Here is a 111,665-nt window from a genome sequence, read left to right on the forward strand (position 1 = left end):
AGCCTTCGACGTGGTCGTCGACCATGCCGGTGGCCTGCATCAGCGCGTAGCACGTCGTCGGGCCGAGGAAGACGAAGCCGCGCTTCTTCAGTTCCTTCGCCATCGCCTTGGACTCATCGGTGATGGCCGGGACGTCGGCCATCGTCTTCGGACGCCGATGAGACGAGGGCGCGAACGACCACAGCAGGTCGTCCAGCGGCACGTCCAGCGCGGCGATCGCCTGCGCGTTCCTGATCGCGGCCAGGATCTTCGCCCGGTTCCGCACGATCGAGGCGTCCTGCATCAGCCGCTCGACGTCGGCGTCGCCGAACTTCGCCACCTTCTCCGGCTTGAACCGCTTGAACGCCTTCCGGAAGCCCTCGCGCTTGCGCAGGATCGTGATCCACGACAGGCCGGACTGGAAACGACTCGAGGCACAGCCGCTCGTACAGCTCGTCCTGGCCGTGGAGCGGCACGCCCCACTCCTTGTCGTGGTAGTCCACGTAGTCCGGGGTCGAATTGCCCCAGCTGCACCGCGACGCCGTCGGCGCCGAGAAGCTCACTCATCCCCACCCACCGAATAGTTCTCCGCGAACCGCGCGAACCGCCGCAGCGACTGGCGCACCCCCAGCGCGAACGCCGGCCGCACCAGCGGCCAGCCCAGCCTGCCCAGCGGACCGAACGTAGCCGCAGGTGCTCGGCCCAGACGAACGTCGAGCGCGTCGCGCCTTCGGCACCACCTGGAACACGCCCGTCCCCTGCACGAAGCTGCCGAGGTGGCGGACCGCGCACCGCACCGGCGGCTCCCAGCTGGTGATCTCCATGGTGTCGGTGAAGCCGATCCCCGCGACGCCCGTGAACGCCGACAGCCGCGACCCGACGCTGCGGCCGTTGCCCGCGGTCACCTCGACCTCGGTGCGAGCATCCACTCGCCCTGGCGGGTCCAGTCGGTCAGCGCGAGCCAGGTCGTCCCGGCGGGCGCGCCGACGTCGACCGAGAGGATCAGGTCCGTCACTGTGCGCCTTCGGACGAGCTTTCCCGCTCGCGTTCGCGCTGCTCCAGCTCGGCGACCCGGGCGCGCAGCCCGTCGAGCTCGGCGCCGAGCCGCCGCATCACCCAGTCCACTTCGGACATCTTGTAGCCGCGCAGCACCAGCTGGAAGCGGACGTCGGCCAGGTCGTCGCCGGTGATGTCCTCGGCGGGCAGCCGCGTCGGCGAGCTGCCGGGAGGCAGCGGGGCCAGTTCCTCACCCCGGCCGAACACCACGCGGCCAGCAGGAACACCACGGCGGCCACCAGCAGCATGACTACGAGGTAGATCAGCGCGGTCGTCACGCGACGATCGTGGCATACCCACCCCAGGATCGTCTCGCGAGCACGACGAGCCGGACCGAAAGCAGCACCCACGCGACCATCAGGAGCACGCACGGCACGCTCAGGAACAGCCGCGAGACGTCCACGAACCCGGTCGCGCCGATCAGCATCCCGACGGAAGCGAGGTTGACGCCGACCGCGAGCGCGATGAGGATGCCGCAGAACCGGGCCAGGCCGGTACCGTCCAGCCGGCGGCTCAGCCAGCGGATGCCGAACAGCGCGACCAGGCCGATGACCGGCACCACGAACACGGCGCCGTGCGCGGCGTGCGCGACGACCTTGTACCACTCCGGGGTCGGCGTCGAGAGCTTCGTCCACTCGCCGAAGGTGAGGATCCGGGCGTAGTCCACGCAACCTGCATCAACGGGACGCCGATGACGAGCTTCCACAGCGTGCGGACGCCGCTGAGCATGCCCAGCTCGGCCTGGTAGCCGCGGGCGACGACGGCCGCCGGGCCGAAGTCGGCGACCGCGCGACGCTCGGCGTCCTCGTCGCTCCAGCCGCCCGCGCGGTAGGCGTCGGCGGCGTCGTGCAGGCCGTCGCGGGCCTCTTCCAGCAGGTCGGCCTTGAACTTCCCGCAGCCGTGCAGCCTGCGGTCGAGATCCCCCAGGTACTCCTCGATCATGCGTTCAGCACTCCCCCGATGACGGTGGTGAACTCCCGCCACTCCGCGCGCTCGGCGGCCAGCGCCTGCTGCCCGGAGCGGGTGAGGCGGTAGGTGCGGCGCTTGCGGCCGGACACGACGTCCCATTCGCTGGCCAGCCAGCCGGCCCGCTCGAGCCGGCGCAGCGCCGGGTAGACGGTGCCGGTCGGCAGGTCGAGCGCGCCGTCGCTGCGCAGCTGCAGCGCTTCGATGATCGCGTAGCCGTGCAGCTTGCGGCCGTCGAGCACGGCCAGCAGCAACGCGTCGAGGTGCCCCCGCAAGGTGTCCGCCTTCATGGGTACGCAGTCTACACGTCGACTGGCTACATGTAGGCAGTCTATGTGTAGCCTGTCTACATGAATGCTCTTCCGGTCGCGAGGCTCCAGTTCGCGACGACGACATCGCTGCACTTCCTGTTCGTGCTGCTCACGCTGGGGCTGGTCACGCTGGTGGCCGTGATGCAGACGCGCTGGACGCTCGGCGGCAAGCCCGAGCTCCTGCGGATGACGCGGTTCTGGGGCCGCCTGTACGTGATCAACTACGCGCTGGGGATCGTCACCGGCATCGTGATGGAGTTCCAGTTCGGGCTGACCTGGACCGGGCTGTCCGCCTTCGCGGGTGACGTCTTCGGCGCCCCGCTGGCCATCGAGACGCTCGTCGCGTTCTTCCTCGAGTCGACGTTCCTGGGCCTGTGGATCTTCGGCTTCGGGCGCATGCCGCGGTGGCTCCACCTGACGCTGATCTGGCTGGTCACGCTCACCGCGTACGCGTCGGCGCTGTTCATCATGCTGGCCAACTCGTTCCTGCAGAACCCGGTCGGCAGCCGGGTCGAGAACGGCACCCTGCGGCTCGACGGCTTCGGCGCGCTGTTCGGCAACCCGGCGCTGGCCGCGTCGCTGCCGCACGTCATCGGCGCCGCGGTCCTGACCGGCGGGTTCTTCGTCACCGGCGTCAGCGCCTGGCACTTCCTCAAGCGCACGGCCGAGGTCGAGTTCTTCCGGCGGTCGATGCGGATCGGCGTGGTCGCGTCGCTGATCGGGGCGATCCTGGTGGTGAACCAGGGTTTCGCGCAGTTCGGCGAGCTCGCGAAGTACCAGCCGGACAAGCTGAAGTCCGGTGGGGTCGGCCTGCCGCTGGGCATGATGATCATGCTCGGGTTCGTCATGCTCCTCTGCGCCTTGCTGGGCGCGCTGCTGCTGGTGCGGAACTGGCTCACGAAGGCGCGGTTCCTGCACTACCTGATGGTCGCGGCGATCCCGCTGCCGTTCGCCGCGGCGATCCTGGGCTGGCTGGTGCGCGAAATCGGCCGTCAGCCGTGGCTGGTCTGGGGGAAGCTGCGCACCGCGGACGCGATCGCGGACGTCCCCGCCGGCCAGATCCTGTTCTCCTTCATCGCTTTCACACTGCTGTTCGCCGCGCTCGCGGTCGCCGACTGGGTGCTCATGGCGCGGGTCGCCAAGCGCGGCCCGGACCGCGACGACGAGCCCGCCGAACTGCCCGTCCTGAGCGGAGTCTGACCGTGGTGACCTTCTGGTGGTGCGTGCTCGGCCTGCTGACCTGCGGGTACTTCGCGCTGGCCGGCTACGACTACGGCGTCGGGATGCTGCTGCCGTCGTTCGAGGCCGGCGAGCGGAAGCGGCGGCAGACGCTCGGCGCGCTCGGGCCCTTCTTCCTGGCCAACGAGGTGTGGCTGGTGGCCGCCGTCGGCCTGCTGTTCGGCGCGTTCCCGCACCTGGAGGGCCAGGTGTTCGCCGGGGCGTACGTCCTGGTCGTGACGTTGCTGCTCGGCCTGGTCACGTTCACCGCGTCGATGCAGCTGCGCAGCCGACGCCCGGACGCGCCGCGCGGCGCCTGGACCGCGGGCATCGTCGGCGGCGCGCTCGTGACGGCGTTGTCGTGGGGCCTGTTCCTCGGCAACCTGGTGTACGGGCTGCCGCCGGTGGCCGACGTCCTCGCGCTCTTCAATCCCTACGCGGTGCTGTGGGGGCTCGGGTTCGTCGCGTTGTTCTGCTTGCAGGGCGCGGCTTTCCTCGCGGTGCGGGCGCCCGCGGAGCTGACCGGCCGGGCGGTGCGGCTGGCGCGGTCCTTCACCGCGCCGGTGCTCGCGTTCCTGGTCATCGCGACGGCGTGGGGCTTCTTCGCGCTGAACGGCGTCACGCCTTTCGGTGCGGCTGTGGTCGCGCTGGCCTTCTCGGCGCTGGGTGCCGTGTGGTGGGGCCTTCGCGCGCGGCGGTACCGGGTGGCGCTCGTCGGCGCGATGGTGCTTTCGGCGTGCCCGGCGCTGCTCGTCGGCCTGCTGCGATTCCCGACGGTGTTCGTCTCTTCGGCGCACACGCTCGACGTGACGGAGGCGGCGACGGCGCCCGGGACGCTCGGGGTGCTGGGCTGGTTCGCCGCGCCGTCGGTGGTGGTGCTGGTGGCCGTGCAGTGGCTGACCTGGCGCGCCCACCGGCATCCCGTCGATCAGCGCTCGCTGCTGCACTTCTAGGGGGACGCCGTGCCTGCTCTGCCCGGACTCCGGCGGTACCTGGCCGTGGTGGCCGCGCTCGGGGTGCTCACCGCGTGCGCGGTGCTGCTCCAGGCCGAAGGGCTGGCCACGCTGCTCACCGGCGGCGGGGTTTCGCTCTTCCTGGTGGTGGCCGTCATCGGCCGGGCCACGCTCACCTGGGGCCACTCCGTCCTCAGTGGACGCTACGCGGCCACGGTGCGCGCCGGCCTCCGGCGGCGGCTGCTCGATTCGCGCGCCGATCGCGCGGGTGTCGTCGCCACGCAGGTGACGCGCGGGGTCGACGCCACGGACAGCTACCTGACCGGATACCTGCCGTCGCTGGTGGTGTCGGTGGTGGTGCCGGCCGCGGTGGTCGTGCGGCTGTTCACGACGGACCTGGTGTCGGCGCTGGTGGTGACGGCGACGCTGCCGCTGATCCCGGTGTTCGCGATCCTCGTCGGCAAGCACACGGCGGCGCGGACCGCGCGGCAGTGGGCGCTGCTCGTCCGGCTGGGCGGGCACTTCCTCGACGTCGTGCGGGGGCTCGGGACGCTCCGGGTGTTCGGCCGGGCGTCGGCGCAGGCCGCGACGGTCCGCGCGATGGCTTCGGCCCACGCCGACGCGACGCTCAAGACGTTGCGGGTGGCGTTCCTGTCGTCGCTGGTGCTGGAGCTGGTCGCGACGCTCTCGGTCGCCCTGGTGGCGGTGCCGATCGGGTTCCGGCTGCTGTCCGGCGGTCTCGACGCGCGGACGGGTCTCCTGGTGCTGGTGCTGGCCCCGGAGGCGTACTTGCCGTTGCGGGCGGCGGGGGCGAAGTTCCACGCGGCGGCCGAGGGGTTGACGGCGTTGCGGGAGGCGCTCGCGGTGCCGGTGGTGTCCACACTTGCGGGTGCTTTCACCCGCCGCCGAGGCGCGCCTTCCCTGACTCTGGAACGGGTTTCGGTGGTCTACGACAGCGTCCCGGCACTGTCCGATGTGGACCTACATGTGCCGGCCGGTTCGCACGTGGCGCTGGTGGGGCCGAGCGGCTCGGGGAAGAGCACGCTGCTGGCGGTGCTGCTCGGGTTCGTGCCGCCGTCGTCGGGGCGGGTGCTGGTCGACGGGGCGGACCTGCGGACGCTGTCGCCGGCGGACTGGCTGGCCGAGGTGGCCTGGGTCCCGCAGCGGCCGACGTTGTTCGGCGGGTCGCTGGAAGCCAACATCGCGCTGGGCGCCGAGGTCGACGTCCCGGCGGCGGCCCGGGCAGCGGCACTGGATCCGGTGGCGGCGGGGTTGCCGGCGGGTCTGTCCACCCAGGTGGGTGAACTGGGCGAGGTGCTGTCGGCGGGTCAGCGCCAGCGGGTCGGCCTGGCACGCGCGCTGGCCCGGACGTCGGCGGGCCTGGTCCTGCTGGACGAGCCGACGGCCCGCCTGGACACCCGGACGGAGGCGGCGGTGCTGTCGGCGACCCGGCGGCTGCTGCCGGACCGCACGGCGGTACTGGTGGCCCACCGCCCGGCGCTGGTGTCCCTGGCGGACCGCGTGGTGGAACTGCGCGACGGCCGGGTGCGCGTGGAGGTGCCGGCGTGAACGTCTGGGCCCTCTCGAGAAACGACGTACTCCGGCTGCTGCGCGCCGCTCTGCTCGGCGCCGGTGCCGAACTCGCCGCCCTCGCCCTCATGGCCACCGCCGCCTGGCTGCTTCTCCGCGCCGCCGAACGGCCTCCGCTCGGGGCGCTCACCGTCGCCATCGTCGCCGTCCGGACCTTGGCCCTGCTTCGCGGCGGCCTCCGGTACGCCGAACGGCTTGCCGGGCACGAAGTCGTCCTGCGGTGGCTGGGGTCCCTGCGCGGACGGGTCTACCAGGCTCTCGTTCCCGGCTTCCGCTACTCCGGCGGGGACCTCGTCACCCGGCTCGTGTCCGATGTGGACGCTCTGCAGGACGCCGTCCTGCGGTGGCTCCTGCCCGCCGGAGTGGCGGCGATCGTCGGGAGTACCGCCGTCGTCGTCACCGCCACCGCCTCCGCGGCCGCCGCCCTGGTGCTGGCGGCCGGGTTGCTCGTCGCCGGAGTGCTGCTGCCGTGGACAGTCATCCGGATCACCGGCAGGGCGACCACGGACGACGCGCCGAAGAAGGCCGAACTCGCCGAGCGGGCCGTCGAACTCGTCACCGGGCACCGGGAGCTCGTCGCCGCCGGCGCGCTCGACGACCACCGCTCCCGGGCGACCGGCGTCGTCGACGACCTCGCTCGCGGTGAACGCACCGCCGCCGGCCGGACGGCCCTGCTCACCGCCGCCGGGACGCTCGTCCAGCTCGGCACCGCCGTCGCCGTCGCGCTGCTGTGCCACGCCTCCGTGCCGTGGACCGCCGCCCTCACCCTCGCGGCCATGACCGCCTTCGAGGTCGTCCTGCCGCTCATCGGCGCCGCCCGGCGCGTTCCCGAGATCCGCGCGTCCGCCGGGCGCGTGAAGGCCGTTCTCACCACGCCACAACCGGTTCCCGGCACGCGCACCGTCCGGACAGGACACTTCCGGCTCACGAAATCCGGCGTGCGGCACCCCGGCCGCGCACCGGCACTCCGTGACATCGACCTCGACCTGCCGCCCGGCAAGCGCGTCGGCGTCCTCGGCCCCAGCGGCGCGGGCAAGACCACCCTGCTCCGGCTGCTCCTCGGCACCGAAACCGCGACCGACGGCCAGGTGACCCTCGACGGCCATCCGCTGGGCGAATACGCCGACCTGTCGCAGATCATCTCCGGCGCCGAGGCCGACGCCCACGTCTTCCACGCGACCGTCCGCCAAAACCTCCTGATCGCCAAACCCGGCGCCACCGACGCGGAGCTGGCAGCGGCCTGCGCCACCGCCGGCTTCGACCTGGACCTGGACCGCGAGACCGGTCCGGACGGCGACGCCCTCTCCGGCGGTCAACGGCAGCGGCTCGTCCTGGCCCGCGCCGTCTTGGCGGCCCCGCCGGTCCTGGTGCTCGACGAGCCCGTCGAAGGCCTCGACCCGGCCCACGGCGACGCGGTCCTCGCGCGGGTCCTCGCCGCGGCGAAGGGCACGGTCGTCCTCGTCACCCACCGTCCCGAGCACCTGGCCGGCTTCGACGAGGTCCTCACCCTCGAGGACGGGCGAGCACTTCCCGCATCGGCGGCCGGTTCGCCACCGTGACCTCGGTGATGTCCGGCAGCCATTCCTCGTCGACCTGCACGAACTGCGTGAACGGCGCGTCCGCCGCCGGGACGCCGCAGCGGTCCAGCGCCGTGCCCAGGATCTGCCGCGACATCGTGCCGAGCTGCAGCAGCGAGCGGTTCCGGTGCTTGCGGACGCCGAGGTTGACCTGCGCGAGCCCGTCGAGGCCGTAGCGCGCTTCGGCGTCGAGCAGCAGCCCGATCTCGACGCCGTACCCGGCGGCGAACGGCACCGATTCGAGGAACTCGCGCGTGCCCGCGTACTCGCCACCGAGCGGCTGGACCAGCCCGCCGAGCGCCGGGCGCAACGCCGAGAGCACCGGCCGCGCCAGCAGCTCGGTCACCCGGCCGCCGCCGCTGCTCTCCAGCCGCAGCGGGCGGCGGTAGAAGCCCTTGACCAGGTGGACGCCGCGTTCGCAGACCAGCGGGCCGAGCAGCGACGGCACGAACGAAGGGTCCGGGTCGACGAGGTCGGAGTCGAGGAAGACGACGAGGTCGCCGCTGGTCGCGGCGAGGGAGCGCCACAGGACCTCGCCCTTGCCGGGCACCGGCGGCAGCTCCGGCAGGACGTCCTCGCGGCGGACCACGCGCGCGCCCGCGGCCTCGGCGACCTGCGCGGTGGCGTCCGTCGAACCGGAGTCCATGACGATCAGTTCGTCGACGACGCCGCCGACCAGCGGCCGCACCGACGCGACGACGTCGCCCACGGTCCGCTCTTCGTCCAGCGCCGGTAGCACGACCGAAACCGTCCGGTCACCCTTCGCGGTCACGATGTCCTCGGGCGTCCAACCGGGCTCCTGCCACGTACGCCGCTCGAACCAACTCACGGGTAACGATCGTGCCATGCTGGTGTCACCGCACCCTGAGGAGGAGGACCACTTGATCGCGCAGCTTGTCCGGTTCGTGCTGGGACCGCTGGCCAGGGCGGTGTACCGGCCGGAGGTGCACGGCGTGGAGAACGTGCCCACGACGGGCCCGGTGCTCCTGGCGGCCAACCACCGCGCCGCGCTCGACACCGGCGTGATCACGTTCGCCACCCCGCGCCAGGTCAAGTTCCTCGGCAAGGCGGAGTACTTCGCCGGCAAGGGCCTGAAGGGCCGGGCACTGGCCGGATTCCTGGGCGGCCTGGGCTACGTCCCGGTGGAGCGCGGCAACGCCCAGGCGGGCCTGGCAGCACTGGAGGCGGCCCGCAAGGTGCTGGACGCGGGCGGCGTGTTCGCGATCTACCCGGAGGGAACCCGCTCCCTGGACGGCAGGCTCCACCGAGGCCACACGGGCGTCGCAGCACTGGCACTGGCAACGGGCGCGAAGGTGGTCCCGGTGGCGCTGACGGGCACGGAGAACCTCCAGCCAAAGGGCGCGAAGATCCCCCGCCGCGCGAAGATCGCCATCACGTTCGGCAAGCCGCTGGACTTCTCGCGGTACGAAGGCCAGGACTACTCACCGGCGATCCGCCGCTCGGTCACCGACGAGGTCATGTACGCGATCCTCGAGATCTCGGGGCAGGAGTACGTCGACACCTACCACAAGCGGCCCAGCGAAGGCGCCGCCTAGCCGAGCACCTTCACGGCGACCTGCTCGTGGTCGACCGTGTAGGCCTCGTACTCGAACCGCAGCCGGGCCGCCTCGACGTGCTCCAGCCACGCCCGGTGCTCGTGCTCCTGCCAGCCCGAATAGTTGAAGTACTCGTCGAACACCACGATCGAACCCGGCCGCAACCGCGGGCCGACGAGTTCCAGGACGGTCTTCGTCGACGAATAGAGATCGCAGTCGACGTGGAGGAAGTCGACCGGTCCGGGATGCGCCTCGAGGAATCCGGGCAGCACGTCGTCGAACCAGCCGACGACCAGCTCGGCGCCCGGCACGTCGGGGAGGCTCTCCATGTCGAACGTCCCGGCGGGATAGCCCGAGCGCCAGGTCTCCGGCAGTCCCTCGAACGAGTCGAAGCCGTACACCGACTCGCCGCCGCGGGCGTTCGCGATGATCTTCAGCGTGGTTCCCGAGTACACGCCGAACTCGAGCGCCAGCCCACCCTGGGGCGCGAGCGTCAGCGCGTGTTCGAGCGTGCTGTGCGGAGTCGGGAACGGGCGCGCGGTTTTCATGTGGTCGCGGACGAACTCGGCGCTGCGCTGCGCCGCCTCGGCCTCCCCGGCGAACATCAGGTCGCGTCGCGCGCGGTGCTCGAAGTGGCTGAGGTGCTCGACCACCCGATCGGCCTGGCCGCGGGTCTCACCGGGCAGCTGCTGCCGCAGTTCGGCGACCTCGCGGCTCAGCGCGTCCAGCTTGGCGGACTGCTCGGCGAAGTGCCGGCCGACGGCTTCCTCGACGGCCCGCGAGACCTTGTCCCGCAGAGAATGGCGAAGCCGGTCGGCCCGCAGGTACCGGCGGAGGGCATCGCGCATGGGATTGTTCCTTCCGTAGCTCAAACCCGCATCGACGCGGGAAGCAGGGCCCGCATGGCCCGGCGGCACGGCTCTTCGACGAACCGGTACACCAAGTGGGCGCCCAGCACCGCCAGCCCGATCGCCACCAGCACGGTCAGCCGGTACGGCCAGCTCTGCCACCCGGCCGGCTCGTCGGGAAGGGCCAGCTTGGTCGAGATCGTCTTGCGCATCAGGTCGAGGAACAGCCAGTGTCCCATGTACAGCGCGAAGGAGATCTTCCCGCCCCACACCAGCACCCGGCCGGACAGCAGCCTGGTCGCGGGGTCCCGCCCGCTGACCGCGAGCGAGCCGATCAGCAGCAGGAACAGCGGCACCACCACGATGGTTTCCGTGGAGCCCCACATGAGGTGGCCGTTGATCCGCCAGTCCTGCCCGAAGCGCAGCCGTCGCGCCGGGTCCCACAGCTGCACGACGTAGAGGGCCGCCACGATCGCCACCAGGATCGCCGTCGGCTTCAAGAACCAGGGCAGCTGCACGGCCGAACCGTGCCGCTTGACCAGCAACGCCACCACCGCGCCGGCGAAGAACTCGGTGAGCACCCGCAACGGGACGATGCCCGCCACGATCTTGTCGTCGTTCCACAGCAGGTCGGCGCCGTCCTGGAAGCCCAGGCCGACCACCACGATCGGGACCGCGAGGACCGCCGCCACGAGCACGAGCGCCCGGCTGCCGAGGTGGGCGAGCATCCTGGCCAGCAGCACCACCAGCACGGCGAAGACGAGGTAGGCCAGCCATTCGGCACTCAGCGACCAGTCGACCGGGTTCCAGTCGTGGTGCGTGGTGTCCCAGGCGTGCACCAGGAACACGTGGGCCAGGAAGCGCGCCGGGTTCAGCGCGGCCTGCAGCCGCCCGTCGTTGTTCGTCTCGAGCGAGAAGGCGAGGTAGGCACCCCACACGAGCAACATGAAGAACAGCACCGGCCAGATCCGGGACAGCCGCAGCCACAGGAACCCGGCGATCTTCTTCGGTCCCCAGCCTTCGGTCATCCGGTCGAGGTGGGTGTAGGTCAGGATGAAGCCGCTGAGCACGAAGAACAGGTCCACGCCGAGGTAGCCCACGTTGAACACCGGGACCAGCGGGTACAGGAACCCGAACGCCTTCAGCAGCTCCGGCCGGAAGTGGAAGGTGAGCACCCACAACGCGGCCACCGCCCGGATGCCGGTGAGCTGGCCGATGTGCCCCGCCGGCGATGTCCGCGGGCCGGTCGCAACGGTTTTGGCCACACGGGACCCGCTCGCGTCGGACGTCGCCGGGATCGCCGTGAGCACGGCACCGTCGCCGCTTGTGTCCACTGTGGACCTTCCGTCGTGTTCGGACGCCGTCATGGCCGGTCGACCACGGAGAACACCACGCGGCCGGGTGCGCTCATCGACAGGGTTCCCGCCGCCAGCGGCCGTCCGGACAGGGCGACCGACTCCTCCTGCGGTGCCGCGACCATCAGCGGTGCGTCCTGGTGCGTCCAAGGCAGCCGGAACGCCTCGCCGTCGAGACTGATGTCCAGGACGCCGGGCTTGAACAGGAACGCCCACACCCGCTCGAGCGGGGACTGCTCCGGGTACACCCGGGCGACGACCACGCCGTGGTCCGCCTTGGGCACCGGGACGGCCTGCCCTGCCGCCACCTGGACGCTGGACAGCTCCCGTTCGGCACCGCAGCGGTTGGGGCCGCGCTCGAGCAGCAGCCAGTGGTCCGTGGAATCGACCAGGTGGTACCGGCAAGTCTCGGCGAGCTCGGTGCGCGGCGGGTCCCACAGCGCGAACCGGCCGTCGAGCGTCGTCCTGGTGTTCTCCCGGATGATGAACCGGGGACCGTTGACGTCGTCGGCGATCCACGCCTCGTTCATCTTGTCCAGCAGCTCGGTGTACGCGCCGTAGTTCAGCAGTGTCGGCAGGATCGCCGGGGTCAGCCCGTAGGTCCAGGCGATGGCCTGGTCGAACGGCTCGGTCCGGAGGGATTCCCGGCCGATCCGGGTCAGGAACCGCTGCGGCACGTCGGTGCGCTTGCGCAGCTCCGCCCGCGCCTCCTCCTGGATGTCGTCGCGATGCGAGCCGGACGCGACGATCGTGGCGCCCTCGGCGAACGTGCGCAGCGACCGGCCGGGGTCGATAGTCCACAGCCCGCCGCCGAAGCTGACCGCCTGCGCCACCAGGGAGACGGCCGCGACCACCGCCAGCACCGCGCTGCGCCGCAACACCGCCAGCAGCACGGCGAGCGCGAACACCACGGCGAAGTACTGCGCGGAATGCGAGTCGTGCCGCACGAACCCCTGCTTGAACAACAGCCACACGCCGGCCAGCAGACCCAGCCACAGCGGCCAGCGCCAGCCGTCGACCTTGACCCTGGCCACACAAACGGCCAGCACGATCGTCGCCGCGGCGGCGACCACGTACTCCCACGCGTTCGCCGTCGGCTCCAGACCCATCGACTGCGCGTGCCCGCTGCCGACCGAAATCGCGCGGACGACGTACTGCACCACCTGCGCCGGCGGCTGGCCCACGGCGACCCAGAAGACGAACAGGCCGGCAACGCCGGACACCGCGTACTCGGCGAACTCCCGCAGCCGCCTGCCGGGCCGGACCAGCACCGCGCCCAGCACGATCGGGCCGCACATCAGCCCGACCGAGAACTTGGTCAGCAGCATGGCGGCGACCGTCAGGCCCATCACGACCGGGAAGGCGCGCTCCGCCCACTTCGGCAGCAGGCCGAGCGCGTGGCAGATCGCCAGCACCGCGACGAACCCGGGCGTGGCGGTGATGACGCTGGTCAGCGGGACGATGCTGAAGCTCACCGCGATCGCCGCGCAGGCCACCCACGCCCACCGCGTGCCGATCCGGCTCTGGAACGCCTGGAAGCAGGCCGCGAGGCAGCCGGTCACGAACACGAACCAGAACAGGAAGCCGATGGCGACCTCGGCCCGGACCGTGGTCGACGGGATCGCCAGGAAGTACAGCGGCCCGTAGGTCGTCGCGATCCGGTCACCGAAGCTGAGACCGAGGTGCCGCGCCATCGCGATGGCGAGCCCGTAGTCGTAGTCACCCTTCGGCTCGATGGGTGAAAACGCCGGCATCTCCCAGGTCAGGATCGTGAGCAGGCCGCTGATCAACAGGGTGGCCCGGGAGGGGGCGCCGACCAGGAGACGCCATGCGCGGAAGCGCTCGCCGAGCCTCCGTGATCTGGTGCTGCCGGCGGCTTCCCCGGCGGCCGGATCGCTTTCCGGGACGGCCGCCGGCGCCCGGTCCTCGACCAGGTCCTTCATCGCAGTTCTCCTGAACGACGGGAACGCACCGCGACGGCAGTCGCCGCCGCGGGCCTTCGGCTGGGCTTCAGAGCACCGAGCGCGGGAACCGCGGCTTCGGGTTGAACTTCACGCCGCGCAGGAGGCTCTTGACGATGCGCAGCCGCAGCGACCGGGAAACGTGCCCCTGCGCCATGCCCTTGAGCACGCGGTAGGCGAACCCGGCGGCCGCGAGCGGGCTTTCGTGGTGCAGCCGGTAGGAAAGCTCGTTGCGGGCGCCGTACTCGTACTTCCACACGTTCTTGTGGTTGATCTGGCCGAAGTTGACGCCCCGGTTCTCCGGGAGGTCGTGCACGACGACGCTGCTCAGCACCTGGAGCCCGGGCGCGGCTTTGGAGACACGCAGCGTGTACTCCATGTCGTCGAACCAGATGAAGTAGTCGGTCAGCGGCAGCCCGAACCGGGTCAGCGTCCAGCGCGGGACGAGCACGGACACGAACGAGCAGTGGTTGACGAGCACCGCCTGCTGCCCGAGCGAGAGCAGCCGTCCCCAGTCCCAGGTCGTGCCGGGGTTGTTCATCTCGCAGATGCTGCCGTCGGTCCACTTCACCACCGAGCACGCGAAGGGCATCTGGTGGCCGAGGGTCTGTTCGGCCTTCTCGAGGCCGTTGACCAGCTCCTCGAGCGCGTCGGGATGCGGGTAGCAGTCGTCGTCCATGATCCAGAGGAAGTCGGCGCCCAGCTCGTACGCCTTGGCCATGCCCGCCGAAAAGCCGCCGGCGCCGCCGGTGTTCTCGGCCAGGCGCAGCACGGTCACCCGCTGGTCGGTCTGGTACGACGCGAGCAGCGCGTCGGTGCCGTCGGTCGACGCGTTGTCGACGACGACGACCCACTCGGGGGCGTGGCTCTGGGCGAGGATGTGGTCGAGCACCTTGCCGAGCTTGTCCTTGCGGTTGTAGGTGACGACGACCGCGGCGACCTTGTTCACTTCATCCACCCCTGGTAGAGCTCTCGGGCCCAGGCCTTGGCCCGTGGCAGTTTCGCGAAGGCCTCGTTTTTCGCGGCCTGTTCCTGGAACCAGTGCTTGCGCTGCTCCGGCGAGGACATCATGGTCCGGACCTTGTCGGCCGCCTGCCGGACGAAGGCGTACGGGTGCCGCGGGCACAGCAGCTCGTCGGCGACGACGGACGCCTGCGAGCCGACGTCGGCGGAGACGACCGGGATGCCGGCCGCGGTGGCCTCGAAGGTGGTGAGGGTCAGGCCCTCGTTCTCCGACGTGATGACCAGGACGTCGGACTCGGCCAGCGTGTCCTTGACCGGGTGCGCCGCCGCGCGGACCTCGAGCACGTCGGTCAGCCCGAGCCTGCCGCGCAGGCCGTGCACCTCGTCCTCCAGCTCGCCTTCGCCCTGCACGATGAACCGCACCGGCACCGGCGACGACTTGTGCAGCTCGGCGGCGAGCTTGAGGAAGACCTGCGGGCGCTTCTGCTGGTGGAAACGGCCGATGTAGCTCACCGTGAACGGCGTGGACTTCGCCTCGGCCTCGGGGGTGTCCGGCGTGATCCCGGCCGTGGTGGCGCCAGCCAGCGTGGCGAGGACGACCTTGCTCCCCGCGATGCCCTGCCGGTGGACGAGGTAGTCGCGCAGCTGCGGGGAGATCACGTGGTGCGTGTCGATCATCGCCGACACCCGCACGGCGTGGTCCACGAACCCGCCGGTCCGCCACTCCAGGACGTGCTGGGAGTCGACGACCGGAACGTCCGGCCAGACCGACTTGACCCAGGGCAGCCGGTCGTAGAGCCAGGTGTTGTGGTGCACGTGGATACCGCGGATGTCGAACGCCGAGAACAGGCCGTTGAACAGCGCGGAGTCGGTGCCGAGCCGGATCGGGTGGGTCAGCGGGACGACGACCGTGCCGTCGAACTCCGGCCGGGTGATCCACGGGTGGTTCGACGCACGGTCGGTGACCACGATCGGGACGAAGCCGAGTTCCTTGGCCAGCTCGATGCAGTCCAGGGCCCAGCGCTCCGCGCCACCCAGCTCGAGCCAGTGCAGGCCGAACACGATGGCGGGCTGTCCCGTGCCGGCCTGGGGGTGGTAGTTCGTGTTGCCGGCGACCGGTACGCGTCGCGGCAGCTGCTGGGTGCGCATGCGCCGCTCGACGACGTCGGTCCGCAGTTGGCGCAGGTGGTCGTACTGGAACGGGACGGCCGACCGGAGCAGCTTCTTCGCCTTGCCGACCGGGCCGCTGAGCTGCCGGTAGCTGTTGTGCACCTCGGGCTTGCCACCGACGTCGATGACGAGGTCCTGCGTTCCGCTCGGCGCCGTCGTCCCGGCTTCGGGCGCGACCAGGCTGCGCACGACCACGGACCCGACCGACTCGCGGTCTTCGGTCCAGCCGATGTGCAGGCAGCGCTCGTCGGTCAGCGAGGGGTGCTGCCCCCCGTGCAGCGCCCGGACGACGGTCAGCCGCAGGGTTGCGCCGCGCCGCACCAGCGCGTGGTAGTTGGCCGCGCCGATGACCAGGCGGCGTTCGCGTTCGTCGAGGGCACCGTCCCCGACGAGTCCGACGCCACGGTCTTCGACCACTTCGAACGTCTCAGCCAGCAAGTCGGTTCTCACGCCCGCCCCATCAGTCTGTTCCCTGTTTCAGGGAAGCCCCGACCCAACCACGAAAACATCGCGAAAATCTCCCACGGAGCCGGTCCGAAACGGCGGACCCGGCTGCGGGGCGAGCGCTGACTACCCCCGACGGTGGCTCGCAGATTCACACTATAGAGAACAAATTCACCCAACTGCGCGCGGGTGGGCCTTCAGCCGGCAAACCGCCGATTTCGTACCACAGGAGGTCCCGACCACTGAAAAGTTCGCCGCAGGCGCGTCTCACGCTGGAATCAGGCGTCGACGCGGGCATGCGCGCGAGAGGTGCGGGCCATTAACCGGGCCCGCGCCGCCGTTGTTACTGCCGTATGACGTCGTGGTTACAGAGGGCATACGCCGGCGAATCGCCATTCGTCCGGCACGGGAAGAGCAATTCACGGCGGGGCCGCGGTCAGATCCCCGGCGGCTGCTTGGCCCACTTGGGCGGCACCGGCGGCTCGTACGTCTCGAAGCGGTCGAGCAGCGCCGCCGGGTCGGGGTCGGTCAGCAGGAGGCTGCGGTAGTCCGCCTTGAGGAAGCCCTCCGTCACCATGTGGTCCGCGAACGCCATCAGGGGCGCGTAGTAGCCGTCCACGTCGACCAGGCCGATCGGCTTGCCGTGCAGGCCCAGCTGGGCCCACGTCCATACCTCGAACAGCTCCTCCAGCGTGCCCGCGCCGCCCGGCAAGGCCAGGAAGCCGTCCGACAGCGCCGCCATCTTCGCCTTGCGCTCGTGCATGTCCGCCACCACGTGCAGCTCCGACAGGCCCGCGTGGGCGATCTCCACTGACGACAACGCCTCCGGGATCACGCCGATCACCTCGCCGCCCGCGGCCAGTGCCGCGTCGGCGACCGCGCCCATCGTGCCCACGCTCGCGCCGCCGTAGACCAGGCCGATGCCGCGCTGGGCCAGCAGTTTGCCCAGCGCCGCCGCCTGCTCCGCGTACCGCGGTGAGAACCCCATCGACGACCCGCAGAAGACACAGATCCGCCGCATCAGTGCGTGTCTTCCCATGCCTGGTACGACTCCTGCACCACGCGGACGGCGTCGTCGATGTCGTCGGTCACGTGCAGCAGGTCGAGGTCGTGCGGGCTGATCTTGCCCTCGGCCATGACCGAGTTCTTGATCCAGTCGTACAGCCCGCCCCAGTAGTCACTGCCGAAGAGCACCACCGGGAACTTCGTGACCTTCTTCGTCTGCACCAGCGTCAGCGCCTCGAACAGCTCGTCGAGGGTGCCGAAGCCGCCGGGCAGGCAGATGAACGCCTGCGAATACTTGATGAACATCGTCTTGCGGGCGAAGAAGTAGCGGAAGTTGACGCCGAGGTCGACCCACGGGTTCAGGCCCTGCTCGAACGGCAGCTCGATGCCCAGCCCGATGGAGAAGCCGCCGGCCTCGGCCGCGCCGCGGTTGACCGCCTCCATCGCGCCGGGGCCGCCGCCGGTCATCACGGCGAAACCGGCGTTCGCCAGCGCGCCGCCGATCTTGCGGCCGAGCTCGTACTCCGGGTTCTCCCGCTTGGTGCGCGCCGAGCCGAACACCGTCACCGCGCGCGGCACCTCGGCGAGCGCGCCGAAGCCCTCGACGAACTCCGCCTGGATCCGCAGCACCCGCCACGGGTCGGTGTGCACCCAGTCGCTCGGGCCACGCGAGTCCAGCAGCCGCTGGTCGGTGGTGCTGCCCTGGTCGCGGCGGTCGCGGCGCAGCACGACCGGGCCCTTGTGGCGCTCGACCGGGCGCTCGGGGTACTGGCCGTCCGGCCATTCAGACTGTTCGCTCACTACGCCATGCTACGGGGTGCCCCGGATTCTTCGGGTCCGCCGACCACCGCGTCGCCGGGCCGGTCAGCCGCGTGGCCTGCCTCGTCAGGACAGGATCCTGCCTACGAACAGCGGCGATATGTCCGTTTCCGCGCCGGTGCGGCGATGACCTACCGTGGGGACATGACCGAACCGCTCGGCGCGCGGATCCGGCGGCTGCGCACCGACCGCGGCTGGACCCAGCGCGAGCTGGCCGAACCCGGGTACGACCGCGGCTTCCTGGCGAAAGTCGAGACCGGCAGCCGCCCGCCGTCGGCGGAGATGCTCGCCTACCTGGCCGAACGCTTCGGGCTGACTGTCGACGAGCTGCGCTTCGGCCGCCCGCCCGGCGTCGCCGCCGAGCTGCGCGCGTCGCTCGACGAAGGCTACCGCGACCTGGAACAGGGCCGGATCGCCGACGCCGAGACGCGGTTCGCCGCCGTGGCGAAGCAGGCCGCGGGCTACCACCTCGGCGACGTCGAGTGCTACGCGCGGTTCTGCCAGGCCGAGGTGAAGTGGCAGCTGTTCGACGTCGCGGGCGCCCAGGAGGCGCTGGAGCACGCGGAGGAGCTGGCCGCGGCCGCGCCACCGTGGCTGCGCGCGATGATCGTGCACCGCTGGTCGGGCTGCCGCTACCTCAGCGGCGACGCGGGCACGGCGATCGCCCGGGTCGAGGCGGAGCTGGCGGCCGGACCGTCCGACCCGGACGCGGAGTTGTGCCTGCTCACGGCGTTGATCCACCCGCTGGTGGAGATGGGCGGGCTGCACCGGGCGCACCGCGCGGCACTCGCCGGGCGCCGGCTGGCGAAGGCGGCCACGCGGCCGGACTTCGTCGCGCGGTTCCACCGGCAGGCGTCCCAGGTGTGGCAGGCGATCGGCCAGGCGGACCGCGCGGAGCAGGACCTGATCGAGGCGTGCCGGCTGTTCGCGTCGGTGGGTTTCGACCGCGACGCGGCCCGCTGCCGGTGGGCGCGGGGCTACCTGCTGCGCCGGCTCGGCCGCCTGGACGAAGCGTGCGCGGAGCTGACGGCGGCCCGCGACCAGCTGGCCACGATCGGCTCGGAGGAAGGCGTCGCGGGAGCGACGGTCGAGCTGGCGGAGGTCCGGCTCCGGCAGGGCGCACCGGACGACGCGGCAGCGCTCGTCTCCGAGGTCTGGCCGCTGCTGGCCCGGGACGTGGAGGCCCTCGGCGAAGCGACGGGCTTGCGAGGCCAGATCGCCCAGGCCGGAGGCGACCTGGAGACGGCGACCCGCCTGCTGCGCGAGGCTTTCGAAGTGCAGAGCCGGGCTTCGCTGCACGGCGCGGCGGTTTCGACGGCCCTGCGGCTCGGCGACGTGCTCCGACAACGTGGTCATCTCGACGAGGCCCTCGACGCCTACCGCCAGGGCCTGGACGCGGCGGCACGCGGACCAGCGGACTGAGTGGTCCGGACCAAACCAAGTTCCCTACGAAAGTCTGTGAATTGGTTCAGACCAGTCTCGATCCCCGCCGTTTCCTGCGGTTTCGCGTGGATCGGCCGCATCCCGCGCATCCCGCGCTGCTCCGTTCGGCCCATTGACCGGCGGACCACCGGAACCTTTACTCGGACGCGTCCAGCGCAATAACACCAGTTATTGCGCCGGACACATTCCTCGCGTCCCCGGAAAGGTGCCCCATGAGATCCCCACGTGGGCTGGCGGCGATCGCCGGCCTGGCCCTGACCTTCGCGGTGCCGGCGATCCCGGCCACCGCCGCTCCCGCCCCCGCCGTCCCGCCCGAGGCGCTCGCCGCCCGGGCCGCCGACCAGGCCGCCCTCAGCGGTGCCGACCGGCTCGCCAAGGGTGCCGGCGAGGCGTTCGTCCGCACCGGCGTCACGCCGGGCGGCGGCGGTCTCTACTACGCCTCCTACCAGCGCACTTACCACGGCCTGCCGGTCGTCGGCGGGGACGCGGTCGTCGTCGCCGACGGCGCGGGGCGCGTCCGCGCCACCGAAGCCGCCGAGACCGCACCGATCACCGTCGGCACCCACGCGGCGCTGAAAGCCGAGCAAGCGGCGAAGATCGCGCGGGGCAAGGTGTCCACAGTGGACAACACCGCCACGCCGAAGCTCGTCGTGCTGGCCGGGGACGCCCCCAAGCTGGCCTACGAGGTCGTCGTCAGCGGCCACAACGGCGCCACGCCGACGCGGCTGCACGTCTTCGTCGACAGCGCGACCGGCGCCGTCCTCGACACGCGCGACGACATCCACACCTTGGCCAAGCCGGGCGCCGCCACGCAGGGCACCGCCGCGACCCCGGCCGTCGCGGGCACCGGCAACTCCTACTACGCCGGGACCGTCTCGATCGACACGTCCGGCTCCGCCGGCTCGTACTCGATGACCGACCTGGGCCGCCGCGGCATCGCCTGCGGCCGCGAGGGCGGCTCGATCTTCACCAAGAGCACCAACACCTGGGGCAACGGCTCCGGCACCGACCTCGAAACCGGCTGCGTCGACGCCCTCTACAGCGTCCAGACCGAGTGGAAGATGCTGAACGACTGGCTGGGCCGCAACGGCATCGACGGTGCCGGCGGCGGCTTCCGCGCCAGTGTCGGCCTCAACGACGTCAACGCCTACTGGGACGGTTCCTCGACCCACTTCGGGCACTCGCAGGACAACCAGCGGCAGGCGACCCCGATGGACGTCGTCGGCCACGAGTTCGGGCACGCCATCTTCCAGACCACCCCGGGCGGCACCGGCTCCGGCAACGAGAACGGCGGCCTCAACGAGTCCACCGGTGACATCTTCGGCGCGCTCACCGAGTTCTACGCCAACAACCCGGTGGACCGGCCGGACTTCACCGTCGGCGAGGGCGTCAACCTGACCGGCACGGGCCCGATCCGCTACATGTACAACCCGTCGCAGGAGGGCGACCCGAACTGCTACTCCTCGTCGATCCCGAGCACCGAGGTGCACGCCGCCGCGGGCCCGCAGAACCACTGGTTCTACCTGCTCTCCCAGGGGAGCAACGCCTCGCCGGCCAGCCCGACGTGCAACGGCTCGACCGTCACCGGCATCGGCATCCAGAAGGCGGGCAAGATCTTCTACAACGGCCTGCTGAAGAAGACCTCGTCGTGGAACCACAAGGCCGCCCGCAAGGCCACGCTGGAAGCCGCGATCGCGCTCTTCCCGGGCAGCTGCACCGAGTTCAACGCCACGAAGGCCGCGTGGGACGCGGTGAGCGTGACGGCGGCCGGCGGTGAACCGACCTGCACCGGCCAGCCGCCGGCCGGCAACGACTACTCGCTGACGCTCTCGCCGACGTCGGCGTCCGTCCAGCCCGGACAGACCGCGACGACGACCGTGACCACCCGGATCACCTCGGGCAACGCGCAGACCGTGTCGCTGCTGGCCACCGGCCTGCCGGACGGCGCGAAGGCGACCTTCAACCCGGCGAGCATCCAGTCCGGCGGGACGGCGACGCTGACCATCACCACGTCGGCGACCACGCCGCAGGGCACCAGCCAGGTGACGGTCACCGGTGACGGCACCGACGCCGACCACACCGCGCAGTTCTCGCTCACCGTCGGCACCGGCACCCCGCCGACCGGCTGCGGCGGCCTGACGGAATGGGATTCGGCCAAGGCCTACGCGCCGAACGACGTCGTGAGCCACAACGGTCACAAGTGGACGTCGCTGTGGTACTCGACCGGGGCCGAGCCCGGCGCGCCCACCTCGTGGGCCGTGTGGAGTGACGGCGGCGCCTGCTGAACCCCGCCGCGTGGTGGCGGGCGACTCGCCCGCCACCACGCGGCCTACCCTGGACTCCCCCGGCGGAAAGGCGGCTGAGTGAGCGAGAGCGTCGGTGAGCGCCTGCGCGAGCTGCGCACCGAGCGCGGGCTCACGCAGCGCCAGCTCGCGGGAACGCAGTACTCCGCGGCGTACGTGTCGTCGGTCGAGACCGGCGCGCGGACGCCGTCGGGTGACGCGCTGCGGTTCTTCGCCCAGCAGCTGGGCATCGACGCCGACGAGCTGCTCGGCGGCAGCTCGCCGCGCGAGCTGATCGAGCTCGACCTCGAGCTGATCGAGACGGCGGAACGCTTCCTGGCCGGGGACGCGCGCCGCGCGACCCCGCGGATGCAGCGCATCCGGCGCCGCGCCGAACGCCTCCACCGGCCGCGGCAGGCCGGGATCGCCCTGCTGTGGCTGGCCGGGTACTCGACCGGCGACGCCCGAACCAAGTACGTCGCGGAGGCCGAGACGGCGTTGTCGGGCGAGCCGCCGCCGGTGCGGGCGATGGTCGTGCCGCTGCGCGCGGCCGTGCTCACCGGCTGGGGCGAGCTGCAGTACGCCCTGCACCTGCTGGAAACCTGCCACGCGGAGCTGCTGCGCGACGGGTACCCGCAGCCGTCGCTGCTGCTGACGCTGCGGGCCTGCCTGGCCGAGCGGCACCTGCGCCAGGGCGACCTGGAGCGGGCCGCGGAATACGCCGAATCGGCGTTGCGGCTGCACCGGGGCGGCCCGGCGGTGCTGGCCGAGCTGACCCGCAGCCACCTCGAAGTGTGCCGCAGCCACCTGGCGGCGGACCGGTTCGCCGACGCGGCCGCGTCGGTGGCGGCGGCGTACGACCTGATGCAGGAGCGGGCACTGCACCCCGCGATGGCGCACTGCCTGCTGGCCAGGGCCCGGGTCCGCGGCCGCGCGGGCGACGTCGGAGGCGCGCTGGCCGACCTCGCCGCGGCGCGGGAGACGGCGTGGCCGGACGACGTCCCGGCGATCACGGTCGAGCTGGCGGCCGAGCACCTGGCGGCGGGCCGGCTGGAGACGGCGGCGACGCTGCTCGACCAGGTCCGGCCGTCGGTCGTGGCGGGCACGGCGCTGGCGGCGGAGCTGCGGCTGCAGCTGGGGTCGCTGGCCCGGGCGCGCGGCGACGCCCGCGGCGCGGCGGAGTACTTGCGGGCGGCGGTCGAACTCGCCACCGGGCTCGGGGCGCGTGGCGTGCTGGTGCGCGCGTTGCGGCCGCTGAGCGAGCTGCTGGGCGAAACCGGAAAGCAGCAGGAAGCCGCCGACGTGCTGCGAAACGGCTTGCTCGCGTTGGGCGCCGAAGCCGGCTGAGCGCCGATCCCCGTGGTGGCAACCGATCCGGCGTTCGGGGGGTGTCCGCGACAATCCCTACGAAAGTCGTTCCACGACGGGCGCGGCGAGAACTCCCTGCTGCGGCGGGACTTGTACGAATTGGGCGGCAAATCCGTAACGTGCCGTTGGTCCGTTCGGCGCATTGACGCCCGGTTCCGCTGATCCTTTACTCGGACCGTCCCCACCTCCGCGGGCATTCCTCCCCTTTCCCGAAGTCCGAAGGAATCCACGCCATGAACTGGAAGACAAGACTCGGCGCCGGGGTCACCGCCCTGGCCGCCGTGCTGGGTGCCGTCACTGCTCCCGCGGCCACCGCCGCGCCGGTCACGGCGCTCGCCGCGCCGGACATCTCGCTGGCCAACATCAAAACCCACCTCAACCAGCTGCAGGCCATCGCGAACAACAACGGCGGCACGCGCTCGGCGCGTGGCGGCGGGTACGCGGCATCGGTGTCCTATGTGGAAAACCTGCTCAAGAACGCCGGCTACACCACGACCCGCCAGACGTGCACCAGCTGCCTCGGGCAGTCGCAGAACCTGATCGCCGAATGGCCGCAGGGCGACGCGAGCCAGGTCATCATGCTCGGCGCGCACCTCGACAGCGTCAGCGCCGGGCCCGGCATCAACGACAACGGCTCCGGCAGCGCGTCGATCCTCGAAGTCGCGCTGACGCTCGCCCGGACCAACCCGGCGATGGCCAAGCGCGTCCGGTTCGCCTGGTGGGCCGACGAGGAGTCCGGCCTGGTCGGCTCGAAGTACTACGTCGGCACGCTGTCCGGCACCGAACGCGCGAAGATCAAGACATACCTCAACTTCGACATGATCGGCTCGAAGAACTGGGGTTACTTCGTCTACGACGACGTCGCTTCGATCAAGGCGATCTTCGACGAGTACTTCGCCGCCATCGGCATCCCGACCGAGGGCGACAGCGAAGGCGACGGCCGGTCCGACCACGCGTCGTTCAAGAACGCGGGCATCCCGGTCGGCGGCCTGGCCACCGGCGCCGGCGACATCAAGAGCTCGGCGCAGGCCCAGAAGTGGGGCGGTACCGCGGGTGCGCCGTTCGACAACTGCTACCACCGCGCCTGCGACACGACGTCGAACATTCCGGACACACCGCTGGAGAAGAACTCCGACGCCATCGGGTACGCGCTCTGGAAGCTGGCCGTCGCAGCGCCGCAGGGCAACGACTTCTCCGTGAGCCTGAACCCTGCCGCCGGGACTGTCCAACCCGGACAGTCGCTGCAGGTCACGGTGAGCACGGCGACGACGTCCGGTTCGGCGCAGCCGATCTCGCTGGCGGCGTCCGGCCTGCCCGCGGGCGCGACGGCGGCGTTCAGCCCGGCCACCGTGCAGTCGGGTGGCTCCTCGACGCTGACCATCACGACGTCGTCGACCACGCCGACCGGCACGTTCCCGGTCACCGTGACAGCCGACGGCGCCGATGCCGACCACACGGCGACGTACGCACTCGGCGTCGGCAGCTCGTCGTGCGCGCCGGTGACCAACTCGACGCGGCTCGACATCCCCGACTACCCGGGCGCCGCGGTCAGCAGCACGGCGAACGTCGCGGGCTGCGCGCGCAATGCGTCCGGCACCACAAAGGTCGAGGTGCACATCACCCACACCTACCGCGGTGACCTGGTCATCGACCTCGTCGCCCCGGACGGCTCGGCGTACCGGCTGAAGAGCTCCAGCAGCGACTCGACGCCGAACCTCGACACCACCTACACCGTCAACGCCGCTTCGGAAGCCGCGAACGGCGCGTGGCGGCTGCAGATCCGGGACGCCGGCCCCGCCGACACCGGCTACCTGTCCTCCTGGACGCTCACCGTCTGACCCAGGGGTGGCACTTCCCCGCGGGGAAGTGCCACCACCACAATTTGTCTAGACCACCCGTTCGTAGGTAGTCACCGGTTCTCCGCGGCCCATATCGTGATCGGACACACCGAGTTCACCCTCAACGACGATGGGAGCCGGTATGTCCGGTCGCAGAACCCGCTGGTTCGGAACCCTCCTGGCCGCGGCCATGGCCGTCCCGCTGCTCGTGCCGGCCCCCGCGCAGGGGGCGGTGCCGGCCGGCACGTGCGCGGTGAAGTCCCGCCCCGCGGGCAAGGTCGTCCAGGGCTACTGGGAGAACTGGGACGGCGCGGCGAACGGCGTCCACCCCGGCATGGGCTGGATCCCGATCACCGACAGCCGCATCGCGCAGCACGGCTACAACGTCGTCAACGCCGCCTTCCCGGTGATCCGCTCCGACGGGACCGTGCTGTGGGAGGACGGGATGGACGCCGGGGTCAAGGTGGCCACGCCCGCCGAGATGTGCGCGGCGAAGGCCGCGGGCGCGACGATCCTGATGTCGATCGGCGGCGCGGCCGCCGGGATCGACCTCTCGTCCTCGACGGTGGCCGACCGGTTCGTCTCGACGATCGTGCCGATCCTGAAGCAGTACAACTTCGACGGCATCGACATCGACATCGAGACCGGCCTCACCGGCAGCGGGAACATCAAGACGCTCTCGGCGTCGCAGGCCAACCTGGTCCGGATCATCGACGGCGTGCTCGCGCAGATGCCGTCGAACTTCGGGCTGACCATGGCGCCGGAAACCGCGTACGTCACCGGCGGCAGCATCACCTACGGCTCGATCTGGGGCGCGTACCTGCCGATCATCAAGAAGTACGCGGACAACGGCCGCCTGTGGTGGCTGAACATGCAGTACTACAACGGCTCGATGTACGGCTGCAGCGGCGATTCCTACCAGGCCGGGACCGTGCAGGGCTTCACCGTGCAGACGCAGTGCCTGAACAACGGCCTGGTCGTGCAGGGCACGACGATCCGCGTCCCGTACGACAAGCAGGTCCCCGGCCTGCCCGCCCAGCCGGGCGCCGGCGGCGGGTACCTGTCGCCGAGCCTGGTTTCCCAGGCGTGGCGGTCGGTCCCGGGCCTGAAGGGCCTGATGGACTGGTCGATCAACTGGGACGGCTCGAAGGGCTGGACGTTCGGCGACAACGTCAAGTCGCTGCAGGGCCGCTAGGAGTCGCCGGCCGGGATCGGGTCGTCGTACTCGCCGGAGGGACCCGCGTACGCGCGGCCGTCCGGGAACGGCCAGGGGTTCGGCACGCAGCCGTGCAGCCCGAGCGTCTGCTGCTCCATCACCGGCGCCGGACGGCCGGGGCCCGGGCACAGCTCGTGGCCCTGGCCGAGCCGGTGCCCGGTCTCGTGCGTGACCATGTACTGGCGGTAGACCTCCAGCGGTGCCCCGTAGCCCGGCACGGCGTTGGCCCAGCGGGCGACGTTGAGGACGACGTTGCTGCCGTTGCGGCACGAGGTGTAGCCGTCCGGGGTACCGCCGCAGAGCTTGTCGCGGCTGGCGGGTGTCGCGAGGTAGATGGTGAAGTCGGCCGGGTCTTCGGGCCCGACCTGCTGCAGCCGCCACTCGCCGCCGCCGGTCCAGCCGCGCGGGTCGCCGAGGATGCCGCGGACGGCGGCGGCGAACCCGGCGGGGTCGACGCCGTCGATGCCGGTCTCCAGCGCGATCCGGTACCGCATCAGGCGGCCCGACCGGCCGGCCACTTCATCGCTGCCCGGCGTGAACATCCACTGGCCGGAGCCGGTCCGCGGGAAGGTGATGGCGACCTCGGCGGGCTGCTTGACCGGCTGCTCCCGCTCGGCGGGCGCCGGCGGGACGGCGGTGGCCTCCCCGATGGCCGTGACGACCGGACCGGCCGCCGGCGCGGCGACGGGCTGCCGCTCACAGGCGCTGAGGACCCCGGCCAGCGCGAGCACGGCGACGGCCCGTCTCGCGGTCTTCGACATGGGTCCTCCCGGGTGCGCGGCTTCACCGGGAGATACGGCCGAGGCGGCCGAAAAGTTGCGGTGACGTCGAGTCACCGCAGCTCAGCACCTCGGCTGTGACGACGGCCACATCGGGTCAGCCGAGGAACTTGCGGAGGATCGCCGTGACCTGGCGGATCTCCGCCGTGCGGACGTGCTCCTGCTTCGTGTGCGCCAGCGTCGGGTTGCCCGGGCCGAAGTTGACCGCCGGCATGCCCAGCGCGGCGAAGCGCGCGACGTCCGTCCAGCCCAGCTTCGCCGCCGCGCGGCCGCCCGCCGCGGCCACCAGCTCGGCCGCCGCCGGGGCCGACAGGCCCGGCAGCGCTCCCGGTGAAAAGTCCACAACGGACAGTTCGTAGCCGTCGAACACCTCGCGCAGATGCCGTTCCGCCGCCGCCGGGTCGCGGTCCGGGGCGAAGCGGTGGTTCACGGTCAGTACCGCCGAGTCCGGCACGACGTTCCCGGCGACCCCGCCGCCGATCGACGTCGCCTGCAGGCCCTCGCGGTAGGTCAGCCCGTCGATGTCGACGACCCGTGGCGTGTACTCGGCCAGCCGCCGAAGGGGCCCGGCCAGCGCGTGGATCGCGTTCTCGCCCATCCACGCCCGGGCCGTGTGCGCCCGCTTCCCGGTGAAGCGCAGCTCGACGCGCATGGTGCCCTGGCAGCCGGCCTCGATGGCGCCGTTCGACGGCTCGCCGACGATCGCCAGGTCACCCGCCAGCCACTCGGGCAGCTCGCGCTCGATCCGGCCGAGGCCGTTCTTGACCGCTTCGACCTCTTCGTTGTCGTAGAAGACGAACGTGACGTCGTGCTTCGGCTCCGGCAGCGTCGCCGCGAGGTGCAGGAAGACCGCGTCGCCGCCCTTCATGTCGACCGAGCCGAGGCCGTGCAGGATTTCGTCGTCTCCGCTGCCTTCACGCCGCGAAGGCAGGTTGCCGTTCTCCGGCACGGTGTCGAGGTGCCCGGCGAGCACGACCCGCGAGGCACGGCCGAGCTTCGTCCGCGCCAGGACGGCGTCACCGTTGCGGACGACCTCCAGGTGCGGCGCCTGCGCCTGAAGCGCTTCCTGCACGGCCGTCGCGATCTCGGCCTCCGAGCCGGACACGCTGAAGGTGTCCACGAGCGCGGCGGTCAGGTCGACGGGGTCGGCGTGCAGGTCGAGGCTCATGCCCGGCACGCTACCGTGAGGGGGTGCGTAGGTTCCCGGTCGCCGTCGGCGGCGCGTTGCTGGTCCTGGTCCTGTCCGGCTGCGGCAACGAGGCAGGCCCGACGCCCAAGCAGGGCGGCGAGCCGGGCCCGGACGCGCTCCCGACGAAGCTGGACGCGCTGACCGTCGACCAGTGCTACGCGAGCCCGCGCACCCAGCTGCCGAAGGGCTGTGAGAAGTACGTCACGGAGGTGGGCAACGTCCCCGGCGCGGCCCGCAAGCGCGCGAACGACCGCGACCCGCGGCTGGTCGCCGAGGCCGACAAGCTGCAGACGGCCGTCGGCGAGTTCCGCGGCGCGGGCTGCACGACGGTGCCCGACGCGGGCGGCCCGTGCACGCAGGCGCTCGTCGACATCGCGGCCGCGCTGTCCGGCCTGAAGAAGCAGGTGGACGCCGAGCCCACGACGAGCTGACGCCGTCGCTCGACTACCGTGTCGGGCGTGAGCGAGCAGAGCCCGAACCCCGAAACGACCGGCGCCAGCGGCGTCGGGCTGGCCACCGTCACCACCGACGGGACGGTCCTCGACACCTGGTACCCGCACCCCAAGCTGACCGAGGCCGGGACGTCCGGTTCGGAGCGGCTGAGTGCCGCCGAGGCCGCCGAGCTGCTCGGCGAGGCCGCCGCGGCGCTGCTCGGCCCGGACACCGACCGCGGGGTCGAGGTCGTCGCCGTGCGCACGACGATCGGCAGGCTCGCCGACGCCCCGGCCGACACGCACGACATCTACCTGCGGCTGCACCTGCTCTCGCACCGGCTGGTCCGCCCGCACGGCCAGAGCCTCGACGGCATCTTCGGCCTGCTGGCCAACGTCGTGTGGACCAACCACGGCCCGTGCCCGGTCGAAGGCTTCGAGACGACGCGGCTGCGGCTGCGGGCGCGCGGCCCGGTGACCGTCTACAGCGTCGACAAGTTCCCGCGGATGGTCGACTACGTCATGCCGCCGGGGGTCCGGATCGGTGACGCGGACCGCGTCCGGCTCGGCGCGCACCTGGCGTCCGGCACGACCGTGATGCACGAGGGCTTCGTCAACTTCAACGCCGGCACGCTCGGCGCGTCGATGGTCGAGGGCCGGATCTCGGCGGGCGTCGTGGTCGGCGACGGCTCGGACGTCGGCGGCGGCGCTTCGATCATGGGCACGCTCTCCGGCGGCGGCAAGGAGACGATCTCGCTGGGCGAGCGCTGCTTGATCGGCGCGAACGGCGGAGTCGGGATCTCGCTGGGCGACGACACGGTCGTCGAGGCCGGGCTGTACGTCACGGCGGGCACGAAGGTCGTCGTCGAGGGCAAGGTCGTGAAGGCCCGCGAGCTGAACGGCATCTCCGGCGCGGTCTTCCGCCGCAACTCTTCGACGGGCGCCGTCGAGGTCGTGCCGAAGACCGGCTCGGGTGTGGAGCTGAACGCGGCGCTGCACGCCAACGACTGAGGGCGCACGCTCACCTACCATTCACGAGGTGACCACCGGATCGCTGCCGCGCACCCCCGCCGAGCTGGGCCTGCCCGAGCTCCCCGTCGAGGCGCGCCCGGCCGATCCGGCGGTCCACCACGTGCGCGCCAAGCTCGACCGGGAGATCCGCGCCCTGCTCGCGCACGAGCCGGGCACGCGCACCGGCGCCGACCCCGAGGACCTGCACCAGATGCGCGTCGCCCTGCGGCGCATGCGCAGCGTGCTCAAGCTGTCCGGCGCGCTGGTCGGCGACGGCGCCGAGCCGGTGCGCGCGGAGCTGGGCTGGCTCGGCCAGTCGCTGGGCGAGGTGCGCGACTACGACGTCCTCATCGCGCACCTGCGCGAGGTCGTCGCCGAGTTCGAGGTCCGCGACCAGCCCGCCGGGCGCCGGCTCGTGTCGGGGTTCGTCACCGAGCGTGCCGCGGCGAAGCGGCGCTTGACGCGGGCGCTCTCGAGCGCCCGCTACTCGACGTTGCTGCGGGAGGTCAGCCTGCTGGCCCGGGACGGCGGGCCGTCCGCGGCGGCGGCCGCGGACGGCCCGCACGACCTCGTCGCCGGGCTGGCGAAACCGCACCGCAAGCTGGCCAAGGCGGTCCGGGCGCTGCCCGCCGACCCGCCGGACGACGACCTGCACGCCCTGCGCATCCACGGCAAGAAGCTGCGTTACGCCGCCGAGCTGGCCCTGACGTCGGCGAATAAGAAGCAGGCCGGGCGGATCACGAAGCTGATCAAGGCGACGAGGGACTTCCAGACCGTGCTCGGCGACCACCAGGACGCGGTGGTCGCGGCCGAGCGGATGCGCACGGTCCTGGACACCGCGGACGGCGCGGTCGGGTTCGTCGCGGGCCGGATCGCCGAGCGCGAGCTGGCCCGCCGGGCCGAGGCCCGCGCGCGGTGGCGCGCCTCCTGGGCCGAGGTCGACGCCGCCGCGAAGGCCCTGCACGTCGTGAGTGCGAAACAGGGTTAGAACCCGGTTTCTCACTCACGAGCCGCGGGAGACCGACCAGACGTAGTTGTCCGGGCGGACCAGGATCCGGTCGCCGTCTCGGACTTCGTAAGCCGCGTATGCGTGGCCGCCGTCGTCGACCAGGTCCGGTCCGGTCGCGACGCTGCCCGCGGGCAGGATCCGGTAGCCGTTCTCCCCCACCGGCCCGTCGCCGAAGACCAGCTCCGTCGCGTGCGGGCCGCGGAACAGCTCGAACAGCCGCACCCGCTTGCCGTTCGCGTCCAGCAGCGGCGCGTCCGGTGCCCGGTCGCCAGGGCGCAGCGCACCCGTTCCGGGCGGGGACAGCGGGCCGCCGCGGTAGGTGATGTTCAGCTGGTGGGTGTCCTCGCCACGCTTGTGCGCGTCTTCGTCACCGTCGGCGTACTTCCGCAGCAGCTCGCTCGAGACGCCCAGCACCTCGGCCGCCACGGTCCGGCGCTCCGGCTCGTAGCTGTCGAGCAGCTCCGGCGCGCCGTCCGCGAGCTTCCAGCCCAGGTTGTAGCCATCCTGGACGCCGGTGTTGAGGCCCTGGCCACCGGTCGGCGGGTGGACGTGGGCCGCGTCGCCGGCCAGGAACACGCGGCCGTCGCGGAACCGGGCCGCGAGGCGGACATTGGGCCGCCAGACCGTCGACCAGGCCAGGTCCGACAGCCGGACAGTGCCGCCGCTCAGCGCGTCGAGCCGGGCCTGGACCGCGGGCAGCGCCGTCTCGGCGTCCACTTCACCCTCGCGCAGCGACGCGGCGAACTGGAAGTGCGGCGTGCCCGGCAGCGGGCTGAACATCATCCCGCTCATCGGCTCGTCCGGCGTCGCGAACCAGTGCCCGAACCCGTGGTCGAGGCCGTCGGCGCGGACGTCGCCGAGCAGCATCCGGATCGACTCGTCGGTGGTGCCCTCGAACGCGATCCCCAGCGCCTTGCGCACGAAGCTCTTGCCGCCGTCGGCACCGACCAGGTACGCGGCCCGGACCGTCTCCCCCGTGCTCAGCGTCGCCGTGACGCCGTCGGCGTCCTGCTCGAACCCGGTGAGCCCGCTGTTCAGCTCGACGTGGACGCCGAACTCGGCCAGCCGGTCGCGCAGGATGCCCTCGGTCTGCGACTGGCCGAGGAACCAGCCGGTCGGGTACGGCCTCGACGGCGTCGGCTCGACCGGGTCGAACATCATCCGCTCACCGACCACCTCGTCGCCGAGGTGGATCTTCATCCGCACCGGCGCGGCCCCCGCCGCCAGCACCGCGTCCAGCACGCCCAGGTCTTCGAAGACCTCCAGCGTCCGCGGCTGGAGCCCGTCGCCGCGCGAGCCGGCGAAGTACGTCTCGGCCTTGTCGGCGATCCGCACCGGCACGCACCGGCGTGCCAGCTCGATGGCCAGCGTCAGCCCGGTCGGTCCCGCCCCCGCGATCAGCACCCGTGTGTCCATGTCATCCTCCTAGTGAATCAATATTCACTGAATATAGATTCAGAATGGCGCTGCTAGCGTCCCGTGTCAAGGGAGGTGGCGATGACGGCGACCAGCCGCAAGGAGAAGGCCGCGGAGACCGAGGCCGCGCTGAAGGCCGCGGCGAAGCGCGTCTTCGCGCGGAAGGGCTACCTGAACACGAAGATCACGGACATCACCGCCGAGGCGGGCCGGGCCGCGGGGTCGTTCTACAACCACTTCGCGAGCAAGGAGGAGCTGCTCGAAGCACTCCTGGCCGACATCGCGGCGTCCGGCGACGAGAGCGCCGAGCGCGCGGACCACCTGGCGGACTTCAGCGACCCGGTGGCGGTGCGCTGGCACGTCAAGCAGTACTGGGACTTCTACCGGGAGAACGCCGCGACCATGCTGGCCCTGCGCCAGGCGGCGATGGTCAGCGACTCGTTCGCGCGCACGCTCGCGCGGTTCGGCGCCTCACAGGCGGCCGACCTCGACGACCACCTCGCGTACGTCACCCGCGCCGGGCTGCGGCTGCCCGCCGGGCCCGGCCACTGCGGGATGCTGATGTACAACCTCGTCGACTCGTTCGCGGCGACGTGGCTGCACGGCTCACCGGCGGACTGGACACCGCCGACCGACGAGGAGGCGATCGAGCTGCTGACCCGGTTCGTCTACCGGGGCTTGACCGGCCGGGACTACTGAGCCAGCCGCGCCACGGCCGCGTCGACGCGCTCGTCGGTCGCGGTCAGGGCGACCCGGACGTGCTTGCCGCCCGTGGGGCCGTAGAACGTGCCCGGCGCGACGAGGATGCCGCGCTCGGCCAGCCACTTGACCGTCGACTGCGCGTCTTCGTCCCTGGTGGCCCACAGGTACAGCCCGGCCTCGGAGTGGTCGATGCGGAAGCCGTTGTCCTGCAGCGCCTTCCGCAGCGCCAGCCGGCGGCGGGCGTAGCGCTCGCGCTGGGCTTCGAGAGCCTCGTCGTCGGTCAGGGCGGCGACCATCGCCTCCTGGACCGGGCGGGGCACGATCATGCCCGCGTGCTTGCGGACCTCGAGCAGCTGCTTGATCAGGCGCGGGTCACCGGTCAGGAAACCCGCGCGGTAGCTGGCCAGGTTCGCCGACTTGGACAGCGAGTGCACCGCGACGAGGCCGTCCGTGCGGCCGCCGCAGACGTCGGGGTGCAGGATCGACAGCGGCGCGGTCTCCCAGCCGAGGGCCAGGTAGCACTCGTCGGAGACCACGACGACGTCGCGTTCGCGCGCCCACTCGACGACCTTGCGCAGGTGCTCCACCGGGAGGACCTTGCCGGTCGGGTTGGACGGCGAGTTCAGCCAGATCATCGCCGGCCGCTGCGGGCCGAGGGCGACCGTGCTGTCGGCACGCAGGATCGACGCGCCCGCCAGCAGCGCCCCGACCTCGTACGTCGGGTACGCCAGCTCCGGGATGACGACGAGGTCTCCCGGCCCGAAGCCGAGCAGCCGCGGCAGCCAGGCCACGGCCTCTTTGGACCCGATGGTCGGCAGGACCGCGTCCGGCTCGATCCCGGTGACGCCGTGGCGGCGGCGCAGGGCGTCGATCGCCGCCGCGCGCAGGGCCGGGATGCCGTGCGTGGTCGGGTACCCGGGGATGTCCGAAACCGACGCCAGCGCGTCGCGGATGCCGGCCGGGACCGGGTCGACCGGGGTGCCGATGGAGAGGTCGACCACCCCGCCGGGATGCGCCTGCGCGGTGGCCTTGACCTCGGCGAGCGAATCCCAGGGGAAGTCGGGCAGGGCGACGCGGCTCATTCGCCCTGCGGGGGCAGCGCCTTGATGAACGCCGGGTCGTTCGCGGTCTTGCCGACCTTGGACGCGCCGCCGGGCGAGCCCAGCTCGTCGAAGAAGTCGACGTTGGCCTTGGTGTAGTCCGACCAGTTGTCCGGGACGTCGTCCTCGTAGTAGATCGCCTCGACCGGGCAGACCGGCTCGCAGGCGCCGCAGTCGACGCACTCGTCCGGGTGGATGTACAGCATCCGCTCGCCCTCGTAGATGCAGTCCACGGGGCACTCGTCGATACACGCCTTGTCGAGCACGTCGACGCAGGGCTCGGCGATCACGTAGGTCACTGCGCACTCCTGCTTTTCTCTGCAAACAGCCAGTCCGTGCCGACATTACGCGGCAGCGGCACCCGATCGGTTGGTGAGGCAAGCCTTAGCCATACCCGGGGTATGGCGCTCACCTCGGCCGGCGGCGCGGCGGCGGGGTCGCCCGGGCGTCGCCGGTGATGACGAAGCGCGGTTTCGGAGCCTCGCCCGCGTCGCTTTCGGCCTTCTTCTCGCCCACCGCGCGGTTGAATCCCTCGGAGATCTCGTCGACGAGCTCTTCGCTGTGCCGCTCGTCCTTGCGCTGGATGCCCACGGCCACCTCCGGTGAGAAATCCGCTCCGCGCTGTTCGGCGCCTCGGTCACAATCTAGCTGTGAACGCACCCGAGGCGCTCGAAATCGTCTGCAGCAGAGCATGGCCGCCCCTGGTCGAAGAACCACTGGGCGACTGGCGGCTCCGCTGGGCCGGCGGCTTCACCGGGCGCGCGAACAGCGTCCTCGCCGTCGGCGACGCCGGCCGCCCGGTGCCCGAGGCGCTGGACGCGGTGTGTGACTTCGCCCACGGTCGCGGGATCCCGCCGATGACACAGGTGGTCCGCGACAGCCCGAACGAGCGCGCGATCGCCGCCGCGGGGTGGGTCTCGGCGACCGGCCACGGCGCCGGGCACGAGGTCGTCGTCCTCACGGCCCCGCTGGCGCGCGCCCCTGCGGCGCCCGGGGCCGCCGTGCTCGACGAGCCGGTGCCGGGCTGGTGGGAGCTGACGTTGGGGCCCGGCGAAGACACCCCGGCCGCCCGCCAGGTCCTGACCGGCGGGAAGGTCGGCTACGGCGTGGTGGTGGCCGGCGACGTCACGGCGGCCGCGGTCCGGGGCGCGCTGGTGGACGACCGGCTGCACGTCGGACGGCTCGCCGTGCGGCCGGAGTACCGTCGCCGGGGGCTGGCGTCGCTCCTGATGGGCGCCCTGCACACGTGGGGCCTGGAACACGGAGCGGGCCGCGCGGTGTTGCAGGTCGCGGAGGGGAACGCGGGCGCGCTCGCGCTCTACGCGGGGCTCGGCTACGCCCCGCACCACAGATACCGGTACTGGGTGCCCGCACCCGGCTCGTGCGAGGATTCGACGTCGTGAAGATCGTGGTAGTGGTCGGCGGAGTGGGCGGGGCCCGCTTCCTGCTGGGTGTCAAGGCAGCGCTGGGCCTGCCGGCGGAGGGTTCCGGAGAGTCGGAGCACGAGGTGACGGCGCTGGTGAACACCGGCGACGACGTCTGGATGCACGGCCTGCGGATCTGCCCGGACCTGGACACCTGCATGTACACCCTCGGCGGCGGCATCGACAAGGAACGCGGCTGGGGGCACGCCGGCGAGACGTGGGTCGTCAAGGAGGAGCTGGCCGCCTACGGCGCCGAGCCGACCTGGTTCGGCCTCGGCGACAAGGACATCGCCACCCATCTGATCCGCTCGCGCATGCTGCGCGCCGGCTACCCGCTCTCGGCGGTCACCGAGGCCCTGTGCGACCGCTGGCAGCCGGGCGTCCGGCTGCTGCCGATGTCCGACGACCGCGTCGAGACGCACGTCGTGATCGATGACCCCGAGCAGGACGGCCAGCAGAAGGCCATCCACTTCCAGGAGTGGTGGGTGCGCTACCGCGCCGAGCCGAAGGCGCACTCGATCGTCGCGGTCGGGGCCGACGAGGCCAAGCCCGCGCCGGGCGTCCTGGAGGCCATCGCCGGCGCCGACGCCGTGTTGTTCGCGCCGTCGAACCCGGTGGTGTCCGTGGGCACCGTCCTGGGTGTCCCGGGCGTCCGGGACGCGCTGCGCAAGACGTCGGCGGGGGTCGTCGGGGTGTCGCCGATCATCGGCGGCAAGGCGCTGCGCGGCATGGCCGACGCGTGCCTGACCGCGATCGGCGTCGAGACGTCGGCGGAAGCGGTGGGCCGGCACTACGGCTCGCGCAAGGACGGCGGCGTCCTCGACGGCTGGCTGATCGCCGAGGGCGAGACGGCGGACGTGCCGGGCGTGACCGTCCGCGACGTGCCGCTGCTGATGTCCGATGTGGACGCGACCGCGGCGATGGCCCGCGCGGCGCTCGAGCTGGCTGGAGCCCCTGTTGACTGACCACGCTTCGCCCAAGCTGGAGATCCTGCCGGTCACCGGGCTGCCGGAGTTCCGTCCCGGCGACGACCTGACCGGCGCGATCGTCAAGGCCGCGCCGTGGCTGCGCTCCGGCGACGTCCTGGTCGTGACCAGCAAGGTCGTCTCCAAGGCCGAGGGCAGGCTCGTCAAGGTGCCCAGCGACCCCGAGGCGCGGGACGCCGAGCGGCGGAAGCTCGTCGAGCGGGAGGCCATCCGGGTGGTCGCGCGGATCGCGCGCACGGTGATCACCCAGAACCACCTGGGGATCGTGCAGGCGGCGTCGGGCATCGACGCGTCGAACGTCGAAGGCGACGAGGTCGCGCTGCTGCCCGCGGATCCGGACGCGTCGGCGCTGGCCCTGCGCAACGGGCTGCGCGAGCGGCTCGGCGTCGAGGTCGCGGTGATCGTCACGGACACGATGGGCCGCGCGTGGCGGGTCGGGCAGACCGACGCCGCGATCGGCGCGTCCGGGCTGCGCGTGCTGCACGCCTACCGCGGCGAGGTGGACGGGCAGGGCAACGAGCTGGCCGTCACCGAGGTCGCGGTCGCCGACGAGCTGGCCGCGGCCGCCGACCTGGTCAAGGGCAAGCTCGGCGGCACCCCGGTCGCCGTCGTGCGCGGGCTCTTCCTCGAAGACGACGGCTCGACGGCCCGTGACCTGGTCCGCCCGCTCGAGGAGGACCTCTTCCGGCTGGGCACGAACGAGGCGATCGCGCAGGGCAAGCGCGCGGCCGTGCCGTCCCGGCGGTCGGTGCGGCAGTTCGCCGACGAGCCGGTGGACCCGGCGGCGATGCGCCGGGCGGTGGCGTCCGCGCTGACCGCGCCCGCGCCGCACCACACGCACCCGGTGCGGTTCGCCTGGCTGCGCGACGCCGGCCTGCGGCACAAGCTGCTCGACGCGATGCGCGAGTCGTGGCGCGCCGACCTGGAGTCCGACGAGTTCACCCCGGAGCAGATCGCGAAGCGGCTCAGCCGCGGCGACATCCTGTATCGGGCCCCGGAAGTCGTCATCCCGTTCCTCGTCCCGGACGGCGCGCACACCTACCGCGACGCCCGCCGCAACGAGTGCGAGAAGACGATGTTCACCGTGGCCGGCGGCGCCGCGGTGCAGGGCCTGCTGGTCGCGCTGGCGGCCGAAGGGCTCGGCTCGTGCTGGATCGGATCGACGATCTTCGCCGCGGACGTCGTCCGGGACGTCCTCGGCCTCGACGAGCGCTGGCAGCCGCTCGGCTCGGTCGCGATCGGCGTGCCTGCTGCCGACCCGGGACCGCGCGGGCCGATCACGCCCGGGGAAGGACTGCTGGAACTGTGAGCCTGCACGCGGACGCCGTCGCGACGCTTTCCGCGTGGCGGCCGGATCTTGCCGCCCAGGAGTCGCTGCGCCAGGCGTTCCTCGGGTTCCTCGCGGCGCGCCCGGACTCGTGCCGTCGATCGTGCGAGGCCGGGCACCTCACGGCGTCGGCGGTGGTTCTGGACCACACCGGGACGCAGGTGCTGCTGACACTGCACCCGCGCGTCGGGCGGTGGCTGCAGCTGGGCGGCCACTGCGAACCATCGGACGTCTCGCTGGCAGCCGCGGCGCTGCGGGAGGCGACCGAGGAGTCCGGCATCGCCGGGCTGCGGATCGGGGACGCGCCGGTGCACCTGGACGTCCACCCGATCACGTGCTCGCTCGGCGTGCCGACACGGCACTTCGACGTCCGCTTCGCGGTGCACGCCCCGCCGGGCGCGTCGCCGGTGCGCAGCGAAGAGTCCGACGACCTGCGGTGGTGGCCGGTGGACGCGCTCCCGGCGGGTTCGGAAGATCTCGCCGATCTGGTGAAAGCGGCGATTCCTGTCGGTGCCGGGCACTAGCCTGGGTGCCGACAGGGAGGGACGAGATGGTTACGCAGTTCCCCGAGCGGGTGCACTTCCACTCCGGCGGCGGTGGCGGCGGCGGGGTGTTCGGCTACATCGTCGTCGGGCTGCTGATCCTGGCGATCATCGTGTTCGTGATCGTGGTGGCGGTCCGGGTGTCGAAGATGCGCCGCGAAGAGGCGCTGAAGAACGGCGGCCAGTTCCCGCCGGTGCAGCAGAACTTCCCGCCACAGCAAGGGTTCGCGCCGGGGTACGCGCCGCCGCCGGTCCCGCCGCAGGGTGCCGGGTTCCCGCCGCAGCCGGGGTATCCACCGTCGCAGCCGGTGCCGCAGCAGCCGGGGTACGCGCCACAGGGGCCGTACGGACAGCGGCCGCCGGGGCCGGGAGCGGGTCCGCAGAGCTGGTGATCGTCCCCTTCGACAGCAGTTCGCCGGTGCCGCCGTTCGAACAGGTTCGCTCGGGGCTGGCGACGCGCATCAACGACCGCAGCCTGCCGGTCGGTACGAAGCTGCCGACGGTCCGCCGGCTGGCGGCCGACCTGGGCATCGCCCCGAACACGGTGGCGCGTGCGTACCGCGAGCTGGAGGAAGCGGGCCTGATCGAGACAAGAGGCCGGGCAGGAAGCTTCGTGGCGGCAGCGGGCGACCAGAGCCGCGGCCGCGCCCAGCAGGCGGCAGCGGAGTACGCGAAGACAACCCGCAAGCTGGGTTTGGACGCCGCCGAGGCGCTGTCGATCGTCCGCGCGGCACTGGAGGAAGGCACAGGCTGAGGCCGGGTCACGCAGGTGGCCACCGCTGGGCCGCCGCCAACCGCTCCACCCACGCGCGCCCGGCCAGCACGCCACGCCCCTCAAGCCAGGGCCGGCCCGCCACCCGCCACGCCAACCCCCACGCGCCCCCGGGTCGGCACGCCAGGCCGCCCGCGAGCCGCACCCGGACCGCACCCGAAGTCCCGCGCCTCACATAGCCCGGTAGTCGCGCAACTCGATGCGGGGCCCGAAGCGCGGCCGCCGGTGACCCGCCGTCTCGAGGTACCGCACCGCTCGCTGGCGCTGCGGCGCGTACGGCGCCAGCACCTCCGCCATGCCGGCGTCGTCCAGCTGCACGCCCAGCACCGCGTGCCCCACCATCGACGGGATGTTGTAGTCGCCGAAGCTGACGGCATCCGGGTCGCCCCAGGCGCGCTGGGCGATCTCCGCCGCCGTCCACACTCCGATTCCCGGTACCCGGCGCAGCCAATGCCTGCCCGCCAGGCCGCCCAGCTCGACCGCGCGCTCCAGGTGCCCCGCCACGCGCGCCGCGTTCAGCAGGGTCGTCCGGCGCTTGATGTCGACGCCCGCGCGGTGCCAGTGCCAGTCCGGCAACGACCTCAGCGTCACCGGCGTCGGCGGTAGGCGCAGCCGCTCCGGTGCCGGTCCCGGTGGGCGCGCGCCGAAGCGGCGGCACAGCTCCGCCCACGAGCGGATCGCCTCCTTGCCCGCCACCTTCTGCTCCAGCACCGCCAGCACCAGCCAGTCCCACACCACCCCGGTCCGGCCCAGCCGCAGCCCCGGGTGCTCCCGCCGGGCGCGCGCGACGACGTCGTGGTGCGCGACGAACTCCGAGTCGTCGTCCTCGGCTCCCAGTAACGCCGGGACGCCGCTGAGCAGGCGATCCTTCCCGTCACCCCAGGCCGCCGCCTCGATGCGGCCGTCCGTCAGGCGACGCAGCGCCAGCGTTCCCGGGCCGTCCGGGGTGTTCGACGCGAGCCAGGTGACGCCGCGGTCGTCGTCGAAGATGTTGAGCGATCCGCGGCCGCGCTTCAGCGGACTCAGGACCCTGCCCAAGTCGACCTCGAACGCCGGACGCCAGAACATCGCTACGCGTCGCTCGAAAACCGCACGGAACCGTCCGGCAGCACCGTGTCCGGCCAGACCCGGGCGCCGTCGAGCAGCTCGCAGCCGGCGCCGACCGACACGCCGTCGCCCAGCACCACCCCGCGCAGCACCGCGCCGGCGCCGACCCGCGCGCCGTGCCCGAGCACCGAACGCTCGACCACCGCGCCCTCGGAGACGGCCGCGCCGTCGAACAGCACCGAGCCGTCGATCTTCGCGCCCGAGCCGACCACGGCCGCGACGCCGATCGTCGACCCGCCGCAGAGCTGGGCGTCTTCGGCGACGGACGCGCCGTCCAGCACGAGGAAGTCGCCGGGACGGCCGGGCAGCGCCGACGTCGGCGCCACCCCCCGCACCAGGTCGGCCGAGCCGCGCACGAACGCCTCCGGCGTGCCGACGTCCAGCCAGTACGACGCGTCGATGAAGCCCTGGATGTGCGCGCCCTGCTCCAGCAGCTGCGGGAACGTCTCGCGCTCGACCGACACGCGCCGCCCCGCCGGGATGGCCTCGATCACCGGGCGGCGGAAGACGTAGCAGCCGGCGTTGATCTGGTCGGTCGGCGGGTTCGGCGTCTTCTCGAGGAACGCCTCGACGCGGCCGGTCTCGTCGGTCGGCACCGAGCCGAACCGGCTCGGGTCGGGCACGCGCTGCAGGTGCAGCGTGACGTCGGCCGCGGACTCCCGGTGCACGCGCAGCTGCTCGCCCAGGTCGGCGCCGGAGAGGATGTCGCCGTTGAAGACGATCACATGCTCGGCGCGCAGCCTGTCGTAGACGTTCCGGATCGCGCCCGCGGTGTCGAGCGGCTCCTCCTCGACGACGTACTCCAGCTCCAGGCCGATCGACTTGCCGTCGCCGAAGTACTCCTCGAACACCTCCGCCCGGTAGCTCGTGCCGAGCACGACGTGCCGGATGCCGGCCTCGCGGATGCGGGAGAACAGGTGGCTCAGGTAGGGCGTCCCGGCGGTCGGGAGCATCGGCTTCGGCGCCGACAGGGTCAATGGCCTCAGGCGCGTGCCCTTGCCCCCGACCAGCACGACGGCGTCGACCTCTACCTCGGACGTCACGGAAATCTCCTCTTGTATCACGCACCGCTGAGCGACAAGCCGCGGGAAACCCTGACGGAGGTCGCCCGGAGGGCCTACCCTAGACAGGAAACAGGCGGGCCTTTCCCCAGAGGGCCCCGGGTCAGTCGGGAGGCCGAGGGGATGGACCCCCGCGATCGGGCGGACGCCCTGCTCGCACGAGCCCAGGCGCGCGGTGTGTTCGTGGTGACACCCGACCGAGCCACGTCACCGATGGATTCGGCGAACACCCAGCAGATCCCGCGCGCGCAGATCGACGGGCTCGACCGCAGCCAGGATCCCGACACGACCACGCAGCTGCCGGCGTCGCTGATCGAGGAGAACGACCACCCGCTGGCCGGCTCGGCCCCGACCCGGCGCCTGGAGGTCCAGGACGGCCGCCGCCGGCAGCAGACCGCGCCGCTGAGCACGCCGGCGCCGACCACGCCGATGCGCACCCCGGTGACCACGCCGCTGTCCCGGCGGCCCCAGGCCGAGCCGATCACGAGCCCGCTGAAGGAACCGGACCCGGAGGACACCGGCCTGGTGCCGACGGTCACGCAGAACAACGGCAAGTCGGACCTCTCCCGCCGGCTCGACGGGATCTAGCGGGTCTCCAGCTTCAGCCGCAGGGCGAGCCCGAGCTTCGTCGCGGCCAGCACCGGCTTCCAGAGCAGGCCCTGGTGCCGGTCGGCGAGGTAGCGGTAGGCGCTGTCGTGGTGGGCTTTGAGCATCTTCTCCGACGCCTGCGACGTCGAGTGCCCGCCGAGGTGCATGACGCCGGCGGAGGGCACGTACACGTTCAGCCAGCCGGCCTTGCCCAGCCGGTCCCCGAGGTCGACGTCTTCGAAGTACATGAAGTACCGCGAGTCGAAGCCGCCGACGGACTCGAACGCCTCCCGGCGCAGCAGCAGACACGAGCCGGACAGCCACTCGGCGGCGCGCTCGACGGGCGTCCCGGTCTCCTGCCGGTACTGCCGGGTCCAGGGGTTGCCCGGCCAGACCTTGCCGAACACGGCGTGCCCGATACCGCGGCCGAAGGAGGGCAGCAGCCGCGCGGAGGGGTAGACGGTGCCGTCGAGCTCGTGGATGAGCGGCCCGAAGGCACCGCCGCGCGGCCACCGCTGGGCGGCCTCGAGCAGCGTGTCGAGCGACCCGGGCTCCCATTCGAGGTCGGGGTTGGCGATGACGATCCACCCGAAGGAGTCGTCGAGCTCGGCGACGCCGCGGTTGCAGCCGGTCCCGTAGCCGACGTTCTCGCCGATCTTGAGCAGGTGCACGTTCGCGCGCTGCGCGGCTTTTTCCGGAGCACCATCGGTCGAGACGGTGTCGGCGACGACGACCTTGACATCGCGCCCGGTGGCCTTCTCGAGGGTGTCGAGGAAGCGCTCGAGGGTGTCGCCGGAGAAGTACGTCACGGTGACGACGCCGAGTTGGTCGCCGTAGCGGGTCTGCTCAGTCACGGGGCCATTGTCCCTTCGTCACGGAGCGCTTTCCCGGCACCCCGCCGCAGCGCGGGCCCGACGGGTTCAGCGGGTGCGCAGGTGCCGTGACCAGGCCTTGGCGTACGCCTCCCGGTGACGCTCCGCCGTCGTGGCCCAGGAAAACTCCTTCGCCCGCTGCTGTGCCGCCGTGGCCAGCTCGGCACGACGGCCCCGGTCCGCCAGCAGCTCCGAGATCGCCGCCGCCACGTCGCCCGCCCCCACTCCGCAGTACGCCACCGCGTCTCCGCCCACCTCCGGCAACGACAGGCGGCGGGTCGTCAGCACGCACGCGCCGCACGCCATCGCCTCCAGCACCGGCAGCCCGAAGCCCTCGCCCAGCGACGGGTACGCGACCAGCTCCGACCCGCCCAGGAAGCCCGCCAGCGTGCCGAACGGCAGGTACCCCGCCCGGATCACGCGCAGCCGGTGCGGGACCGCGTCCAGTGCCCGCTCCACCTGCGTGTCCCAGCCCGGCTGGCCCGCCAGCACCAACGCCGGCGCGTCCCGCTGCCCGGCGACCGCCCGCGCGAACCCGCGGATCAGCGCCGGCACGTTCTTGCGTGGCTCCAGCGCACCCAGGAACGCCACGTACGGCGTGCGGCCCAGCCCGACCGCCGCCCGGGCCGCGGCCACCTCCGACGGGGACGGCGGGTGGAAACGCTCGGTGTCGACGCCGTGGTGAATGACCTCCAGCGACGCGTGCCGCACCGGGCCGACCCTGGCCAGCTCCGCCGCCGTCGCCACCGAAGGCACTACGCACAGCGTCGCGCGCCGGAGCGCCGTTGCCGTCCAGGCCCGGAAGAAGCGGGCCTTCACCGATGAGTGCAGGACCGCGTCGGTGAAGAACGTGGCGTCGTGCAGCGTGACGACCGATGCCGCCGACGTGGCCAGCGGCATCGTGTAGTGGGGCGAGTGGACGACGTCCGCGCCGAGGCGGCGCACCAGCCGGGGCAGCGTCGCCTGTTCCCAGGTCAGGCGCGCCGTTCGGGTGGTCGTCGACGGCGACGCGGGCACGATCCGTGAGCGCGGCGCCAGCCGATCGTAAAGCCGCAGGTCCCGGGGCTGGCAGACGACGGTGACGCGCGCGCCGTCCGCGTCCAGGGCCGCGACGAGCGAATCCACGTACCGGCCCACCCCGCCGCGGTCCGCGGGAACCGCGGTCGCGTCGATCAGGACCCGGGGATCATCGCTCACCCCTGCAGGGTACGGCGGCGACCCTGCGTCATGGTGGGGAACTGGCAAACCGGTCAATCGCGGGTACGCCGGTGGATCGCCCAGACCGATTCGGCGGCCCGGCGCCAGGTGAACGCCCGGGCCCGCTCCCGGCCGGCCCGCACCAGTCCCGCCGCCCGCGACGGCGAACCGAGCACCTCCCGCAGCGCCGCCGCCAGCGCCGCGGCGTCGCCGCGCGGCACCATCAGGCCCGCGCCGCCCGCGACCTCGGCCAGCGCCGGGACGTCGGTGTGCACCACCGGGACGCCGGCCGCCATCGCCTCCAGCAGGCCCAGGCCGAATCCTTCGGCCAGGCTCGGCACGGCCAGCACGCTCGCCCGCCGCAGCACGGTCGCCAGCTCGGCGTCCGACACCTTGCCCAGCACCCGCAGCCGCTCCGCGGGCAGACCGCGCTCGGCGGCCAGCGCGACCGGGTCGATGCCACCCCAGCCCGGCTGCCCGGCGAGCACGAGCACCGTGCCCGCCACCGCCGCGACGGCGTCCACCAGCACGTCGATGCCTTTGCGCGGCTCGATCGTCCCGACCGCGAGCACGTACCGCTCCGGCAGGTCGAGCTCGGCCGACCCGGCGGGCACGCGCACGCCGTGCGGCACCACGCGCACCGGGACGTCGACGTCGATGAGCACCGCCAGCTCGTCGGCGACCGCCCGCGTCGGCACGACCAGCCCGGACGCCCGCCGCGCGGCCCGGGTGATCATCGACCGGTGCCAGCTGACGCCGCGCGCGGTCAGCGTCTCCGGATGGGTCCAGGGCACCGTGTCGTGCACGGTCACGCTCAGCGTCCGGCCGGCCGGGACGCGCGGCGGCGCGAACGGCGTCGGCGCGTGCACCGCGTCGCCGCCCGGCCACCACGGCAGGCCCGCCTGCCAGGCCGCGACCAGCGCCCGCGGCGGGAGGCGCAGCACCCGCGGCCCGTTGACGCCCGGCAGCCGGGCCGGGCCGACGTCGGCGTGCCGCGCGACGACACTGGTCACCGTCCAGCCCGGCGGCGCCGTGTTCGCGAGCGCCGGGAGCAGCTCGGCCGTGTAGCGCCCGGTGCCACCGGGCACGGGCGCGAGGAGCTGCTCGGCGAGCACGACCAGTTCGGGCACGCGGCTATTGTGCGGGACGTGACCGCGAATCCCGCCACCACGGTGGTCGTCGTGACCTGGCGGGGTGCCGGGCACGTCACCGCCTGCCTCGACGCGCTCGCCGCGCAGACGCGTCCACATCGGACGCTCGTGGTGGACAACGCCTCCGACGACGGCACCGCCGCCCTGCTCGCGGCCCATCCTTCGCACCCGCAAGTAATCCGGCTGCCGCGCAATGCCGGGTACGCGGGCGCGCTCGACGTCGCGGCGAAGCGGGTCGAGACGCGGCTGATCGCGTGGCTGAACGACGACGCCGAACCGGAGCCGGACTGGCTGGCGAAGCTGGAGGACGCCCTCGAGGAGGCGCCGCTGGCGGGGGCGGTGACGTCGCTGCTCGTGCGGCCCGACGGCACCACGCAGTCCGCCGGCGTCCGGCTGACCGCCGACGGCCACGGCGCCGACCTGACCGAGCCCGCCGCCGAGGTGTTCGGCTTCTGCGGCGGCGCGGCGCTGCTGCGCGCCGACGCGCTGAAGAGCGTGCACGGCGTCCCGGCGTCGTTCTTCTGTTATTACGAAGACACCGACACGGCGTGGCGGCTGCGGCTGGCCGGCTGGGACGTCGTCGCGGCGCCGGACGCCCGCGTCCGGCACGCCCACGGCGTCAGCAGCAAGCCGGGCTCGCCGCTGTTCCACCGCTGGAACGAGCGCAACCGGCTGCTCATGCTGCTGCGCTGCGCCCCGCGTGACGTCGCGGTGCGGCAGCTGGCCCGCTTCGCCGCGCTGACCGCCGTGCTGCCCCTGCGGCCCGGGCGGCCGCGGGCGGCGAACTTCCGGTTCGGCCTGCGCTGCCGCGTGCTGGCGGAGGTGTGCGCGCGGCTACCGGCGACGTTGCTGGCCCGCCGGCGGATCGGCCGTCGCGCGGCGCTCGGCCGAGGCGCGGTCTGGGAGGCATGGGCGGGCCTTTAAGCTTGGCGCCTACCGACCGCGAGGAGCTGGCTTTGGCGCAGGGGGCACCGCAACCGCTCGTCTCGGTGATCGTGGTGAACTACCACGGCGCCGACGACACGATCACCTGCCTGCGCGCGCTCGCCGAGCACGACTATCCCGAGCTCGAGCTGATCTGCGTCGACAACTCCGACGAGGCCGCCCGCCTGCGCGAGGCCGTTCCGCAGGCCCGCGTGATCGAGGCCGGCCGCAACAGCGGTTTCGCCGGCGGCTGCAACCTCGGCGCGAAGCACGCGAAGGGCACTGTCCTCGGCTTCCTCAACAACGACGCGCGCCCGGCACCCGGCTGGGTCGCCGCCGCGGTCGCCGAGCTGCGCGCGCAGCCCCGCGTCGCCGCCGTGGCCAGCAAGGTCCTCGACTGGGACGGCACCGGCACCGACTTCGTCGACGGCGGCCTGACCTGGTTCGGCATGGGCTACAAGCGCCACGCGGGCACGCCGCTGGCCGACGTGCCCGCCGCCGAGCACGAGGTGGCCAAGGACGTCCTGTTCGGCACCGGCTCGGCGATGTTCGTGCGCGCTTCGGTGTTCGCCGAGCTCGGCGGGTTCGACGAACGGTTCTTCATGTTCTACGAGGACGTCGACCTCGGCTGGCGGCTCAACCTGCGCGGCTGGCGCGTCCGGTACGTCCCGGAGTCGCTGGCGTTCCACCGCCACCACGCCACCATGGCGTCGGTCGACGCGCCCGAGACCGGCCGCGAGACCTTCCTCCTGGAGCGCAACGCCCTCGCCGCCCTCTACAAGAACCTCTCCGACGAGACACTGGCCCGGGCGCTGCCCGCGGCCCTCGCGCTGGCCGTGCGGCGGGCCACCGCCCGCGGCGAGCTGGACGCCACGCGGCTGGACCTGGAACGGGGTGTCGGCCCGATCGAGTCCGGCGACGTCGCGATCCCGCGGACCACGCTGGCCGGGCTGCTGGCCATCGACCAGTTCGTCGAGCAGCTGCCGTCGCTGGCCGAAGCGCGCCGGGCCGAGCAGGCCGCGCGCGTACGCACCGACGCCGACCTGCTTCCCTTGCTGCGCAAGGCGTTGGAGCCCGCGTACCCGCTGCCGCGCTACCTCGCCGCACACGACATCCTCGTCGAGGCGTTCGGCATCGAGCAGGCGTTCGGGCAGCGCCGGAAGATCCTCGTGCTCACCGGCGACGCGCTGACCGAGCGGATGGCGGGCCCGGCGATCCGCGCCTGGAACATCGCGCTGGCGCTGTCCGCCGAGCACGACGTCCACCTCATCACGACCAACCCGCTGGCCACGCCGCCGCCCGCGCCGTTCCGCGTCAGCGCCGGCAAGCACCGCGAGCTGGAAGGGCCGATCGCCTGGGCCGACGTCGTGGTCCTGCAAGGGCACGTGCTCGAACTGGCGCCTTCGCTGAAGAAGGAGCACCGGGGCAAGATCGTCGTCGCCGACCTCTACGACCCGATGCACCTGGAGCTGCTGGAACAGGGCAAGGGTGTCGCCGACGACCGGCGCGCGGCCGACCTCGCCGGCGTCACTCGCGTCCTCGACGCCCAGCTCGAGCGCGGCGACTTCTTCCTCTGCGCCTCCGAGCGGCAGCGGCACCTGTGGCTCGGGCACCTGGCCGCACTGGGCCGGCTTTCGCCGCGGCTCTACGACGCCGACCCGACCACGCAGTCGCTGCTCGCGGTCGTCCCGTTCGGACTGTCCGAACAGGCGCCTGCCCGCACCGGCCCGGGGCTGCGGTCGTCGCTGGGCATCGGCGGCACCGACCACGTCGTGCTCTGGGCGGGCGGGGTGTACAGCTGGTTCGACCCGCTGACGCTGGTCCGCGCGATCGACACGCTCCGGCGTCGCCGCGGCGACGTCCGGCTGGTGTTCCTCGGCATGAAGCACCCGAACCCCGAGGTCGCCGAGATGGACATCGGGACGCGGACGATCCGGCTGGCCGATTCGCTGGGCCTGACCGGCAAGCACGTCTACTTCAACGAGCAGTGGGTGCCCTACCACGAGCGCCAGAACTGGCTGCTGGACGCGAACTGCGGCGTCACGACGCACTACGAGCACGTCGAGACGACGTTCGCGTTCCGCACCCGCGTGCTCGACTACCTGTGGGCCGGGCTGCCGATCGTGACCACCGACGGCGACGCGTTCGCCGACCTGGTGCGGGCCGAACGGCTCGGCGTCGTCGTGCCGGCCGAGGACGAGGCGGCGCTGGCCGACGCGTTGGAGAAGGTGCTGTACGACGAGGAGTTCGCCGCGGGCTGCGTCGAGCGGATCGCCGTGGTCGCGCAGCGGTACACGTGGCCGGAGGTGCTGAAGCCGCTGGTGGAGTTCTGCCGCGACCCGCGCCCGGCGGCCGACCGGCTGCCCGGCTCGGCGGACCTGGTGAAGACGCCGGCGGTGCGCGGGCGGGCGATGCTGCGCCGGGACGCCGACCTGGTCCGCGAGTACCTCGCCGCGGGCGGTCCGGCGGAGCTGGCGCGGCGCGCGGGCGGCCGGGCGTTGAAGCTCGTGAAGCAACGGCTGCGCCGTGGCTAGGTCACTGAGCGTCCTCCTCGACGGCACCCCGCTGCTCGGCGCGCGCACCGGGATCGGCCGGTACACGGCCGCGCTGAGCGAAGAGCTGGTGTCGATCCCGGAAGTCGACACGCGCGCGGTGGCGTTCACGCTGCGCGGCTGGCGGCGGCTGCGGCACGTGCTGCCGTACGGCGCGCGGGCCCGCGGGATGCCGGTGGCGGCGCGGCTGCTGCGGGCGGCGTGGCTGCGTTCGGACTTCCCGCCGGTGGAGCTGTTCGCCGGGCCGACCGACGTCGTGCACGGCACGAACTTCGTGCTGCCGGGCCGGTTGCGGGCGGCAGGCGTCGTGACGATCCACGATCTGGCCTTTTTGGACAATCCGGCGGAGCTGGCCCCCAGCGACCGCACCCTGCCGGAACTGGTCCGCCGCGGCGCCCGCCGCGCGAACGTGATCTGCACGCCGACGGCCGCGGTGGCCGACTCGGTGGCGGAGCGCCTGGACGTCTCGCGCGACAAGATCGTGGTGACGCCCCTTGGCGTGAACCCGGCCTGGTTCACCGCGCGGCCGCCGGACGACGAGCGGCGCGCGCGGCTGGGACTGCCGTCGCGGTACCTGCTGTTCGCGGGAGCGGCGGGGCCGCGGAAGGGCCTGGACTGGCTGACCCTCGCCCACGACGCCGCGCCCGACCTGCCGGACCTGGTGTTCGCCGGGCCGGGCCCGTTCCCCCGGACGGCACGGACCCGCCAGACCGGCTATCTGTCCGATGTGGACTTGCGCACGGTGGTGGCCGGGGCGTCGGCGCTGGTGCTGCCCTCGCGCGACGAAGGCTTCGGGCTGCCGGTGCTGGAGGCGATGGCCTCGGACGTCCCGGTGGTGTGCACGGACATCCCGGCCCTGCGCGAAGTGGCGGGCGACTGCGCGAGCCTGGTCCCGTACGGCGACGTGGACGGCCTGGCGGAAGCGCTGCGGATGGCCGTGACGGACCCGCACGCGGTCTCGACGTCGGCGACCCGGCGCGCGCACGCGGCGAACTTCACGTGGCGGACGTGCGCGGAACTGACGGTGGGCGCGTACCGCCTGGCCTCCGGCCGTCACTGAGCCCGGAAGTACGCCTCCAGGGCTTCTTCCCACGGACGCATCGGGGTCAGCCACGCCTCGCGCCACGATGCCGGTGACAGCACCGAGTACGCCGGCCGGGTCGCCGCTTGCGGGTACTCCGCCGACGTGCACGGGCGCACCCGCGCCGGGTCCGCGCCCAAGTGCGTGAAGATCGCCTTCGCGAACCCGCACCAGCTCACCGCGCCCGCGTTCGTGCAGTGCAGGATCCGCCGCTCCGGCCCGTCCCCGGAGGCGACCCGGCCGGCCAGCTCCATGAGTGCCGAAGCCAGGTCGGCCGTCCACGTCGGACCGCCGACCTGATCGTCCACAACGGACACCGTTTCCCGCGAGGACTCCAGGCGCGCCATGGTCTTGACGAAGTTCTTCCCCGACTGGCCGTACAGCCACCCGGTCCGCACCACCCACGACGACGCCCCCGACCCGAGCACGGCGTCCTCCCCCGCCGCCTTCGTGCGGCCGTACGCCGAACGCGGCCCCAGCTCGTCGGAAGGCTCGTACGGCTCGGAAGCGTCGCCGGAAAACACGTAGTCCGTCGACACGTGGATCAGCGGCACCCGCCGGGACGCGCAGGCCGCGGCCAGCACGCGCGGGCCGTCGGCGTTGACCGCGAACGCGCGTTCTTCGTCCGTCTCCGCCGCGTCGACCGCCGTGTACGCCGCTGCGTTGATCACCACCGGCGCGGAACCGTTCTCGCGGGCCCGCTCGGCCAGCGCGCCGACCGCCGCCAGCACCTGGCCCGTCACCGTCACGTCCAGCTCCGCCGAGCCCGGGGCCACGACGTCCACCGAACCGGAGGACAGCGCGGCCAGGTCGCGGCCGAGCTGTCCGGAACCGCCGGGCACGAGCACCGTCAGCCGCACAGGCACATCCTCTACTTCTTGAGCGCGGCCCGCTCCGCCAGGGGCTCCCACCACGCGCGGTTTTCCGTGTACCAGGCCACCGTCGCGGCCAGACCGTCCTCGAAGGACACCCGCGGAGCGTACCCCAGCTCACCGCTGATCTTGGTGATGTCCACCGAGTACCGGCGGTCGTGGCCCTTGCGGTCTTCGACCGGTTCGACGCGGTCCCAGCCCGCACCGACCGCGGCCAGCAGCTTCTCCGTCAGCTCGCGGTTGGTCAGCTCGGTACCGCCGCCGATGTTGTAGATCTCGCCCGGCCTGCCCCCGTCGGCGACGAGCTGGATGCCGTGGCAGTGATCGTCCACGTGCAGCCAGTCACGGACGTTGAGCCCGTCGCCGTAGAGCGGCACCTTCCGCCCGTCGAGGAGGTTCGTGACGAACAGCGGGATGACCTTCTCCGGGAACTGGTACGGACCGTAGTTGTTGGAGCACCGCGTGATGCACACCGGCAGCCCGTGGGTCCGGTGGAACGACCGCGCCACCAGATCGGACGACGCCTTCGACGCCGCGTACGGCGAATTCGGCTCCAGCACGTGGTCTTCCCGCCACGAACCGTGCTCGATCGAGCCGTACACCTCGTCGGTCGAGACGTGGACGAACTTGCCCACGCCCGCTTCCACGGCCGCCTGCAGCAGGTTCTGCGTGCCCAGCACGTTCGTCAGCACGAAGTCGGCGGCGCCGAGGATCGAGCGGTCCACATGCGACTCGGCGGCGAAGTGCACGACCAGGTCTACCCCGCGCATGACGTCGGCGACCAGCGCGGTGTCGCAGATGTCGCCGCGGACGAACCGCAGCCGCGGATCGGCGGCGACCGGGGCCAGGTTCGCCTCGTTGCCGGCGTAGGTGAGCTTGTCCAGCACCACGACCTCGGCGTCACGCAGCGCCGGGTAGGCGCCGCTCAGCGCCTGCCGGACGTAGTGCGACCCGATGAAGCCCGCACCACCGGTGACCAGGACCCGCATAATCCCGCCTTTCCTCACGCCCCGGCCGGGGCAATCCGCCACCAGCCTACGGAGGTCCCACAACACCCTCAGTAGAGTCATGGTGGAGGCACGCGAGTGCCCTGGGGGAAGCACGGGGTTGCACAGGGGAGGAAGCGCGTGACCGAAGGGCCTGCGCCGACCGTCCCGGCGCGCCGCAGGCAGGACATCAGCCACGGCGCCGCGGTCTTCGCGCGGCGCGGCGGCAAGGTCGTCGTGTCCCTGCTGTCCGTCGCGATCCTGGCCCTGACCTGGTACGGCTGGCACTACATCGGCGACCCGAACACGGGCCTGACCACCACGAACGTCTTCGCCGACACCGAGGCGCACGCGAAGCCGCTCGACGGCGCGATCGACATCCTGCTGGTCGGCCAGGACAGCCGCACGGACGCGCAGGGCAACCCGCTGCCCCGCGAGGTGCTGGACATGCTGCACGCCGGCGTCTCCGACGGCGAGCTGAACACCGACACGATGATCCTCGTGCACATCCCCCAGAACGGGAAGCACGCGATCGCGATCTCGTTCCCCCGCGACTCCTGGGTCGAGCTGGCCGGCGGCTACGGCAAGCACAAGCTCAACAGCGCGTTCGTCTACGCGTACACGGACACTTACAAGACGTTGCAACGCCAGGGCATGACCGACCTCAAGCAGGCCGACGCGCAGGCGAAGGTGGCCGGGCGCAAGAACCTGATCGCCACGCTCGAGAAGTTCATCGGCAAGCCCGGCATGATCGACCGCTACGCCGAGGTCAACCTGGCGAGCTTCTACGAGATCACCAAGTCGATCGGCGGCGTCGAGGTCTGCCTCAAGGCCCCGGTCAAGGAGGCGAAGTCCGGCGTCGACCTGCCGGGCGGGCGGCAGACGATCGAGGGCGTGCAGGCGCTCGCGTTCGTCCGCCAGCGCTACGGCCTGCCCCGCTTCGACCTCGACCGGATCGCGCGCCAGCAGGCGTTCCTGTCCGGACTGGCGCGCAAGGTCCTCTCCAGCGACGTCCTGACCAGCCCGGCGAAGATCGCCGACCTGGTGGCGGCGGTGAAGAAGTCCGTCGTCGTGTCGCAGGGCTGGGACCTCACCGAGTTCGCCGAGCAGATGCGTGGCCTGACCGGCGGCAACATCGAGTTCCACACGATCCCGACACTGGGCAACGCGGTCATCGGCGGCGCGGACGTGCTGCGCGTCGACCCGGCGGCGGTCCAGGCGGAGGTGGCGCGGCTGACCGCGGACGGCGACACTCCGGCGCCGCCGTCGTCGTCCCAGCTGCCCGGCGCGAACGCCGTCACGGTCGAGTTGTTCGACGGCTCGGGGTCGCCGTCGCTGGCCGGCCAGGCCCGCGCGATGCTGCAGGCCAAGGGCTTCACGCTGGCCGCCGACCAGAAGCTGAGCACCCGCGCCGCCACGGTCGTCCGGTACAACCCGGCCGACGAAGCCGCGCTGGCGCTGGTCAAGCAGGCGCTGGGCACGACGGTCCAGGCGGAGCCGGACCGGGACGTCACCGCCGGGCACGTGCGCGTGCTGCTGGGCAAGGACTTCCGCGGCTCGGCCGCCGCGGGCCCGGGCGGCGCGCCGTCGACGTCGGCGGCCGCACCGCCGCCGGTTTCGCCGACACCGGACGCACCACCGATCACCGCGGGCGACGTTCCCTGCGTCAACTAGACTGCGTACGCAGGGTGGTCGGGGGAGGTTGGGCACGGGTGGAAGACGAGCAGGAAAAGCCGGAGACCCCGGCCGAACCGGTGACGCAGCGCGACGATCCGGAGTGGAAGCCGTCGCCGGTCCCGCGGGAGCCGAGCCCGGACCCGGTCGTCGCAGCGCCGTCACGGACGCGGCGCGCCGGGCGGGCGACGCGCCGGATCGCGGTCGGGCTCGTCTCGCTGCTGGCGCTCGGCGCGAGCGGCTACGCCTACGTGACGAAGGACCAGCTGCAGCAGAACGTCCCGACGACGGACGCGCTCACCCCGCGCGCCGGCGAGCCCGAGCCCCCGCCGGCGGACGACGGCGCGGAGGACATCCTGCTCGTGGGCAGCGACGCGCGGACGGACGCGCAGGGCAACCCGCTGCCGTTGCGCGTGCTGAAGGAGCTGCGCACGGAGGCCAACGACGGCGCGGTGAACACGGACACGGTGATCCTGCTGCGGGTACCGAAGAACGGCGGGAAGCCGTCGGCGGTGTCGGTGCCGCGCGACACGTGGACCGACATCCCGGGCCGCGGCAAGGCGAAGATCAATTCGGCGTACGGCATCGCGAAGGCCCACTACGCCCAGCAGATGCGCGCGCAGGGCGAGCGTGACCAGGCGAAGATCGAGCGTGAATCGGACACCGAGGGCCGCCGGGTGCTGGTGCAGGCGATCCAGGACCTGACGCAGGTGCGGATCGACCACTACGCGGAGGTCAACCTGCTGGGGTTCTACCTGCTGACGGAGGCGCTGGGCGGGGTGAAGGTGTGCCTCAACCACGCGACGGAGGACAAGGACTCGGGAGCGAACTTCCACCGAGGTGAGCAGACGGTCTCGGGCGGCGAGGCACTGTCGTTCGTCCGCCAGCGCAAGAACCTCCCGCGCGGCGACCTGGACAGAATCGTGCGGCAGCAGGCGTTCCTGTCATCGGCGTTGCACCAGGTGCTGTCGGCGGGGACGTTGACGAGCCCGGGAACGCTGAACAACCTGATGGACGCGGTGCACCGTTCCCTGGTTCTCGACCCGGGCCTCGACCTGCTGCAGTTCGCGCAGCAGGCGAAGGGGATCGCCTCGGGTGACCTGACGTTCGCGACGATCCCGGTGGTGACGGCGAACGGCCGCAGCGAGGACGGGCAGAGCATCGTGGAGGTAGACCCGAAGGCGGTGCGGGAGTTCGTGGCCGGCTTGGCGGGCCGAACGGCCCCGGCAGCGGCGAAGGCACCGGGCGGCTCGCCGACGGGCGGCGGCGGTGCGGCCGCCAGCGGCGGCGCGAGCGGCGGCGGCCCGGGCAGCAGCGACGCGAGCGGCAGCGGCGGTGCGGGTGCCAGCGGCAGCCCGGGCAGCGGCGGTGCGGCCGCCAGCGGCGGCGGCCCGGGCAGCAGCGGCGCGAGCGGCTCCGCCCCCGCTGCAGTGCCGGTGCTCCAGGCTTCCGATGGCGTGCCCTGCGTCAACTGACCGCTTGCACCCGCGCATCGGCGACAACTTTCGCGGGAACCTCATCGACCCGGGACCGGCGCGGCGGCCCTCCCACCGCCGCGCGCCCGCCCCCACCCCCATCGGCGACACTTTCGGGCGAAACCCGCTCACCCAAAAGCGCCCCGGTTCTCCTCAACCCACTGCCGAAAACTCCGCGGAGCCCGGCCGGTCACCTCACGCACCACGTCCGTCACCACCGACGGCTCCCGAGTCGTGCGCTCCCAGGTCCGCAGCACCTCCGGTGCCACCTCCGGCGGCCAGCCCCGCGCCGCCATCCGGGCCGCCTCCTGTTCCGGGGTCAGCTCCTCCACCCGCAGCCGCTTCCCCAGCACGTCCGCCAGCACCTCCGCCTGCTCGCGGAACGAGATCGGCTCCGGTCCCGTCAGCGGCAGCGCCTCACCCCCATGAGACCCGTCGGTCAGGATGCGGGCCGCCACGTCGCCGATGTCCTGCTCGTGGATCGCGCCGATCCGCGCGTCCGGGTACGCCGTGCGCACCACTCCCGCCGCGATGTCCTCGCGCCAGCCCAGCACGTTCGTCGCGAACGCTCCCGGGTTCAGCACCGTCGAGGCGAACGGCGCCGCCTCCAGCGCTTCTTCCACCGCCCGGTGCAGCCGCGCGAGGTGGCTCTGCGCCGACTTCGGCTCGAGCGTCGCCGACGACGACAGCTGCACCACGTGCCGCACGCCCGCCGCCTCCGCTGCCTTCACGAAACCCTCGATGCCCTGCGGCCGCGTGTACAGGAACACCGCCGAGACGCCGTCGAGCGCGGCGTCCAACGTCGCCGCGTCCTCCAGATCAGCGCTCACGGCCGGCACGCCGACGTCGAGCGTCGTGGCGTCCCGGCTCGCCGCGCGCACGTCCTGACCTGCGGCGAAGAGGGCGTCCAAGACCGCGCGGCCCACGTGCCCGCGCGCTCCGGTGACGAGAATGGTCATGGCTGTCCCCCAGAGGGTCAAATAGCTTTGCTTGCAAAGCAAAGCTACTCAGCCTGGCGAAGCCGTGTCAACCGGCGCGGCGCGCGGTCCGCGTTTTAGCCTGTCCGCATGAGCCTGACCGACGAGCTGCTGCGCCCGCTGCTGGCCTCGCCCGCCAAACCGCTGATCACCCACTACGACGACCAGCTCGGCAGCCGCGTCGAGCTGTCCGTGGCGACGACCGCCAACTGGGCGGCGAAGACGGCCAACTGGCTGACCGAGGAGTTCGACGTCGAGCCGGGTGACGACGTCGCGGTGCAGCTGCCGGCACACTGGCAGACCGTCGGCGTGCTGCTCGGCGCGTGGTGGTGCGGGGCGCGCGTGGTGACCGAGGGTGCCGGCGCGCGAGTGGCGTTCGTCGGGCCGGACGACCCCGAGCCGACCGGCGCCGCGGCCACCGCCGTCGTGACGCTCGACCCGATGGGCCGCGGGCTGGCCGAGCCACCCGGCGGCGGCGCCTTCGACTACCTGACGGAGTCGCGCGCGGCGGGCGACCAGTACAGCCCGCTCTTCCCGATCCCCGGCGACACGGCCGCACTCTTCGAGTCCACTGTGGACGAGGTACTTGCCGAAGCCCGCGCCCGGGCGGCAAAACTGGGGCTCACCGCGGACGACCGCGTATTGTCCACAAAGGATTGGAGGGGGTCGGAGGGCATTCTCGACGGCCTGCTCGTCCCTCTCGCCGCGGGCGCCCACCTGGTCCACGTGAGCCACGCGGACCCGGCGAAGCTGGGCGCCCGCCGTGATGCCGAGCGCACCACGGCGGACCTGCCCGCCTAGGCGTTCTGCAGTTCTCCGACGTCGCGACGGGCGCGCCGGCGGCCCCACAGCAGGTGGTCCAGCGAAATCCGGCCGCCGTTGAAGCCGAGGGCGAGCCCGGCGAGCGCCAGCACCAGCACCAGCTCGTAGCCGCCCTGGCCGGTCAGGCCGTTGTCGATGTGCACCGAGAGCAGCGCGCCGACGGAGATCACGACGTACCCGAGGCCGACCAGCGGCAGCAGGAACCCGACGATGAACGCGATCGAGCCCAGGATCTCGACGATCATCGCGAACACCGCGGCCGCCGTGGGCAGCGGGATGCCCGTCATCCCGAAGAACTTGGCCGTGCCGTCGATGCCGTTGTTCCACTTCTGGAGCCCATGCGCGAGGAAGACGACCGCGACGCCGATCCTCCCCAGCAACAGGGCCACGTCCTTGAATCGTCCGAACATCCGGTTTCAGCTCCCCGATGGGTGAATTTTCAACTGACCCGACCCAAAGTAGGGCACCGGGCACCCCGGTCCGAAGCTCCGGAGGGTGATCGACAGGGAACCGACAGGGACCAAATCCGGTTGGCGGACGCCGACGCGAGCGCTATTTTCGCCCTGACCTGCGTCCACGACCGTGAGGAGACCCCGATGCGCCGACAGACCGTCCCGCCCGGCCTGTCACCCGCATCACGAAGGATCCCCCACGCCCGTGAAAACCCTGAACATCGGCATTCTCGCGCACGTCGACGCCGGTAAGACCAGCCTGACCGAACGCCTGCTCTTCGAGGCCGGTGCCATCAGCCGGCTGGGCAGCGTCGACCGCGGCGACACCCAGACCGACTCGCTCGACCTCGAACGCCGTCGCGGCATCACCATCCGGTCCGCGGTGGCGTCTTTCGGGGCCGGCGACACCCGGATCACCCTGATCGACACGCCCGGACACTCGGACTTCATCGCCGAGGTCGAGCGCGCGCTGCGCGTGCTCGACGGCGCCGTCCTGGTGGTGTCCGCCGTCGAAGGCGTCCAGGCGCAGACCCGCGTGCTGATGCGCACGCTGCGCCGGCTCGGCATCCCGGTGCTGATCTTCGTCAACAAGATCGATCGGACGGGCGCGCGCGACCAGCTCGGCGACATCCGGGCGAAGCTGGCGCCGCGAGCGTTCGACGCGACCACAGCGCTCGACGAGCTGGCCGAGCTGCTGGCCGACGGCGACGACGCCTTCTTGGAGTCCTACGTGGAGGGCCGCGTCGACGGATCCGCCTGCCGCGCCGAGCTGGCCCGTCAGGTCGCGCGGGGCATGGTGCACCCGGTGCTGGCCGGCTCGGCGATCACCGGCGCGGGTGTCGCGGACCTCGTCACGGCGATGACCGAGCTGCTCCCGGCCACCGAACGCACCGGCGACGGCCCTTTGGACGCGACGGTGTTCAAGATCGACCGCGGCCGCGCCGGCGAGAAGATCGCTTACGCCCGGCTGCACTCCGGCTCGCTGGCGCCACGGCAGCGGATCTCCTTCTACCGCGGCGAAACCGAGCTGACCGGCCGGGTCACGGCGATCGAGGTCGCCGGAGACGACGTGGCGCTCGCCGGCGACGTCGCCAAGGTGCGCGGGCTGCGCGACGTCCGGATCGGCGACCGGCTCGGCTCGCCGGGCGCCGCCGCCCGCGCCGGGGTGTTCACGCCGCCGAGCCTGGAGACCGTGGTGCGGCCGGTCCGGCCCGGACAGGCCGCGGCGTTGTTCACGGCGCTGACGCGACTGTCCGAAGAGGACCCGCTCATCGACGTCCACCGCCGCGGCCACGACGTCTCGGTCCGGCTCTACGGTGAAGTCCAGAAGGAGGTCCTGCGCTCGATGCTCGCCGAGGGCGCGGGGATCGACGTCACCTTCGAGCGGACGCGTCCGCTGTACGTCGAGAAGCCGATCGGCCGCGGCGAGGCCGTCGAAGAGCTGGATCCGGCGCAGCGGCTGTACTTCTTCGCGACGGTCGGGCTGCGCGTGGAGCCCGGCACCGGCGTCACATTCTGCCTCTCGGTCGAGCTGGGCTCGCTCCCGTCGGCGTTCCACAAGGCGATCGAGGAAACCGTGCACAGCACGCTCGAACAGGGCCTCTACGGCTGGGAGGTGCGGGACGTCGCCGTCACGCTGACGCACACGGCGTTCTTCAGCCCGGTCAGCGCCGCCGGCGACTTCCGCAAGATGACGCCGCTGGTGCTGATGGCGGCGCTGCGGGAGGCCGGCACGCGGGTGCACGAGCCGGTGCACCGCTTCGAGCTGGAGATCCCGGCGAACGCCGTCAGCGCGGTGCTGCCCAAGCTCGCCGACCTGCGCGCGGTGCCCGCCGAACCGGTCACCGGGCCGTCGTCGTGCACGCTGCGCGGCACGATCCCGGCGGCGCACGTCCACGAGTTCGAGCAGGCCCTGCCCGCGCTCAGCCAGGGCGAGGGCGTCTTCTTCAGCGAGTTCGCGGACTACCGGCCCTGCCCCGGTCCGCCGCCGACGCGGCCGCGGACCGGCGACAATCCGTTGGACCGCAAGGAGTACCTGGCGCAGGTGGCCCGGCGCTAGCGCTTGTGGGCCCAGGCGGCGGCGAAGCAGTAGACGCCGAACGCGGCGAGGCCGAGCGCGACGACGGTCAGCAGCACGGTGCCGAAGGGCTGGGCGGCGAGCGTCTTGAGGGCGGTGTCCAGCCCGCCGGCCTTGTGCGCGTCGGCGTCGAACCCGGCGATGGCCAGCAGGATCGCGACCACGGTGAAAACGACGGCCTTGGCGAGGTACCCGGTCGTGCCGAGCCAGCCGACCCAGCGCTTGGCGCGCCCGGGCAGCTCGGTCGTGTCGAGGTCTTCGAGGAACTTCTGCTTCGCGCCCTTGATCGCGGCGGCGATCGCGACGCCGAAGATGGCCACGGCGACGAGCACCACCAGCACCGGCCCGGCGGGCAGGGACAGCAGCTTCGCCGTGAACTCCTGCTGGCGCTGGCTGCTCGACCCGCCGCCGCCGCTGCCGGTGGCCAGCCGGACGGCGGTGAAGCCGAGCACGATCACGACGACGCCGCGGGCGGCCGCGCCGATCCGCTTGCGCGTCCGCTTGCCGCCGGTCACCCATTCGTAGCCGGTGGCGGCCATCAGGAACTGCCAGAGGCCGAACAGGACCAGCCCGATCGCGAGGATCCAGAGCAGGATCTGGCCGAACGCCGTGGAGCCGACCTGCTCCAGCGCGCCCTTCTGGTCGGCCTGCTTCCCCCCGCTGCCGAAGGCGACCTGCACGGCGAGGTAGGCGATGACCAGGTGCACGACGCCGTAGCAGGCCATGCCGAGCCGGCCGAGCAGCTGCGCGGTGTTGCTCTTCTCGCCTCTTTCGGCGGTGGCTTCTGTCCGGTTCATGCCTTCTGTAGTACCCACGCCGGACCCGGATCCGCTGGGCTGAGCGGCCCAATTCGGTGCGGCGATGGGACGAGCCGGGCCCGCGAGCGCGACCGGACGGCTACCGGGCGGAGCCGTCGGTGCTGGTCAGGCGGGTCGTCGCCGGATCGCGTCGAGCTCGGTCCAGCCGCCGTTGACCGCCAGCAGGGTCAGCACCTGCTCGGCCTGCTCGGCGAACCGCGCGAGGTCGTCGTGCAGCAGGGCCGCACGTTCGCCGTCGAGCTGGTCGGAGTCGTCGAACCACAGCGAGATCGCCGAGCCCGCCGTGACGGCGAGCCCCTGGGTCAGGCTCAGGAACCCGGGCGACGGCTCGGCGACGGCCGCGCGGTAGGTCGTCTCGATCTCGGCGCACGCGGCGAGCAGGTCACGCAGCTGCCGGACGGCGCCGGCCGGGGTCCCGTCCCAGGCGGCCGTCGGCCAGGCGCGGTCGGACAGTTCGAGCCACAGCCGCCAGCCGGCGACCAGCTCGGCTTCGTCGTGGGGCGTCCAGGACGCCGGAACCGGCCAGTACATGCTTCGAGAGTGGCACCGCCGGAGCGGAAATCCGCCCCGGCGGTGGGTTATGTCTCATGTGGCGAACTTCAGCTGATCACCGGCGGCACCGGCACGCACGGCGGCGTCTTGGCGTGGGCCGGGTCGAGCGCGTTCAGCACCAGCCCCTCGGCGACGGGGTCGTAGGTGATGCCGAGGTGGTCGGTGAAGTCGAGCCCGCAGACGTTCTGCAGCAGGATGTTCTTCACGTTCGGCGCCGCCTTGAGGAAAGCGCTCGTGTACGGCGTGACGACGTCGTCGTAGCGGGTCTGGATCACGGTGTACTGGATGCCGGGCACGGTTTCGCCACCGGCGTTGAGGTCGGTGAGGAAGTCCGAGCCGACGGCCTGTTCGTTGCAGGCCTGGCAGACGGTGCTGAGCGCGGCGGGCACGCCCGGGATCATCTCCAGCGTGCTGAGCAGGCCGAACAGGTCGGTGCCGTGGTTGGACGGCGACAGCCCGACGAGCCTGCTGATCTTGTCCGCGCCGCCGAGGTACTTGATCCAGTACCGGATGTTCATCCCGCCCTGCGAGTGCCCGACGACGTCGAGCTTCTTCGCCCCGGTCGCGGCGAGGATCTTGTCCCCGAAGGCGGCAAGCGCTTTCGTGGTGTCGGCGATCGGGCCGACGGTCTGCAGGAACGTCCCGGGCGTGCCGCCGAAGTTCCCGGCGAAGACGCAGTACCCGGCGTCGGCGAGCTTCTGGGAAAGGTTCGCCCAGTTCTCGTAGGCGTTGGCGGTGGTCCCGTTGGAGAGCAGCACGGGGTTGGGGTGCCGCTCGGAAGGCTTGCAGGACCAGTCGTTCGCCCCGGGCGGAGCGATGGCGGGAGCGGCCAGCGAGTAGGCGGCCGCGGTGAGGATGTTGGGCTGGACGGGACCCGTGGGCTCCCGTCCGGCGGCTTGGCCGGTGCCGGCCCCCAGTACGAGCGCGGCCGCCGTGGCCAGAGCCGCGGTCAGCCACCTGCGCGTCATGCCCATCCGGTTCACCTCTCTGTGAAGGATGGTGATTCACGTCACCGACGACTTAACGCGCAAGTAACTTGTCTGGACACTCCCCCGGACGGGTTATCCGCCGCCCCTTCCGGGTGCGACGTGGAGACGTTGTACTTGTCAGACACCTCGGACCTACGTCGACATGCCGAAAGCCCCGGCGCAGGCGCACGCCGAGGCTTTCGGTGAATGTCGAGGGTCAGCCCTTGAGCAGGGCGCGAGCCATGACGACCTTCTGGATCTGGTTCGTGCCCTCATAGATCTGGGTGATCTTCGCGTCGCGCATCATGCGCTCGACCGGGAAGTCGCGGGTGTAGCCGGCGCCGCCGAACAGCTGGACCGCGTCGGTCGTCACCTCCATGGCGATGTCCGACGCGTACGCCTTGGCCGCCGAGGCCATGAAGCCCGCGCGCTTGTCGCCGCGCTCGGAGGCCGCTGCCGATGCGTACACCAGGTGGCGGGCCGCTTCGATCTTCGTGCCCATGTCCGCCAGCATGAACTGGACACCCTGGAAGTCCGCGATCGCCTTGCCGAACTGCTTGCGGTCCTTGACGTACGCGATCGCCGCGTCCAGTGCGCCCTGGGCGATGCCCAGCGCCTGGGCGCCGATCGTCGGGCGCGTGTGGTCCAGCGTGCGCAGTGCCGTCTTCAGGCCCGTGCCCGGCTCGCCGATGATCCGGTCCGCCGGGATCGTGCAGTTCTCGAAGTAGATCTCGCGCGTCGGGGAGCCCTTGATGCCGAGCTTCTTCTCCTTCGGGCCCACCGAGAAGCCCGGGTCGTCCTTGTGCACGACGAACGCCGAGATGCCGTTGGCCTTCTTCTCCGCGTCCGGGTCGGTCACCGCCATCACCGTGTACCAGGACGACTCGCCCGCGTTGGTGATCCAGCACTTGGTGCCGTTGAGCACCCAGTGGTCGCCGTCGAGGCGGGCGCGCGTGCGCATCGACGCGGTGTCGGAGCCCGCCTCGCGCTCCGAAAGCGCGTACGACGCCGAAGCCTCGCCCGAGGCGATCGAGGGCAGGACCAGCTTCTTCAGGTCTTCGGAGGCCGACAGGATGATCGGCTGCGTGCCGAGCTTGTTCACCGCCGGGATCAGCGACGCCGACGCGTCGACCCGGGCGACCTCTTCGATGACGATGCAGGCGCCCACGGCGTCCGCGCCCTGGCCGTCGTACTCCTCGCCGATGTGGACGGCGTTGAACCCGGACTTGACCAGCGCGTTGTACGCCTCGATCGGGTAGCGCTCGTTCTCGTCGACCTCGGCCGCGTACGGCGCGATCTCCTTCTCGGCCAGAGCCCGGACCGCGGCCCGCAGCTCCTCGTGCTCCTCGGCAAGCTGGTACAGGCCGTCGGTCACTTCGGGTCACCTTCTCTGCAACGTCGGGAGAGCTCTGTCGATGTTAGCGCTCGTTCACAGCGGCCGTCCTTGTGTCCTTGACCGCACCGTTCGTATCGTCGGGTGATGCCGATCACCGCGCCGACGACGCCGCCCGGTCTGCCCGCCTCCCTCGACTACCCCGAAGTCCCCGTCGGTTCGATCCTCGCCGCGGGCGCCGCGCGCTGGGGCGACCGAACCGCCTTCGCCCACGAAGGCCGCAGCCTCACCTTCGCCGAGACCTACCGCGCCGCCTGCCGCTTCGCCCACGCGTTGCGGGCGCGCGGCATCGGCCACGGCGACGTCGTGGCCCTGCACCTGCCGAACTGCCTCGCCTTCCCGGTCGCCTACTACGGCACGCTCCTGGCCGGGGCCACCTTCAGCCCGGCGAACCCGCTGCTCCCGCCGGACGACCTCGCGTTCCAGCTCGCCGACTGCGAGGCCGCCGCCGTCGTGACGTTCGGCGCGGTGGCCGGCGCGCTGGCGAGCGTCGCCGGCCGGATCCCGGCGCGGCTCACGGTCGTCGTCGCGCCCACCGGCGACCTGCCCGAAGGGAGTGCCGAGTTCGAGGCGTTCCACGCCGGCCAGCCGGAGACGCGCCCGACGGCCGGCATCGACGTGCACCGGGACCTCGCGCACCTCGCCTACACCGGCGGCACCACCGGCCGGTCGAAGGGCGTGCGCCTCTCGCACCGCAACGTCGTGGTCAACACGCTGCAGCACTCGTGCTGGGGCACCGGCTCGGTGCCGGCCCTGGACGCGCGCGGCGACGTCACGATCGACCAGATCGGCAGCGCGGACGAGTGGCCGACGCGCCTGGGCACCGGCGTCGCGATCAACCTGACGCCGTGGTTCCACGCGATGGGCATCATCGGCGGGCTCAACGCGGCGGTGATCGCGGGCACGACGATCGTCCTGCACTCCCGCTTCGACCCGGAGGCGTACGTCGCCGACGCCGAACGGCTGCGCATCACCGGCATCGGCGGCGCGCCGGCGCTGTTCGCCGCGCTGCTCGCGACGCCGTCGTTCCACACCGCCGACCTGTCGTCGGTTCGCTCGATCGGGTCGGGTGCCGCGCCGATGAACCACGCGATGATCACCGCCCTGCGCGAACGGTTCCCCGGCGTGGTCGTCACCGAGGGCTACGGGCTCACCGAGGCGACGATGGGTGCGGTGATCTCGCCGACGTACACCTCCGGCGTCCGCAAGGTCGGCTCGGTCGGCGTGCCGATCTTCGACACGGAAGTGAAGGTCGTCGCGGCCGAGGGCGGCGACGAGCCGCTGCCGGTGGGCGAGCGGGGCGAGGTCTGCCTGCGCGGCCCGCAGATCATGCTCGGCTACCGCAACCGCCCGGAGGAGACGGCGGCGGCACTGGCCGGCGGCTGGCTCCACACGGGCGACATCGGCATCCTCGACGCGGACGGTTATCTGTCCATCGTGGACCGCAAGAAGGACATGCTGCTGTACAAGGGCTACAACGTCTTCCCGCGCGAGCTGGAGGAGCTGCTGATCACGATGCCCGGCGTCGCGGCGGCGGCCGTGGTCGGCCGACCGGACACCGAGGTCGGCGAGCTGCCGGTGGCGTTCGTGGTCCCGCGCGGCCCGCTGGACGCCGACGAGCTGATGGCCGCCGTGAACGAGAAGGTGGTGCCGTACAAGCGGTTGCGGGAGGTGCACGTGGTCGAGCAGATCCCGGTGTCGGCCGCGGGCAAGGTGCTCAAGCGCGAGCTGCGGCGGCAGCTGACCGGCGAGCTACCCGGCTAGCCGGTCGCCGGCGAGGAGGGTCCCCGCCTGCTTGACGTGCTTGAGCAGCGGGGAGACCTCCAGGCTCTGCAGCCCGGGCAGCGAGCCGATCCGGTCGGAGGTGAACTCGAACAGCTCGTCGAGGTCCCGGCAGTGCGCGACGGCGTGCACGTTGTGCGGCCCGGAAACCGCCGCGGCGAACGCGATCTCGGGTTGCCGCGCGAGCGTGCGCCCGACGTCCTTGACCGCCGACGGGTGCACGCGCAGCCACAGGTTCGCGCGGGCGTGGAAGCCGAGGGCCTCGGCCGCGATCTCGACGTCGATGTGCACGACTCGCCGCCGCAGCAGCGTCGCCAGCCGGCGGGCCGCCCGCCCGGGCGTGAGGTCCGCCGCGGCGGCGAGGTCGACCAGGGCCGCGCGGCCGTCGGCCGCGAGGACGTCGAGCAGCTGCTCGTCCGCCGCCGTCAGCCGGACGGGGTCACGGGCGACGACCGGCGCTTCCGTGAACGGCACCCCCTCGGCGCCGAGCACCGACTCCTGCTCGGGTGGCAGCGTGCCCCGCAGCGCGGCCCAGTAGTGGCCGCGTCCGCCCATGAACTGCCGCAGCATCGCCGACGCGTGGATGTCGAGGACCGCGGCGGTCCGCGGCAGCTGACAGCCGAGGAGGTCGTCGCGCTGTTCCCGGCTGCGCGACCGGACGGCGCACGTGATCTCCGAGCCCGCGGCGCAGAGCGCCACCCAGCTGACGTCGTCGCGCTTCGCGAGGGAGCCGGCGATCGCGGCGATGCTGCCGGGACGGCACCGCAGCCGCACCAGCCACTCGCTCTGGCCCAGCGCACCCGGGTCGACGATCCCGGCGACCCGCAGCACACCCTCGGCCCGCAGCCGCCGGAAGCGACGGCCCACGGCGTTCTCGCTGACGCCGAGCGCGGCCGCGATCGTGGCGAACGACGCCCGCGGCGCGATTTGCAGCGCCCGGATCAGACGCACGTCGTCGGGTGCCAAGGTGACGGATTCAGCCATCGCGGCTCCTCTCATCGAGGCAATCCTACGAATCGGCCCTTCGGACGGCTGCGAGCAGCGACCGGACGGACAGACTCGGAAGCACTACCGAACCGAAGGGACGACCATGCAGACCGCACTCATCGTCGGGGCCTCGCGAGGACTCGGGCACGCGATCGCCGCCGAGCTGGGCGGCCGCGGCTGGCACGTGCTCGGCACGGTCCGCGACCCGGCCGCCCGGACACCACTGCACGACCTCGCGGACGCGTCGGACGGCCGCGTCCAGGTCGAGCACCTCGACATCACCGAGCCCGCCCAGCTGCCGCCGCTGCACGAGCGGCTCGCCGGCCGCCGGCTGGACGTCCTCTTCGTCAACGCGGGTACCACGAACAACCCGGCGACCCCGATCGGCGAGGTGCCGACGGCTGACTTCGTCGACGTCATGGTCACCAACGCCCTCGGCCCGATGCGCGTCATCGAAGCGCTGAGGGACCTGGTGCCGCCGGACGGGCTCATCGGCGTGATGTCCTCCGGCCAGGGCAGCATCACGAACAACACGGCCGGCTCGCGTGAGCTCTACCGCAGCAGCAAGGCGGCGCTGAACATGTTCGTGCGCAGCTTCGCGGCCCGGCAGGCCGAGGCCCGGCGCGCGCTGCTCCTGCTCGCGCCCGGCTGGATCCGCACCGCGCTCGGCGGCCCCGAAGCGCCGTTCACCCTCGAAGAAAGCGTGCCCAGGCTCGTCGACGTCCTGCTGGGGAAGCTCGGCAAGCCCGGCCTCGAGTTCCTCGACCGCAACGGCGAGCCCGTGCCCTGGTGACCCGCTAGTGGCCGGCCTTCTCGCGCAGCGCCGCGTCCTTGTCCAGGACCAGCTTCTCCAGGTCCGCCTGGAACCGGGCCATCCTCGAGCGCAGGTTCTCGTCCGACGCCGCCAGGATGCGGACGGCCAGCAGGCCCGCGTTGCGCGCGCCGCCCACCGAGACCGTCGCCACCGGGACACCCGCCGGCATCTGGACGATCGACAGCAGCGAGTCCAGGCCGTCGAGGTACTTCAGCGGGACGGGGACGCCGATGACCGGCAGCACCGTCGCCGACGCCACCATGCCCGGCAGGTGTGCCGCGCCGCCAGCGCCCGCGATGATCACCCGCAGGCCCCGCGAAGCCGCCGACGTCGCGTAGTCCAGCATGCGTTGCGGCGTGCGGTGCGCCGAATACACGCCGACCTCGTACTCGACGCCGAACTCGTCCAGCGCCGCGCCGGCCGCCTCCAGCACCGGCCAGTCCGAGTCGCTGCCCATGATCACGCCCACCTGCGGCGCCATACCGACCTCTCCCGTCAGTGGATTTCGTAGCCGTCGAGCCAGACGGCGTGGGACAGCCAGTGCGCCGACAGCAGCGCGCGGTCGCGCAGGTCGTCCATGCGCTCGCCGGTGAAGTTGACGTGCCCGAGCTTGCGACCCGGCCGCTCCTGCTTGCCGTACAGGTGCACCCGCGCCTCGGGGTACCGCGCGAACAGGTGGTGCAGCCGCTCGTCCGGCCCCATCTCCGGCAGCTCCGGCGCGCCGAGCACGTTCGCCATCACGCACGCGGGCGCGATCAGGTCCGTCCGGCCCAGCGGGTAGTCGAGCACCGCGCGCAGGTGCTGCTCGAACTGCGAAGTGCGCGCGCCGTCCATGGTCCAGTGCCCGGAGTTGTGCGGGCGCATCGCCAGCTCGTTGACCAGCAGCCCGGTGTCGGTTTCGAACAGCTCCACCGCCAGCAGGCCGGTGACGTCCAGCGTCGACGCGATCCGCAGCGCCAGGTCCTGGGCCTCGTGCACCCGCTCCGGCGACAGGCCCGGCGCCGGGGCCAGCACCTCGGTGTTGATGCCGCCGGTCTGCACCGTCTCGACCACCGGGTAGGCCGCGCCCTGGCCGAAGGGCGAGCGGGCGACGAGCGCGGACAGCTCCCGCCGCATCGCCACCTTCTCCTCGACCAGCAGCGGCGTGCCCGCCTCCAGCAGCTGCGGCACGGTTTCGCGGGCGTGCTGCGCGGTGTCGAGCATCCACACGCCGCGGCCGTCGTAGCCGCCGCTCGACGCCTTCAGCACCACCGGCCAGCCGTGCTCGCCGCCGAACGCCACGACGTCATCCACAGCGGACACCTCGGCGAAGGCGGGTCCCGGCACGCCGAGCCCGGCCATCATCTCGCGCATCACCAGCTTGTTCTGCGCGAAGCCCAGCGCCGCCGGCGCCGGCCGGATGACGAAGCCCTCCATCGCCAGCGTCAGCAGGTGCTCGCCCGGCACGTGCTCGTGGTCGAACGTCAGCACGTCGACCGACGCCGCGAACTTCCGCAGCGCCTCGAGGTCGGTGTGGTGTCCGAGCGTGACGTCGCCGGCCACGAGACCCGCGGCTTCGTTCTCGCTCGCGGCGAGCACGCGCAGGGACTGGCCGAGGGAGATCGCCGCCTGGTGGGTCATCCGGGCCAGCTGGCCGCCGCCCACCATGCCCACGACGGGCAGACCGGTGTGTTTGTCCATAGCGCGCTCAGACTAAACGGTCACGACCTGCGTCGACCGCCGGACCAGACGAAGCTCACGCGCCGCCAGGCCGAGGATCCCGGCCGCCGCCGCGAGGACGTAGAGATTGCCCAGGACCGACCAGCCCAGGCCCCAGGAGAACTCCGTGTCCCCGCCGTTCGGCACCAGCATCACGATCTGCGAGCCGAACAGCACCGTCACCGCCGCCGCGGCCCACCACCGCGCCTTCACCACCAGCAGCGTGAGCAACGGCACGCACCACACCCAGTGGTGCGACCATGACACCGGCGAGAGCAGCAGCCCGTAGAACGCCGTGACGAGCAACGCGGCCGCGTCCTCGCCACGCCGGTGCAGCCGCACCACGAGCCACACCGCGGGCACGGCCAGCACCGCCGCCACCCCGACCGCCACCGCCAGCGACCAGGGCGCCAGCGCCGAAGCCCGGTTGACCAGCCCGTTGAGCGACTGGTTGAAGATCCAGTGCACCGACCCGACCCGGCTCGGGTCGGTCGCCGAATCCCGCCAGAACCGCGCCGCGTCGACCGGGATGACCGCGAACATCACCGCCTCGAACGCCACGAACGTGCCCAGGGCCCGCAGCCCGTCCTTCCACCTTCCCGTGAAGAACAGGTGCGGCACGAAGATCAGCGGGGTGAGCTTGATCGCCGCCGCCACGCCGATCAGCACACCCGCCCAGCGCGACCCGCGCGCCGCCAGCACCAGCACGTCCAGCACCACGAACGCCATCAGTATCAAGTTGATCTGGCCCAGGAACAGCGTTTTCCACACCGGTTCCAGGACCAGAGCGGCGGCCGTTCCCGCCGGCAGCGCCCACCAGCTTCTTCCCAGAAGCGGCGCGCGCCCCGGCGGCGACGGAACCACCGTGATCACGACGATAAGGGCGACCACCGACAAAAACGCGATCACGCCCCAGACCAGGCCCGATGGCACGAGGGCGAGCGGCAGGAACAGCGGCGCGGCGGCCGGCGTGTAGGTGAACGGCAGCCGCACCCAGTCCGGCAGCGCGGTCAGGACGTCCCGCGTATACAGCGGATCGCCGTGCACCAGCGTCAGCGCGCCCGCGCGGTAGACGGCGCTGTCCGCCCCCAGGTGCCACCCGGCCAGCCAGACGACGACACCGAACGCCAGCACCAGCAGCGCGATCCCGCCGGCGGCGAAGCGACCGGCGCGCGCCTCAGACGCCGGTCGCGACGTCGACATGCTCGTCCGATGCGGCCTTCTTCCGTGCCCGGCGCAGCAGCCCCCAGCGCAGGATCAGCGCGAGCGCCAGCACGACCGGCATCAGGATGTAAGCGTCCCCCAGCACGTTCTGCCACACTTTCCAGTGCAGTTCGACGTTGCGGCCGTTCGGCAGGATCAGCAGCACGCAGCTGACGAACACGAACGCCACCAGCCCGGTCCCGACCCAGCGCTTCCACGCCGTCTTCGGGGTCGTCTTCGGCAGCCGCGACACGAGCAGCACGATCAGCGGGATCACCCAGACCCAGTGGTGGGTCCACGAGATCGGCGACATCAGCAGCGTCCAGAACGCGGTGACCAGCAGCGCGGCCAGTGCCTGGCCCTTGCGGTGGAAGCGCAGCAGCAGCCACAGCGCCGGGATGGCCAGCAGGAAGCCGATGCCCATCGCCGCCTTCGACGCCCACGGCGCGAGGTCGGTGGCCCGGTTCATCAGCGCGTTCAGCGACTGGTTGCCCGCCCAGTGCACCGGCCCGATCCGGCCCGTGTCCGGCAGCGTGACCGTCCAGTACTTGGCCGCGTCGTGCGGGCTGATCAGGAACATCAGGCCCTGCAGCAGCACGAACGTCGCGAGGCCGCGCAGCGCGTCCTTGCGGCGGCCGGTGATGAACAGGTGCCCGAGGAACACCAGCGGCGTCAGCTTGATCGCCGCCGCGACGCCGACCAGCACCCCGCCCCAGCGGCTGCCGCGAGCGCCGATGACCAGCATGTCCAGCAGGATCATGGCCATCAGGATCAGGTTGATCTGGCCGAGGAAGATCGTCCGCCACACCGGCTCGAGGCCGAGGAAGACGAGGAAGAACACGATGGTCGAGCGGGCCGGCGAGGCCCACCAGCGCGGGCCGTCGGCAGGCGGGCGGGGCAGCGCGCCGATCGCGATCCGGATCGACAGCGCCATCGCCGCCAGCGAGATGGCCGTGATGAGGCCCCACGAGACCTGCGTCGGGAACGCGGCGAGCGGGACGAAGATCAGCGCCGCCGTCGGCGGGTAGGTGAACGGCAGCAGCGCCCACCACGGCTCGGGGGTCAGCGTGTTCGCGTCGTAGAGGGAGTCGCCGTGCAGGAGCGTGAGCGCGCCGGCCCGGTAGACCGCGCTGTCGACGCCGAGCACCCAGTCTTGCTGCCAGCCGTAGATGCCGTACCCGATCGCGACCAGCGGGATCACCGTGAGGATCAGGATCGACCGCGGGCGGACGGACAGGCGCGCGAGTGACTTCCGCAGGGCCAGGCGGTGCTGGGGTCCGGCCACGGCTTCGCCCTCGACGTCGGTGGGTACGGTCCGGGTCACCGCACCAGGAAATCATGACTGGTCCCGTCCAGGTCAGAAGGGTCCGGGCGGAACCGGACTTTTCACGCGTTCTACCCCCGGCCGAGACGGGCCAGCAGGTCACACGCCATTTCATGGGTCGCGGGCAGGCGCACGGCCGACACCCGCGGCCGGCCGGCGTCGGACAGCTCGGAATCCACGGACAGCCGCTCGTGCAAGGCCCTTCGCAGCGCGACGCCGTGCGAAGCGACTCTCTCGTCCTTCGGGACCAACGCGGCAACCACGGACGGCCCGAGCGAAGCGACGCTCTGCCCGCTGTCGAACACCGCCCGCAGCGCGTCCGCGACCAGGATCATCCCGGTCAGCCGCGGAAATCCGGTGACGGTGCTGAGGTCGAGCGAGACGACGAGCAGCACGTGCTCCTCGGCCGCCGGGCGCTCGCGCGCGGCGGCGGCCCGGTACACCTCGAACAGCCGGGTGCGCAGGTAGGCGGCCGAGGGCAGGCCGGTCAGCGGGTCGGTGACCTCGGTGTGCACGAGCTGGTCGACGGCGACGTCGGCCCAGGCCAGCGCGGTGGCCCGGAGCAGCCGCGCCGGCGTGGCGTCGACGTCCGGGGAGACGAACCCGTCGCCGCCGTGGTCGAGCACCGCGTGCAGCGCCGCCAGGTCGGCGAGGGTCTCGGCGAGCCCGGCCCCGGCCGCCGCGCGGGCCCTGGCCAGCCCGGCCAGCGCGGTTTCGGCGGCCTCGACGCGGCCCTTGGCCATCACGGCCGCGCAGACGGCGTCGACCTCGGGCAGGGCCCAGTCGCTGGGGAAGCGCCAGCCGGCGGCGAGGCTGGCCGTGCGCCAGCGGGCCCGCAGCGCGCGCAGCGCGTGATCGGCGGGCGGGGCGTCACCGGCGCCGGAGCGCGTTGCCGGAACGTCCACTGGCCACCCGCCCCTTTCGTCCGTCCGTGTCGATCTTGCCCGGTGCTTCACGGTGAGGACGTGCCCCGGACGACGCCGTGACGCGTACTCGCGAGTTTTGTTAAGAAGCTTTTCCCCGTCGCCACCCGGGGGTGGGTGATTTTGCTGCGCCGTCGGAGTCAACACCCCGACCACCGCGTGACGGCCCCGGGTGGGTCAGTCACACTTGTCTGGCGTCGCGGACCCGCCTGTAATGGCAGGTCCTGGCCTTAACCGACCGAGGAGTGCCGTGTCCACCGTTCCCGCCGATCTCAGCGGAAAGAGTGACGCCGAGCTGATCGCCGAGGTGCGTGCCGGCAAGATCGAGTCGTACGGGCCGCTCTACGAACGCCACACCGGTGCCGCGCACAACCTCGCCCGTCAGCTGGCCCGCTCGAGCTCCGAAGCCGACGACCTGGTGTCCGAGGCGTTCGCCAAGGTGCTGGACACGCTGCGTGGCGGCAAGGGGCCGGACACCGCCTTCCGGGCCTACCTGCTGACTGCGCTGCGTCACACCGCGTACGACCGCACCCGCAAGGAACGCCGGGTCGACCTCAACGAGGACATGACCGAGGTCGGCGGCGCCGCGGCCGAGGCGCTGACGGTGCCGTTCTCGGACACCGCCGTCGCCGGGCTCGAGCGGACGATGGCCGCCAAGGCGTTCGCCCGGCTGCCCGAGCGCTGGCAGGCGGTGCTCTGGCACACCGAGATCGAGCAGCAGAGCCCGGCCGAGGTCGCGCCGCTGCTGGGGCTGACCGCGAACGGCGTCTCCGCGCTCGCCTACCGCGCCCGCGAGGGCCTTCGCCAGGCGTATCTGCAGGTCCACCTGCAGGAGAACGCGGAGGAACGCTGCCGCGCCTGCGCCGACCGGCTCGGCGCGTGGACCCGCGACGGGCTGTCCAAGCGCGAACGCGCCCAGGTCGAAAGCCACCTGGACGAGTGCGAGAACTGCCGCGCGCTGGCCGCGGAGCTCGCCGACGTCAACGGCGGGCTGCGCGCGGTCATCGCCCCGATCGTCCTGGGCGGCGCGGCGCTCGGCTACCTCGCCACGATCGGCGCGGCCAAGGCGAGCGCGGCCACCGCGGCGACCGCCGGTGCGGCCGCCGCCGGAGCCGCCGCGGCCGGGGGCAAGGCCGGCGCGGCCGCGGGAGCCGCCGCCGCGGGCCCCCGCCAGTTCGCCGGGGTCGCCGCCTCGGGTGCGGCCGTCGTCGCCGCCGTCGTCATCGCGCTCACCGCGGGCGGCGGCACGCAGGACATCCCCGTCGCGGCGCAGGTGCCGCCGCCGGCCGCCCAGCCGGTCAATCCGCCCGCACCGAAGCCACAGCCACCGGCTCCGCCCGCGCCGCCGCAACCGCCCGCGCCGCCGCAACCGCCCGCGCCGCCGCAACCGCCCGCGCCGCCGCAACCGCCGGCGCCGCCCGCGGCTCCGCCTGCCGAACCGGCCCCGCCGCCGGTCGTGCCCCCGGCCCCCGCGCCCGCACCGGCCCCCGCGCCGACGCCGGCTCCGCCCGCCCCGCCCGCCCCGCCGGCTCCGGCACCGGCGTCGGTGTCCGCGACGACCCCGCCGGGCGGCGTCGAGCTCAGCCCCGGCTCGGCCGCGAACCTGCCCATCACCGTGCGCAACGACGGCGGGAGCCCGTCCGAGCCCGTGGCCGTGACGCTGCACCTGCCGCCGGGCGTCCACGCCCTCGGCTCGGGCGGCGGCGGCGCCCCGATGGCGCGGGCCGAGCAGAGCGACCCGATCTCGGTGAACTGCCCGGCCGGCGACGGCACGGTGACCTGCAAGACCGGCGTCGGCCTGCAGCCCGGCCAGAGCGCGACGCTGAACTTCCGGCTCGAAGCCGACGACAACGCCGAGGGCGGCACGGTGACCGGATCGGTCACCGCCGGCGTGCAGATCAACGTCACGGTGAGCGTCAAGGTCACCGTGAAGCAGCCGCTCGACGCGGTGGTCCTGGAGGCGCAGGGCGACGGTCTCTCGGCGTTCCCGTGGAACCGCAATCCGCTGGTCTACGTGCGGGTCCGCAACACCGGTGAGACGACCAAGCCGGTCACGGTCACCTTCGACCACCCGCTGTGGCAGTGGTGGAGCCTGCGCGGCTTCCCCTGCTCGACGACCGGCGCGGGCGCGAGCTGCACGACGACGAGCGCGCTGGCGCCCGGTCAGCACGTCAACCTGTGGGTGCGGCTGAAGGGCCGCCCCGACGACGGGCGCGTGACGATCACCGCCCAGCTCGGCAAGGCCTCGGCGCAGCCGGTGACCGTCGACTTCGGCTGCTGGCACCCGTGGTGCGGCAAGGACCCGCTGCCGACGAGCACGTCTTCGTCGGTGACACCGTCGAACACGCCGTCGAAGCCGGGGAAGCCCACGCCGTCCAAGCCGACGTCCACTCCGCCCGCGACGACGACGAAGTCCGAGCCGACGACCGAGCCGGCCACGTCGACGACCACGTCCAGCGCACCGCCCCGCCCGGGCACCAAGCCGGGCCAGAAGCAGCCGACCGCCACCCCCGAGCGGAATTTCGGCTGGCTGACGGGGTAGCGTCCGCTCGGTGCGCGAGCTGCTGAAGAAGCATCGCGAGCTCCTCCGCTTCGCCGTCGTCGGCGGGATCAGCTTCGTGATCACGATGTCCGTCAACTACGGCCTGAAGTTCACCGTGCTGCGGACCCACCCGGTGACGGCGCTGATCGTCGGCGTCCTGGTGGCGACGATCTTCTCCTACGTCGCCAACCGCGAGTGGTCGTTCCGCACCCGCGGCGGGCGGGAGCGGGCGCACGAGGCGGCACTGTTCTTCCTGTTCAGCGGTATCGCGCTGGGTCTGAACGCGCTGCCGCAGTGGGTCTCGCGGTACGTGCTGGACCTGCAGGCGCCCCGGCTTTCGCCGTTCGGTGTCGAGGTCGCCGACTTCGTCAGCGGGATCGTCATCGGCACGCTGCTGGGCACGGCGTTCCGCTGGTGGGCGTTCAAGAAGTGGGTCTTCCCGGACGAGGACGCGCGGCCTCGCGCGGTACCCGCGCGCGATCCGGACATTCGGGACCGGAAAGCCGCCTGAACACCTCTCGGCGCCCGGCTTCCCTAGACTGCCTGGTGTGACCGTTGTGGAAACCGTGCTCAAGCGCACGCCGGAACCACTGCGTTCGGTGCTGATCAAGCACCGGGAGCTGCTGAAGTTCGCGATCGTGGGCGGCACGACGTTCCTGGTCGACAACGGCGTCTGGTACGTCCTCAAGCTGACGGTGCTGGAGCCGAAACCGACCACCGCCAAGGCCATCGCGATCATCGTCGCGACCATCGTGTCGTACATCCTCAACCGCGAGTGGTCGTTCCGCACCCGCGGTGGCCGCGAACGCCACCACGAGGCGGCGCTGTTCTTCGTGATCAGCGGCATCGCCGTGGTGGTGAACCTGGTCCCGCTCTACGTCTCGCGGTACGTGCTGCACCTGGAGGTCCCGCACGTGACGCGGCTGGTGCAGGAGATCGCGGACTTCGCGAGCGGGTCGATCATCGGCATGGTCCTGGCGATGTTCTTCCGCTTCTGGGGTTTCAAGAAGTGGGTCTTCCCGGACGAGCTGGGCCAGCGCCGCCGGGACGGCGACCAGGTCACGCGCCTGCGCTGAAAAATCTCCTTGTCTTCTGACATGTAGTTGCCTAAAGTCATTGTCGTCAGTGTTCCTTCGTGAGGACGCCGTCCGGGTTCGGCCGGGCGAGCGGGACGATTCGAGGTGGTTTCCGAGCGCGAAGAGGTCGCACCCGCCAGCGGGTGACGATGGAACCTTTTCCCGGCTCGACGGGACGCGTTTTCCCGCGCGTCCGCATCTCTCGTCCCTCCTGACGAAACAAGGACTTCTTCTTGAGCACCACCGCGCTGAAACGCGCCCGAAAACCCGCCCTCGCGGGCCTGTTCCTGTCCGTTTTCCTCGCGATGCTCGACGCCCAGGTCGTCGCCACCGCGCTGCCCCGGATCGCCGCGGAGTTCGGCGGGACCGGCGCCTACGCCTGGGTCACCACCGCCTACCTGCTCGCCGGCAGCGTCACCGCTCCCCTGTACGGCAAGCTCGGTGACGTCTTCGGCCGCAAGCGCGTACTTCTCGGCGCGCTCGCGCTCTTCCTGCTCGGCTCGCTGGCCTGTGGCCTGGCGTCGTCGCTCGCGACACTCATCGCCGGACGCGTGCTGCAGGGCGCCGGCTCCGGAGGCCTCTTCGTCTGCGTCGGCGCTTCGCTCGGCGAGATGTTCACGCCTCGCGAAGGCGCGAAGTACTTCGGGTGGTTCTCGGTCTGCTTCGCCGTCGCTTCCCTGGCCGGGCCCGTCGTCGGCGGCGTGCTCACCGGGCTGGCCGGGTGGCGGTCGATCTTCCTGGTCAACCTGCCGCTCGGCCTGGTCGCCGTCGCGTTCCTCGGACAGCTCGACCTGCCCCGGCGACGGCGGGAAGCCCCCTTCGACTTCGCCGGCGTCGTCCTGCTCGGCGCGGCGATCACCGGTTTCACCCTGCTGACGCCGTGGTCGATCGGCCTCGGGGCGGTTTCGGCCGTCGCGTTCGTCGTCATCGAGCGCAAGGCCGAGGCCCCGGTGCTGCCGCCGCGCCTGTTCCGCGACCGGACGTTCACCGTGTCCGTGCTGCTCAGCGTGCTCGCCGGGGTCGCGTACCTCGGCTCGGTCAACTACATCGCGGCCGCCCTGCAGGCGGACGCGGGTCCGGCGGAAGGCGGGCTGCGGCTCGTGCCGATGACGCTCGCCGTCGCGGCCTCCTCCGTCGTCGCGAGCAAGGTCATCGCCCGCACCGGCGCCTATCGCTGGGCCCCGCGGCTCAGCATGGCGCTCGGCCTGCTCGCCGTGCTGGGGCTGCTCACCGTGGCCGGCCTGCCCGCGATCCTCGGCTGCTTGGTCCTCTTCGGCCTGGCCGCCGGGCTGAACCTGCAGGTCCTCGCCCTGGCGACGCAGAACACCGCCCCGGCGGCGGACCGCGGCGCGGTCGCCGCCGGTGTCAACCTCGCCCGCGCGCTCGGCTCGTCGCTCGGCCCGGTCGCGCTCGGCGTCGCCCACCACGCCGGCGGCACCCACGGCGTGTTCCTCGCCCTGCTGCCCGTCCTCGCGCTCGCGCTCGTCACGGCGTTCGCGCTCCCCCACGTCCCGCTCCACCGCTAGGAGAACCACGATGATCTTCGTCATCGGCGCCACCGGCAAGGTCGGCCGCGCCCTCGTCCCCGCCCTGCTCGACGCCGGCGCCGCCGTCCGCGCCCTGACCCGCGACCCGGGGAAGGCCCGGATCGACCCGCGCGCCGAAGCCGTCCACGGCGACCTCGACACCGCGGACCTGCCCGCGCTGCTCGACGGCGCCGACCGCGTGTTCGTGCTGACCCAGGGCCACAGCGCCGCCCGGGAAGCGGCGGTCGCCCAGGCCGCCGCCCGTGCCGGTGCCACCCACCTGGTCAAGCTGTCCACCACCGGAGTCCACTTCGGACAGACCGACCCGCTCACCCGCGCCCACGCCGAAGCCGAGCAGGCGATCCGCGAAGCCGGACCGGCGTGGACGATCCTGCGACCCGGCGCCTTCATGGACAACCGGTTCGCCTGGCGCGGCTCGATCCACCGGGAAAACGCCGTGTACGTGCCCGAAGGCGACCCGGCGTCCGCGCTGATCCACGTCCGGGACATCGCCGCGGTCGCGGCTCTCGCCCTCACGACGTCCGGGTACGAAGGCGCGACCTACGAACTGACCGGCGGCGAAGCCCTCACCACCGAGCAGCAGGTCGCGATCCTCGCCGACGCCGTCGGCCGTCCGCTCCGATACGTCGAGGAACCCCAAGACGCGGCCCGTGACCGGATGATTCGACGGCACGGCTGGCCCGCCGAAGCCGTCGACGGCTTGTTCGCCCTCAAGCGTGAGTCCGCCCGGCACGAGCACATGGTCTTCGACACCGTCGAGCGCTTGCTCGGCCGCCCGCCGCTGACCTTCGCCGATTGGGCGGGTGAGAACGCGGCCGCGTTCACCTACCATTACCGGGGGTGACCGCGGGGAGGTGACTGGATGAGCCTGCGGGTCCTGGTCGTGGACGACCACCCGCTGTTCCGGTTCGGCGTGTGCACGCTGCTGGACGCCGAACCCGGGATCGAGGTCGCCGGCGAAGCGGCGAGCGGCGCGAGCGCCGTCGACGCGGCCGCGGCACTGCGCCCGGACGTCGTGGTCATGGACCTGCACCTGCCCGACCTGTCCGGCATCCAGGCGACCCGGCACATCGTGACCGCGAGCCCGGACACCGGCGTGCTGATGCTGACGATGGCCGACGAAAGCGAGTCGGTCTTCGCGGCGATGCGCGCCGGTGCCCGTGGCTACCTGCTCAAGGACGCCGAGCCGGACGAGATCCTGCGGGCGGTGCGGTCCGTCGCGCGGCGCGAGGCCATCTTCGGCCCCGACATCGCCAACCGCGTCCTCGCCTTCTTCAACCAGCCGCCGGCCAGCGAACCGGTGTTCCCGGAGCTGACCGGGCGCGAACGCGAGGTGCTGTCCCTGATCGCGGCCGGGCACAGCAACGCCGTCATCGCGAATTCCCTGTGCCTGAGCCCGAAGACCGTGCGCAACCACATCTCGAACGTCTTCGCGAAGCTCCACGTCGCCGACCGCGCCGAAGCGATCGTCCGGGCGCGGGACGCGGGCCTCGGCCGGTCCTGACGGGCCGCCCGCCCGGGCAACATCGGGACGCCGGTCCCATGTGCCCGGGACACCTCGCCGGGCAGGCTGGCAGCCTGCACCGTTCGAGGGGAATGGGAAGCGATGTACGAATCCGAGCGGACACCGGTGGTGGTCCGCGCCACCGATCCGATCCTGCACAACGGCGTCTGCGTGGCGCTGCGTTCGCGTGACGACGTCCGGGTGGCCGACGGGGAGACGGCCGATCCGGCCATGGTCGCGCTGCTGGTCGCCGACCGGCTCGACGAGGCGATGACCCGGCTGCTGTCCGCGCTGCACCACGAGGGCTTCACCCGCATCGTGCTGGTCGCGGGGGAAGTCGACGACAACGAGATCCTCGGCGCCGTCGAGCACGGGGTCTGCGCGGTCGCCCGCCGCGCCGACGCCGGGCCGGAGGTGCTCGTCCGGCTGATCAAGGCGGCCGCCGCCGGGGAGGGCGCGCTCCCGCCCGACCTGCTCGGCAGGCTGCTGAACCGGGTTTCCCGCCTGCAGCGCCAGGTGCTCCAGCCGCGCGGCCTGCACCTGGGCGGGATCAGCAACCGGGAGACGGAGGTGCTCCGGCTCGTCGCGGCAGGGTTTTCGACGCAGGAGATCGCCGACCAGCTGTGCTACTCGCAGCGCACGGTGAAGAGCATCCTGCACGACGTGACGAACCGGTTCCAGCTGCGCAACCGCTCGCACGCGGTCGCGTACGCGCTGCGTGAAGGGCTGATCTGACCCATGATCGCCCAGGTCGACGAGGCCCTGTGCCGGCTGCTGCGGCCCTGCCTGCCACCGGGGACGCAGCTGCGTCTCGACCCGCCGAAACCGGCGTGGCGGACGGAGTCACAGGTGCGGAGCGTGGAGCTGTTCCTCTTCGCGCTCCGAGGAGAGCAGGCCGCGGCCGGCTGCACGCTCTCCTACCTCGTCACCGCACGGGCCGGGGAGATCGACGAAGAGCACCGGCTGCTCGACGCGGCCCTGCACGCCGTGCTCGACGCCGAAGACCCGCCGGTGCGGCTGCGGCTGGCCGACACCGACGCGACGGCACTGTGGACGAGCCTCGGCATGCCCGCCCGGGCCGGGTTCGTCCTGCAGGTCACCGCCGGCGGCTAACGCGGGACGCGCTCGGCGGGCCAGCGCACCTCCGGCACGTCGGTGGGCCGCGGCACCTTGAGGAACAGGCTGAACACGGCCGGACGGCGGTTCGACAGCTCCAGCCTGCCGCCGTCGGCCTCCACCAGGGCACGGGCCAGCGCCAGGCCGACGCCGGTCGAGCCGCCACCGGAGAAGCCGCGCTCGAAGATGTGCGGCGCCAGCTCGTCGGGCACGCCCGAACCCGTGTCGCTGACCTCGATCACCACTGTGCCCTCGGCGTCGCCGCGGCGGGCGGCCACGGTGACCGTGCCCGAGCCGTGGCGGAGCGCATTGTCCAGCAGGACGCCGATCACCTCGCGGAGCCGTCCCGGCGTCGCGCGGGCCATCACCCCGTCGGCCACGCGCATCCGCAGGTTCCGGCCTTCCGAGCGGAGCAGCTCCCGCCACTCCTGCGCCATCGCGGGCAGCTGCGTCGGCAGGTCCACCGGTTCCGCGCCGACCTCGCGGGCCGCGCGCGCCGCCGCCAGCAGCTCGTCGAGTGCTTCGGCGAGCCGGTCCGCCTGCTCCTGGGCGGCCTTCGACTCGTCGGCGACCTCTTCGTCCGGGTGCACGGTGAGCGGTTCCAGCCGCAGCTGCAACGCCGTGAGCCGGCTGCGCAGCTGGTGCGAAACGTCGCCGACGAGCTGGCGTTCGCGCTGGACGAGCTGGGCCAGCGCGGTGCCGGACGCGTCGAGGGCTTCGGCGACCATGTCGAGCTCGCCGACGCCGTAGCGGCTCGGGTCGGGCCGGAAGTCGCCGCCGCCGAGCCGGGCTGCGCGTTCGGCGACGTGCCGCAGCGGCTTGGCCAGCCGCCGCGCCGTCGCGATCGCCACCACCGCGCCGGTGCCGACCGACAGCAGCACCAGCAGCACGACGACGAGCGTCACCGTCGTCTGCCGCTCGTGCATCGGGCCCGCCGGCACGGCGATCTCGACCTTGCCGTCCCGCGCGAGGTCGGCCGTCTCGGTCACCGTGCTGGGTCCGGGGTCGCTGCCGTAGCGCTTCTCGTCCTGGCCGGTGGCCCGCACGGTGAGCTGGCCGTTCACCGGCACCGCCGCGCGCACCTGGTCGAGGTCGATCTCCTGGCCGTTGGCGATCTCGGTGTCGAGGATCGCCGCCGCCGCGCGGGCGTTCTCCGCGAGCGTCTCGCGGTAGCTCGACTCGAACTGCCAGCTCGCCACGATGCCCAGCGGGATGCCGAGGACCGCCGCGGTGACCGCGACGGCCAGCAGGATGGCCAGCAGGATGCGGCGGCGCACGGCTTATTCGGCGTTGAACCGGAAGCCGACGCCGCGGACGGTCGCGATCCGGCGTTCGCCGTCGTGGGTCTTGCTGGTGCGCCCGGCGGCCTCGTCGGCGGCGATGGCGAGCTTCCGCCGCAGCCACGACATGTGCATGTCGAGGGTCTTGGACGTCTTCGACTCGAGGTCGTTCCAGACCTCGGCCAGGATCTCGTCACGGCTGACGACCTGGCCGGCGCGGCTCATCAGCACGCGCAGCAGCTCGAACTCCTTGTTGGCCAGCTGGACCTCGTGCATGTCCACGGTGACGAGCCGGGCGCCGAGGTCCATCCGCACGCCGCCGGCCTCGAGGACCTCGGGCACCCGGCGGCGCAGCAGCGCGCGGATCCGGGCGAGCAGCTCGGCGAGCCGGAAGGGCTTGGCGACGTAGTCGTCGGCGCCCGCGTCCAGGCCCACGACGAAGTCGACCTCGTCGGTGCGGGCGGTGAGCATCAGCACGGGCAGCTCGGTGCCGTTCGCGCGCAGGCGGCGGCACACCTCGAGCCCGTCCATGCCCGGCAGCCCGAGGTCCAGCACGAGCAGGTCGACTCTCTGGGCCGCGGTGGCATCGAGGACCGCCGGCCCGTCGGTGACGACGTGGATCTCGTATCCCTCGCGTTCGAGGGCGCGGGAGAGCGGTTCGGCGATGGCCGGATCGTCTTCGGCAAGTAGGACCATGCTCACCTGGTCAACTCTACGGCGCGCGGGCGTGAAACCATCGTGACCGTGCCTGGCTACGGAGATGATCTGGCCCTCGCCACCCGGCTGGCTGACGCCGCCGACGCGATCACGACGGCGCGGTTCCGCGCCCTGGACCTCGCGGTGGAGCGCAAGCCCGACCGCACCCCGGTGACCGACGCCGACACCGCGGTCGAGGACGCGATCCGGGCGCTGCTGGCCGGGGAACGCCCGGAAGACGCGGTGCTCGGCGAGGAACGCGGCGGGTCGGCGGCCACGGGCCGGGCGTGGGTGCTGGACCCGATCGACGGGACGAAGAACTTCCTCCGCGGCGTCCCCGTCTGGGCGACGCTGATCGCGCTCGTCGAAGACGGCAACCCGGTGGTCGGCATGATCAGCGCGCCCCTGCTGGGCCGTCGCTGGTGGGCGGCAACCGGGTCGGGCGCGTTCTCGTCCGATGCGGCGGGCACCCGACGGCTGTCGGTTTCCGGCGTTTCGTCCCTTTCGGACGCTTATCTGTCCACAACGGACCTGAACTCGTGGACGGAGTACCACTCCCGCGAGAAGTACCTCGATCTGGTGAACGCGTGCTGGGAGTCCCGCGCGTTCGGCGACTTCTGGCACCACGTGCTGGTGGCCGAAGGCGCCCTGGACGTCGCCGCGGAGTGCATCGTGAACCCGTGGGACGTCGCGGCGGCGCAGGTGATCGTCACCGAGGCCGGCGGCCGGTTCACCGACCTCGACGGCGTCGCGCGGTACGACAACGGGAGCGCGTTGTCGACGAACGGCCGGGTGCACGACCAGGCGCTGGCGATCCTCAAGCGCTGACCGGATGGGCCGCTCGGCGGGAATTCCTTGACCGGTCTGAACCACCGGTGGTTCACTCCCAGTGCTCGCCGGGTCACCCGGTCCGTTGACAACGTTGTCAGCCCGGGCGCCCGCTCACTCCGGGAGGAAGAGCATGCGCAGAGTCGTCACCGCGGCTTTGATCGTCCCCCTCGTCACGGCGGTCGCGCCCGCGTCCGCCGACCCGCAGCAGCACCGAGATCTCACCGCCTACGTCAACCCGTTCGCCGGTGCGAAAGCCGGCGACACGCCCGAGACCAACACCTACGCCGGCGACACGTTCCCCGGCGCCGACGTCCCGTTCGGCATGGTGCAGTGGAGCCCCGACACGCCCCTGCAGCCCAAGCCGCCCGCCGGGCAGGGCCGGTACTACGCCCGCGACCGCGACGGCGGCTACGCCTGGGAAGAAAACCGCCTCCGCGGCTTCAGCCTCACCCACTTCAACGGCGCCGGATGCGGCGGCGCGGCCGGGGACGTCCCGTTCCTGCCCTTCGCCGGGGACATCTCGACGTCGCCGGCCGTCGACGCGTCGAAGTACTTCCCCACCGTCAGCCACACCAGCGAATCCGCGTCCCCCGGCTACTACAAGGTGACCACCGATTCCGGCGTCACGACCGAGCTGACCGCGACCCAGCACTCCGGCTTGGGCCGCTTCACGTTCCCGGAGAACTCGCCCGCGACCCTCCTCATCGACGTCGCCGAGTCCGCGATGGGCAGCGACGACGCGGCCGTGACCGTCGACCCGGCGCGGCGAACCGTCGAAGGCTGGGTCTCCAGCGGTCACTTCTGCCGCGGCCCCAACACGTACAAGGTCTTCTTCACCGCCACCTTCGACCAGCCGTTCAAGACGTCCGGGACCTGGCAGAACGCCACCGTGACACCCGGTGGCACGACCGCGCGGGGCGGCAACCTCAGCAAGGACACCTGGGACAAGCAGGTCGTCACGGTCGACGGCGGCTCGGGCGCCTATCTCACGTTCGACCCCGCGAAGCCGGTACAGGTCCGCGTCGGTTTGTCCTATGTAGACACCGTCGGCGCCCGGCTGAACGTCGCCGCCGAGCAACACGGCGACACCTTCGAGGGAATCCGGAACGACGCCCGCCGGTCCTGGGACGACCGGCTGCGCCAGATCACCGTCGAAGGCGGCACGGACGCGGCGACCAGGACCTTCTACACCGCGCTCTACCACACGCTGCTGCAGCCGAACGTCTTTTCCGATGTGGACGGTCGATACGCGGGCTTCGACAAGGCGATCCACCGCGCCAAGCCGGGTCACGCGCAGTACGCCAACTTCTCCGGCTGGGACACCTACCGCGACGAGGTCCAGCTGCTGTCGATGCTCGCCCCGCACGAGGCCGCCGACATGGCGCAGTCGATGCTCAACCAGGCCGACCAGGCGGGCGGGATCTGGGACCGCTGGTCGCAGAACAACGACTTCATGGGCGTGATGGGCGGCGACCCGTACCACTCGATCATCGCCAGCACGTACGCCTTCGGGGCCACGGACTTCGACGCCGCGCACGCGCTGAAGTCCATGGTCACCGGCGCGACGCGCGTCCAGCAGGCCGGTGAACGCGCCCTCGAGCGGCCTGGCCTGTCCGACTACCTGGCGCTCGGCTACCACCCCAACAACGTCTCCGACATGCTCGAGGAGACGACGGCCGACTTCGGCATCGCGCAGCTGGCCCGGCGGCTGGGCGACGACCCGGTCTACCACCGGTTCATGAGCCGCGCGCAGAACTGGGAGAACGTCTACAACCCGGCCACCGGCTACCTGCAGACCCGGATGCGCGACGGCCAGTTCCTCTCGCCGTTCGATCCCGCGCAGTACCAGGAAATGCGCTACCAGGAAGGGAACGCGGCGCAGTACACGTGGATGGTGCCGTACGACGTGCGGGGCCTGTTCGACGCGATGGGCGGTGACGACGCCGTCAAGAAGCGTCTCGACTTCTTCTTCACGAAGCTGAACAGCGACGCCAGCTCGCCGTACGCGTTCATGTCGAACGAGCCGTCGTTCGAGGTGCCGTGGGAGTACGCCTACGCGGGCGCGCCGTCGAAGACGCAGGACATCGTGCGCCGCTCGGCGGAGCTGCTGTTCAAGCCCACCGAAGACGGCCTGCCCGGCAACGACGACCTCGGCGCGACGTCGGCGTGGTACGTCTTCGCCGCGCTCGGCATGTACCCGGAGGCGCCCGGCCGCGCCGAGCTGGTGCTGGCCAGCCCGATGTTCCCGAAGATCACGCTGACGCGGGCGACCGGGCAGCGGATCACGATCACCGCGCCCGGCGCGTCCAGCTCGGTGAAGTACGTGAAGAGCCTGCAGGTGAACGGTCGCCCGAGCACGAAGCCGTGGCTGCCGGAGTCGTTCGCGGTCAACGGCGGACGCCTCGACTTCACGCTCGGCACGTCGCCGACGTCGTGGGGTTCGGGTGGTTCCGACGCCCCGCCGTCGTTCCGCGACGGCGAGGTGCCGGTACGCGGGCGGGTCGGCCCGGGCCGGATCTTGGTCGCTCCGGGTGCTTCGCCGGCCTCCGCAACGGTGATCGCCGAAGGCATCACCGGCGCCGGAACGGTGTCGTGGCAGGTGAAGCCACCGGCGGGGATCACCGTGACGCCGTCGAGCGGGACGCTCACCGTGGGCGCGCACGGCTCGGCGACCCAGCAGGTGCAGGTGACCGCCGCGGCCGGGACGCCGGACGCGTACACGAGCGTGCCGGTGACGTTCAGCGGTCAGCCGCTGCCCGCGTACCTGCCGGTGACGGTCGGCACGCCGGGGACGCTGCACGCGGCGAACACGAACGTCGGCGTCACGGACGACAAGCTCGTCCAGTACGGCGACTTCGGCGAGACGGACCTCTACCCGGGCGGATTCGTGTTCTCCTACTCGGCGCAGGGTTTCGCGTCGCACGGGATCACGCCGGGCGCGACGGTGACGGCGAACGGGCAGCAGTTCCGCTGGCCGTCGAGCCCGACCGGCTCGCCGGACAACGTGATCGCGGCGGGGCAAACGCTTGCGGTCTCCGCGCCGGCGGGCGCGACGAAGCTGTCGTTCCTCGGCGCGGCGACCGGCGCGGACGCCAAGGGAACCGTGACGGTCACCTACACCGACGGCTCGACGCAGCACGGTTCACTTGGTTTGTCGGAGTGGCTTCTGAAAGGCGGCGCGGAGACACCGCAGTTCGGCAACACGGTGGTCGCGAAGGTGCCGTACGTGAACTCGGCGTTCCCGCGGTACATGTTCCGGCTCCAGCGGCCGTACACGTCGTACCTGTTCGCGACGGCCCCGATCGCTCTCGATCCGGCGAAGCAGGTTCGCAGCATCACGCTGCCGATGTCGACCGGTTCAGGCGCGGCGCACGTCTTCACCTACGCGGTGAGCTGACCGGCCTGCCCGGGTCGTGCGCGTCACGACCCGGGCAGCAGGCCGACGGCGCCGCGGGCCACCTGCGCCCAGGCCAGCCGGCCGAAGAGGTAGTGGCACGCCACCTGCTCACTGGTGAACCGCGCCCAGTCGTAGCGGTTGCCCTGCTCGCGCCAGAACACCTCCCACGCGTCGTCCTCGCCCTGCATCAGGCACCACGCGTTGTCGACTTCGGCGCCCAGCGAGACGACTTCCGGCGGCACGCCCAGCACGCCGAGCCAGCGCTGGATCGACTGGGTGTTCATCAATCCTCTTCCCCCTTGGCCTCGGCGAGGTAGCCGAGTGTCACGAGTTCGTCGGCCGCCAGCAGCGCACGGTACCGGGTGCCGCCGCCGACCTGGCCGAACCAGTTCGCCGTCTCCGAGCGCCACATCGGCACCGCGCGCACCACGACGTACCGGCGGTACTCGGCGTCCAGCATCCCCGGCGGCAGCGAGCGCTCCGCGAAGGGCGTTCCGTCGGCGAAGAAGATCCGCCCGTAGGCCGGGCCGAAGCGGTCGAGGACCGTGTCGGCCGGCACCATCACCGGCTCGGCCGGGTCGAGGCCGCCCTCCGGGTACTGCTCGCCCGGCGGCCACGCGTACTCCGGCCCGAGCTCGCTGTGCCCGACGACGAACCGGCGGATCCACACCGCCTGCGTCGCCCGCGCGTACGGGACGTAGCCCTCGGTCAGGTGCGGCGGCACCGGCCGCGGTGGCGCGGTCGGCGACCGGCGGAAACCCGCGGTGACGTTGGTGAGGGCCTGGTCGTCGAAGATCAGCCGGGCGTCCGGGTGGTCGTTCGGCGGGAAGCCGTCCGGGTCAGGGGGCAGCGGGAGCTGCCGCGCCGGCTTGTCCATCGCCACCGGCAGGTGCCCGATGGGGAACATGTGCACCAGGAACAGCGCGACAACGCTTTCCCGCTCGGTGCGCGGCGAGCCGAGCGGCGGCAGCGGCGCGGGCGAGATCGGCGGCGGCGGGGCGGCGGGCATCGGCGGCGCCGGGGGCAGCGGAAACGGGGGGAGCAGCGGCGACACCGCGTGCGGCCACGCGGCCGGGTTGCCCGAGGGCGGGGTCGGCGCGTCCTCGTACCCGGGCAGCCGTACCGGCCCGGTGTCGAGGTCGGCCTCGACCGGTTCGGAGCCCGCCTCGGAAGGCTCGGTCACACCCATCCTCCGGCTCGGTCGGTGCCCGCGGGCACACGCAGTTCGACGCGGCCGCGGCCGGTCCTCCTTGATACCGCACCCCGTCCCCGGGGGCGCGGCGAGGTCAGCTCAGCGCGTTGACCACACGGGACGGGCTCGGGCGGCCGAGCTGTCCCGCCATCCAGGCGCTGGCCGCCACCAGCGTGTCCAGGTCGACGCCGGTGGCCACCCCGAGGCCGTCCAGCATCCACACCAGGTCCTCGGTGGCCAGGTTTCCCGTGGCCGACTCGGCGTACGGGCAGCCGCCGAGCCCGCCGGCCGAAGAGTCCACTGTCGACACTCCACATCGGAGCGCTGCCAGCGTGTTGGCGAGAGCCTGGCCGTAGGTGTCGTGGAAGTGCACGGCCAAAGTACCGGCATCGCCGAACAACCCGATCAGGTTCTCGACCTGGCCCGCGGTCGCGACGCCGATGGTGTCGCCCAGCGACAGCTGCGAGCAGCCCATGTCCAGCAGGCGGCGGCCCGCGTCGGCGACCTGCTTGGCCGGCACGGCGCCCTCCCACGGGTCGCCGAAGCACATCGAGAGGTAGCCGCGCACGTCGAGGCCCGCTTCCCGCGCCCGCGTGACGACCGGCTCGAACATCGCGAACTGCTCGTCCAGCGACGAGTTGAGGTTCTTGCGCGCGAACGTCTCCGTCGCGCTGGCGAAGATCGCGATGTGCTCGACGCCCGCGTCGAGGGCCCGGTTCAGGCCCTTCTCGTTCGGCACCAGCACGGGGTACCGCACGCCTTCGCGGCGGTCCAGGCCGGCCAGCAGCTGCTCGGCGTCGGCCAGCTGCGGCACCCACTTCGGGTGCACGAAGCTGGTCGCCTCCAGCGTGGTCAGGCCGGCGCCCGCGAGCCGGTCGAGGAACTCCAGCTTGACCTCGACCGGGACGATCGTCTTTTCGTTCTGCAGCCCGTCCCGCGGGCCGACCTCCCAGATCGTGACCCGCTCCGGCAGCTCACCCGGGGACGGGACCCGCTCGGGCAGGCCCAGTTCGCGCGTGCCCATCAGCGGTGCCGGTCGCCGCGCGGCGGGCGGCCGCCCTGGGGTGGTAGCGGCTCGGTCTGCTGGGGGCCGGGCCGGTAGTCGTCGTACGGGTTGTCGTTGACCTCGCGGTAGATCACCGTGTGCACCTTCTCCACGTGCGGGATGTCCTCGAACCGCAGCGGCTCGTCCGACGCCGACTCGATGATCAGCGTGCCGCAGCCGAAGACGCGGTCGAGCAGGCCGTGCTCGAACTGGACGCTGTTGATCCGCCCCATCGGGATGTCGATGCCGGTGCGCTTCAGCACGCCTTCGCGGGCGATGAGCCGGTCGGTGGTGACGATGAAGTGGGTGGTCCGCCAGCGCACGAACGGCGCCAGGAACAGCCACACGACCAGCACCAGCGCGACGACCCCGATGGCGATCAGCCCGACCGAGTTCCACGGCGAGGACGCGTCCTTCGCCAGTATCGCCAGCCAGGTGCCCGCGCCGAGGGTGACCAGCAGTGCGAGCGTCGGGAAGATCAGCATCTTGAAGTGCGGGTGACTGTGCACCACGACGTGCTCTTGCTCGCTGAGCAAATCGTCCGGATAAGCCACGGCGGACGCTCCCAAGGTCGGTGCGGCGGTGTCGCCTCACCGTACCGGCGAGACGCCTGGCCGGTGAGTGCAACGCCCCGAAGAATCAGGCCGGGCGGACGTGCACCACGTCACCCGCGAACACGGTGTGCCGCTGCCCGCCCGCCAGGTCGACCTGCAGCTGGCCGGCGGCGTCGATGTCGGCCGCGCGGCCGGTGAGCGACGTGCCGTCCGGCAGCTGCACCTCGACGTCCTGGCCGAGGGTCGAGCAGTGGGCGCGGTAGTCGCCGAGCAGGCCGGCTTCGGTGAGGTCGCCGCCCGCCAGGCGCCAGCGGCGCTCCCGCTCGTCGAGCTCGGTGAGCAGCGCGATCGCGACGTCGGTGCGGTCGGTGTTCGTGGCGCCGCGCTCGGCGAGCGACGTCGCGGGCAGCCCGCCCGGGCCCGGCTGGACGTCGCCGAGAGGCAGGACGTTGAGGCCGATGCCGAGCACGATCGACGGCGGGTTCCCGGCGACGGCCTCGGCCAGGATCCCGGCGCACTTGGCCCCGCCGGCGAGGACGTCGTTGGGCCACTTGAGCGAGGCGTCCACGCCGACGCCCGCCGCGGCCGCCCGCACGGCGAGCCCGGCGACGACGGAGAGCGACCCGAGTGCGGTGAACGGGACGTCCGGCCGCAGCGCCACGCTGAGGTACAGGCCACCCTTCGGCGAGCTCCACGTCCGGGCCCGCCGGCCCACCCCGGCAGTCTGCTCCTCGGCCAGCAGAACGGTCCGGTCGGCAGTCCCGTTTCCGAGGGCTTCGCGCAGGTCGGCGTTGGTGGAGCCGGTGCGCTCGACGACGTCGATCTTCGCGTACCGATCCGTGAGCGCCGCGGTGAGCCGGGCAGCGTCGATCTCAGTCATGTGTCCACCATATGGGAGTCCCCCTAACGTGCAAGCCGCTCAGTCGTTCACACAGAGGTGCGCTCTTCTAAGTTGGAACCTGTGACGCCGAAGCCGAGGACGTGGGCCCGCGGGGCGGCCCTGCGCGGCCTCGTCGCGCTGCCGCTCGTCGCCGGGCTCGTCACGGCGGGCTGGCTGCTGGCCGACCGCGCGCCGGAGCCCGCGCCGGCTCCGGCCCCGCTGCCGGTGGTGCGTGAGGCGGCGTCGGGCCCGTCGGTCCTCGAAGTCAGCGCACCCGTGAAGGCGCAGGAGCCGGGCCAGGGCGCGTCCGGCCAGGGTGGCAAGTCGCCGCTGCAGCAGTGGGCCGAGCAGCTGTCCGGCCCCCTCGACATCCCCGCGGACGCGCTGATCGGCTACGCGAACGGCGAGCTGACGCTGCGGAGCGAAGACCCGTCGTGCCACCTCTCGTGGGTGACCCTCGCCGGTGTCGGCGCGGCGGCGTCCGACCACGGCCGCGCCGGCGGCAACGCCCTGGGACTGACGGCGGCGCAGGCGAAGAAGTACGGCACCGACGCACCGGTCGCGGCCGGGCGCGCGCTGTGCGCGGGCGGTACGGACCTGGGCGCCGGGCCGGGCTGGTGGAAGGCGATCGCGGCGTACCACCCGGGCAGCGACACCGAGCTGTTCCGCCAGCGCGTCCTGGGCATGGCCCAGCTCTACGCGACGCTCTCCCTTGACCCGGCGTCGGCGGGTTCGCCGCGAGTCCGCGCGACCCGGTTCGCGCTGGGCCAGCTGGGCCTGCCCTACGTCTGGGGCGGCAACGGCCCGGACGCGGGCGCGGCGGGTTTCGACTGCTCGGGCCTGACGAAGGCGTCCTACGACAGCGCGGGCGTGTCCCTGCCTCGGACGGCGGACAGCCAGTTCCGCGCGATCCCGCCGGTGCCGCCGTCCCAGGAGCCGCGCCTGGGCGACCTGGTGTTCTACGGCAACCCGGCGACCCGCATCCACCACGTCGGCCTGTACCTGGGCAACGGCTTGATGATCAACGCGCCGACCGAGGGCCAGGCGATCCAGATCCACACGTACCACTCGAAGGGCGACGACTACGCGGGCGCGGGCCGCCCGGCCTGAGGCCCCGGGCGCGCCAGCCCGGACTCGAAGGCGAACACGACCAGCTGCGCGCGATCCCGGGCCCGCAGTTTGGTCATGGCCCGGTTGACGTGGGTCTTCGCGGTCAGCGGGCTGATCACCATCCTCGCCGCGATCTCGTCGTTGGACAGGCCACGCGCGACCAGCGCGACCGCCTCGCGCTCGCGATTGGTCAGCTCCGCGAGCCCGGCCCCGGGCACGGGCGGCTGCGTCACGTACCGGTCGATCAGCTTGCGGGTGATCGACGGCGCGAGCAGCGCGTCGCCCCGGGCGGCGACCCGCACGGCGTGCAGGAAGTCCTCCGGCCGGATGTCCTTGACCAGGAAGCCCGCGGCGCCGGCGCGCAGGGCGTCGAAGACGTACTCGTCGAAGCCGTAGTTGGTCAGGATGACGACGTGCACGGCGGCCAAGGCGGGGTCGGCGGCGATGCGGCGGGTCGCCTCGAGGCCGTCGACGCCCGGCATGCGGACGTCGAGGAGCGCGACGTCCGGCAGGTGCCGTGCCGCGAGCGTCACGGCTTCACCACCGTCGGCGGCTTCGGCCACCACCTCGATGCCGGGCTCGGCGTCGAGGAGGGCGCGGAACCCGCTGCGGATGAGCGGCTGGTCGTCGGCCAGCAGGACGCGGATCATGCCGGGCGGTCCACGGGCAGCTCGGCCCGGACGCTGAACCCGCCTTCGCGGCGCGGCCCGGCGCGGAGCCGGCCGCCGAGCGCCGTGACGCGCTCGCGCATCCCGGTCAGGCCGACGCCCGGCACACCGTCCACAGTGGCCGCGCCGTCGTCGTCGACGCGGATGACCAGCGTGCCGGGCCGGCGGTCGATCCGGACCGACGCGGTCGCCGCGGCGGCGTGCCGGGCGACGTTGGTCAGCGACTCCTGCACGATCCGGTACGCGGTCCGGCTGACCGCCGCCGGCACGTCGTCGCAACGGCCTTCGATCGTCAGCCGCGCGTCGAGCCCACCGGCGCGAGCCCGGTCGACGAGATCCGGGACGTCGTCGAGCCCGTGCGGCGGGACGGGGTCGTCGTCGCGCAGCGCCTCCAGCGTCGCGCGCAGTTCCCGGGCCGCGTCGCGGCCGGCGTCCCGGATCGCCAGCAGGGCGTCGGGCACGTCCTCGCCCCGCTTGCGGGCCAGGTGGACGGCCACTTCGGCCTGCAGCTTGATGACGGAGATCTGGTGGGTGAGCGAGTCGTGCAGCTCCCGCGCGATGTGCAGCCGCTCCTCGCCGGCCCGCCGCCGCGCGGTCTCCTCCCGGGTCCGTTCGGCCTCGTCGGCGCGGCGCTCGGCCTGGCGCAGCGCCTCCCCGGCGGCGCCGGCGGCGACCAGCCACGCCAGCTGGAGGACGTCGCGGGCCTGCGTGAACGCCTGACCCGCGTCGTGCGCGCCCGCGGCGAAGATCGCGACCGGCACCGCGCCGAGCATGAGGACCGAAGCGACCAGCGCGGCGACCCAGTGGCCCGCCCGGACGGCGGCGTACACCGCGAACAGGTACGCGACGACGGGCACCTCGAACCCGATGGCCTGGTAGGCCAGCGCGCACACCGCGGTCACCGCCAGCACGACGATCGGCGCCCGGCGGCGCGCGACCAGTGCCAGGCCGCCGGCCACCAGGAGCGCGTACCCCAGCGGGTCGAGGGCCGTGGGCCCGTGCTGCCCGGAGAGCCCGGCGACCAGCAGGACCGCCGCCACCCCGGCGGCGAGCACCCCGTCCACGACCCGCATCCCCGCACCCTAACCGGACATCCGGGACGGCGAATCCGGCCCGAAGAGCATTCGCGGCCTACTGCGCCCGTGGTAGGTCCGCGGTTCCTGCGGCGGCCGCGGCAGCCCGAAGTGCCCGCGGCCGCACGACGACGGACGACGGATCCGGCGGACATGCTCACCGGAACATCGAAGAGAGGGGTACGCAATGTCCGTTGCCGCCGCTGTGAGCAGTTATGCCTTGACGCCGGGACGCGTGTGGTCCGTGGTGGCCGCGATCGTGGGACTGGCCGGCGTCGTCGCGGGCGGGCTGGCCCTGGCCTGCGGCCGGGGAGCCGTGGCCGCGCTGGCCGCGGGACTGGCCGGCGCGGCCGGTGGCGGCGTCGTCGTGGCCGCGGCCAAGGGCGGCCCCGGAACCGGTTACGGGATCGTCGGCGGCTACGCGGCGCTGGTGATCGGCGTGGTCGCCGCCGCGCTGGGCGGGCTGGCACTGGCTCGCGCGCGCGATTTTGTCGGTGGTCGCCGCTAGCGTCGGCGGCATGTACGAAGTCGACTTCGTCGAGTTCCCGTCCACATCGGCCACCGCGTCCGGCGAGTTCTTCGCGCGCGCGTTCGGCCGACAGGTGACGCCGTACGGCCCGGACTACACCGACGTCCGGGCCGCGGGCCTCACGTTCGGCTTCCGGGCGGACGCGGCCGAGCAGCCCGGCGCGCCCCTGGTCACGATCCGCACGGACGACCTGGCGGCCGCGCGCACAGCGGTGGAAGCGGCGGGCGGCGAGGTGACGGCGGAACCGTTCGCCTTCCCCGGCGGGCGGCACTTCCACTTCCGCGAACCCGGCGGGAGCGAACTCGCCGTGTGGTGCCCGGAGTAGCCGTCCGTTTTCCGCCGGTGGCGAGTCCCGGGATCGGCGACGGTGATCGTCATGACCACCGATCCCGTCTCCGTCCTCGAAGGCATGTATGCCGCGGAAGCCGCCTACACGGGCGACTTCACGCCGCTGGCGCCGTTCTTCGCTCCGGACGTCGTCCTGCACCAGGCCGAGGGCCTGCCCTACGGCGGTGTCTGGCGCGGCCACGCCGGCATCGAGGCGTTCTTCGCCGCCATGAGCCGCACCTGGGACGTCTTCGAACTGGTGAAGCAGCAGTTCCTCGCCACGGCGTCGCCGCTCGTCGTGCTGACCGACATGCACGTGCGGTCCCGCGCGACCGGCCGCGAGCTGGACTTCCCGATCCTGCAGACGATCACGGTGACGGCCGGCCGGATCACCGAAGTCCGCCCGTTCTACTGGGACACGGCGGCGATCACGGCCGTCTGCTCGACGTAACGGTTGCTGATGCCATCCCCCAGGTCGGCAGGGGGCAGCACGGCCATCGGTCACCTCTGGTCGCCGGGATCCGTCGAGGGTGCGACGGTGGGCGCGAGCGAAAGGTGACCGATGGACGTGCTGGCCGAGGAGTTCGAAGCCGAACGCGGCAGGTTGCGCGGGCTCGCCTTCCGGATGCTCGGCTCGGCGGCCGAAGCGGACGACGCCGTGCAGGAGGCCTGGCTGCGGCTGACCCGCGCCGGCTCGGTCGACAACCTGGCGGCGTGGTTGACGACCGTCGTCTCCCGCGTCTGCCTGGACATCTTGCGTTCGCGGAAAAGCCGTCGCGAAGAGCCGTCCGACGTCGTGCCCGAGCCGGCGGCCGACGCCGATCCGGCCGGTGACGTGGAGCTGGCCGATTCGGTGGGGCGCGCGCTCCTCGTGGTGCTCGACGCGCTGGGCCCGGCCGAGCGGATCGCGTTCGTGCTGCACGACCTGTTCGCGGTGCCGTTCGACCGGATCGCGCCGGTGCTGGACCGCAGCCCGGTGGCGGCGAAGAAGCTCGCGAGCCGCGCCCGGCACCGGGTCCGCGGCACGTCTCCGCTGCCCCCGGCCGATCTAGCGCGCCATCGCCGGGTGGTCGACGCGTTCCTGGCCGCGGCCCGCGGCGGCGACCTCGAGCAGCTCCTGGACGTGCTGGCGCCGGACGTCGTCCGCCACGCCGACGCGGCCGCGCTGCCGGCCGGCGCCGCGCTGGAGAGACGCGGGGCGCGTGCCGTGGCCGAGGAGACCCAGGTGTTCGGGAAACGGGCACGCTTCGCCGAAGCGGCTCTGGTGGACGGCGCGGTCGGCGTCGTCGTGGCCCCGCGCGGGCGGCTGCAGCTCGCGCTCGCGGTGACGGTCGACGGCGAGCGGGTGACGGCGTACGAGGTGATCGCCGACCCCGCCCGCCTCGCCGCGCTCCACGTCACGCTCCTCGGGCGACCCGGTACGACAGGTGCGTGACGCCGTCGCCTTCGATGACCTGCGGGCCGGTCAGCCGGATGGTGGTGTCGAGGTGGTCGAAGAACCGCACGCCGGCGCCGAGCAGGACGGGGACGAGGTCGACCTGGATGCCGTCGAGCAGGCCGAGGTTCAGGCACTGCTGGGCGACGGTCGTGCTGGCGACGGCGACGTTCTTCTCGCCGGCGACCTTCTTGGCCTGCTCGACGGCGCTTTCGAGGCCGTCGGTGACGAAGGTGAACGGCGCGTCCGGGTGCGGCCAGTCGGCGGGGGCTTCGTGGGTGACGACGAAGACCGGCACGCCCATCGGGTGCGTTCCGCCCCAGCCCTGGGTGAGGTCGAACAGGCGGCGGCCGGTGACCAGCGCGCCGACGTTGTCCATCGCGTCGCGCAGCATCTTCGCGCTGGCCGCTGAGGTCTTGAAGGTGGCCCATTCGACTGCGGTGGGCACCTCGACGTCGCCGCTGCCGAACCACCCGAAAAGGTGGTCGATGCGGTCCTCCGGGTCGGCGACGAAGCCATCGAGGGACATGGACATGTTGGCGATGACGTCGGCCATTTCTAGCTCCTTTTTCGCTGGTCAGAGGCGGTTTGCCTCGCTGAGGGAAGTCTTCCGCGGTTCACCGCCCGGAAGATCTGCCACCTGGCCGACATCCGGCCGCGGGGTGGCCGATGCCTTGACAGCCACCGGTCGCATCGCCACCATGAACATATGTTCATGAACGCGCGTTCATGAGGAAGGGATGGAGATGCCCACGATCGTCAACACGGCGCAGGCCGAGGCGTGGAACGGCTACGAAGGGGAGCACTGGGCATCGCACGCCGACCGCTATGACGCGGTGAACAGCGGGTTCAACGACTACGTGCTCGATCACGTCCGGCCGGAAGACCGGGTGCTCGACATCGGTTGCGGCAACGGCCAGCTGACGCGCCTGGCGGCAGCGCGAGCCCGGTCGGCGACCGGCGTCGACCTGTCCGGTCCGATGCTGGCGACGGCACGCGAGCGGGCGGCGGAGGTGCCGAACGTGAGGTTCGAGCAAGGTGACGCGCAGGTCCACCCGTTCCCGGAAGGCGGGTTCGACGTGGCGCTCAGCCGGTTCGGGGTGATGTTCTTCGCGGACCCGGTGGCGGCATTCGCCAATGTTCGCCGCGCTCTGAGCCCAGGCGGCAGGCTGGCGTTCCTGTGCATGACGGCACTGGCGGGCACGGACCTCGGCCGGGTGTTCGGCGCGATGGCGGCGTACCTGCCCCAGCCGACGGGCCCGGACGGCAGCGGCCCGACATCGTTCGCGAACCCGGACCGCACGAAGGCGGTGCTGACGGAAGCGGGCTTCGAGGAGGTGGAGTGCACGCGAGTGGAAGCGGACCAGATATGGGGCCGAGACGTCCCGGACGCGGCCGGGTTCATCAGCAACTGGGGCCCGGTCCGCCACCACCTGTCGATGGTCGACAACGCAACGGCAGCCAAGGCGACGGAAGCCCTGACGGAGGCATTGCGACGATTCGCCACCCCAGAGGCGGTCCGCCTACGCGGCACAGCATGGCTGGTCACGGCCACTCGCCCGTGACGCAGCGATCCCGCGCCGAGACCGCCCCCAGGCCGAGGCCGACAACGCAACCTCGGCGCGGCAGAGCCTGACCGCCGGTCGATGCCCCCGGAATCCCTACATCGGACCAACCAACCCCGGGCTTGACCCAACCCTGGGCAGCCCGCGGCCGACCGCCCAACTACCCCGAGCCAGACCGAAGCCGCCCGGCCGACAACGGGCAACCCGACTGAAGCCACCGACCCGACCGCCCGTCCGCCTAGGACGCGACCCTCGGCCGACCACCCGACCACACCCGACCCCACCCACGCCCGCGGCCAACCACCTGACCACAAACCAACCCAAGCCCGCGACCGAACCACCCGGCTATGCCCGCCCCAATCCAAGCCCGCGCCCGACCACCCGACCACACCCAAACCAACCCAAGCCCGCGCTCGACCATCCGACCCCACCCAAACCGACCGCAGTCCGCAGCCGATCTGCCCGGCACGGCGTGGCTGGTCACCGAAAGGAGAAGATGAGGCCCTTACGATGGCGGTGATGTCACCGAGAAAAGCCGCGGCCCAGCGGGACGGCCAGTCCCTGCACGACCTGCTGGTCGAGACCGCCCAGAAGATGATCGCCACGCACGGGACCACCGGGATGACCGTGCGGGAGATCGCGCGCATGGCCGGCGTCGCCGACGGCGTGCTCTACAACCACTTCTCCGACAAGGAGGAGCTGGTCGCCAGGGCCCTGCTGGAGCACGTGCGCACGACCGAAGCCGAGCTGGGCGAGCTGCCGGTGGCGGGCGAAGGCACCGTGGCGGGAAACCTCCGCCGGCACCTGGAGTTCGGCCTCGCCCTGCACAAGGTGATCGTCCCGGCGTTCAGCGGCCTGGTCGGGCAGCCGAAGGTGCTGCAGCGGTTCGCCGAGATCAGCGAACGCTCGGGCTACTGGCGCGACCGCCTGCTCGCCTACCTCAAGGAAGAGCGCGAGCTGGGGCGGCTGCGTCCGGAGTCCGAAGTGGACGCGACCGCGGCCATGCTGGTCGGCTACTGCCACGCCTCGGTGCTGGCGGCGGTCTTCCCGCACACCAGCCCGCTGGACCCGCCGACGGTCGACTCGGTGGTGAACGCCGTCCTACACGGCGTCGCCCCCTAAGGGGAACACCGTCCTTTGTGGAGTAGTCGACACCAAGCCCGCCGTCCGCCACGAAGAAAGGCAAAGACCGCCCGGCCGATGCCCGATACCCTCGCGGTATGGACGACGTCGAGGTCCGTGAGCTGCGGTACTTCCGCGCGGTCGCCGAAGAGCTGAACTTCTCCCGCGCCGCCGAGCGGCTCGGGATGGCGCAGCCGCCGCTGTCCCGCGCGATCCGGTTGCTGGAGCGGCGGCTCGGTGCCCAGCTCTTCGAACGCACCAGCCGGCACGTCGCCCTGACACCGGCCGGAGAGGTGCTGTTCACGGAGTCGGCCAAGGCGCTGGACGCGGTCGCGACAGCGGTCCGGCGCACCCGGCGGGCAGCGCAGCAGCCACCGGCGCTGGTGGTCACCGTGCGGCCCGGCGTGGCGGCCGGACTGCTGCGGCGGATCGCCGACGGGCACCCGGACCCGGTCGAGATCCGGATCAGCGGGTTCGGCGAGCAGCCGGCCATGCTGCGTGACGGCCGTGCCGACGTGGCGTTGCTGGGCTGCCCGGGCGACCACGGCGACCTGGACGTCGAGGTGCTTTTCACCGAGCCGCGGGTGGCAGCGCTGCCGTCAGGGCACGAGCTGGCCGGCCGGTCGGCGCTGAGCTGCGCGGACTTCGCCGGACGGCCGACACCGTCCTGGCCGGAAGCGTCAGCAGCGGACCGCGCGTACTGGTCGGGCCAGGACGCGACGGGCGGTCCCGTGACGCCGGGCCCGCAGGTGCACGACAGCGCCGAGCTGCTGCAAGCAGTGGCCCGCGGACAGGCGATCGCACTGCTGCCGGCATCGGTGGCGGAGTGCGACCAGCGAGCGGACGTCGTCTACCGCCCGGTGGTGGACGCAACACGGTACGCGCTGGCCCTGGCCTGGCCGGCGGCCGCACGAGACCTGCGAATCGCGCGCTTCGTCCGGACGGCGATCGAGTTCAGCGAAGCACGACCTCGACCAAGCGCTGTTCCGGCGGGCTGACCGACCGCACGACCGGCGGCACGCGGACGTCGTCGGCTTCGAACGCGGCCCGCAGCCGTCCGGGATCGGCGTCCGTCATCAGTTCGGCCAGTTCGTCGGCGCGGGCGAGGGTGGCCGCGGACAGTACGGCGTCGTCGTTCAGCGCGCCCCACAGATCCCACAGCAGCATCTCGTGCTTGTTCAGGGCGGCGAGGTCGAGCACGAGGTTGTGCCACGCGTACGGCAGGCCGCGCAGGAACGGCACTTCCAGATCCGGTGCGACCGCCAGCCGGGCCGGGTCGAGGTCGCCCGCGCGGGCGGCCGTCCACGCGTCCGCGCCGACCAGGAACCGGTCACGCGGGACGTCGAGGACGTCGAACTCGCGGAAGTCCGCCGGCAGCTGGGGATCGACCAGGTGCCAGCCGTCGGCGGACCGGACCTCGGCGACGACGTGGTCGAGGTACCACCCCGGCACCAGGTAGTTCGCGAAGCCGACTCTGACGCGCGCCGGAATTCCGTGGTGCCGCGCCATCGACACGAGCAACAGCGTGAAGTCGCGGCAACAGCCGACGACCCGGTCGAGTGTCGCGCGCGGTTCGCCGGGTGGCGCCGGGTCGAGTTCACGCAGGCGCGCGAACAGGTCCGCCGCGTAGCGCAGGTCGATCTCTTCACGGCGGGCGGCCGGGAAACCGTGCTTCGTGATGTCGCCCTGGGCCCAGAAGTGGAACACGAGGTGCGACGCGGCCTCGCGCATGGCGGCGAGGTCGCGGGGCACGGCGTCGAGCCACGGCGTCAGCGTGCCCGGGTCGCTGAAGCGGCTGTGGCGCGCATACCAGTCCATGGCCTCCACACTAGGAAAATTCAGCCCGCCTGCGCCGCCAGTTCGCCGCGGAACGTCGAGCGGTACGCACTAGGCGACACCCCGAGCGCGGCCTGGAAATGCTGGCGCAGGGACGCCGCCGTGCCGAAGCCCGCTTCGGCCGCGACGCGGTCCACCGGCAGGTCGGACTCCTCCAGCAGCTGGCGGGCGCGCTCGATGCGTTGCTGCGTCAGCCATTGCAGGGCCGAGATGCCGACCTCCTCGCGGAAGCGGCGGGTGAACGTCCGCGTGCTCATCGACTCGCGGGCGGCCAGCTCGCGCAGGGTCAGCGGGCGGTGCAGGTTCTCCAGCGCCCACGCCCGCGCCGCCTTGGTCGACGATGTGCGGGGTTCGGGCACCGGCCGCCGGACGAACTGGGCCTGGCCGCCTTCGCGGTGCGGGGACACCACCGTGCCGCGGGCGACTTCGTTGGCGACCGCCGCGCCGTGGTCGCGGCGGATCATGTGCAGCACCAGGTCGATCCCCGACGCCACGCCCGCCGAGGTCAGGACGTTGCCGTCGTCGGTGTAGAGCACGCACGGGTCCACGTCGACCTCCGGGAACCGGCTCTGCAGCTCGTCCGCGGAACGCCAGTGGGTGGTCGCGCGGCGGCCGTCGAGCAGACCGGCCGCGGCGAGCACGAACGCGCCCGTGCAGATCGACGCGATCCGCGCGTCCGGCCGGATCCGCTCCAGCGCCGCCGCGAGCGACGGGGTCAGCACGCGCGCCATCGGCTCGTACTCGACGAGCGACGCCGGGACGATCACCGTGTCGGCCTCGGCCAGCACCTCCGGCCCGCGCTCGACCGGGATGGTGACGTCGGAGTCGGTGCGCACCGGGCCCGGTTCGAGGGTGCACGTGACGACCTCGTACAACCGCTCCCCCGACGCCGAGCGCGCCTGCCCGAAGAGCCGGTGGACGATGCCCAGCTCCATCACGAGCATGCCGTGACGAACCAGCACGGCGACGTGGTGACGGTCCGGGTGCGCGAATTCGGCCATGGCCCGATTCTTGCACATGATGGCCATCAGGCCGCTCGATCGAGCCCGCCGCGCGCGTGATCATCGAGGTCATGAACGTGTTGTGGGTTTTCGCGCATCCCGAACCGCGCTCGCTGAACGGCGCCCTTCGCGACGCCGGGGTCCGGACGCTCGAGGAGCTGGGTCACGACGTCCGGCAGTCGGACCTGTACGCGATGAAGTGGAATCCGGTGGTCGACGCGGCCGACTTCGGCGCCGAGGCGGGCGACGAGCGGCTGATCGTCGGGGCGACGTCCGCGCGGGCGCGCGAACGAGGCGAGCTGAGCCCGGACATCGTGGCGGAGCAGGAAAAGCTCGACTGGGCGGACGCGGTGGTCGTGCAGTTCCCGCTGTGGTGGTACGGCCTGCCGGCAATCCTGAAGGGCTGGTTCGACCGGGTGCTGGTGAAGGGTTTCGGCTACGGCATCCGCACGGCGGACGGCCGCACCGCGCGCTACGGCGAGGGCCGGCTCGCGGGCAAGCGCGCGATGGCGGTGCTCACCACGGGCGCCCGCGAGCCGGCGATGGGCCCGCGCGGAGTGAACGGCGCTCTGGACGAAGTCCTGTGGCCGCTGCAGCACGGAACGTTGTTCTACACGGGCATGACGGTCCTGCCACCGCTGGCGATCCACGGCGCCGACCGGCTGCCGGAGGAGCAGTTCACCGACGCGCGGGAGCGGCTGCGCGAACGCCTGCGGACACTGGAAACGACGGACCCGATCCCGTTCCGCCCCCAGAACGGCGGTGACTACGACGACGACCTGGTGCTGCGCCCGGACCGGGCCGCGGGCGAAACGGGACTGGGAATTCACCTGACGCGCGCGAACTGAGCGCCCGCAAGAGCGGCACGAGCAGGGCCTGGCAGCGGGCGGGCACCGCTCGCGCGAAACGCATGAGCACACGCCGCACGGGGAGCTGGCGGGCACCGCCCGCGCGAGCAGCACGAGCACGCCGCACGGGGGTGGCGGCCGGCGCGAACAGCGCACCGCGAGTCGCGTGGTGCCCGGCAAGCCGCCACCCCACCCGCCTCTCTCAAGCAGGCAATGTCAGCCGCTGGCCCAAGCCGCCGTCCACCGGGAGGTCTGCGCCCGTTGTGTACGTTGCCTCGAACGCCAAGAACAGCACTGCCGCTGCCACCTCCTGCACCGTCGCGTGCCTCCTCAGCGGCGTGATCTCGTCGCCCGCCGCCTTGAACGACGCCAGCACCTCCGGCGGCACACCCGTCACCCCCATCGTCGGCGTGTCCGTATACCCCGGGCTCACCACATTGACCCGGATTCCGCGTGGGGCCAGCTCCGCCGCGTACGTCAGGGCGAACGACCGGACCGCCGCCTTCGCCGCCGAATACGGGCCCATTCCCGCGATTCCCGCGCCCGCCGCCACCGATGTCGTGAACACGAACGATCCGCCCGGTCGCACCAGGCCCGCCAGCCGCTGGGCCGTGAAATACGCGCCCTTCGTGTTGACGTCGAACGTCCGGTCGTAGATCTCCGGTGTCGTCTCCTGGTACGGCGTCAACGTCGCGAACCCCACGTTGATGAACACGAGGTCCAGCTCGCCCAGCCTGTCCGCCGCGACCGCCGCCAGCTCGTCGATGTCGGACAGCCGGGACGCGTCCGACGACAGCGCGTGCGCCTTGCCCGGCAGGCTCAGCCCCGCGACGTCGCGGCCCGTCAGCAGCACCTCCGCGCCGCCGTCCAGCAGCGCCCGCACCACCGCCAGTCCCATTCCGTGCGTGCCGCCCGTGACGACCGCCTTCTTCCCCGCGTACTTCACCGGATCTCCTCGATGACGCTCGCGATCGCGTGCGAACCGTGACCCGCCGCCACCGCCCGGTCGAACAGCTCCTTCACCGCCGATGGCACCGACGTCCCGATGCCCCGCTCGCGGCTCGTCTCCACCAGCAGCCCGAGGCCCGCCGCGTTGATGTCCAAAGCGGACACGTCCGTCGCGTAGTCGCCGCTCGCCACCTGCTCCCCGATGCCCGGCAGGAACCCGCTGACCGCCGAGAGCCACGACAACGCCATCGGCGTGAACGTCGACGGCGTGACGCCCTCGGTGCCGACCAACGCCAGCGCGTGCAGGTAGCCCGCCATCGTCGACCACATGATCCCCAGCAACGCCAGGTCGTGCAGCGCCGGCAGGCCGGCGTCCTCGCCGAGGAAAACCGGCTCCCCCAGCACCGACAGCACCTCGCGCTGCGCGTCGAACGCCGCGCGCGAACCGCCGTACAGGATCCGGGACTGCGGAGTCCCGATTCCTTGCGGCACGGCCATGATCACGCCGTCCACGTACTCGATGCCCTCGGCCGAAGCCCACGAAGCGACCTCGCGAGCCTGCGCGGGTGTTCCGGAAGTGAGGTTTACCAGCACTTTCGGCGACGCGGCGGCCAGCACCGGCCGCTGAGCGTCGTATGTGGACAGACAGCTGATGACGACTTCGGCCGAGGCCGCTTCTTCCGGCGTGGCCGCGAGCCGCGCGCCGCGGTCGAGCAGCGGGCCCGCCTTGAGCGGCGATCGGTTCCACACCACGACGTCGTGGCCCGCCTCCAGCAGCGCCCCCGCGAGGGCGGCACCCATGCGCCCGAGGCCGAGCACGCCCACCTGTTTCCTGCTTTCTCCCATGCCGATCATGCTGCGGGGGCGCTTTACGATGGACAAGTACCGACTAATAAGTCAGGTACCCACCAAAACGTAAGGATCCTGGATGCTGGCGAGAAGTTACCGCTGCGGACTGGACGCGGCCATCGACGTGATCGGCGGCCGCTGGAAGGCACTGATCCTGTGGGCGCTGCACGCCGAGCCGCTGCGGTTCGGCGAGCTGAAGCGGAAGGTCGCGGGCATCAGCGAAAAGATGCTGATCCAGGCGCTGCGGGAGCTGGAGGCGGACGAAATCGTGCACCGCGAGGTGTTCCACGAGGTCCCGCCGAGGGTCGAGTACTCGCTGACCGGCTTGGGTCAGCGGCTGAACACGGCGTTGCTGCCGCTGGGCGACTGGGGCGAGGAAAACATGACCGGCATCGCGAAGCGCCGCGGCGTCACGCCCGCGCCACGGCACACGGCTTGAGCGTGACCGCGTTGCGAGGGCGACGACACGGTCCGGGGCACCCGGACCGTGCGCCGCCTGATCGCGGAAGGCGTCCTTACGCGCTGACGAGGTCAGCACCGGCGAAGAACGTCGAAGCCGCCGACATCGCTTCGGCGTCCAGGAGCACGTCGCCAGGGCGGCTGCCGTTGCCCAGGAGCACGCCGCCCCAGTTCATGCTCAGGTACTCCGCACACAGCTCCAGCGTGCCGATCAACGGCTGGGCTTCCCGCGCCGTCTCGCTCAGCACGCTCACGCCCCACAACGTCTTGCCGCGCATCTTCGCCTTGAACTCCACGGGCAGCCGCATCCAGCCGGACCAGTAGTCCAGGTAGAGCTTCACGCTCGCCGATACCGAGTACCAGTACACCGGCGACACCACGACGATGTCGGTCGCGGCGAACGTCGCGTCCATCAGCAGCTGCTCGTTCGGCCCCGGCGCCGGGTGGTCGCCGGCGCCGTGCCGGCGGTCCTCGAACGGCGGCAACGGCACCTCGGGCAGCCGGATCCACCGCTGCTCGGCGCCGGCCGGCAGTTCCTTCGCCGCCCGCCGGGCCAGCATCTCCGTGTTGCCGCCGGCCCGCGCCGCGCCGACCAGGAAGAGGAAGTTCCGCGTCATGAGCAAGTCCCCTCAAGTATTTGCATGTACATATAAATACTGGCCCTGGACTATCCTGGCGTCAAGAGGAGGGCGGGAAGATGACCGTCGACGAACAGTCCTGGGGCCGCATGCTCGTGCTGCACGCGCGCATCGAGCAGGAGCTGAGCAAGGCCCTGCAACGGCGGCACGGGCTCGGGCTGTCCGAGTACCGCGCGCTCGGCAAGCTGGTCGCGGGCCCGCGCGGTGGCCTGCGGATGCAGGAGCTCGCGGAGGCGATCGGGCTCAACCAGAGTTCGGTGAGCCGGATGTGCGCGCGGCTCGAAGACGCCGGCCTGACCATCCGCGACCTGTGCGAAGACGACCGGCGCGGCGTCTACTCGGTGATCACCGACGCCGGCCGCAAGCGCTACGCAGAGACCGAGCCGACGTACTGCGCCGTACTGCGGACGGCACTCGACAAGGCCGCGAGCGACCCCGAACTGGCCGCCGCGGTCGCGGCCGTCCGCGGCGCTTGACCGCTATATGCCTCAGTGGTTATATACAGCCATGTCCGCGAAACTGCTCACCGACGAGGAACGTCCCGCGCTCCGGCTGGAACGCCGGCTGAAGCACCCGCCAGAGCAGGTCTGGCGCGCCATCACCGACCCGGCGGAACTCGAGCACTGGTTCCCGGCGAAGGTCGACGTCGAGCTGCGTGCCGGTGGTGCCATCCACTTCACCTTCCCCGGCGAAGACACCTCGACGACCGGCCGGGTCGTCACGGTCGACCCGCCGCGCGAGTTCACCTTCGTGTGGAACGACGACACCCTGCGCTGGCTCATCACCCCGGACGGCGACGGCAGCCTCCTGGAGTTCACGCACACCTTCGGCCGCGGCGAACCGGCGATCGCGAAGCTGGCCGCGGGCCGCACCGCCGCCGGCTGGGACGTCTGCCTCGACGCCCTCGACGCGCGGCTGTCCGGGCGCGACGCCGAACAGCCCGGAGACTGGCACGCCCGCATGGCGTCCTATGTGGACGAATTCGGCCTCGGTTACGGGGAAGTGCTCGAAGACGGCACGATCCGCTTCCGCCGTGACCTCGTCCGGAAGCCCGTGGACGAGGTCCGCGCGCTGCTGCCCGACGAGCCCGGCTGGCACGTGACGCAGGACCCGCTCGACGGCACCCGCGTCGAGTTCACCGAACCACAGGAACCCGACGTGCCCGCCCAGCTGGCCCGGCGGCACGAGCAGCTCGACAAGCTGTTCGCCGCCACCCACGGCGTCGACCTCCCGGACTGGACGCCCGAACACGTCGAGGCCGTGAAGAAGCACTACGCGCAACATCCGACCCAGGGTTGACGTGCGGCGGCGCGCTCCGCATCACGTTCGGCTCAGTCGTGTGCTGCGGCGGCGCCGACCGATGGGCCGGTGCTGGTGATCACGGCGCACGAATGCGGCCTGGTGCGGCCTACATCGCGCGGGTGAACGGAGCGAAGCGGAGGGAGGCGTCGCCCGGAAGCGTGCGGCCGCCGAGGACCAAGCGCGGCGCGGGAGCGCCCGGGACGAGCCCCCGCTCGCGGACCCACGCGATGAGCCCGGGGAACCGGAAGTCCGGGTCCACCCGGACCTCGCCCGGCACCGTCCGCGCCACCCCGCGGATCAGCGCCTTCGCCGCGTCCTCGGAGTGGGCGACGACCGGGCCGATGACCGTCACGTGCCCGATGTCCGTCCCGAACGCGAAGCCGCCGTCCACCACGAACGGCGTCCCCAGCCGCTCCAGCAGCGGGCGCCGGTCGACGCCGTGGGCCCGCCGGTCCAGCTCGAAGACGCCGGACCCCGGCTCGGCGCCCGGGCCGCCGTCGTCGGCGAACGTCCCGGCGTGTCCCTGGCAGCCGCCGTCCGCGACGAAGCCCATCGACTCGTACAGCGGCCGTCCGGACGTCGACGCGTGCAGCCAGACCACCCGGTCGCCCGCGGCCGAGACGGCGTGCGCGGTGATGGCCCGGCCGAGCCCCCGCCGCTCGTACCGGGGCGCGACCAGGACCATCGAAATCGACGCCACCGAGCCGAACGCCACCAGGGCGGCGGTGGCGGCCAGCCCGTCGCCGTCCGGGGCGTCCACCCCGAACACCTGCCCGACGTCGTGCAGCAGCCGCCACTTCGGCGGCTCCCGCGGCCACGACCGGGACTCGGCCAGGCCGGAGCAGGCGGGCAGGTCGGCGGCCGTCAAGGTCCGGATCTCCATGGACGTTGCCTACGCCACACGCGAAGTGACCGACAAGTAGTTAAGCTCCCGGGAATGAGCAGTGCGACGGAGCCGCTCGGGACGCCGCCCGAGGACGAACCGGACATTCACACCACGGCCGGCAAGCTGGCCGACCTGTATCGCCGCTACGACGAGGCGGTGCACGCGGGTTCGGCCCGCGCGGTGGAGAAGCAGCACGCCAAGGGCAAGAAGACCGCGCGCGAGCGGATCGAGCTGCTGCTCGACGAGAACTCGTTCGTCGAGCTCGACGAGCTCGCCCGGCACCGCTCGACCAACTTCGGCCAGGAGAAGAACCGCCCGTACGGCGACGGCGTCGTCACCGGCTACGGCACCGTGGACGGCCGCCCGGTCTGCGTGTTCAGCCAGGACGTGACCGTCTTCGGCGGCAGCCTCGGCGAGGTCTACGGCGAGAAGATCGTCAAGGTGATGGACCTGGCGATCAAGACCGGCCGCCCGATCATCGGCATCAACGAGGGCGGCGGCGCGCGTATCCAGGAAGGCGTCGTCTCGCTCGGCCTCTACGGCGAGATCTTCAACCGCAACGTCAAGGCGTCCGGCGTGATCCCGCAGATCTCGCTGATCATGGGCGCCAACGCGGGCGGGCACGTCTACTCCCCGGCGCTCACCGACTTCATCGTCATGGTCGACGAGACCTCGCAGATGTTCATCACCGGTCCGGACGTCGTCAAGACGGTCACCGGCGAGGACGTCACGTTCGAGGAGCTCGGCGGCGGCCGCACCCACAACACGAAGTCCGGGGTCGCGCACTACCTCGGTTCCGACGACGAAGACGCGATCGCGTACGTCAAGGAACTGCTCTCGTACCTGCCGCAGAACAACCTGTCGGACCCGCCGGAATTCGAGCCGCCTGCCGACCGGCCCGGCTTCTTCGACGACGTCACCGACTCCGACCGCGAGCTGGACACGATCATCCCGGACTCGCCGAACACCCCGTACGACATGCACGAGGTGATCACCCGGGTCCTCGACGACGGCGACTTCCTCGAGGTCCACGAGCTGTTCGCGCCGAACATCATCGTCGGCTTCGGCCGCGTCGACGGCCACAGCGTCGGCGTCGTCGCCAACCAGCCGACGCAGTTCGCCGGCTGCCTCGACATCGACGCGTCCGAGAAGGCCGCGCGGTTCGTCCGCACCTGCGACGCGTTCAACATCCCGGTGCTCACCTTCGTCGACGTCCCGGGCTTCCTCCCGGGCACCGACCAGGAGTGGAACGGCATCATCCGCCGCGGTGCGAAGCTGATCTACGCCTACGCGGAGGCCACGGTCCCGCTGGTCACGGTCATCACGCGCAAGGCGTTCGGCGGCGCGTACGACGTCATGGGCTCCAAGCACCTCGGCGCCGACATCAACCTCGCCTGGCCGACCGCGCAGGTCGCGGTGATGGGCGCCCAAGGCGCGGCGAACATCGTCCACCGCAAGACCCTCGCGAAGGCGGCGGAAGAAGGTCGTGACGTCGACGCGTTGCGCGCCGAGCTGATCCAGGAGTACGAGGACACGCTGCTGAACCCGTACGCGGCGGCCGAGCGGGGATATGTCGACTCGGTGATCGTGCCGGCGCACACCCGCGGGCACGTCGCGCGGGCGCTGTCGCTGCTGCGGAACAAGCGCGAGACGCTGCCGCCCAAGAAGCACGGGAACATCCCGCTGTGAGCGCCGGAAAGCCGCTGCTGCGGGTGGTCCGCGGCAACCCGAGCGACGCCGAACTGGCGGCGCTTACGGCGGTCGTCGCCGCGGCGTCGGTCGCGAAGGCACCGGAGAAGCCGAAGCCGCGTACGTCGTGGTGGGGCGATCGCGCCGCTTTGCTGCGTACGCCGCTTCACCCCGGCGAAGGCGCTTGGCGCGCTTCGGGCTTGCCTCAGCGGTAATCCGGGGCCGCCCTGGCCGCTCAGCGCTGGACGGTGTCCAGAAATACCGTCGGGACCTCGTTCTCGCTGACGATGCGGCCCAGCAGCGCGGCCAGCCGGTCGCGGTCCGGGGCGGGGAGGCCGGTGGCGAGGTCGTCGACCCGGCGGCACGTCGCCGCGTAGAAGTCCTCGGCCAGGTCGCGGCCTTCCCGGGTCAGGACGACGTGGACCGCGCGGCGGTCGTCCGGGTCGGGCTCGCGGCGCACGAGCCCGCGCCGGACCGCGCGGTCGACCAGGCCGGTCAGGCTGGACTTCTCGAGGCCGAGCGTCGCGCCGAGGTCGCTCATGCCGTAGGGCCGTCCCATGAGCACGCACAGCAGCTGCCCCTGCTGCACGGTGAGCCCGTACTCGCGGGCCGACTCGGCGTACACGGCGTTCACCAGGAACGACGCCCGCACGAGCCCGGCCACGACACCGAGCTCCTCCCCGTGTTTCCCCATCGCACCAGCCTACTTCGCGACGGCTTCCCGCACGGCGGGCACGATCTCCTCGGCCCAGCGCGCGGCGGCCGTCTCGTCGGGGGTGCTGCCGCCCGGCCCGAAGAGCACGAACCCGGCGGCGCCGTGCTCCAGCACCGCGCCGGTCAGCTCCTCGATCCACTGGGCCGGGGAGCCGCCGATCCAGCGGCCGTCGTCGGCGCGGGTCTTCGGCAGCGGCTCGGCCGTGATGCGGCCGGGGAAGTTGTAGACGGTCGCGATGTCGGCCGGATCGCGGCCGGCGTCGACGGCGGCCTTGTCGATGATCGGGCGGGACGTGCGGTAGCGCTCGCTGAGCCAGTCGGCGGCGTGACCGGGCATCCAGCCGTCGGCGACCCGGCCGGTGACGGCGAGCGACTTCGGCCCGACCGATCCCGTCCACACGGGCGGCATCGGTGCCGCGGCCGGCTCCAGGTTCGTGACCTGGTGGAACTCGCCGTCGAAGGTGACGGGGTCGCCGCCCCCGCCGAGCAGCTTCACCAGCCGGATGCCCTCCTCGAACGCGCGGACGGCCTGCCCGGGGGTCAGCTTGGTGAATCCGAGCCGCGCGATGTCGTCCCACAGCCCGCCGACGCCCATGCCGAGCACGATCCGGCCGCCGGTCAGCTCCGACAGCGACGAGACGGTGCGGGCGAGCATCGGCGCGGGACGCGTCGGCAGGTTGGTGACGCTGACCAGGCCGGAGATCCGCCGGGTGCGGCCGAGCAGGACGCCGATCTCGGCGTAGGCGTCGAGGCGGTCGGCGTAGTAGGGGTGGTCGGAGACGGTGAGCAGATCGAGCCCGGCACGGTCGGCCCGCTCGGCGAGCTTCAGGGTCGCCGCGACGTCGGCCACCGCCGTGGAGACGCCGATGCCGAAGTGAGTCATGATTCCTCCCAGTTTTAGTTCGTCCTACGAACTGATAATACATTGTTCTTAGCACGAACTACCTGCGGTTCGCCAGGTGCTGGTGGCGGCGCGGAAATCCGGTTCCCTCCCGGCGGCGCACCCGCTACCGTGGTGCTCGCCCGGTGCGGCGGTGAGGGTTACTTCTCCGGTATTCCTTGGGTTCGACTCCCGAAAGCCTTCACCACTTCGATCTCGGGTCCACCAACTTCATCACGCACTCCCGGTGCGAGCACGACCTCGGGAGTCACGGCCGCACCGATGCCCGGTGCGCAGGCGAGGGCTACTTCCACTGTCAATGGGCAGGTCGGGGGTTCGAATCCCTCCCGGGCCGCGGGGCCCGGTAGCTCAGCCAGGCAGAGCAGCAACGTTCCTTCACCGAATTCGATCTCGGGCATCGCCGTGGCCGTGGCTCCCTCACTTCGAGGGGGAACGAAATGAGCAAGTTCAACACCGCCCGCGCGCCCGCCGCGACCTCACCGGTCCGCGGCGAGGCGACGCCGTCCGCCGTCACCCACCAGGGCGCTCCCGGCTACGCGCGCGACGCCCGGTCCGAGCTGTTCCTGCTCGCCGTCACGAACATGGTCGGCGAGCACACCTTCTACGAGTCCGCGGACGCGCGCGACACGCGCTTCACCGCGCTCGTCCACGCCGCGACCCTGAAGGATCCACAGTGGACGGCCCGGTTCCTGGGCTGGCTGCGGTCCGAGGCGAACCTGCGCACGGCGTCGCTGGTCGGCGCGGCCGAGTTCGCCAAGGCGCGGCGCGACGCGGGGCTCGACGGGCTCGGCCGCCAGGTCGTCGCCGACGTCCTGCAGCGCGCCGACGAGCCCGGCGAGCTGCTCGCGTACTGGACTTCGGTGCACGGCAGGAACGTCCCGAAGCCGGTCAAGCGCGGCATCGCGGACGCGGCCCGGAAGCTCTACGACGAGCGCGCGTACGTCAAGTGGGACTCGGCGGCGCGGGCGTTCCGGTTCGCCGACGTCCTGGAGCTGACGCACCCGGCCGCACGCGACACCGCGCAGGGCGAGCTGTTCAAGCACATCCTCGACGAGCGGCACGACCGCGGGAACCCGCTGCCGGAGACCCTCGGGGTACTGCGGGCCCGCGCCGAGCTGACGTCGTGGGAGGTGCCGCGCCGCCGCGCCCTGCTCCAGCGCCCGGACGCGGCGGACGTGCTGCGCGCGGCGGGCATGACGTGGGAGTCGGTCGCCGGCTGGCTGCAGGGACCGCTGGACGCGCGCGTCTGGGAGGCGCTGATCCCGTCGATGGGCTACATGGCCCAGCTGCGCAACCTGCGCAACTTCGACGAGGCCGGTGTCTCGGACGAGGTCGCGCAGCGCGTCGCGGCGCGGCTGGCCGATCCGGGTCAGGTCGCGAAGTCGCGCCAGCTGCCGATGCGGTTCCTGTCGGCCTACCGGGCCGCGCCGTCGCTGCGCTGGGCATGGGCGCTGGAGCAGGCGATCGCGCATTCGCTGGCGAACGTGCCGCGGCTGCCCGGGCGGACGCTCGTGCTCGTCGACACGTCGTCGTCGATGAACATGGGCTTCAGCCGGGACGGCACGCTGATGCGCTGGGACGCGGCCGCGGTGTTCGGGCTCGCGCTGGGCCGTCGGTGCGCGGACGCCGATGTCGTGTCGTTCTCCGACCGCCTGCTGGGCGGTACCCGGACGAAGGTGTTCAAGCTGCGCCCGGGTGGCTCGCTGCTCAGCGACGTCGAGCGCTGGAAGTCCGGCGGGTTCTTCCTCGGCGGCGGCACCAACACGGCCGGCGCAGTGAAGAAGCACTTCGCGAAGCACGACCGCGTCGTGATCCTCACCGACGAGCAGGCCGTGTACGGCGACGTCGGGCACGCGCTGCCCGCCCAGGTGCCGCTGTACACGTGGAACCTGGCCGGCTACCGGTTCGGCCACGCGCCGTCCGGCTCGGCGAACCGGCACACGTTCGGCGGCCTGACCGACCAGGCGTTCCGGATGATCCCGCTGCTGGAGGCGGGCCGGAACGCCGACTGGCCGTTCTGAAAGACGTCCGTGAATGCCACATCGAGGGACACTTGGTCCGGGTGTGGCATTCACGGCTTTTCGGAGCGTGCACGGACGGTCACGGAACCGACCGTGGACCAGGTACTGGTCTGCGCCGTATAGTCCACGTGGAATAACCGACGAGGAGTCATCCGAAGGGACTAACGATCATGGCCTCGGCCAAGCTGACCCCGCTCGGCCTCGCCGTGCTGGAACTGCTGCACGAGAGGCCCATGCACCCGTACGAAATGGCTGTTCTCATGCGGGAGCGGTACGTCGACACGAGGGTCAACGTGAAGGCGGGATCGCTCTACCACACCGTGGAGCGCCTGCAGCGCGACGGATTCATCGAGGTCGTCGACACGCAGCGTGACGGCAGGCGGCCGGAGCGGACCGTCTACGGCATGACGCAGGCCGGCCTCGACGAGTTCAACCGCCGCGGCCGTGAACTGCTGGGGGACCTCGTCAAGGAGTACCCGGCGTACCTGTCCGGGCTCGCCGTCATCGACGAGCTCGGCAAGGAGACCGCACTGCTCGAGCTCGAGCACCGGATCACCCGGCTGCGCGCGAACGTCGCGGCCGACCGGGCCGTCCTCGACCACCTCGCCGCGGAGGGGACGCCGGAGATCTACTGGCTCGACTGGCGCTACCAGTGCGACCACCGCAAGTTCGAGCTCGAGTGGACCGAGCGGCTCCACGAAGACCTGAAGTCCGGGCGGATCCCGTTCCAGGACTGCGCCGAACCCGAGCTCACGCTCATCACCAGGGAAGACGACGATGAACGCAAGACAAGCTAACCCGTGGGCCGCGCTCGGCGCGCTGTGCCTCGGCTTCTTCATGATCCTGCTCGACACCACGATCGTGTCGATCGCGATCCCGACCATGCTGGCCAAGCTGAACGCCGGGCTGAACTCGGTCGTCTGGGTGATCAGCGTCTACCTGCTCACCTACGCCGTGCCGATGCTGTTCACCAGCCGGCTCGGCGACCGCTTCGGTCCGAAGCGCGTGTTCCTCGCCGGGCTGGTCGTGTTCACCGGCGCGTCGCTGTGGTGCGGCCTGTCCGGCAACGTCGAGATGCTGATCGCCGCGCGGGCCGTGCAGGGGCTCGGCGCCGCGTTGATGACGCCGCAGACGCTGGCGTTCATCAC

The 111,665-nt window shown here is 72.1% G+C and carries 109 protein-coding genes, 1 tRNA gene and 4 pseudogenes (1 of these 114 running past the window's edge); 58 read left to right on the top strand and 56 right to left on the bottom strand.

The genetic code is table 11. The features are described from left to right. The 5 genes and pseudogenes from BT341_RS00990 to BT341_RS01010 form a co-directional block, all read right to left on the bottom strand. Nucleotides 1-546, bottom strand: a pseudogene (locus BT341_RS00990) (DNA-3-methyladenine glycosylase I); the annotation flags it as partial. Continuing rightward, nucleotides 539-994 (bottom strand): annotated as a pseudogene (locus tag BT341_RS00995) (SRPBCC family protein). The pseudogenes BT341_RS00995 and BT341_RS00990, both read right to left, overlap by 8 nt. Next, nucleotides 991-1,313, bottom strand: a pseudogene (locus BT341_RS01000) (DivIVA domain-containing protein). Before BT341_RS01000 ends, BT341_RS00995 begins: the two co-directional pseudogenes overlap by 4 nt. Then, a pseudogene (locus BT341_RS01005) lies at nt 1,310-1,977 on the bottom strand (permease prefix domain 1-containing protein). Before BT341_RS01005 ends, BT341_RS01000 begins: the two co-directional pseudogenes overlap by 4 nt. Next, nucleotides 1,974-2,291 carry a helix-turn-helix transcriptional regulator gene (locus BT341_RS01010; protein WP_072474464.1) on the bottom strand — a complete coding sequence of 106 codons (318 nt, stop codon included), beginning with the start codon at nt 2,289-2,291 and terminating at the stop codon, nt 1,974-1,976. Before BT341_RS01010 ends, BT341_RS01005 begins: the two are co-directional and overlap by 4 nt. A 60-nt stretch (nt 2,292-2,351) precedes the next feature. Here BT341_RS01010 and BT341_RS01015 point away from each other — a divergent pair, with 60 nt between their 5' ends. From BT341_RS01015 to cydC, 4 genes are read left to right on the top strand one after another with little or no spacing between them, the layout of a single operon-like run. Continuing rightward, nucleotides 2,352-3,512 carry a cytochrome ubiquinol oxidase subunit I gene (locus BT341_RS01015; RefSeq protein WP_072474465.1) on the top strand — a complete coding sequence of 387 codons (1,161 nt, stop codon included), beginning with the start codon at nt 2,352-2,354 and terminating at the stop codon, nt 3,510-3,512. Between the two features lie 2 nt (nt 3,513-3,514). Beyond that, nucleotides 3,515-4,483, top strand: coding sequence for a cytochrome d ubiquinol oxidase subunit II (locus BT341_RS01020; RefSeq protein ID WP_072474466.1), 969 nt, complete (start codon nt 3,515-3,517; stop codon nt 4,481-4,483). A gap of 9 nt (nt 4,484-4,492) precedes the next feature. After that, the gene (cydD, locus tag BT341_RS01025; RefSeq protein ID WP_245804861.1) at nt 4,493-6,052 is read left to right on the top strand and encodes a thiol reductant ABC exporter subunit CydD; all 1,560 of its coding nucleotides are present in this window, start codon (nt 4,493-4,495) and stop codon (nt 6,050-6,052) included. Next, nucleotides 6,049-7,632 (top strand): thiol reductant ABC exporter subunit CydC, encoded by a 1,584-nt coding sequence (gene cydC / locus BT341_RS01030; RefSeq protein ID WP_072474468.1) that lies wholly within the window; start codon nt 6,049-6,051, stop codon nt 7,630-7,632. The genes cydD and cydC overlap by 4 nt, the downstream gene beginning before the upstream one ends. Here cydC and BT341_RS01035 read toward each other — a convergent pair. Beyond that, the gene (locus BT341_RS01035; protein WP_072474469.1) at nt 7,577-8,479 is read right to left on the bottom strand and encodes a glucosyl-3-phosphoglycerate synthase; all 903 of its coding nucleotides are present in this window, start codon (nt 8,477-8,479) and stop codon (nt 7,577-7,579) included. The two genes, cydC and BT341_RS01035, sit on opposite strands and share 56 nt — an antisense overlap. 52 nt (nt 8,480-8,531) lie before the next feature. On the opposite strand from BT341_RS01035, the gene BT341_RS01040 reads away from it, so the two are divergent. Continuing rightward, a complete protein-coding gene (locus tag BT341_RS01040; RefSeq protein ID WP_072481718.1) occupies nt 8,532-9,206 on the top strand; it encodes a lysophospholipid acyltransferase family protein in 675 nt (224 codons plus the stop codon). Here the strand turns inward: BT341_RS01040 and BT341_RS01045 are convergent. The 7 genes from BT341_RS01045 to BT341_RS01075 form a co-directional block, all read right to left on the bottom strand. Further along, entirely contained in the window at nt 9,203-10,054 is an 852-nt protein-coding gene (locus tag BT341_RS01045; RefSeq protein WP_072474470.1) for a class I SAM-dependent methyltransferase, read from the bottom strand. The genes BT341_RS01040 and BT341_RS01045 overlap by 4 nt on opposite strands. A gap of 20 nt (nt 10,055-10,074) precedes the next feature. Beyond that, on the bottom strand, nt 10,075-11,421 hold the full coding sequence (locus BT341_RS01050) for an acyltransferase family protein (RefSeq protein WP_072474471.1): 1,347 nt from the start codon (nt 11,419-11,421) through the stop codon (nt 10,075-10,077). Next, complete coding sequence (locus BT341_RS01055) at nt 11,418-13,352, bottom strand: hypothetical protein (protein WP_072474472.1); 1,935 nt, start codon at nt 13,350-13,352, stop codon at nt 11,418-11,420. The genes BT341_RS01050 and BT341_RS01055 overlap by 4 nt, the downstream gene beginning before the upstream one ends. 67 nt (nt 13,353-13,419) lie before the next feature. Further along, the gene (locus BT341_RS01060) at nt 13,420-14,319 is read right to left on the bottom strand and encodes a glycosyltransferase family 2 protein (protein WP_072474473.1); all 900 of its coding nucleotides are present in this window, start codon (nt 14,317-14,319) and stop codon (nt 13,420-13,422) included. After that, nucleotides 14,316-15,953, bottom strand: coding sequence for a glycosyltransferase family 4 protein (locus BT341_RS01065; protein WP_245804862.1), 1,638 nt, complete (start codon nt 15,951-15,953; stop codon nt 14,316-14,318). The genes BT341_RS01060 and BT341_RS01065 overlap by 4 nt, the downstream gene beginning before the upstream one ends. Nucleotides 15,954-16,383: 430 nt before the next feature. Further along, on the bottom strand, nt 16,384-16,968 hold the full coding sequence (locus tag BT341_RS01070) for an LOG family protein (protein WP_072474474.1): 585 nt from the start codon (nt 16,966-16,968) through the stop codon (nt 16,384-16,386). After that, nucleotides 16,968-17,753 (bottom strand): LOG family protein, encoded by a 786-nt coding sequence (locus BT341_RS01075; RefSeq protein WP_072474475.1) that lies wholly within the window; start codon nt 17,751-17,753, stop codon nt 16,968-16,970. Before BT341_RS01075 ends, BT341_RS01070 begins: the two co-directional genes overlap by 1 nt. Before the next feature lie 144 nt (nt 17,754-17,897). On the opposite strand from BT341_RS01075, the gene BT341_RS01080 reads away from it, so the two are divergent. The 5 genes from BT341_RS01080 to BT341_RS01100 all read left to right on the top strand — a co-directional run bounded on the left by BT341_RS01080 (nt 17,898) and on the right by BT341_RS01100 (nt 25,897). Next, complete coding sequence (locus tag BT341_RS01080) at nt 17,898-19,193, top strand: helix-turn-helix domain-containing protein (RefSeq protein WP_072474476.1); 1,296 nt, start codon at nt 17,898-17,900, stop codon at nt 19,191-19,193. 233 nt (nt 19,194-19,426) lie between these two features. Then, on the top strand, nt 19,427-21,499 hold the full coding sequence (locus BT341_RS01085; RefSeq protein WP_072474477.1) for a M4 family metallopeptidase: 2,073 nt from the start codon (nt 19,427-19,429) through the stop codon (nt 21,497-21,499). A gap of 78 nt (nt 21,500-21,577) precedes the next feature. Next, nucleotides 21,578-22,843 carry a helix-turn-helix domain-containing protein gene (locus BT341_RS01090; protein WP_072474478.1) on the top strand — a complete coding sequence of 422 codons (1,266 nt, stop codon included), beginning with the start codon at nt 21,578-21,580 and terminating at the stop codon, nt 22,841-22,843. A 254-nt stretch (nt 22,844-23,097) separates the two neighbouring features. Then, entirely contained in the window at nt 23,098-24,702 is a 1,605-nt protein-coding gene (locus tag BT341_RS01095; RefSeq protein ID WP_072474479.1) for a M20/M25/M40 family metallo-hydrolase, read from the top strand. 142 nt (nt 24,703-24,844) lie between these two features. Continuing rightward, entirely contained in the window at nt 24,845-25,897 is a 1,053-nt protein-coding gene (locus BT341_RS01100) for a chitinase (RefSeq protein ID WP_072474480.1), read from the top strand. On the opposite strand, the gene BT341_RS01105 is transcribed toward BT341_RS01100, so the two are convergent. Continuing rightward, nucleotides 25,894-26,679, bottom strand: coding sequence for a DUF3152 domain-containing protein (locus BT341_RS01105; RefSeq protein WP_072474481.1), 786 nt, complete (start codon nt 26,677-26,679; stop codon nt 25,894-25,896). The genes BT341_RS01100 and BT341_RS01105 overlap by 4 nt on opposite strands. Before the next feature lie 115 nt (nt 26,680-26,794). Beyond that, the gene (gene dapE / locus BT341_RS01110; protein ID WP_072474482.1) at nt 26,795-27,865 is read right to left on the bottom strand and encodes a succinyl-diaminopimelate desuccinylase; all 1,071 of its coding nucleotides are present in this window, start codon (nt 27,863-27,865) and stop codon (nt 26,795-26,797) included. A 23-nt stretch (nt 27,866-27,888) separates the two neighbouring features. Between dapE and BT341_RS01115 the strand changes: the two genes are divergently transcribed. From BT341_RS01115 to BT341_RS01125, 3 genes are read left to right on the top strand one after another with little or no spacing between them, the layout of a single operon-like run. Beyond that, entirely contained in the window at nt 27,889-28,317 is a 429-nt protein-coding gene (locus BT341_RS01115) for a hypothetical protein (protein ID WP_072474483.1), read from the top strand. Between the two features lie 27 nt (nt 28,318-28,344). Next, a complete protein-coding gene (dapD, locus tag BT341_RS01120) occupies nt 28,345-29,328 on the top strand; it encodes a 2,3,4,5-tetrahydropyridine-2,6-dicarboxylate N-succinyltransferase (protein WP_072474484.1) in 984 nt (327 codons plus the stop codon). A gap of 28 nt (nt 29,329-29,356) precedes the next feature. Further along, a complete protein-coding gene (locus tag BT341_RS01125; RefSeq protein ID WP_072474485.1) occupies nt 29,357-30,316 on the top strand; it encodes a CHAD domain-containing protein in 960 nt (319 codons plus the stop codon). 15 nt (nt 30,317-30,331) lie between these two features. Here BT341_RS01125 and BT341_RS01130 read toward each other — a convergent pair whose 3' ends face one another. Then, on the bottom strand, nt 30,332-31,753 hold the full coding sequence (locus BT341_RS01130) for an FAD-dependent monooxygenase (RefSeq protein WP_072474486.1): 1,422 nt from the start codon (nt 31,751-31,753) through the stop codon (nt 30,332-30,334). An 81-nt stretch (nt 31,754-31,834) separates the two neighbouring features. Here BT341_RS01130 and BT341_RS01135 point away from each other — a divergent pair, with 81 nt between their 5' ends. Then, complete coding sequence (locus tag BT341_RS01135) at nt 31,835-32,452, top strand: TetR/AcrR family transcriptional regulator (RefSeq protein ID WP_072474487.1); 618 nt, start codon at nt 31,835-31,837, stop codon at nt 32,450-32,452. Here BT341_RS01135 and dapC read toward each other — a convergent pair. From dapC to BT341_RS01150, 3 genes are all read right to left on the bottom strand, one after another. Next, the gene (gene dapC / locus BT341_RS01140; RefSeq protein ID WP_072474488.1) at nt 32,446-33,537 is read right to left on the bottom strand and encodes a succinyldiaminopimelate transaminase; all 1,092 of its coding nucleotides are present in this window, start codon (nt 33,535-33,537) and stop codon (nt 32,446-32,448) included. The genes BT341_RS01135 and dapC overlap by 7 nt on opposite strands. Next, on the bottom strand, nt 33,534-33,854 hold the full coding sequence (gene fdxA, locus BT341_RS01145; protein ID WP_072474489.1) for a ferredoxin: 321 nt from the start codon (nt 33,852-33,854) through the stop codon (nt 33,534-33,536). Before fdxA ends, dapC begins: the two co-directional genes overlap by 4 nt. 109 nt (nt 33,855-33,963) lie before the next feature. Next, a complete protein-coding gene (locus BT341_RS01150; RefSeq protein ID WP_072481720.1) occupies nt 33,964-34,146 on the bottom strand; it encodes a hypothetical protein in 183 nt (60 codons plus the stop codon). Between the two features lie 59 nt (nt 34,147-34,205). Here BT341_RS01150 and BT341_RS01155 point away from each other — a divergent pair, with 59 nt between their 5' ends. From BT341_RS01155 to BT341_RS01180, 6 genes are read left to right on the top strand one after another with little or no spacing between them, the layout of a single operon-like run. Continuing rightward, nucleotides 34,206-34,958 carry a GNAT family N-acetyltransferase gene (locus BT341_RS01155; RefSeq protein ID WP_072474490.1) on the top strand — a complete coding sequence of 251 codons (753 nt, stop codon included), beginning with the start codon at nt 34,206-34,208 and terminating at the stop codon, nt 34,956-34,958. After that, complete coding sequence (gene cofD / locus BT341_RS01160; protein WP_072474491.1) at nt 34,955-35,944, top strand: 2-phospho-L-lactate transferase; 990 nt, start codon at nt 34,955-34,957, stop codon at nt 35,942-35,944. Before BT341_RS01155 ends, cofD begins: the two co-directional genes overlap by 4 nt. Continuing rightward, nucleotides 35,880-37,274 carry a coenzyme F420-0:L-glutamate ligase gene (locus tag BT341_RS01165; RefSeq protein WP_143168452.1) on the top strand — a complete coding sequence of 465 codons (1,395 nt, stop codon included), beginning with the start codon at nt 35,880-35,882 and terminating at the stop codon, nt 37,272-37,274. The genes cofD and BT341_RS01165 overlap by 65 nt, the downstream gene beginning before the upstream one ends. Next, nucleotides 37,271-37,816 (top strand): NUDIX hydrolase, encoded by a 546-nt coding sequence (locus tag BT341_RS01170; RefSeq protein ID WP_072474493.1) that lies wholly within the window; start codon nt 37,271-37,273, stop codon nt 37,814-37,816. The genes BT341_RS01165 and BT341_RS01170 overlap by 4 nt, the downstream gene beginning before the upstream one ends. Before the next feature lie 26 nt (nt 37,817-37,842). Then, on the top strand, nt 37,843-38,226 hold the full coding sequence (locus tag BT341_RS01175; RefSeq protein ID WP_072474494.1) for a hypothetical protein: 384 nt from the start codon (nt 37,843-37,845) through the stop codon (nt 38,224-38,226). Continuing rightward, complete coding sequence (locus BT341_RS01180) at nt 38,223-38,588, top strand: GntR family transcriptional regulator (RefSeq protein WP_072474495.1); 366 nt, start codon at nt 38,223-38,225, stop codon at nt 38,586-38,588. Before BT341_RS01175 ends, BT341_RS01180 begins: the two co-directional genes overlap by 4 nt. Nucleotides 38,589-38,777: 189 nt before the next feature. Here BT341_RS01180 and BT341_RS01185 read toward each other — a convergent pair whose 3' ends face one another. Next, nucleotides 38,778-39,674 carry a DNA-3-methyladenine glycosylase family protein gene (locus BT341_RS01185; RefSeq protein ID WP_072474496.1) on the bottom strand — a complete coding sequence of 299 codons (897 nt, stop codon included), beginning with the start codon at nt 39,672-39,674 and terminating at the stop codon, nt 38,778-38,780. Between the two features lie 2 nt (nt 39,675-39,676). Then, entirely contained in the window at nt 39,677-40,756 is a 1,080-nt protein-coding gene (manB, locus tag BT341_RS01190) for a mannose-1-phosphate guanylyltransferase (protein WP_072474497.1), read from the bottom strand. A gap of 141 nt (nt 40,757-40,897) precedes the next feature. On the opposite strand from manB, the gene BT341_RS01195 reads away from it, so the two are divergent. Then, the gene (locus tag BT341_RS01195; RefSeq protein WP_072474498.1) at nt 40,898-41,362 is read left to right on the top strand and encodes a hypothetical protein; all 465 of its coding nucleotides are present in this window, start codon (nt 40,898-40,900) and stop codon (nt 41,360-41,362) included. Here BT341_RS01195 and BT341_RS01200 read toward each other — a convergent pair. The 3 genes from BT341_RS01200 to BT341_RS01210 form a co-directional block, all read right to left on the bottom strand. Continuing rightward, the gene (locus BT341_RS01200) at nt 41,359-42,216 is read right to left on the bottom strand and encodes a glycosyltransferase family 2 protein (RefSeq protein ID WP_072474499.1); all 858 of its coding nucleotides are present in this window, start codon (nt 42,214-42,216) and stop codon (nt 41,359-41,361) included. The genes BT341_RS01195 and BT341_RS01200 overlap by 4 nt on opposite strands. A gap of 66 nt (nt 42,217-42,282) precedes the next feature. Next, the gene (locus tag BT341_RS01205; protein WP_072474500.1) at nt 42,283-43,431 is read right to left on the bottom strand and encodes a glycosyltransferase family 4 protein; all 1,149 of its coding nucleotides are present in this window, start codon (nt 43,429-43,431) and stop codon (nt 42,283-42,285) included. Nucleotides 43,432-43,484: 53 nt separating this feature from the next. Beyond that, a complete protein-coding gene (locus tag BT341_RS01210; RefSeq protein WP_072474501.1) occupies nt 43,485-44,561 on the bottom strand; it encodes a glycosyltransferase family 4 protein in 1,077 nt (358 codons plus the stop codon). Nucleotides 44,562-44,570: 9 nt separating this feature from the next. Between BT341_RS01210 and BT341_RS01215 the strand changes: the two genes are divergently transcribed. The 3 genes from BT341_RS01215 to BT341_RS01225 are packed head-to-tail and all read left to right on the top strand — an operon-like array spanning nt 44,571 to nt 49,118. Beyond that, entirely contained in the window at nt 44,571-45,506 is a 936-nt protein-coding gene (locus BT341_RS01215) for a glycosyltransferase family 2 protein (protein WP_084742713.1), read from the top strand. Nucleotides 45,507-45,538: 32 nt separating this feature from the next. Then, nucleotides 45,539-48,040, top strand: coding sequence for a glycosyltransferase (locus BT341_RS01220; RefSeq protein WP_072474502.1), 2,502 nt, complete (start codon nt 45,539-45,541; stop codon nt 48,038-48,040). Beyond that, the gene (locus tag BT341_RS01225; RefSeq protein ID WP_072474503.1) at nt 48,033-49,118 is read left to right on the top strand and encodes a glycosyltransferase family 4 protein; all 1,086 of its coding nucleotides are present in this window, start codon (nt 48,033-48,035) and stop codon (nt 49,116-49,118) included. Before BT341_RS01220 ends, BT341_RS01225 begins: the two co-directional genes overlap by 8 nt. Here BT341_RS01225 and rfbD read toward each other — a convergent pair. Together rfbD and rfbB are read right to left on the bottom strand one after the other, a co-directional pair. Continuing rightward, nucleotides 49,112-50,005: a dTDP-4-dehydrorhamnose reductase gene (gene rfbD, locus BT341_RS01230; RefSeq protein ID WP_072474504.1), complete on the bottom strand. Its 894-nt coding sequence runs from the start codon at nt 50,003-50,005 to the stop codon at nt 49,112-49,114. The genes BT341_RS01225 and rfbD overlap by 7 nt on opposite strands. Before the next feature lie 5 nt (nt 50,006-50,010). After that, nucleotides 50,011-51,000 (bottom strand): dTDP-glucose 4,6-dehydratase, encoded by a 990-nt coding sequence (rfbB, locus tag BT341_RS01235; protein WP_072474505.1) that lies wholly within the window; start codon nt 50,998-51,000, stop codon nt 50,011-50,013. 138 nt (nt 51,001-51,138) lie between these two features. Here rfbB and BT341_RS01240 point away from each other — a divergent pair, with 138 nt between their 5' ends. Both BT341_RS01240 and BT341_RS01245 read left to right on the top strand, forming a co-directional pair. After that, nucleotides 51,139-52,671, top strand: a complete 1,533-nt coding sequence (locus BT341_RS01240; RefSeq protein WP_072474506.1) for an LCP family protein — start codon at nt 51,139-51,141, stop codon at nt 52,669-52,671. Between the two features lie 38 nt (nt 52,672-52,709). Further along, a complete protein-coding gene (locus BT341_RS01245; RefSeq protein WP_084742714.1) occupies nt 52,710-54,146 on the top strand; it encodes an LCP family protein in 1,437 nt (478 codons plus the stop codon). A gap of 128 nt (nt 54,147-54,274) precedes the next feature. On the opposite strand, the gene BT341_RS01250 is transcribed toward BT341_RS01245, so the two are convergent. Continuing rightward, nucleotides 54,275-55,105, bottom strand: coding sequence for an NmrA family NAD(P)-binding protein (locus BT341_RS01250; protein WP_072474507.1), 831 nt, complete (start codon nt 55,103-55,105; stop codon nt 54,275-54,277). 108 nt (nt 55,106-55,213) lie between these two features. Here BT341_RS01250 and BT341_RS01255 point away from each other — a divergent pair, with 108 nt between their 5' ends. Beyond that, nucleotides 55,214-55,924, top strand: coding sequence for a TIGR03089 family protein (locus BT341_RS01255; protein ID WP_072474508.1), 711 nt, complete (start codon nt 55,214-55,216; stop codon nt 55,922-55,924). On the opposite strand, the gene BT341_RS01260 is transcribed toward BT341_RS01255, so the two are convergent. Beyond that, nucleotides 55,921-56,355 (bottom strand): DoxX family protein, encoded by a 435-nt coding sequence (locus BT341_RS01260; RefSeq protein ID WP_072474509.1) that lies wholly within the window; start codon nt 56,353-56,355, stop codon nt 55,921-55,923. The genes BT341_RS01255 and BT341_RS01260 overlap by 4 nt on opposite strands. Before the next feature lie 247 nt (nt 56,356-56,602). On the opposite strand from BT341_RS01260, the gene BT341_RS01265 reads away from it, so the two are divergent. After that, nucleotides 56,603-58,456 (top strand): elongation factor G, encoded by a 1,854-nt coding sequence (locus BT341_RS01265; RefSeq protein WP_072474510.1) that lies wholly within the window; start codon nt 56,603-56,605, stop codon nt 58,454-58,456. On the opposite strand, the gene BT341_RS01270 is transcribed toward BT341_RS01265, so the two are convergent. From BT341_RS01270 to BT341_RS01285, 4 genes are all read right to left on the bottom strand, one after another. Continuing rightward, nucleotides 58,453-59,271 carry a DUF1206 domain-containing protein gene (locus BT341_RS01270; protein WP_072474511.1) on the bottom strand — a complete coding sequence of 273 codons (819 nt, stop codon included), beginning with the start codon at nt 59,269-59,271 and terminating at the stop codon, nt 58,453-58,455. The two genes, BT341_RS01265 and BT341_RS01270, sit on opposite strands and share 4 nt — an antisense overlap. A 126-nt stretch (nt 59,272-59,397) precedes the next feature. Continuing rightward, nucleotides 59,398-59,823, bottom strand: a complete 426-nt coding sequence (locus BT341_RS01275; RefSeq protein WP_072474512.1) for a hypothetical protein — start codon at nt 59,821-59,823, stop codon at nt 59,398-59,400. A 68-nt stretch (nt 59,824-59,891) separates the two neighbouring features. After that, complete coding sequence (locus tag BT341_RS01280) at nt 59,892-60,818, bottom strand: esterase/lipase family protein (protein ID WP_072474513.1); 927 nt, start codon at nt 60,816-60,818, stop codon at nt 59,892-59,894. Nucleotides 60,819-61,029: 211 nt separating this feature from the next. Beyond that, entirely contained in the window at nt 61,030-62,187 is a 1,158-nt protein-coding gene (locus BT341_RS01285) for an acyl-CoA dehydrogenase family protein (RefSeq protein ID WP_143168453.1), read from the bottom strand. Between the two features lie 105 nt (nt 62,188-62,292). On the opposite strand from BT341_RS01285, the gene BT341_RS01290 reads away from it, so the two are divergent. Further along, entirely contained in the window at nt 62,293-63,969 is a 1,677-nt protein-coding gene (locus tag BT341_RS01290; RefSeq protein WP_177328714.1) for a class I adenylate-forming enzyme family protein, read from the top strand. Here the strand turns inward: BT341_RS01290 and BT341_RS01295 are convergent. Further along, entirely contained in the window at nt 63,958-64,971 is a 1,014-nt protein-coding gene (locus tag BT341_RS01295; protein WP_245804864.1) for an Lrp/AsnC family transcriptional regulator, read from the bottom strand. The two genes, BT341_RS01290 and BT341_RS01295, sit on opposite strands and share 12 nt — an antisense overlap. Before the next feature lie 106 nt (nt 64,972-65,077). Here BT341_RS01295 and BT341_RS01300 point away from each other — a divergent pair, with 106 nt between their 5' ends. Next, the gene (locus BT341_RS01300) at nt 65,078-65,767 is read left to right on the top strand and encodes an SDR family NAD(P)-dependent oxidoreductase (protein WP_072474516.1); all 690 of its coding nucleotides are present in this window, start codon (nt 65,078-65,080) and stop codon (nt 65,765-65,767) included. A 4-nt stretch (nt 65,768-65,771) separates the two neighbouring features. Here BT341_RS01300 and purE read toward each other — a convergent pair whose 3' ends face one another. From purE to BT341_RS01325, 5 genes are all read right to left on the bottom strand, one after another. Next, a complete protein-coding gene (purE, locus tag BT341_RS01305) occupies nt 65,772-66,269 on the bottom strand; it encodes a 5-(carboxyamino)imidazole ribonucleotide mutase (protein WP_072474517.1) in 498 nt (165 codons plus the stop codon). A gap of 14 nt (nt 66,270-66,283) precedes the next feature. Continuing rightward, nucleotides 66,284-67,468, bottom strand: a complete 1,185-nt coding sequence (locus BT341_RS01310) for a 5-(carboxyamino)imidazole ribonucleotide synthase (RefSeq protein ID WP_072474518.1) — start codon at nt 67,466-67,468, stop codon at nt 66,284-66,286. Nucleotides 67,469-67,480: 12 nt separating this feature from the next. Continuing rightward, nucleotides 67,481-68,689 (bottom strand): glycosyltransferase 87 family protein, encoded by a 1,209-nt coding sequence (locus BT341_RS01315; RefSeq protein ID WP_072474519.1) that lies wholly within the window; start codon nt 68,687-68,689, stop codon nt 67,481-67,483. Further along, a complete protein-coding gene (locus tag BT341_RS01320; RefSeq protein WP_072474520.1) occupies nt 68,664-70,013 on the bottom strand; it encodes a glycosyltransferase 87 family protein in 1,350 nt (449 codons plus the stop codon). Before BT341_RS01320 ends, BT341_RS01315 begins: the two co-directional genes overlap by 26 nt. A 71-nt stretch (nt 70,014-70,084) precedes the next feature. Then, nucleotides 70,085-70,918 (bottom strand): GGDEF domain-containing protein, encoded by an 834-nt coding sequence (locus tag BT341_RS01325; protein ID WP_072474521.1) that lies wholly within the window; start codon nt 70,916-70,918, stop codon nt 70,085-70,087. Nucleotides 70,919-71,186: 268 nt separating this feature from the next. Here BT341_RS01325 and BT341_RS01330 point away from each other — a divergent pair, with 268 nt between their 5' ends. From BT341_RS01330 to BT341_RS01365, 8 genes are all read left to right on the top strand, one after another. Further along, the gene (locus tag BT341_RS01330) at nt 71,187-73,478 is read left to right on the top strand and encodes a sigma-70 family RNA polymerase sigma factor (protein ID WP_072474522.1); all 2,292 of its coding nucleotides are present in this window, start codon (nt 71,187-71,189) and stop codon (nt 73,476-73,478) included. Between the two features lie 10 nt (nt 73,479-73,488). Next, on the top strand, nt 73,489-73,989 hold the full coding sequence (locus tag BT341_RS01335) for a GtrA family protein (protein ID WP_072474523.1): 501 nt from the start codon (nt 73,489-73,491) through the stop codon (nt 73,987-73,989). 37 nt (nt 73,990-74,026) lie between these two features. Then, entirely contained in the window at nt 74,027-74,554 is a 528-nt protein-coding gene (locus tag BT341_RS01340) for a GtrA family protein (RefSeq protein WP_072474524.1), read from the top strand. A 233-nt stretch (nt 74,555-74,787) separates the two neighbouring features. Further along, nucleotides 74,788-76,080, top strand: coding sequence for an MFS transporter (locus BT341_RS01345; RefSeq protein ID WP_072474525.1), 1,293 nt, complete (start codon nt 74,788-74,790; stop codon nt 76,078-76,080). Nucleotides 76,081-76,090: 10 nt separating this feature from the next. Continuing rightward, nucleotides 76,091-76,945 (top strand): NAD(P)H-binding protein, encoded by an 855-nt coding sequence (locus tag BT341_RS01350; RefSeq protein WP_072474526.1) that lies wholly within the window; start codon nt 76,091-76,093, stop codon nt 76,943-76,945. 18 nt (nt 76,946-76,963) lie between these two features. Beyond that, nucleotides 76,964-77,605: a response regulator gene (locus BT341_RS01355; protein ID WP_072474527.1), complete on the top strand. Its 642-nt coding sequence runs from the start codon at nt 76,964-76,966 to the stop codon at nt 77,603-77,605. A gap of 102 nt (nt 77,606-77,707) precedes the next feature. Continuing rightward, nucleotides 77,708-78,340 carry a response regulator transcription factor gene (locus BT341_RS01360; protein WP_072474528.1) on the top strand — a complete coding sequence of 211 codons (633 nt, stop codon included), beginning with the start codon at nt 77,708-77,710 and terminating at the stop codon, nt 78,338-78,340. Nucleotides 78,341-78,343: 3 nt separating this feature from the next. Next, on the top strand, nt 78,344-78,718 hold the full coding sequence (locus BT341_RS01365) for a Pvc16 family protein (RefSeq protein ID WP_072474529.1): 375 nt from the start codon (nt 78,344-78,346) through the stop codon (nt 78,716-78,718). On the opposite strand, the gene BT341_RS01370 is transcribed toward BT341_RS01365, so the two are convergent. Both BT341_RS01370 and BT341_RS01375 read right to left on the bottom strand, forming a co-directional pair. Beyond that, on the bottom strand, nt 78,715-79,998 hold the full coding sequence (locus BT341_RS01370; RefSeq protein ID WP_072474530.1) for an ATP-binding protein: 1,284 nt from the start codon (nt 79,996-79,998) through the stop codon (nt 78,715-78,717). The genes BT341_RS01365 and BT341_RS01370 overlap by 4 nt on opposite strands. A gap of 3 nt (nt 79,999-80,001) precedes the next feature. Next, nucleotides 80,002-80,697, bottom strand: coding sequence for a response regulator transcription factor (locus BT341_RS01375; RefSeq protein ID WP_072474531.1), 696 nt, complete (start codon nt 80,695-80,697; stop codon nt 80,002-80,004). 42 nt (nt 80,698-80,739) lie between these two features. Here BT341_RS01375 and hisN point away from each other — a divergent pair, with 42 nt between their 5' ends. Both hisN and BT341_RS01385 read left to right on the top strand, forming a co-directional pair. Beyond that, complete coding sequence (hisN, locus tag BT341_RS01380) at nt 80,740-81,525, top strand: histidinol-phosphatase (protein ID WP_072474532.1); 786 nt, start codon at nt 80,740-80,742, stop codon at nt 81,523-81,525. A 133-nt stretch (nt 81,526-81,658) separates the two neighbouring features. Next, nucleotides 81,659-84,925 (top strand): GH92 family glycosyl hydrolase, encoded by a 3,267-nt coding sequence (locus tag BT341_RS01385; protein ID WP_072474533.1) that lies wholly within the window; start codon nt 81,659-81,661, stop codon nt 84,923-84,925. A gap of 23 nt (nt 84,926-84,948) precedes the next feature. On the opposite strand, the gene BT341_RS01390 is transcribed toward BT341_RS01385, so the two are convergent. From BT341_RS01390 to BT341_RS01410, 5 genes are all read right to left on the bottom strand, one after another. Next, the gene (locus BT341_RS01390) at nt 84,949-85,209 is read right to left on the bottom strand and encodes a hypothetical protein (RefSeq protein WP_072474534.1); all 261 of its coding nucleotides are present in this window, start codon (nt 85,207-85,209) and stop codon (nt 84,949-84,951) included. Beyond that, entirely contained in the window at nt 85,209-86,108 is a 900-nt protein-coding gene (locus tag BT341_RS01395; RefSeq protein ID WP_072481723.1) for a TNT domain-containing protein, read from the bottom strand. The genes BT341_RS01390 and BT341_RS01395 overlap by 1 nt, the downstream gene beginning before the upstream one ends. Before the next feature lie 103 nt (nt 86,109-86,211). Beyond that, nucleotides 86,212-87,141 carry a hydroxymethylglutaryl-CoA lyase gene (locus BT341_RS01400; RefSeq protein WP_072474535.1) on the bottom strand — a complete coding sequence of 310 codons (930 nt, stop codon included), beginning with the start codon at nt 87,139-87,141 and terminating at the stop codon, nt 86,212-86,214. Beyond that, nucleotides 87,141-87,716, bottom strand: a complete 576-nt coding sequence (locus BT341_RS01405; protein ID WP_072474536.1) for a PH domain-containing protein — start codon at nt 87,714-87,716, stop codon at nt 87,141-87,143. Before BT341_RS01405 ends, BT341_RS01400 begins: the two co-directional genes overlap by 1 nt. An 85-nt stretch (nt 87,717-87,801) precedes the next feature. Continuing rightward, nucleotides 87,802-88,596, bottom strand: coding sequence for a biotin--[acetyl-CoA-carboxylase] ligase (locus BT341_RS01410; protein ID WP_072474537.1), 795 nt, complete (start codon nt 88,594-88,596; stop codon nt 87,802-87,804). 72 nt (nt 88,597-88,668) lie between these two features. Here BT341_RS01410 and BT341_RS01415 point away from each other — a divergent pair, with 72 nt between their 5' ends. Further along, nucleotides 88,669-89,706, top strand: coding sequence for a C40 family peptidase (locus BT341_RS01415; protein WP_425426264.1), 1,038 nt, complete (start codon nt 88,669-88,671; stop codon nt 89,704-89,706). Here the strand turns inward: BT341_RS01415 and BT341_RS01420 are convergent. Both BT341_RS01420 and BT341_RS01425 read right to left on the bottom strand, forming a co-directional pair. Next, nucleotides 89,679-90,356 (bottom strand): response regulator, encoded by a 678-nt coding sequence (locus BT341_RS01420; RefSeq protein ID WP_072474539.1) that lies wholly within the window; start codon nt 90,354-90,356, stop codon nt 89,679-89,681. The two genes, BT341_RS01415 and BT341_RS01420, sit on opposite strands and share 28 nt — an antisense overlap. Then, entirely contained in the window at nt 90,353-91,447 is a 1,095-nt protein-coding gene (locus BT341_RS01425) for a sensor histidine kinase (RefSeq protein ID WP_072474540.1), read from the bottom strand. Before BT341_RS01425 ends, BT341_RS01420 begins: the two co-directional genes overlap by 4 nt. Before the next feature lie 187 nt (nt 91,448-91,634). Here BT341_RS01425 and BT341_RS01430 point away from each other — a divergent pair, with 187 nt between their 5' ends. From BT341_RS01430 to BT341_RS01445, 4 genes are all read left to right on the top strand, one after another. After that, entirely contained in the window at nt 91,635-91,955 is a 321-nt protein-coding gene (locus BT341_RS01430) for a DUF6223 family protein (protein ID WP_072474541.1), read from the top strand. Between the two features lie 10 nt (nt 91,956-91,965). Then, nucleotides 91,966-92,301: a VOC family protein gene (locus BT341_RS01435; protein WP_072481724.1), complete on the top strand. Its 336-nt coding sequence runs from the start codon at nt 91,966-91,968 to the stop codon at nt 92,299-92,301. 51 nt (nt 92,302-92,352) lie between these two features. Further along, entirely contained in the window at nt 92,353-92,754 is a 402-nt protein-coding gene (locus tag BT341_RS01440; RefSeq protein ID WP_143168454.1) for a nuclear transport factor 2 family protein, read from the top strand. A 111-nt stretch (nt 92,755-92,865) separates the two neighbouring features. Next, nucleotides 92,866-93,738 carry a sigma-70 family RNA polymerase sigma factor gene (locus BT341_RS01445; protein WP_072474542.1) on the top strand — a complete coding sequence of 291 codons (873 nt, stop codon included), beginning with the start codon at nt 92,866-92,868 and terminating at the stop codon, nt 93,736-93,738. Here the strand turns inward: BT341_RS01445 and BT341_RS01450 are convergent. Beyond that, a complete protein-coding gene (locus BT341_RS01450; protein ID WP_072474543.1) occupies nt 93,701-94,294 on the bottom strand; it encodes a dihydrofolate reductase family protein in 594 nt (197 codons plus the stop codon). The genes BT341_RS01445 and BT341_RS01450 overlap by 38 nt on opposite strands. 190 nt (nt 94,295-94,484) lie before the next feature. Between BT341_RS01450 and BT341_RS01455 the strand changes: the two genes are divergently transcribed. The 3 genes from BT341_RS01455 to BT341_RS01465 all read left to right on the top strand — a co-directional run bounded on the left by BT341_RS01455 (nt 94,485) and on the right by BT341_RS01465 (nt 97,423). Further along, nucleotides 94,485-95,303 (top strand): class I SAM-dependent methyltransferase, encoded by an 819-nt coding sequence (locus tag BT341_RS01455; RefSeq protein ID WP_072481726.1) that lies wholly within the window; start codon nt 94,485-94,487, stop codon nt 95,301-95,303. Nucleotides 95,304-95,813: 510 nt separating this feature from the next. Beyond that, nucleotides 95,814-96,425, top strand: coding sequence for a TetR/AcrR family transcriptional regulator (locus tag BT341_RS01460; protein WP_072474544.1), 612 nt, complete (start codon nt 95,814-95,816; stop codon nt 96,423-96,425). A gap of 98 nt (nt 96,426-96,523) precedes the next feature. Further along, nucleotides 96,524-97,423 carry a LysR family transcriptional regulator gene (locus BT341_RS01465; protein ID WP_072474545.1) on the top strand — a complete coding sequence of 300 codons (900 nt, stop codon included), beginning with the start codon at nt 96,524-96,526 and terminating at the stop codon, nt 97,421-97,423. On the opposite strand, the gene BT341_RS01470 is transcribed toward BT341_RS01465, so the two are convergent. Both BT341_RS01470 and BT341_RS01475 read right to left on the bottom strand, forming a co-directional pair. Continuing rightward, nucleotides 97,380-98,243 (bottom strand): transglutaminase-like domain-containing protein, encoded by an 864-nt coding sequence (locus BT341_RS01470; protein ID WP_072474546.1) that lies wholly within the window; start codon nt 98,241-98,243, stop codon nt 97,380-97,382. The two genes, BT341_RS01465 and BT341_RS01470, sit on opposite strands and share 44 nt — an antisense overlap. 20 nt (nt 98,244-98,263) lie before the next feature. Continuing rightward, nucleotides 98,264-99,262, bottom strand: a complete 999-nt coding sequence (locus BT341_RS01475) for a GlxA family transcriptional regulator (RefSeq protein WP_084743169.1) — start codon at nt 99,260-99,262, stop codon at nt 98,264-98,266. Between the two features lie 71 nt (nt 99,263-99,333). Between BT341_RS01475 and BT341_RS01480 the strand changes: the two genes are divergently transcribed. Beyond that, complete coding sequence (locus tag BT341_RS01480) at nt 99,334-100,110, top strand: NAD(P)H-dependent oxidoreductase (RefSeq protein ID WP_072481727.1); 777 nt, start codon at nt 99,334-99,336, stop codon at nt 100,108-100,110. Between the two features lie 202 nt (nt 100,111-100,312). Here BT341_RS01480 and BT341_RS01485 read toward each other — a convergent pair whose 3' ends face one another. Next, complete coding sequence (locus tag BT341_RS01485) at nt 100,313-101,056, bottom strand: SDR family NAD(P)-dependent oxidoreductase (protein ID WP_072474548.1); 744 nt, start codon at nt 101,054-101,056, stop codon at nt 100,313-100,315. Beyond that, entirely contained in the window at nt 101,053-101,913 is an 861-nt protein-coding gene (locus BT341_RS01490) for an NAD(P)-dependent oxidoreductase (protein ID WP_177328715.1), read from the bottom strand. Before BT341_RS01490 ends, BT341_RS01485 begins: the two co-directional genes overlap by 4 nt. Nucleotides 101,914-101,986: 73 nt before the next feature. Here BT341_RS01490 and BT341_RS01495 point away from each other — a divergent pair, with 73 nt between their 5' ends. After that, entirely contained in the window at nt 101,987-102,346 is a 360-nt protein-coding gene (locus tag BT341_RS01495; RefSeq protein ID WP_177328716.1) for a winged helix-turn-helix transcriptional regulator, read from the top strand. 76 nt (nt 102,347-102,422) lie between these two features. Here the strand turns inward: BT341_RS01495 and BT341_RS01500 are convergent, their stop codons facing one another. After that, a complete protein-coding gene (locus BT341_RS01500) occupies nt 102,423-102,983 on the bottom strand; it encodes a flavodoxin family protein (RefSeq protein ID WP_072474549.1) in 561 nt (186 codons plus the stop codon). 80 nt (nt 102,984-103,063) lie between these two features. Here BT341_RS01500 and BT341_RS01505 point away from each other — a divergent pair, with 80 nt between their 5' ends. Together BT341_RS01505 and BT341_RS01510 are read left to right on the top strand one after the other, a co-directional pair. Continuing rightward, complete coding sequence (locus BT341_RS01505; RefSeq protein WP_072474550.1) at nt 103,064-103,480, top strand: MarR family winged helix-turn-helix transcriptional regulator; 417 nt, start codon at nt 103,064-103,066, stop codon at nt 103,478-103,480. 31 nt (nt 103,481-103,511) lie between these two features. After that, nucleotides 103,512-104,303: an SRPBCC family protein gene (locus BT341_RS01510; RefSeq protein ID WP_072474551.1), complete on the top strand. Its 792-nt coding sequence runs from the start codon at nt 103,512-103,514 to the stop codon at nt 104,301-104,303. 109 nt (nt 104,304-104,412) lie between these two features. Here BT341_RS01510 and BT341_RS01515 read toward each other — a convergent pair whose 3' ends face one another. Then, on the bottom strand, nt 104,413-105,189 hold the full coding sequence (locus BT341_RS01515; RefSeq protein WP_072474552.1) for a GNAT family N-acetyltransferase: 777 nt from the start codon (nt 105,187-105,189) through the stop codon (nt 104,413-104,415). A 54-nt stretch (nt 105,190-105,243) separates the two neighbouring features. Between BT341_RS01515 and BT341_RS01520 the strand changes: the two genes are divergently transcribed. Beyond that, nucleotides 105,244-106,881 (top strand): acyl-CoA carboxylase subunit beta, encoded by a 1,638-nt coding sequence (locus tag BT341_RS01520; RefSeq protein ID WP_072474553.1) that lies wholly within the window; start codon nt 105,244-105,246, stop codon nt 106,879-106,881. Continuing rightward, nucleotides 106,878-107,096, top strand: a complete 219-nt coding sequence (locus BT341_RS01525) for an acyl-CoA carboxylase subunit epsilon (protein ID WP_072474554.1) — start codon at nt 106,878-106,880, stop codon at nt 107,094-107,096. Before BT341_RS01520 ends, BT341_RS01525 begins: the two co-directional genes overlap by 4 nt. Before the next feature lie 20 nt (nt 107,097-107,116). On the opposite strand, the gene BT341_RS01530 is transcribed toward BT341_RS01525, so the two are convergent. After that, on the bottom strand, nt 107,117-107,575 hold the full coding sequence (locus BT341_RS01530; RefSeq protein ID WP_072474555.1) for a MarR family winged helix-turn-helix transcriptional regulator: 459 nt from the start codon (nt 107,573-107,575) through the stop codon (nt 107,117-107,119). 9 nt (nt 107,576-107,584) lie between these two features. Further along, the gene (locus tag BT341_RS01535; protein WP_072474556.1) at nt 107,585-108,478 is read right to left on the bottom strand and encodes an LLM class flavin-dependent oxidoreductase; all 894 of its coding nucleotides are present in this window, start codon (nt 108,476-108,478) and stop codon (nt 107,585-107,587) included. Between the two features lie 281 nt (nt 108,479-108,759). On the opposite strand from BT341_RS01535, the gene BT341_RS01540 reads away from it, so the two are divergent. The 4 genes from BT341_RS01540 to BT341_RS01555 form a co-directional block, all read left to right on the top strand. After that, a tRNA-OTHER gene (locus BT341_RS01540) sits at nt 108,760-108,830 on the top strand. 103 nt (nt 108,831-108,933) lie between these two features. Beyond that, a complete protein-coding gene (locus BT341_RS01545) occupies nt 108,934-110,517 on the top strand; it encodes a TROVE domain-containing protein (RefSeq protein WP_072474557.1) in 1,584 nt (527 codons plus the stop codon). A 170-nt stretch (nt 110,518-110,687) separates the two neighbouring features. Continuing rightward, nucleotides 110,688-111,314: a PadR family transcriptional regulator gene (locus tag BT341_RS01550; RefSeq protein ID WP_072474558.1), complete on the top strand. Its 627-nt coding sequence runs from the start codon at nt 110,688-110,690 to the stop codon at nt 111,312-111,314. After that, nucleotides 111,295-111,665: the beginning of a DHA2 family efflux MFS transporter permease subunit gene (locus tag BT341_RS01555; RefSeq protein WP_072474559.1), read on the top strand. Its footprint extends 1,243 nt past the window's final position; only the first 371 of its 1,614 coding nucleotides appear in the window; it begins with the start codon at nt 111,295-111,297; its stop codon lies off the right edge, out of view. The genes BT341_RS01550 and BT341_RS01555 overlap by 20 nt, the downstream gene beginning before the upstream one ends.

This window comes from Amycolatopsis australiensis (genome assembly GCF_900119165.1).
Taxonomy (GTDB): domain Bacteria; phylum Actinomycetota; class Actinomycetes; order Mycobacteriales; family Pseudonocardiaceae; genus Amycolatopsis; species Amycolatopsis australiensis.

Excerpts from the sequence above, each read along its gene's own strand:
- BT341_RS01010 (WP_072474464.1), bottom strand. The coding sequence starts at position 2,291 with ATGAAGGCGGACACCTTGCGGGGGCACCTCGACGCGTTGCTGCTGGCC.
- BT341_RS01015 (WP_072474465.1), top strand. The coding sequence starts at position 2,352 with ATGAATGCTCTTCCGGTCGCGAGGCTCCAGTTCGCGACGACGACATCG.
- BT341_RS01045 (WP_072474470.1), bottom strand. The coding sequence starts at position 10,054 with ATGCGCGATGCCCTCCGCCGGTACCTGCGGGCCGACCGGCTTCGCCAT.
- BT341_RS01050 (WP_072474471.1), bottom strand. The coding sequence starts at position 11,421 with ATGACGGCGTCCGAACACGACGGAAGGTCCACAGTGGACACAAGCGGC.
- BT341_RS01055 (WP_072474472.1), bottom strand. The coding sequence starts at position 13,352 with ATGAAGGACCTGGTCGAGGACCGGGCGCCGGCGGCCGTCCCGGAAAGC.
- BT341_RS01070 (WP_072474474.1), bottom strand. The coding sequence starts at position 16,968 with ATGCGGCGGATCTGTGTCTTCTGCGGGTCGTCGATGGGGTTCTCACCG.
- BT341_RS01080 (WP_072474476.1), top strand. The coding sequence starts at position 17,898 with ATGACCTACCGTGGGGACATGACCGAACCGCTCGGCGCGCGGATCCGG.
- BT341_RS01085 (WP_072474477.1), top strand. The coding sequence starts at position 19,427 with ATGAGATCCCCACGTGGGCTGGCGGCGATCGCCGGCCTGGCCCTGACC.
- BT341_RS01095 (WP_072474479.1), top strand. The coding sequence starts at position 23,098 with ATGAACTGGAAGACAAGACTCGGCGCCGGGGTCACCGCCCTGGCCGCC.
- BT341_RS01100 (WP_072474480.1), top strand. The coding sequence starts at position 24,845 with ATGTCCGGTCGCAGAACCCGCTGGTTCGGAACCCTCCTGGCCGCGGCC.
- BT341_RS01105 (WP_072474481.1), bottom strand. The coding sequence starts at position 26,679 with ATGTCGAAGACCGCGAGACGGGCCGTCGCCGTGCTCGCGCTGGCCGGG.
- dapE (WP_072474482.1), bottom strand. The coding sequence starts at position 27,865 with ATGAGCCTCGACCTGCACGCCGACCCCGTCGACCTGACCGCCGCGCTC.
- BT341_RS01130 (WP_072474486.1), bottom strand. The coding sequence starts at position 31,753 with ATGGACACACGGGTGCTGATCGCGGGGGCGGGACCGACCGGGCTGACG.
- BT341_RS01135 (WP_072474487.1), top strand. The coding sequence starts at position 31,835 with ATGACGGCGACCAGCCGCAAGGAGAAGGCCGCGGAGACCGAGGCCGCG.
- dapC (WP_072474488.1), bottom strand. The coding sequence starts at position 33,537 with ATGAGCCGCGTCGCCCTGCCCGACTTCCCCTGGGATTCGCTCGCCGAG.
- BT341_RS01165 (WP_143168452.1), top strand. The coding sequence starts at position 35,880 with ATGTGGACGCGACCGCGGCGATGGCCCGCGCGGCGCTCGAGCTGGCTG.
- BT341_RS01175 (WP_072474494.1), top strand. The coding sequence starts at position 37,843 with ATGGTTACGCAGTTCCCCGAGCGGGTGCACTTCCACTCCGGCGGCGGT.
- BT341_RS01185 (WP_072474496.1), bottom strand. The coding sequence starts at position 39,674 with ATGTTCTGGCGTCCGGCGTTCGAGGTCGACTTGGGCAGGGTCCTGAGT.
- BT341_RS01195 (WP_072474498.1), top strand. The coding sequence starts at position 40,898 with ATGGACCCCCGCGATCGGGCGGACGCCCTGCTCGCACGAGCCCAGGCG.
- rfbB (WP_072474505.1), bottom strand. The coding sequence starts at position 51,000 with ATGCGGGTCCTGGTCACCGGTGGTGCGGGCTTCATCGGGTCGCACTAC.
- BT341_RS01250 (WP_072474507.1), bottom strand. The coding sequence starts at position 55,105 with ATGACCATTCTCGTCACCGGAGCGCGCGGGCACGTGGGCCGCGCGGTC.
- BT341_RS01255 (WP_072474508.1), top strand. The coding sequence starts at position 55,214 with ATGAGCCTGACCGACGAGCTGCTGCGCCCGCTGCTGGCCTCGCCCGCC.
- BT341_RS01260 (WP_072474509.1), bottom strand. The coding sequence starts at position 56,355 with ATGTTCGGACGATTCAAGGACGTGGCCCTGTTGCTGGGGAGGATCGGC.
- BT341_RS01270 (WP_072474511.1), bottom strand. The coding sequence starts at position 59,271 with ATGAACCGGACAGAAGCCACCGCCGAAAGAGGCGAGAAGAGCAACACC.
- BT341_RS01275 (WP_072474512.1), bottom strand. The coding sequence starts at position 59,823 with ATGTACTGGCCGGTTCCGGCGTCCTGGACGCCCCACGACGAAGCCGAG.
- BT341_RS01280 (WP_072474513.1), bottom strand. The coding sequence starts at position 60,818 with ATGGGCATGACGCGCAGGTGGCTGACCGCGGCTCTGGCCACGGCGGCC.
- BT341_RS01290 (WP_177328714.1), top strand. The coding sequence starts at position 62,293 with ATGCCGATCACCGCGCCGACGACGCCGCCCGGTCTGCCCGCCTCCCTC.
- BT341_RS01295 (WP_245804864.1), bottom strand. The coding sequence starts at position 64,971 with ATGGCTGAATCCGTCACCTTGGCACCCGACGACGTGCGTCTGATCCGG.
- BT341_RS01300 (WP_072474516.1), top strand. The coding sequence starts at position 65,078 with ATGCAGACCGCACTCATCGTCGGGGCCTCGCGAGGACTCGGGCACGCG.
- purE (WP_072474517.1), bottom strand. The coding sequence starts at position 66,269 with ATGGCGCCGCAGGTGGGCGTGATCATGGGCAGCGACTCGGACTGGCCG.
- BT341_RS01310 (WP_072474518.1), bottom strand. The coding sequence starts at position 67,468 with ATGGACAAACACACCGGTCTGCCCGTCGTGGGCATGGTGGGCGGCGGC.
- BT341_RS01315 (WP_072474519.1), bottom strand. The coding sequence starts at position 68,689 with ATGTCGACGTCGCGACCGGCGTCTGAGGCGCGCGCCGGTCGCTTCGCC.
- BT341_RS01350 (WP_072474526.1), top strand. The coding sequence starts at position 76,091 with ATGATCTTCGTCATCGGCGCCACCGGCAAGGTCGGCCGCGCCCTCGTC.
- BT341_RS01355 (WP_072474527.1), top strand. The coding sequence starts at position 76,964 with ATGAGCCTGCGGGTCCTGGTCGTGGACGACCACCCGCTGTTCCGGTTC.
- BT341_RS01360 (WP_072474528.1), top strand. The coding sequence starts at position 77,708 with ATGTACGAATCCGAGCGGACACCGGTGGTGGTCCGCGCCACCGATCCG.
- BT341_RS01365 (WP_072474529.1), top strand. The coding sequence starts at position 78,344 with ATGATCGCCCAGGTCGACGAGGCCCTGTGCCGGCTGCTGCGGCCCTGC.
- BT341_RS01375 (WP_072474531.1), bottom strand. The coding sequence starts at position 80,697 with ATGGTCCTACTTGCCGAAGACGATCCGGCCATCGCCGAACCGCTCTCC.
- BT341_RS01385 (WP_072474533.1), top strand. The coding sequence starts at position 81,659 with ATGCGCAGAGTCGTCACCGCGGCTTTGATCGTCCCCCTCGTCACGGCG.
- BT341_RS01390 (WP_072474534.1), bottom strand. The coding sequence starts at position 85,209 with ATGAACACCCAGTCGATCCAGCGCTGGCTCGGCGTGCTGGGCGTGCCG.
- BT341_RS01400 (WP_072474535.1), bottom strand. The coding sequence starts at position 87,141 with ATGGGCACGCGCGAACTGGGCCTGCCCGAGCGGGTCCCGTCCCCGGGT.
- BT341_RS01410 (WP_072474537.1), bottom strand. The coding sequence starts at position 88,596 with ATGACTGAGATCGACGCTGCCCGGCTCACCGCGGCGCTCACGGATCGG.
- BT341_RS01420 (WP_072474539.1), bottom strand. The coding sequence starts at position 90,356 with ATGATCCGCGTCCTGCTGGCCGACGACCAGCCGCTCATCCGCAGCGGG.
- BT341_RS01425 (WP_072474540.1), bottom strand. The coding sequence starts at position 91,447 with ATGCGGGTCGTGGACGGGGTGCTCGCCGCCGGGGTGGCGGCGGTCCTG.
- BT341_RS01430 (WP_072474541.1), top strand. The coding sequence starts at position 91,635 with ATGTCCGTTGCCGCCGCTGTGAGCAGTTATGCCTTGACGCCGGGACGC.
- BT341_RS01435 (WP_072481724.1), top strand. The coding sequence starts at position 91,966 with ATGTACGAAGTCGACTTCGTCGAGTTCCCGTCCACATCGGCCACCGCG.
- BT341_RS01440 (WP_143168454.1), top strand. The coding sequence starts at position 92,353 with ATGACCACCGATCCCGTCTCCGTCCTCGAAGGCATGTATGCCGCGGAA.
- BT341_RS01445 (WP_072474542.1), top strand. The coding sequence starts at position 92,866 with ATGGACGTGCTGGCCGAGGAGTTCGAAGCCGAACGCGGCAGGTTGCGC.
- BT341_RS01450 (WP_072474543.1), bottom strand. The coding sequence starts at position 94,294 with ATGGCCGACGTCATCGCCAACATGTCCATGTCCCTCGATGGCTTCGTC.
- BT341_RS01455 (WP_072481726.1), top strand. The coding sequence starts at position 94,485 with ATGCCCACGATCGTCAACACGGCGCAGGCCGAGGCGTGGAACGGCTAC.
- BT341_RS01460 (WP_072474544.1), top strand. The coding sequence starts at position 95,814 with ATGGCGGTGATGTCACCGAGAAAAGCCGCGGCCCAGCGGGACGGCCAG.
- BT341_RS01465 (WP_072474545.1), top strand. The coding sequence starts at position 96,524 with ATGGACGACGTCGAGGTCCGTGAGCTGCGGTACTTCCGCGCGGTCGCC.
- BT341_RS01470 (WP_072474546.1), bottom strand. The coding sequence starts at position 98,243 with ATGGACTGGTATGCGCGCCACAGCCGCTTCAGCGACCCGGGCACGCTG.
- BT341_RS01475 (WP_084743169.1), bottom strand. The coding sequence starts at position 99,262 with ATGGCCGAATTCGCGCACCCGGACCGTCACCACGTCGCCGTGCTGGTT.
- BT341_RS01480 (WP_072481727.1), top strand. The coding sequence starts at position 99,334 with ATGAACGTGTTGTGGGTTTTCGCGCATCCCGAACCGCGCTCGCTGAAC.
- BT341_RS01490 (WP_177328715.1), bottom strand. The coding sequence starts at position 101,913 with ATGATCGGCATGGGAGAAAGCAGGAAACAGGTGGGCGTGCTCGGCCTC.
- BT341_RS01495 (WP_177328716.1), top strand. The coding sequence starts at position 101,987 with ATGCTGGCGAGAAGTTACCGCTGCGGACTGGACGCGGCCATCGACGTG.
- BT341_RS01500 (WP_072474549.1), bottom strand. The coding sequence starts at position 102,983 with ATGACGCGGAACTTCCTCTTCCTGGTCGGCGCGGCGCGGGCCGGCGGC.
- BT341_RS01505 (WP_072474550.1), top strand. The coding sequence starts at position 103,064 with ATGACCGTCGACGAACAGTCCTGGGGCCGCATGCTCGTGCTGCACGCG.
- BT341_RS01510 (WP_072474551.1), top strand. The coding sequence starts at position 103,512 with ATGTCCGCGAAACTGCTCACCGACGAGGAACGTCCCGCGCTCCGGCTG.
- BT341_RS01515 (WP_072474552.1), bottom strand. The coding sequence starts at position 105,189 with ATGGAGATCCGGACCTTGACGGCCGCCGACCTGCCCGCCTGCTCCGGC.
- BT341_RS01520 (WP_072474553.1), top strand. The coding sequence starts at position 105,244 with ATGAGCAGTGCGACGGAGCCGCTCGGGACGCCGCCCGAGGACGAACCG.
- BT341_RS01530 (WP_072474555.1), bottom strand. The coding sequence starts at position 107,575 with ATGGGGAAACACGGGGAGGAGCTCGGTGTCGTGGCCGGGCTCGTGCGG.
- BT341_RS01535 (WP_072474556.1), bottom strand. The coding sequence starts at position 108,478 with ATGACTCACTTCGGCATCGGCGTCTCCACGGCGGTGGCCGACGTCGCG.
- BT341_RS01545 (WP_072474557.1), top strand. The coding sequence starts at position 108,934 with ATGAGCAAGTTCAACACCGCCCGCGCGCCCGCCGCGACCTCACCGGTC.
- BT341_RS01550 (WP_072474558.1), top strand. The coding sequence starts at position 110,688 with ATGGCCTCGGCCAAGCTGACCCCGCTCGGCCTCGCCGTGCTGGAACTG.